This is a genomic window from Amycolatopsis speibonae (genome assembly GCF_042647925.1).
Taxonomy (GTDB): Bacteria; Actinomycetota; Actinomycetes; order Mycobacteriales; family Pseudonocardiaceae; genus Amycolatopsis; species Amycolatopsis speibonae.
Window position 1 is genome coordinate 1 of sequence record NZ_JBHRWK010000105.1, and the last position, 111932, is coordinate 111932.

At 69.3% G+C, this 111932-nt stretch carries 112 protein-coding genes and 2 pseudogenes (1 of these 114 running past the window's edge); 41 read left to right on the forward strand and 73 right to left on the reverse strand.

Annotated features, from left to right (window positions below; translation table 11 throughout):
• From ACFOSH_RS40765 to ACFOSH_RS40820, 12 genes are all read right to left on the reverse strand, one after another.
• Positions 1–438 (reverse strand): transposase (locus tag ACFOSH_RS40765; RefSeq protein WP_378246892.1); only part of this gene is annotated, 438 nt, incomplete at its 3' end.
• A 121-nt stretch (positions 439–559) separates the two neighbouring features.
• On the reverse strand, positions 560–1168 hold the full coding sequence (locus ACFOSH_RS40770; protein ID WP_378246588.1) for a hypothetical protein: 609 nt from the start codon (positions 1166–1168) through the stop codon (positions 560–562).
• A 134-nt stretch (positions 1169–1302) separates the two neighbouring features.
• Positions 1303–2166, reverse strand: coding sequence for a DivIVA-like cell division protein Wag31 (wag31, locus tag ACFOSH_RS40775; protein ID WP_378246590.1), 864 nt, complete (start codon positions 2164–2166; stop codon positions 1303–1305).
• Between the two features lie 54 nt (positions 2167–2220).
• Positions 2221–2496: a YggT family protein gene (locus ACFOSH_RS40780; protein ID WP_005155180.1), complete on the reverse strand. Its 276-nt coding sequence runs from the start codon at positions 2494–2496 to the stop codon at positions 2221–2223.
• 114 nt (positions 2497–2610) lie between these two features.
• Positions 2611–3225, reverse strand: coding sequence for a cell division protein SepF (locus ACFOSH_RS40785; RefSeq protein ID WP_378246592.1), 615 nt, complete (start codon positions 3223–3225; stop codon positions 2611–2613).
• Positions 3226–3307: 82 nt separating this feature from the next.
• Complete coding sequence (locus tag ACFOSH_RS40790) at positions 3308–4039, reverse strand: YggS family pyridoxal phosphate-dependent enzyme (protein ID WP_378246594.1); 732 nt, start codon at positions 4037–4039, stop codon at positions 3308–3310.
• Positions 4036–4743 carry a peptidoglycan editing factor PgeF gene (pgeF, locus tag ACFOSH_RS40795; RefSeq protein ID WP_378246596.1) on the reverse strand — a complete coding sequence of 236 codons (708 nt, stop codon included), beginning with the start codon at positions 4741–4743 and terminating at the stop codon, positions 4036–4038. Before pgeF ends, ACFOSH_RS40790 begins: the two co-directional genes overlap by 4 nt.
• An 87-nt stretch (positions 4744–4830) precedes the next feature.
• Entirely contained in the window at positions 4831–6150 is a 1320-nt protein-coding gene (ftsZ, locus tag ACFOSH_RS40800; protein WP_378246598.1) for a cell division protein FtsZ, read from the reverse strand.
• 250 nt (positions 6151–6400) lie between these two features.
• On the reverse strand, positions 6401–7171 hold the full coding sequence (locus ACFOSH_RS40805) for an anti-sigma factor (RefSeq protein ID WP_378246600.1): 771 nt from the start codon (positions 7169–7171) through the stop codon (positions 6401–6403).
• Positions 7168–7779 carry an ECF RNA polymerase sigma factor SigK gene (gene sigK / locus ACFOSH_RS40810; protein WP_378246602.1) on the reverse strand — a complete coding sequence of 204 codons (612 nt, stop codon included), beginning with the start codon at positions 7777–7779 and terminating at the stop codon, positions 7168–7170. Before sigK ends, ACFOSH_RS40805 begins: the two co-directional genes overlap by 4 nt.
• Positions 7772–8521: a DUF1365 domain-containing protein gene (locus tag ACFOSH_RS40815; RefSeq protein WP_378246604.1), complete on the reverse strand. Its 750-nt coding sequence runs from the start codon at positions 8519–8521 to the stop codon at positions 7772–7774. The genes sigK and ACFOSH_RS40815 overlap by 8 nt, the downstream gene beginning before the upstream one ends.
• Positions 8515–9792: an NAD(P)/FAD-dependent oxidoreductase gene (locus ACFOSH_RS40820; RefSeq protein WP_378246894.1), complete on the reverse strand. Its 1278-nt coding sequence runs from the start codon at positions 9790–9792 to the stop codon at positions 8515–8517. Before ACFOSH_RS40820 ends, ACFOSH_RS40815 begins: the two co-directional genes overlap by 7 nt.
• A gap of 87 nt (positions 9793–9879) precedes the next feature.
• On the opposite strand from ACFOSH_RS40820, the gene ACFOSH_RS40825 reads away from it, so the two are divergent.
• Positions 9880–11151: a class I SAM-dependent methyltransferase gene (locus ACFOSH_RS40825; RefSeq protein WP_378246606.1), complete on the forward strand. Its 1272-nt coding sequence runs from the start codon at positions 9880–9882 to the stop codon at positions 11149–11151.
• Entirely contained in the window at positions 11151–11954 is an 804-nt protein-coding gene (locus ACFOSH_RS40830; RefSeq protein WP_378246608.1) for a DUF1295 domain-containing protein, read from the forward strand. The genes ACFOSH_RS40825 and ACFOSH_RS40830 overlap by 1 nt, the downstream gene beginning before the upstream one ends.
• A 138-nt stretch (positions 11955–12092) precedes the next feature.
• On the opposite strand, the gene ACFOSH_RS40835 is transcribed toward ACFOSH_RS40830, so the two are convergent.
• Positions 12093–12602, reverse strand: a complete 510-nt coding sequence (locus ACFOSH_RS40835; protein WP_378246610.1) for a DinB family protein — start codon at positions 12600–12602, stop codon at positions 12093–12095.
• A 219-nt stretch (positions 12603–12821) separates the two neighbouring features.
• Here ACFOSH_RS40835 and ACFOSH_RS40840 point away from each other — a divergent pair, with 219 nt between their 5' ends.
• A complete protein-coding gene (locus ACFOSH_RS40840; protein ID WP_378246612.1) occupies positions 12822–14141 on the forward strand; it encodes a wax ester/triacylglycerol synthase family O-acyltransferase in 1320 nt (439 codons plus the stop codon).
• A gap of 556 nt (positions 14142–14697) precedes the next feature.
• On the opposite strand, the gene ACFOSH_RS40845 is transcribed toward ACFOSH_RS40840, so the two are convergent.
• Together ACFOSH_RS40845 and ACFOSH_RS40850 are read right to left on the reverse strand one after the other, a co-directional pair.
• Positions 14698–16089, reverse strand: a complete 1392-nt coding sequence (locus ACFOSH_RS40845; protein ID WP_378246614.1) for a class II 3-deoxy-7-phosphoheptulonate synthase — start codon at positions 16087–16089, stop codon at positions 14698–14700.
• 79 nt (positions 16090–16168) lie between these two features.
• A complete protein-coding gene (locus ACFOSH_RS40850; RefSeq protein WP_378246616.1) occupies positions 16169–17101 on the reverse strand; it encodes a trypsin-like serine peptidase in 933 nt (310 codons plus the stop codon).
• Positions 17102–17324: 223 nt separating this feature from the next.
• Between ACFOSH_RS40850 and ACFOSH_RS40855 the strand changes: the two genes are divergently transcribed.
• A complete protein-coding gene (locus tag ACFOSH_RS40855; protein ID WP_378246618.1) occupies positions 17325–17729 on the forward strand; it encodes a hypothetical protein in 405 nt (134 codons plus the stop codon).
• Here the strand turns inward: ACFOSH_RS40855 and ACFOSH_RS40860 are convergent, their stop codons facing one another.
• Both ACFOSH_RS40860 and ACFOSH_RS40865 read right to left on the reverse strand, forming a co-directional pair.
• Positions 17730–19124, reverse strand: a complete 1395-nt coding sequence (locus tag ACFOSH_RS40860; RefSeq protein WP_378246620.1) for an alpha/beta hydrolase — start codon at positions 19122–19124, stop codon at positions 17730–17732. It lies immediately after the preceding gene.
• Between the two features lie 28 nt (positions 19125–19152).
• Positions 19153–19566, reverse strand: a complete 414-nt coding sequence (locus ACFOSH_RS40865; RefSeq protein ID WP_378246622.1) for a MerR family transcriptional regulator — start codon at positions 19564–19566, stop codon at positions 19153–19155.
• Between the two features lie 139 nt (positions 19567–19705).
• Between ACFOSH_RS40865 and ACFOSH_RS40870 the strand changes: the two genes are divergently transcribed.
• On the forward strand, positions 19706–20239 hold the full coding sequence (locus ACFOSH_RS40870; RefSeq protein WP_378246624.1) for a class I SAM-dependent methyltransferase: 534 nt from the start codon (positions 19706–19708) through the stop codon (positions 20237–20239).
• A gap of 37 nt (positions 20240–20276) precedes the next feature.
• Here the strand turns inward: ACFOSH_RS40870 and ACFOSH_RS40875 are convergent, their stop codons facing one another.
• Together ACFOSH_RS40875 and gltB are read right to left on the reverse strand one after the other, a co-directional pair.
• A complete protein-coding gene (locus ACFOSH_RS40875; RefSeq protein WP_378246626.1) occupies positions 20277–21785 on the reverse strand; it encodes a glutamate synthase subunit beta in 1509 nt (502 codons plus the stop codon).
• Positions 21778–26346, reverse strand: coding sequence for a glutamate synthase large subunit (gltB, locus tag ACFOSH_RS40880; RefSeq protein ID WP_378246628.1), 4569 nt, complete (start codon positions 26344–26346; stop codon positions 21778–21780). The genes ACFOSH_RS40875 and gltB overlap by 8 nt, the downstream gene beginning before the upstream one ends.
• A 323-nt stretch (positions 26347–26669) precedes the next feature.
• Between gltB and ACFOSH_RS40885 the strand changes: the two genes are divergently transcribed.
• Both ACFOSH_RS40885 and ACFOSH_RS40890 read left to right on the forward strand, forming a co-directional pair.
• Positions 26670–27455 carry an SDR family oxidoreductase gene (locus ACFOSH_RS40885; protein ID WP_378246630.1) on the forward strand — a complete coding sequence of 262 codons (786 nt, stop codon included), beginning with the start codon at positions 26670–26672 and terminating at the stop codon, positions 27453–27455.
• A 12-nt stretch (positions 27456–27467) separates the two neighbouring features.
• Positions 27468–28532, forward strand: a complete 1065-nt coding sequence (locus ACFOSH_RS40890) for an NAD(P)H-dependent amine dehydrogenase family protein (RefSeq protein ID WP_378246632.1) — start codon at positions 27468–27470, stop codon at positions 28530–28532.
• A 140-nt stretch (positions 28533–28672) separates the two neighbouring features.
• Here the strand turns inward: ACFOSH_RS40890 and lgt are convergent, their stop codons facing one another.
• The 3 genes from lgt to ACFOSH_RS40905 are packed head-to-tail and all read right to left on the reverse strand — an operon-like array spanning position 28673 to position 32054.
• On the reverse strand, positions 28673–29716 hold the full coding sequence (gene lgt, locus ACFOSH_RS40895; RefSeq protein WP_378246634.1) for a prolipoprotein diacylglyceryl transferase: 1044 nt from the start codon (positions 29714–29716) through the stop codon (positions 28673–28675).
• Positions 29717–29745: 29 nt separating this feature from the next.
• A complete protein-coding gene (locus ACFOSH_RS40900; protein WP_378246636.1) occupies positions 29746–30915 on the reverse strand; it encodes a M20 metallopeptidase family protein in 1170 nt (389 codons plus the stop codon).
• On the reverse strand, positions 30912–32054 hold the full coding sequence (locus ACFOSH_RS40905; protein ID WP_378246638.1) for an amidohydrolase family protein: 1143 nt from the start codon (positions 32052–32054) through the stop codon (positions 30912–30914). The genes ACFOSH_RS40900 and ACFOSH_RS40905 overlap by 4 nt, the downstream gene beginning before the upstream one ends.
• A gap of 96 nt (positions 32055–32150) precedes the next feature.
• Between ACFOSH_RS40905 and ACFOSH_RS40910 the strand changes: the two genes are divergently transcribed.
• On the forward strand, positions 32151–33524 hold the full coding sequence (locus ACFOSH_RS40910; protein WP_378246639.1) for a glutamine synthetase family protein: 1374 nt from the start codon (positions 32151–32153) through the stop codon (positions 33522–33524).
• A 70-nt stretch (positions 33525–33594) separates the two neighbouring features.
• On the opposite strand, the gene trpA is transcribed toward ACFOSH_RS40910, so the two are convergent.
• From trpA to ACFOSH_RS40935, 5 genes are all read right to left on the reverse strand, one after another.
• On the reverse strand, positions 33595–34386 hold the full coding sequence (gene trpA / locus ACFOSH_RS40915) for a tryptophan synthase subunit alpha (protein WP_378246641.1): 792 nt from the start codon (positions 34384–34386) through the stop codon (positions 33595–33597).
• Entirely contained in the window at positions 34383–35630 is a 1248-nt protein-coding gene (trpB, locus tag ACFOSH_RS40920) for a tryptophan synthase subunit beta (RefSeq protein WP_378246643.1), read from the reverse strand. The genes trpA and trpB overlap by 4 nt, the downstream gene beginning before the upstream one ends.
• Positions 35609–36418: an indole-3-glycerol phosphate synthase TrpC gene (trpC, locus tag ACFOSH_RS40925; protein ID WP_020630310.1), complete on the reverse strand. Its 810-nt coding sequence runs from the start codon at positions 36416–36418 to the stop codon at positions 35609–35611. Before trpC ends, trpB begins: the two co-directional genes overlap by 22 nt.
• Positions 36419–36610: 192 nt before the next feature.
• Positions 36611–37216 (reverse strand): Trp biosynthesis-associated membrane protein, encoded by a 606-nt coding sequence (locus tag ACFOSH_RS40930; protein WP_378246645.1) that lies wholly within the window; start codon positions 37214–37216, stop codon positions 36611–36613.
• Positions 37209–38771, reverse strand: coding sequence for an anthranilate synthase component I (locus ACFOSH_RS40935; RefSeq protein ID WP_378246647.1), 1563 nt, complete (start codon positions 38769–38771; stop codon positions 37209–37211). The genes ACFOSH_RS40930 and ACFOSH_RS40935 overlap by 8 nt, the downstream gene beginning before the upstream one ends.
• Before the next feature lie 94 nt (positions 38772–38865).
• On the opposite strand from ACFOSH_RS40935, the gene ACFOSH_RS40940 reads away from it, so the two are divergent.
• A complete protein-coding gene (locus ACFOSH_RS40940) occupies positions 38866–39471 on the forward strand; it encodes a TetR/AcrR family transcriptional regulator (protein WP_378246649.1) in 606 nt (201 codons plus the stop codon).
• A 205-nt stretch (positions 39472–39676) separates the two neighbouring features.
• On the opposite strand, the gene ACFOSH_RS40945 is transcribed toward ACFOSH_RS40940, so the two are convergent.
• The 5 genes from ACFOSH_RS40945 to hisF all read right to left on the reverse strand — a co-directional run bounded on the left by ACFOSH_RS40945 (position 39677) and on the right by hisF (position 42376).
• The gene (locus tag ACFOSH_RS40945) at positions 39677–40063 is read right to left on the reverse strand and encodes a hypothetical protein (protein ID WP_378246651.1); all 387 of its coding nucleotides are present in this window, start codon (positions 40061–40063) and stop codon (positions 39677–39679) included.
• A gap of 442 nt (positions 40064–40505) precedes the next feature.
• Positions 40506–40868 (reverse strand): DUF1304 domain-containing protein, encoded by a 363-nt coding sequence (locus ACFOSH_RS40950; protein ID WP_378246653.1) that lies wholly within the window; start codon positions 40866–40868, stop codon positions 40506–40508.
• On the reverse strand, positions 40865–41227 hold the full coding sequence (gene hisI, locus ACFOSH_RS40955; protein ID WP_378246655.1) for a phosphoribosyl-AMP cyclohydrolase: 363 nt from the start codon (positions 41225–41227) through the stop codon (positions 40865–40867). The genes ACFOSH_RS40950 and hisI overlap by 4 nt, the downstream gene beginning before the upstream one ends.
• A complete protein-coding gene (locus tag ACFOSH_RS40960; RefSeq protein ID WP_378246657.1) occupies positions 41217–41606 on the reverse strand; it encodes a hypothetical protein in 390 nt (129 codons plus the stop codon). Before ACFOSH_RS40960 ends, hisI begins: the two co-directional genes overlap by 11 nt.
• Complete coding sequence (gene hisF, locus ACFOSH_RS40965; RefSeq protein ID WP_378246659.1) at positions 41603–42376, reverse strand: imidazole glycerol phosphate synthase subunit HisF; 774 nt, start codon at positions 42374–42376, stop codon at positions 41603–41605. The genes ACFOSH_RS40960 and hisF overlap by 4 nt, the downstream gene beginning before the upstream one ends.
• A gap of 38 nt (positions 42377–42414) precedes the next feature.
• Here hisF and ACFOSH_RS40970 point away from each other — a divergent pair, with 38 nt between their 5' ends.
• The 11 genes from ACFOSH_RS40970 to ACFOSH_RS41020 all read left to right on the forward strand — a co-directional run bounded on the left by ACFOSH_RS40970 (position 42415) and on the right by ACFOSH_RS41020 (position 50572).
• Complete coding sequence (locus ACFOSH_RS40970) at positions 42415–43017, forward strand: TetR/AcrR family transcriptional regulator (RefSeq protein WP_378246661.1); 603 nt, start codon at positions 42415–42417, stop codon at positions 43015–43017.
• 10 nt (positions 43018–43027) lie between these two features.
• Positions 43028–44239: a phytase gene (locus ACFOSH_RS40975; RefSeq protein ID WP_378246663.1), complete on the forward strand. Its 1212-nt coding sequence runs from the start codon at positions 43028–43030 to the stop codon at positions 44237–44239.
• A gap of 91 nt (positions 44240–44330) precedes the next feature.
• Positions 44331–44840: a SigE family RNA polymerase sigma factor gene (locus ACFOSH_RS40980; RefSeq protein ID WP_378246665.1), complete on the forward strand. Its 510-nt coding sequence runs from the start codon at positions 44331–44333 to the stop codon at positions 44838–44840.
• Positions 44837–45838 (forward strand): hypothetical protein, encoded by a 1002-nt coding sequence (locus ACFOSH_RS40985; protein ID WP_378246667.1) that lies wholly within the window; start codon positions 44837–44839, stop codon positions 45836–45838. Before ACFOSH_RS40980 ends, ACFOSH_RS40985 begins: the two co-directional genes overlap by 4 nt.
• A gap of 28 nt (positions 45839–45866) precedes the next feature.
• Positions 45867–46790 (forward strand): NADP-dependent oxidoreductase, encoded by a 924-nt coding sequence (locus tag ACFOSH_RS40990; protein WP_378246669.1) that lies wholly within the window; start codon positions 45867–45869, stop codon positions 46788–46790.
• The gene (locus ACFOSH_RS40995; protein ID WP_378246671.1) at positions 46787–47347 is read left to right on the forward strand and encodes a putative glycolipid-binding domain-containing protein; all 561 of its coding nucleotides are present in this window, start codon (positions 46787–46789) and stop codon (positions 47345–47347) included. The genes ACFOSH_RS40990 and ACFOSH_RS40995 overlap by 4 nt, the downstream gene beginning before the upstream one ends.
• Positions 47348–47395: 48 nt before the next feature.
• A complete protein-coding gene (locus tag ACFOSH_RS41000; RefSeq protein ID WP_378246673.1) occupies positions 47396–48121 on the forward strand; it encodes an ABC transporter ATP-binding protein in 726 nt (241 codons plus the stop codon).
• Positions 48118–48852, forward strand: coding sequence for an ABC transporter permease (locus ACFOSH_RS41005; RefSeq protein WP_378246675.1), 735 nt, complete (start codon positions 48118–48120; stop codon positions 48850–48852). Before ACFOSH_RS41000 ends, ACFOSH_RS41005 begins: the two co-directional genes overlap by 4 nt.
• A gap of 25 nt (positions 48853–48877) precedes the next feature.
• Positions 48878–49264: a PPOX class F420-dependent oxidoreductase gene (locus ACFOSH_RS41010; RefSeq protein WP_378246677.1), complete on the forward strand. Its 387-nt coding sequence runs from the start codon at positions 48878–48880 to the stop codon at positions 49262–49264.
• A 143-nt stretch (positions 49265–49407) separates the two neighbouring features.
• The gene (locus tag ACFOSH_RS41015) at positions 49408–49998 is read left to right on the forward strand and encodes a Panacea domain-containing protein (RefSeq protein WP_378246679.1); all 591 of its coding nucleotides are present in this window, start codon (positions 49408–49410) and stop codon (positions 49996–49998) included.
• A 28-nt stretch (positions 49999–50026) separates the two neighbouring features.
• Complete coding sequence (locus ACFOSH_RS41020) at positions 50027–50572, forward strand: Fic/DOC family protein (RefSeq protein ID WP_378246681.1); 546 nt, start codon at positions 50027–50029, stop codon at positions 50570–50572.
• A gap of 9 nt (positions 50573–50581) precedes the next feature.
• On the opposite strand, the gene ACFOSH_RS41025 is transcribed toward ACFOSH_RS41020, so the two are convergent.
• From ACFOSH_RS41025 to hisH, 3 genes are all read right to left on the reverse strand, one after another.
• A complete protein-coding gene (locus tag ACFOSH_RS41025) occupies positions 50582–50929 on the reverse strand; it encodes a DUF1330 domain-containing protein (protein WP_378246683.1) in 348 nt (115 codons plus the stop codon).
• 80 nt (positions 50930–51009) lie between these two features.
• Complete coding sequence (gene priA / locus ACFOSH_RS41030; protein WP_101609431.1) at positions 51010–51747, reverse strand: bifunctional 1-(5-phosphoribosyl)-5-((5-phosphoribosylamino)methylideneamino)imidazole-4-carboxamide isomerase/phosphoribosylanthranilate isomerase PriA; 738 nt, start codon at positions 51745–51747, stop codon at positions 51010–51012.
• 9 nt (positions 51748–51756) lie between these two features.
• Entirely contained in the window at positions 51757–52380 is a 624-nt protein-coding gene (gene hisH / locus ACFOSH_RS41035; protein WP_378246896.1) for an imidazole glycerol phosphate synthase subunit HisH, read from the reverse strand.
• A 134-nt stretch (positions 52381–52514) separates the two neighbouring features.
• Here hisH and ACFOSH_RS41040 point away from each other — a divergent pair, with 134 nt between their 5' ends.
• On the forward strand, positions 52515–52694 hold the full coding sequence (locus ACFOSH_RS41040; protein ID WP_378246686.1) for a hypothetical protein: 180 nt from the start codon (positions 52515–52517) through the stop codon (positions 52692–52694).
• Between the two features lie 72 nt (positions 52695–52766).
• Positions 52767–53939 (forward strand): acyl-CoA dehydrogenase family protein, encoded by a 1173-nt coding sequence (locus ACFOSH_RS41045; RefSeq protein ID WP_378246688.1) that lies wholly within the window; start codon positions 52767–52769, stop codon positions 53937–53939.
• A 27-nt stretch (positions 53940–53966) separates the two neighbouring features.
• On the opposite strand, the gene ACFOSH_RS41050 is transcribed toward ACFOSH_RS41045, so the two are convergent.
• Positions 53967–54857: a transketolase family protein gene (locus ACFOSH_RS41050; RefSeq protein ID WP_378246690.1), complete on the reverse strand. Its 891-nt coding sequence runs from the start codon at positions 54855–54857 to the stop codon at positions 53967–53969.
• A 4-nt stretch (positions 54858–54861) separates the two neighbouring features.
• Positions 54862–55554 (reverse strand): transketolase, encoded by a 693-nt coding sequence (locus ACFOSH_RS41055; RefSeq protein ID WP_378246692.1) that lies wholly within the window; start codon positions 55552–55554, stop codon positions 54862–54864.
• 52 nt (positions 55555–55606) lie between these two features.
• Here ACFOSH_RS41055 and soxR point away from each other — a divergent pair, with 52 nt between their 5' ends.
• Positions 55607–56068, forward strand: coding sequence for a redox-sensitive transcriptional activator SoxR (gene soxR, locus ACFOSH_RS41060; RefSeq protein ID WP_378246693.1), 462 nt, complete (start codon positions 55607–55609; stop codon positions 56066–56068).
• A gap of 46 nt (positions 56069–56114) precedes the next feature.
• A complete protein-coding gene (locus ACFOSH_RS41065) occupies positions 56115–56663 on the forward strand; it encodes an RNA 2'-phosphotransferase (RefSeq protein WP_378246695.1) in 549 nt (182 codons plus the stop codon).
• Here the strand turns inward: ACFOSH_RS41065 and ACFOSH_RS41070 are convergent.
• Together ACFOSH_RS41070 and ACFOSH_RS41075 are read right to left on the reverse strand one after the other, a co-directional pair.
• The gene (locus tag ACFOSH_RS41070) at positions 56660–57532 is read right to left on the reverse strand and encodes a hypothetical protein (RefSeq protein WP_378246697.1); all 873 of its coding nucleotides are present in this window, start codon (positions 57530–57532) and stop codon (positions 56660–56662) included. The genes ACFOSH_RS41065 and ACFOSH_RS41070 overlap by 4 nt on opposite strands.
• 46 nt (positions 57533–57578) lie before the next feature.
• Positions 57579–58151 carry a TetR/AcrR family transcriptional regulator gene (locus ACFOSH_RS41075; protein WP_378246699.1) on the reverse strand — a complete coding sequence of 191 codons (573 nt, stop codon included), beginning with the start codon at positions 58149–58151 and terminating at the stop codon, positions 57579–57581.
• A 160-nt stretch (positions 58152–58311) separates the two neighbouring features.
• Between ACFOSH_RS41075 and ACFOSH_RS41080 the strand changes: the two genes are divergently transcribed.
• Entirely contained in the window at positions 58312–60492 is a 2181-nt protein-coding gene (locus tag ACFOSH_RS41080) for an MMPL family transporter (protein WP_378246701.1), read from the forward strand.
• Positions 60493–60543: 51 nt separating this feature from the next.
• Here the strand turns inward: ACFOSH_RS41080 and ACFOSH_RS41085 are convergent, their stop codons facing one another.
• From ACFOSH_RS41085 to hisD, 5 genes are all read right to left on the reverse strand, one after another.
• Entirely contained in the window at positions 60544–61092 is a 549-nt protein-coding gene (locus tag ACFOSH_RS41085; protein ID WP_378246703.1) for an NADAR family protein, read from the reverse strand.
• Positions 61093–61144: 52 nt separating this feature from the next.
• A complete protein-coding gene (locus ACFOSH_RS41090) occupies positions 61145–61300 on the reverse strand; it encodes a hypothetical protein (protein ID WP_378246705.1) in 156 nt (51 codons plus the stop codon).
• Positions 61301–61420: 120 nt separating this feature from the next.
• The gene (hisB, locus tag ACFOSH_RS41095; RefSeq protein WP_005155296.1) at positions 61421–62020 is read right to left on the reverse strand and encodes an imidazoleglycerol-phosphate dehydratase HisB; all 600 of its coding nucleotides are present in this window, start codon (positions 62018–62020) and stop codon (positions 61421–61423) included.
• On the reverse strand, positions 62017–63117 hold the full coding sequence (locus ACFOSH_RS41100; RefSeq protein WP_378246707.1) for a histidinol-phosphate transaminase: 1101 nt from the start codon (positions 63115–63117) through the stop codon (positions 62017–62019). The genes hisB and ACFOSH_RS41100 overlap by 4 nt, the downstream gene beginning before the upstream one ends.
• A complete protein-coding gene (gene hisD, locus ACFOSH_RS41105) occupies positions 63114–64439 on the reverse strand; it encodes a histidinol dehydrogenase (RefSeq protein ID WP_378246709.1) in 1326 nt (441 codons plus the stop codon). The genes ACFOSH_RS41100 and hisD overlap by 4 nt, the downstream gene beginning before the upstream one ends.
• An 84-nt stretch (positions 64440–64523) precedes the next feature.
• Between hisD and ACFOSH_RS41110 the strand changes: the two genes are divergently transcribed.
• Positions 64524–65318: a carbon-nitrogen hydrolase family protein gene (locus ACFOSH_RS41110; RefSeq protein ID WP_378246898.1), complete on the forward strand. Its 795-nt coding sequence runs from the start codon at positions 64524–64526 to the stop codon at positions 65316–65318.
• Here the strand turns inward: ACFOSH_RS41110 and ACFOSH_RS41115 are convergent.
• The gene (locus ACFOSH_RS41115; protein WP_378246711.1) at positions 65266–65754 is read right to left on the reverse strand and encodes an Lrp/AsnC family transcriptional regulator; all 489 of its coding nucleotides are present in this window, start codon (positions 65752–65754) and stop codon (positions 65266–65268) included. The two genes, ACFOSH_RS41110 and ACFOSH_RS41115, sit on opposite strands and share 53 nt — an antisense overlap.
• A 68-nt stretch (positions 65755–65822) precedes the next feature.
• On the opposite strand from ACFOSH_RS41115, the gene ACFOSH_RS41120 reads away from it, so the two are divergent.
• Positions 65823–66719, forward strand: a complete 897-nt coding sequence (locus ACFOSH_RS41120; protein ID WP_378246713.1) for an SMP-30/gluconolactonase/LRE family protein — start codon at positions 65823–65825, stop codon at positions 66717–66719.
• On the opposite strand, the gene ACFOSH_RS41125 is transcribed toward ACFOSH_RS41120, so the two are convergent.
• Genes ACFOSH_RS41125 through eccB form a run of 3 tightly spaced genes read right to left on the reverse strand, consistent with a single transcriptional unit; the run spans position 66716 to position 69578 of the window.
• A complete protein-coding gene (locus ACFOSH_RS41125) occupies positions 66716–67372 on the reverse strand; it encodes a response regulator (RefSeq protein ID WP_378246715.1) in 657 nt (218 codons plus the stop codon). The genes ACFOSH_RS41120 and ACFOSH_RS41125 overlap by 4 nt on opposite strands.
• Positions 67369–68091 (reverse strand): response regulator transcription factor, encoded by a 723-nt coding sequence (locus tag ACFOSH_RS41130; RefSeq protein ID WP_378246717.1) that lies wholly within the window; start codon positions 68089–68091, stop codon positions 67369–67371. The genes ACFOSH_RS41125 and ACFOSH_RS41130 overlap by 4 nt, the downstream gene beginning before the upstream one ends.
• 14 nt (positions 68092–68105) lie before the next feature.
• Positions 68106–69578 carry a type VII secretion protein EccB gene (eccB, locus tag ACFOSH_RS41135; RefSeq protein ID WP_449224212.1) on the reverse strand — a complete coding sequence of 491 codons (1473 nt, stop codon included), beginning with the start codon at positions 69576–69578 and terminating at the stop codon, positions 68106–68108.
• A gap of 101 nt (positions 69579–69679) precedes the next feature.
• Between eccB and ACFOSH_RS41140 the strand changes: the two genes are divergently transcribed.
• Complete coding sequence (locus tag ACFOSH_RS41140) at positions 69680–70765, forward strand: type VII secretion protein EccE (protein WP_378246719.1); 1086 nt, start codon at positions 69680–69682, stop codon at positions 70763–70765.
• Positions 70766–71206: 441 nt separating this feature from the next.
• Here ACFOSH_RS41140 and eccD read toward each other — a convergent pair whose 3' ends face one another.
• From eccD to ACFOSH_RS41170, 6 genes are read right to left on the reverse strand one after another with little or no spacing between them, the layout of a single operon-like run.
• Complete coding sequence (gene eccD, locus ACFOSH_RS41145) at positions 71207–72583, reverse strand: type VII secretion integral membrane protein EccD (protein ID WP_378246721.1); 1377 nt, start codon at positions 72581–72583, stop codon at positions 71207–71209.
• Complete coding sequence (locus ACFOSH_RS41150; protein ID WP_005155307.1) at positions 72580–72909, reverse strand: YbaB/EbfC family nucleoid-associated protein; 330 nt, start codon at positions 72907–72909, stop codon at positions 72580–72582. Before ACFOSH_RS41150 ends, eccD begins: the two co-directional genes overlap by 4 nt.
• Complete coding sequence (locus ACFOSH_RS41155; protein ID WP_378246724.1) at positions 72906–73415, reverse strand: hypothetical protein; 510 nt, start codon at positions 73413–73415, stop codon at positions 72906–72908. The genes ACFOSH_RS41150 and ACFOSH_RS41155 overlap by 4 nt, the downstream gene beginning before the upstream one ends.
• Before the next feature lie 14 nt (positions 73416–73429).
• Positions 73430–74779, reverse strand: coding sequence for a WXG100 family type VII secretion target (locus ACFOSH_RS41160; protein ID WP_378246726.1), 1350 nt, complete (start codon positions 74777–74779; stop codon positions 73430–73432).
• Between the two features lie 18 nt (positions 74780–74797).
• A complete protein-coding gene (locus ACFOSH_RS41165; RefSeq protein WP_378246728.1) occupies positions 74798–75868 on the reverse strand; it encodes a hypothetical protein in 1071 nt (356 codons plus the stop codon).
• A 17-nt stretch (positions 75869–75885) separates the two neighbouring features.
• The gene (locus tag ACFOSH_RS41170; RefSeq protein ID WP_378246730.1) at positions 75886–76662 is read right to left on the reverse strand and encodes a WXG100 family type VII secretion target; all 777 of its coding nucleotides are present in this window, start codon (positions 76660–76662) and stop codon (positions 75886–75888) included.
• Between the two features lie 155 nt (positions 76663–76817).
• On the opposite strand from ACFOSH_RS41170, the gene eccCa reads away from it, so the two are divergent.
• Positions 76818–80759: a type VII secretion protein EccCa gene (gene eccCa, locus ACFOSH_RS41175; protein WP_378246732.1), complete on the forward strand. Its 3942-nt coding sequence runs from the start codon at positions 76818–76820 to the stop codon at positions 80757–80759.
• 1 nt (position 80760) lies between these two features.
• Here the strand turns inward: eccCa and ACFOSH_RS41180 are convergent, their stop codons facing one another.
• Complete coding sequence (locus ACFOSH_RS41180) at positions 80761–81654, reverse strand: ANTAR domain-containing protein (protein ID WP_378246734.1); 894 nt, start codon at positions 81652–81654, stop codon at positions 80761–80763.
• A gap of 730 nt (positions 81655–82384) precedes the next feature.
• Between ACFOSH_RS41180 and ACFOSH_RS41185 the strand changes: the two are divergent.
• Positions 82385–83471, forward strand: a pseudogene (locus tag ACFOSH_RS41185) (DUF222 domain-containing protein).
• 131 nt (positions 83472–83602) lie between these two features.
• Positions 83603–84007 (forward strand): annotated as a pseudogene (locus ACFOSH_RS41190) (hypothetical protein); the annotation flags it as partial.
• Positions 84008–84107: 100 nt separating this feature from the next.
• On the opposite strand, the gene cpt reads toward ACFOSH_RS41190, so the two are convergent.
• Complete coding sequence (gene cpt / locus ACFOSH_RS41195; RefSeq protein ID WP_378246736.1) at positions 84108–84638, reverse strand: chloramphenicol phosphotransferase CPT; 531 nt, start codon at positions 84636–84638, stop codon at positions 84108–84110.
• A gap of 254 nt (positions 84639–84892) precedes the next feature.
• Here cpt and ACFOSH_RS41200 point away from each other — a divergent pair, with 254 nt between their 5' ends.
• A complete protein-coding gene (locus ACFOSH_RS41200; RefSeq protein ID WP_378246902.1) occupies positions 84893–85591 on the forward strand; it encodes a S1 family peptidase in 699 nt (232 codons plus the stop codon).
• A 79-nt stretch (positions 85592–85670) separates the two neighbouring features.
• Here ACFOSH_RS41200 and ACFOSH_RS41205 read toward each other — a convergent pair whose 3' ends face one another.
• Positions 85671–86396 carry a hypothetical protein gene (locus ACFOSH_RS41205; protein WP_378246738.1) on the reverse strand — a complete coding sequence of 242 codons (726 nt, stop codon included), beginning with the start codon at positions 86394–86396 and terminating at the stop codon, positions 85671–85673.
• Between the two features lie 127 nt (positions 86397–86523).
• On the reverse strand, positions 86524–87435 hold the full coding sequence (locus ACFOSH_RS41210; protein WP_378246740.1) for a hypothetical protein: 912 nt from the start codon (positions 87433–87435) through the stop codon (positions 86524–86526).
• Between the two features lie 272 nt (positions 87436–87707).
• Between ACFOSH_RS41210 and ACFOSH_RS41215 the strand changes: the two genes are divergently transcribed.
• The 6 genes from ACFOSH_RS41215 to ACFOSH_RS41240 all read left to right on the forward strand — a co-directional run bounded on the left by ACFOSH_RS41215 (position 87708) and on the right by ACFOSH_RS41240 (position 91956).
• A complete protein-coding gene (locus tag ACFOSH_RS41215) occupies positions 87708–88049 on the forward strand; it encodes a WXG100 family type VII secretion target (protein WP_084702092.1) in 342 nt (113 codons plus the stop codon).
• 21 nt (positions 88050–88070) lie between these two features.
• Positions 88071–88373: a hypothetical protein gene (locus tag ACFOSH_RS41220; protein WP_020630368.1), complete on the forward strand. Its 303-nt coding sequence runs from the start codon at positions 88071–88073 to the stop codon at positions 88371–88373.
• Between the two features lie 109 nt (positions 88374–88482).
• The gene (locus tag ACFOSH_RS41225) at positions 88483–88887 is read left to right on the forward strand and encodes a hypothetical protein (RefSeq protein WP_378246743.1); all 405 of its coding nucleotides are present in this window, start codon (positions 88483–88485) and stop codon (positions 88885–88887) included.
• A complete protein-coding gene (locus ACFOSH_RS41230; RefSeq protein WP_378246745.1) occupies positions 88884–90191 on the forward strand; it encodes a WXG100 family type VII secretion target in 1308 nt (435 codons plus the stop codon). Before ACFOSH_RS41225 ends, ACFOSH_RS41230 begins: the two co-directional genes overlap by 4 nt.
• 30 nt (positions 90192–90221) lie before the next feature.
• Entirely contained in the window at positions 90222–91568 is a 1347-nt protein-coding gene (locus ACFOSH_RS41235) for an alpha/beta hydrolase (protein WP_378246904.1), read from the forward strand.
• 10 nt (positions 91569–91578) lie between these two features.
• On the forward strand, positions 91579–91956 hold the full coding sequence (locus tag ACFOSH_RS41240; protein WP_378246747.1) for a hypothetical protein: 378 nt from the start codon (positions 91579–91581) through the stop codon (positions 91954–91956).
• Positions 91957–92019: 63 nt separating this feature from the next.
• Here the strand turns inward: ACFOSH_RS41240 and ACFOSH_RS41245 are convergent, their stop codons facing one another.
• The 4 genes from ACFOSH_RS41245 to nadA are packed head-to-tail and all read right to left on the reverse strand — an operon-like array spanning position 92020 to position 96785.
• Positions 92020–93189: a S8 family serine peptidase gene (locus ACFOSH_RS41245; RefSeq protein ID WP_378246749.1), complete on the reverse strand. Its 1170-nt coding sequence runs from the start codon at positions 93187–93189 to the stop codon at positions 92020–92022.
• Between the two features lie 46 nt (positions 93190–93235).
• A complete protein-coding gene (gene nadC / locus ACFOSH_RS41250) occupies positions 93236–94126 on the reverse strand; it encodes a carboxylating nicotinate-nucleotide diphosphorylase (protein ID WP_378246751.1) in 891 nt (296 codons plus the stop codon).
• Positions 94123–95778 (reverse strand): L-aspartate oxidase, encoded by a 1656-nt coding sequence (locus ACFOSH_RS41255; protein WP_378246753.1) that lies wholly within the window; start codon positions 95776–95778, stop codon positions 94123–94125. The genes nadC and ACFOSH_RS41255 overlap by 4 nt, the downstream gene beginning before the upstream one ends.
• Positions 95775–96785 (reverse strand): quinolinate synthase NadA, encoded by a 1011-nt coding sequence (gene nadA, locus ACFOSH_RS41260; RefSeq protein WP_378246755.1) that lies wholly within the window; start codon positions 96783–96785, stop codon positions 95775–95777. Before nadA ends, ACFOSH_RS41255 begins: the two co-directional genes overlap by 4 nt.
• 122 nt (positions 96786–96907) lie before the next feature.
• On the opposite strand from nadA, the gene ACFOSH_RS41265 reads away from it, so the two are divergent.
• Positions 96908–97543, forward strand: coding sequence for an NUDIX hydrolase (locus ACFOSH_RS41265; RefSeq protein ID WP_020630377.1), 636 nt, complete (start codon positions 96908–96910; stop codon positions 97541–97543).
• Between the two features lie 40 nt (positions 97544–97583).
• On the forward strand, positions 97584–98300 hold the full coding sequence (locus ACFOSH_RS41270; protein ID WP_378246757.1) for an LON peptidase substrate-binding domain-containing protein: 717 nt from the start codon (positions 97584–97586) through the stop codon (positions 98298–98300).
• Between the two features lie 76 nt (positions 98301–98376).
• Here the strand turns inward: ACFOSH_RS41270 and ACFOSH_RS41275 are convergent, their stop codons facing one another.
• From ACFOSH_RS41275 to ACFOSH_RS41320, 10 genes are all read right to left on the reverse strand, one after another.
• On the reverse strand, positions 98377–99438 hold the full coding sequence (locus ACFOSH_RS41275) for a M48 family metallopeptidase (RefSeq protein WP_378246759.1): 1062 nt from the start codon (positions 99436–99438) through the stop codon (positions 98377–98379).
• 44 nt (positions 99439–99482) lie between these two features.
• Positions 99483–100088, reverse strand: a complete 606-nt coding sequence (locus tag ACFOSH_RS41280; RefSeq protein ID WP_378246761.1) for a DUF2567 domain-containing protein — start codon at positions 100086–100088, stop codon at positions 99483–99485.
• Positions 100089–100236: 148 nt separating this feature from the next.
• Positions 100237–100440: a biotin synthase auxiliary protein BsaP gene (gene bsaP, locus ACFOSH_RS41285; RefSeq protein WP_378246763.1), complete on the reverse strand. Its 204-nt coding sequence runs from the start codon at positions 100438–100440 to the stop codon at positions 100237–100239.
• Positions 100427–101443, reverse strand: coding sequence for a biotin synthase BioB (gene bioB / locus ACFOSH_RS41290; protein WP_378246765.1), 1017 nt, complete (start codon positions 101441–101443; stop codon positions 100427–100429). The genes bsaP and bioB overlap by 14 nt, the downstream gene beginning before the upstream one ends.
• 84 nt (positions 101444–101527) lie before the next feature.
• Positions 101528–102250 (reverse strand): dethiobiotin synthase, encoded by a 723-nt coding sequence (gene bioD / locus ACFOSH_RS41295; protein ID WP_378246767.1) that lies wholly within the window; start codon positions 102248–102250, stop codon positions 101528–101530.
• A gap of 108 nt (positions 102251–102358) precedes the next feature.
• Positions 102359–104557, reverse strand: coding sequence for a SulP family inorganic anion transporter (locus ACFOSH_RS41300; protein ID WP_378246769.1), 2199 nt, complete (start codon positions 104555–104557; stop codon positions 102359–102361).
• A gap of 599 nt (positions 104558–105156) precedes the next feature.
• Positions 105157–107418 (reverse strand): bifunctional SulP family inorganic anion transporter/carbonic anhydrase, encoded by a 2262-nt coding sequence (locus ACFOSH_RS41305; RefSeq protein ID WP_378246771.1) that lies wholly within the window; start codon positions 107416–107418, stop codon positions 105157–105159.
• A gap of 239 nt (positions 107419–107657) precedes the next feature.
• Positions 107658–108938: an adenosylmethionine--8-amino-7-oxononanoate transaminase gene (locus ACFOSH_RS41310; protein WP_378246773.1), complete on the reverse strand. Its 1281-nt coding sequence runs from the start codon at positions 108936–108938 to the stop codon at positions 107658–107660.
• A gap of 25 nt (positions 108939–108963) precedes the next feature.
• Entirely contained in the window at positions 108964–110172 is a 1209-nt protein-coding gene (locus ACFOSH_RS41315) for a cytochrome P450 family protein (protein ID WP_378246775.1), read from the reverse strand.
• Positions 110173–110197: 25 nt separating this feature from the next.
• Positions 110198–110551 carry an SRPBCC domain-containing protein gene (locus ACFOSH_RS41320; RefSeq protein ID WP_378246906.1) on the reverse strand — a complete coding sequence of 118 codons (354 nt, stop codon included), beginning with the start codon at positions 110549–110551 and terminating at the stop codon, positions 110198–110200.
• A gap of 124 nt (positions 110552–110675) precedes the next feature.
• Between ACFOSH_RS41320 and ACFOSH_RS41325 the strand changes: the two genes are divergently transcribed.
• The gene (locus ACFOSH_RS41325; protein WP_378246777.1) at positions 110676–111299 is read left to right on the forward strand and encodes a uridine kinase; all 624 of its coding nucleotides are present in this window, start codon (positions 110676–110678) and stop codon (positions 111297–111299) included.
• 4 nt (positions 111300–111303) lie between these two features.
• On the opposite strand, the gene ACFOSH_RS41330 is transcribed toward ACFOSH_RS41325, so the two are convergent.
• Positions 111304–111932 carry the 3' portion of a glycosyltransferase family 4 protein gene (locus ACFOSH_RS41330; protein WP_378246779.1) on the reverse strand. It continues 529 nt past the right edge of the window, so the window shows 629 of its 1158 coding nt (coding positions 530–1158); the start codon falls outside the window, past its right edge; it ends in the stop codon at positions 111304–111306.

Below are 111932 nucleotides of genomic sequence, written 5' to 3' on the forward strand. Positions count from 1 at the left end.
CGAGACGATGTGTCCTGAGTCACTCGATGTCCCTTCCGACCGCCAAACCAGCGAGTCGATCTTGGTACACCTCTGGCTTACACGGTTGCCGTGACACGCCCCACGTGTGTGTGCTTCCGGGCGCAGCCAGCAGGTGACGTCCACCGCCAGCACCAGCCGCCCGTCCGCGGCACGAGGCAGCGACACCGCTGTCAGGGCGGTGCGTAACCGGTCGACCTCGACCTGGCCTCGGGCCAGCGCGGCATAACCGCTGCCATGCCCACGGCGATGCTCGCCCGCGAGTGAGAGCTCCGCGACCGAACGGACCGGCCCGTCAGCGCACAGCACCGCGTCGGTCAGCTCGAACAACGCGTCCGCCCGCCGAGTCAGACAGCGATAGAACTCCTGCCGCAACGCCGAGAGTTCCCCGACAGCACCCGCGTCCTGGACATGGTGCACACTGATCAACTGAAGCCCTTGGTAGATGATCTTTCCTCTGTCGCAAGAAGAATGATCAACCAAGGGCTTCACCCATGATCAACCAGGGGCCCAACCAGCCACTCAGACGTTAAAACTCAAGCTAGCTGTCTGCTTTGGTCTTGTCCCGGTGCTGCCCGGCGATATCCGCGTCGGGCGTGCACAGCGCGCACGGCGTGAACCCGAGCTGCCGCGCCTCACCGATGCCGAGCGGGATCGTGTCCCGGCTTTCGAGCCACGCGCACGAGGTCACGTGATAACGCGGGTACTCGTCGACGACGACGACCTCGGTCTCGAGTTCGGAGACGATCGCCACATCCGCGGGATCGCTCTTCTCCTCGCCGGGATCGCCGTTGCGCTGAGGCTCGGGAGTCTCGTCCGCGTCGCCCAGCTCACCGGCGGCGGGCATCAAGACGGTCTGCTCGGCGTCCTCGGACTTTTTCTCGTCGTCCGCGTCGCTCTTTCCGGCCGGAGTCGAATCCTCGACCTCCTCCGAATCTTCGGCGTCGGTCTCCTCGGACTCAGAGTCGGATTCGGCGCCGGCCTCGGCCGCGCGCTTCTTCCGCCGGCGCAGCCAGTCGAAGACGAGCAGCAACCCGGCGACGATGGAGAGACCGATGGAGATCCAGGCCCACAGGGAGTTCGCGGTGATGAGCGCCGCGACGAGCAGCCCCAGAGCCGCCAGTACCAGTACCAGGACGATGTAGAGCACGGTGAATTACAACACGAGCCGCAAGCGAAACGGCCCCGACCCTCCGGAGAGTGCCGAGGCCGTTCCACTGTGTAGAAATTTTGAGCAGCGGTAGAAATTTTGAGCAGCGTAGAAACTTTCGGGCCGGGTGAAAATCAGCCCGCTTCGGCCCGGGGGCCGAACGAGTAGCCCTGTCCGCCGCCCGAAGACGCCGCCGACTGCCCCGAGTTCGTCGAGGACGCCGACGCGGGAGCGGCCGAACCACGGTCGTCGAGCTCACGCAGCTGGGATTCGAGGAATCCGCGCAGCCTCGTGCGGTATTCCCGCTCGATCGTGCGCAGCTCTTCGATCTTCTTGCCCAGCGAGCCCTTCTCCGCGTTCATGCTGTTCATCGTCTCGGTGTACTTACGCTGAGCCTCGCGCTCCATGGTCGTCGCCTTGTCGCGCGCCTGGCGCTCCAAGGTCTCGGCACGGGTCCTGGCGTCGTTCAGCATGGTCTCGGCGCGGGTACGCGCCTCGTTCACCATCGAGTCCGACTTCGACCGCGCGTCCGACAGCAGCTGCTCGGACTTGGTCCGGGCTTCGGCGAGCATGCCGTCCGACTCGGTCTTGGCCTCGGCGGTGAGCCGGTCGGCCATTTCCTGCGCCAGTCCGAGCACCTTCGCGGCCTGGACGTTGGGCTCCCCGTTGTCCGGCACCATCGAGTGGGCCTGGGTCTGCTCCATCGCCGACTGCGGTGGTGGCACCGGCGCCAGGCGACGCGACGGCTCGTCGCGCGCTTGTGGCGGCGGGCCGACTGCTCCCGCCTTGGCGTTCTCGAGCTCACCACGGGTGGTCTCGAGCTCGTTGTCGAGCTGTTCGACCTGCTGCCGCAGCTCGTTGTTGTCCTCGATCAACCGGGCAAGCTCGGTCTCCACCAGGTCGAGGAACGCGTCCACCTCGTCCTCGTTGTAGCCCCTTTTGCCTATGGGCGGCTTGCTGAACGCGACGTTGTGCACGTCAGCGGGGGTCAACGACATCAGATCACCTCACGCACTCCATGGCCTGCAGGTCCACCCGGGCTTCCCCGAAAATCACCCTGGCGTTGCCAGCTGCATCGCAAAGAACACAACCAACAGCAGCACCATAATCGATAAGTCCAGTCCGACGCCGCCGATTCGTACGGTCGGGATGATTCGTCTGAACAGACGAACCGGTGGGTCGGTCACTGTGTAGATGGTCTCGAGCGTTACCGCAACCCCTCCGGCAGGACGCCACTCGCGAGCGAAAGCACGCACGAGTTCGACGACGATCCGTGCCGTCAGCAGGAGCCAGAAGGCGAACAGCACGTACCAGACGACCAGCAACACAGCATTCACGTAACCACTCTGCCATGCCTCGCGTCAAAAGACGCAGTTGACGGGCACGAGATGCCGATGAGTCGACAAAATCACATCCGGCTGCGCTCAGCGGTCACCGGGTGATCAGCCGCGCAGGAACAATCCGCCTTCGGCAATCCGCCGACGGTCCTCCGCGGTGACGTCCACATCGGGCGGTGAGAGAAGGAACACCTTGTTGGTGACCTTGTCCATCGACCCGCGCAAAGCGAAAGCGAGCCCCGCGGCGAAGTCGACGAGACGCTTCGCGTCCGCGTTCTCCATCTCGGTGAGGTTCATGATCACCGGGATGCCTTCCCGGTAGTGCTCCCCGATCGCGCGCGCCTCGGCGTAGCTCGTCGGGTGCAGCGTGGTGATCCGGCTCAACGGGTCACGCACCGCGGCACGGACCGGCTCGGTGACCGGACGCAGCCGCGCGACCGGTTCCGGCTGGCGATCGATCGCGAGCGCCCCGTGGACCGCCGGCTCCGGACTGGCCACGGAGCGTGACCGAGGCCGAGGCGCGGGCTCGTCATAAGTGTCATCGACGTCCCGGTAACGTCCACCTCGCGACCGGGCCGGTGGCTCGTCGTCGTAGTCGTACTCGTCGTCGGCGTACTCTTTTGAGGCGTAACCTCGCCGGTAGTCCTCTTCGACGTCATAGCCGTCTTCGTCCGCGGGCACCATCCCGAAGTAGGCCTTCAGCTTCTGCAGCGCGCTCATGCCTCTCCCTAGCCTTAGCCGCGTCCCGCACCGTACTCCCCCGCCCTCGCCGCCACTCCCCGTAACGACGAGACGGTATTCCCTAGGGCGAGGCTAAACCGCGTCCACCGAGCAACGCGGTTCCGACACGCACACAGGTCGAGCCGTGCGCGATCGCCTGCTCGAGATCATTGCTCATTCCGGCGGAGATCTCACGGGCATTTGGGTGGTCCTCCCGTAGACGCTCCGACGCACGAGCGAGCTTCTCGAACGCCTCTGAGGGGTCTGTACCCAGCGGAGCGACCGCCATAAGCCCTTGGAGGCGGATATCACCCACATGGGCTATCCGCTCCGCCAACTGGCCCAGTTCGCTCACCCGAGTGCCCCCGCGCTTCGGATCGTCATCGAGACTTACTTGAATGAGGACGTCCAACGGGTGATCGCGTTGCCCGGAATCGAGCGCCGACCTGGTCGCCTTTCCCAGCGCGTCGGCCAGGCGCTCTGAGTCGACGGACTGGACCTCGTCAGCCCAGCGCACGACCGATTTGGCCTTGTTCCGCTGCAGACTACCGACCATGTGCCAGCGGACGCGGGCGTCCGGGCGCAGACCGGCGACCTCTTCGGCCTTCGCCCCCGCCTCCTGATCGCGGTTCTCGGCGAGGTCGAGCGCGCCGAGATCGGCGAGCAGCGCGGCGTCGAGCGCCGGGAAGGTCTTGGTGACCGCGAGCAATTTCACTTCGTCGCGTTCCCGGCCCGCGGCCTTGCACGCGGCCGCGATCCGCTCTTCGACTTCGGCGAGGGAAGCGGCAAGCTCCCCCTTACGAGCGTCACTCACGACGCGTCCAGCCACGTGATCCCCGCGATCCGGCCGGTGGTGCCGTCGCGGCGGAAGCTGAACAGGGTCTTGTCTTCGTTGGTACAGCGCGGATCGAGGCCGATCTTGCCGACACCGAGGTCGGCCAGTTGCCGCCAAAGGCCGGCGCGCAGGTCGAGCCCCGGCGTGCCTTTGCGGGTTTTGCAGGCACTGCCGGGGACGTGCTTTTCGACGTCGGCGGCCATGTCGGCGGGGACTTCGTAGCAGTCGCCGCAGATCGCGGGACCGAGCAGTGCTTCGGTCCGGCCCGGTTCGGCACCGAGCGAACGCATCGCCTCGATCGCGGCGGGGACGACGCCGACCCTGGCGCCGACACGGCCCGCGTGGACGGCGGCGACGACACCGGCTTCGGCGTCGGCCAGCATCAGGGGCACGCAGTCGGCGACGAGCACCACGAGCGCGAGACCGGACTGAGCCGTCACGAGCGCGTCGGTCGCTTCGGCGGCGGAGGTTTCCGAGCCGTCGACGACGGTGGCGGTGCGGCCGTGGACCTGCTCCATCCAGGCCAGCCTGTCCTCGGCGAGGCCGAGTTCGGCGGCGAGGCGCTTGCGGTTGGCGTAGACGTCGCCCGCCTCGTCACCGACGTGATCGCCGAGGTTGAAGGTGTCGAAAGGCGGCCGGGAAGCCCCGCCGGCCCTTGTCGTCACGACCCGCCGTACGCGCACGCAATCCTCCTAGACCTGAGTGAAGGCCCCCTTCACTACCTTGAGGGTAGTGAAGGGGGCCTTCACGAAAAGCAGTGACGGGTGCTGTTACCTCCGCATGAAGGGAGGGACATCCACTTCGTCGTCCGAAGGGTCGTCGTGCACCGGGGTGGCGCGGCCGGGCAGGCTGCCGTGGGTCGAGTTCGACCCGATCGGCGAGTAGCCGCGCGAGCCGACGCCGGGCTGCGGAAGCCCACCGGACAGCGAGCCGTTGCCTTCGTTGCGGGCGGGCATCGGCGAGTGGGTGCGCGGCGGCGCGACCGGGTAGCCGTTGGAACCGGTCGACGGCACCGGCGTGGCACCCGAAGGCGGGCTCTGCACCGGCGTCGCCCCGCCACCGTTGACCTGGCCCGCCTGCGCGGACGCGGTCGAGTTCGCCCGGGAGCCGAACGTCGACGGGTCGAGCTTCTTGTGGGTCGGCGTGCCGGCGTCGAAACCGGCCGCGATCACGGTGACCCGGACCTCGTCGCCGAGCGAGTCGTCGATGATCGTCCCGAAGATGATGTTGGCGTCGGGGTGCGCGGACTCCTGCACCAGCGACGCGGCCTCGTTGATCTCGAACAGGCCGAGGTCCGACCCGCCCGCGATCGACAGCAGCGCGCCGTGCGCCCCGTCCATCGACGCTTCCAGCAGCGGCGAGTTGATCGCCTTCTCCGCCGCCTGGATCGCCCTGCCCTCGCCGCGCGCCGAGCCGATGCCCATCAGCGCGGAGCCCGCGCCGGACATGACGCTCTTGACGTCGGCGAAGTCCAGGTTGATCAGACCCGGCGTGGTGATCAGATCGGTGATGCCCTGGACACCCGAAAGCAGGACCTCGTCCGCGGAGCGGAAGGCGTCCATCAGCGAAACGCCGATGTCGCCCAGCTGCAGCAGCCGGTCGTTCGGGATGACGATGAGGGTGTCGCATTCGTTGCGCAGCTGCTGGATGCCGTCTTCGGCCTGCTTGCTGCGGCGCTTGCCCTCGAAGGTGAAGGGGCGGGTTACGACGCCGATGGTCAGCGCGCCGAGTTTGCGGGCGATCTGGGCGACGACGGGCGCGCCACCGGTACCGGTGCCACCGCCCTCACCCGCGGTCACGAACACCATGTCGGCGCCCTTGATGACCTCTTCGATCTCTTCGCGGTGGTCCTCAGCGGCCTTCTGCCCCACTTCGGGGGCAGCGCCGGCACCGAGGCCGCGGGTCAGTTCCCGGCCGATGTCGAGCTTGACGTCGGCGTCGGACATGAGCAGTGCCTGAGCGTCGGTGTTCACCGCGATGAACTCGACGCCCTTGAGGCCGACCTCGATCATGCGGTTGACGGCGTTCACTCCGCCGCCGCCGATACCGACGACCTTGATCACCGCAAGGTAGTTGTGCGGGGGCGTCATCGGGGCCGCCTTCCTGATCGTGTGTGCCCGTGCTGCCCGCCGGTCGCTGAACCTGGATCGAACCCTCGAGCTGAACCTCAGATTGAGAGTTATGTCAACTGCCGACGTTGAAGCAGGACGGTATGCACCAGGCAGGCTCGAATCCAGTAGCCACGCCGTGTGTCGCAAAGGTGTTTTGCCACAACATGTTCGCGGGCGCAAGAGCGAGACCCGGTCGCAGCGGCGAACGGCGGCCTGGTAAGAGCGGAGATCAGGTGGGCATCGACATGACCATGACGACGTCGTTCGACGGCGATCCGGTCGCCGAACCGCCTGCCTGTTCGACACTCAGCGCGAACTTCTCCGCCCCGCCGAGACCGTCGGCGACCAGCAGCGCACCGTCCTGACCACCGGAAATGAGCCCGGCGGGCTTGGGCGAGGTGCCCGGGTACATCAGCCACGCCTGGTACGTCCGGCCCGGATCGTTCTTCGGTAGCTGTGCCGCCATGAAGACGAGCCGGTCCTTCGCGCGCGACATCATCACGGTCCCGCCGCCCCCGGCGGAGGTCTCGGCGTGCCCGGTCCGGAGATCGGTGGCCGAAAGGACGTCGGCGACCGGGGCGTACCGGTCCGCGTACTGCGCGGCGCGTTCCCGCGCGGCGGTCAACTGGGTGTGGTTGTCGTAGGCGATGCCGCCGAACACGGCGGTGCCCGCCAGGCCGACGACGGCCGCCGCGGCCGCGGCGATCGCCCAGCGCGGGGCCCGACGGCGGTCCTTGACGCGTTCTCCGGTCTCGAAGCGCGTCTTCGGCGGCTGTTGCCTGGTCGCCATCGCCTCCGCGAGCACCCGGCGCTTCAGCCCGGGCGGCGGGTCTTCGGCCAGCGCGGCGCCGAGCCGGGTCGCGGTCATCTGCAGTTCGAGGACCTCTTGGGCGCACGAAGCGCACTCCCCGAGGTGCCGCTGGAACTGGGCACGCTCCACTTCGGACAGCGCGTCGACGGCGTAGGCCCCGGTGAGCGTGTGCATTTCGGGCATGGTCATGCCGTCACCCCCAAACAGTCCCGGAGCCTGATCAGGCCGTCCCGGAGACGGGTCTTGATGGTCCCGTGCGGGGTCTGCAGCACCTCGGCGACCTCGCGATAGGTATAGCCCTGGTAGTAGGCGAGCAGCACGGATTCCCGTTGCAGCTCGGTGAGACTGGTCAGGCAGCGGCGCACCTGCGAACGTTCCCAGCGGGCCGCGACGGCCTCGGCCACCTCGTCGAAGGGCCGGGCGCGGGCGGCCTCGAAGGTCGCCTTGACCTCGCGGTCCGAACTGGCCCGTGCCGAGCGGACGCGGTCGACGGCACGGCGGTGCGCGAGCGTCATGGCCCAGTTCAAGGCGCTCCCCCGCTCCGGGGAGTAGCGCGTGGCCGTGCGCCACAGCTCCACCATGACCTCCTGAGTGACCTCTTCGGACTGCGCGACGTCGCGCAGGATCCGCCGCACCAGGCCGAGCACCGGGCCGGCGAGCTTGTCGTACAAGGCGTCGAAGGCCCGCTCGTCCCCCTTCGCGACGCGGACGAGCAGGTCTTCGGCCGTCGGACCCGCCGGTTCGCCGTCCGGTGCGGGAACGGGCGCCATCCGGCGCGGACGTGCCGATTCATCCATCAAGCCTGCCTCCGGCGGTCTGCGGCGTGCGCTGGGACTGTGGTGTTATCGGCGCCTTCTTCAACCACAGTTTGACCCCATGCCGCCGGATCAGCGCGGAGACCCGGTGCGGCATGAGGGGGCGGGTGAGCAGCATGTGCACCAGCCACTTGGTGGTGGCGGGCCGCCGCACCCCGCGCAGCGACGCGGTCAGCGGCGTCTGTCCGCCCTGACGGAGGGCGATCTTGACCGAGAGCAGCGACTCCGGCCTCGGCACCTCCATCCGGTACTCCCCGTCCATCGACTGGAACGGCGAGACGTAGAACTCCTTGTCCGCGAGGGCGTTCCCGTCCGCGTCGGGGCGCAGGAGGTACGCGTGCCTGCCGCGGTAGGTGTTGTGGACCTCGGCGATCACGCATTCGAGTTCGCCGTCGGGCCGGTGGCACCAATAGAGGGTGATCGGGTTGAAGTTGTGCCCGAGCATCCGCGCGCCCGCGAGCATCAGCACCCGGCCGCCCTGGAGGTCGACGCCGCGCGCCGCGAGCCAGCGGTCCAATTTGGACCGGATGCTGGAGGTGTCCTCGGCCGCGAAGTGGTCTCGCGGGTCGAAGCGGGCGAAGGGGCGCAGCCACCACGGAAGCTTCGGTAGCGCGTCGAGGTCGACGAGCCACAGATAGACACGGTGGGCGAACGAGATCGGCGGATCATTGCGCCGGACATGCGCCACCGTGGAGTCGTAAAGCACGGCCATGACGGTCACCATCGCACTCCGAAGCTCTCGGCCGCGCGGACACCGGACGCGCAGCCGTCCTCGTGGAACCCCCACCCCTGGTACGCGCCGGCGAAGGCGACCGTGCCGTCGTTGAGTTCCGGCAGACGACGCTGGGCGGCCACGGATTCCGGCGTGTAGACGGGGTGTTCGTAGGTCATCTTGGCCAGCACCGAAGCGTCTTCGGGGGCGGTGCCGGGGTTGAGCGTGACGACGTAGCCGGTCGGTTCGTCGAGCCGCATCAGGCGGTTCATGTCGTAGGACACCTGGACCGCGCCCGCGTTCGCGCCGCAGGCCGGCGTGGCGTAGTTCCAGCCCGCCCGCGCCGACTCCGCCGTCGGGAGCACACCGGTGTCGGTGTGCAGCCACGCCTCGTTGCTGGAGTACCGGAACGAGCCGAGAACCTCGCGCTCGGCCTCCGTCGGCGACGCGAGCAGCTTCAGCGCCTGGTCCGCGTGCGTGGCCAGGACGACCTTGTCGAGCCGGTGCCGGGTGTCGGCGTCGTCACGGACTTCGATCCCCCGACCGGTGCGCTTGACCGAGCGGACCGGCGTCGACAGGTGGACGGCGGTCAGCTGCTTGGCGGCCAGGTCGACGTACTCGCGGGAGCCGCCGACGACGGTGCGCCAGCTCGGGGACCCGCCGACCGACAGCATCCCGTGGTTGCGCAGGAACTCGAACAGGTAGCGCGCCGGATACTTCAGCGTGTCGTCGCGGTCGGCCGACCAGACCGTCGAGACGACCGGGAGCATGAAGTGGTCGACGAAGTACTTCGTGTACCCGCCGATGGCGAGGAACGCGCCGAGGGTGACGTCCCCGGCCTCGGGCGATTCGAGGACGCGCGTCGCGTGCCGGTGGAAGCGCTTGACGTCGGCGAGCATCCGCAGGTAGCGCCCGCGGGCGACGTTGCGGGGCTGGGCGAACAGGCCTTTCAGCCCCTTGGCTCCGGCGTACTGGAGGCCGCAGCCGTCGCAGCGGATGCTCATGGACATCTCGGTGTCGCGGGTGGCGACGCCCAGTTCGGCGAACAGGCGGAGCAGGTTCGGGTAGGTGCGCTCGTTGTGCACGATGAACCCGGAGTCGACACCGACGGTGCCGCCGTGCGCGCTCGGGACGTCGTGGGTGTGCGCGTGCCCGCCCAGCCTGTCGTCGGCTTCGAACAGCAGCACTTCGTAGCGGCGTTGCAGCAGGTAGGCGGCCGTGAGGCCGGCCACGCCGCTGCCGATGACTCCGATGCGTAGACCCTTGGTGTGCACGAAAGGCATTCGGAACAGGGGCCGGGCCGGATTGGACCGGGTGAACCGGGGCATCATCCGACCCATCCTTTTCCTGTCCGGGGTCGAATGACGACTATGCCGAACAGTCCCGCGTCTCGCCTAGCCCCGTTCGTCGAGCGGCTCCTCGGTGGCTCGCTCCCGGTCGGTCTCCGTACCTGGGACGGCGTACGCGCCGGTCCACCGGATGTCCCGACCGTGGTCCTCCGCAACCGGCGCGCGCTGCGCCGTCTCCTCTACGCCCCCGGGGAACTGGGCCTGGCCAGGGCCTATGTCTCCGGGGATCTCGACGTCGAGGGCGACCTCGCCGACGGATTCCGCCGCATCTGGGCGCTGACCCGCTCGGGTGCCGTGCGCGGGGCGAAGCTCGGCCCGCGTGAGTGGGCCGAAGCGCTCCGGCTCGCGGTGGGTCTCGGCGTCGTCGGGGCGCCGCCCAAGCCGCCCGCCGAGGAGGCCCGGCTGTCCGGGAAGCTGCACACCCTGCTCCGCGACAAGTCGGCGATCGCGCACCACTACGACCTCAGCAACGCTTTCTACCAGCTGCTGATGGACGAATCGATGGCCTACTCGTCGGCGTACTGGACGTCGGAGGAAGACGGCTACGACCTGGAACAGGCGCAGTGGGACAAGCTCGAACTGATCTGCCGCAAGCTCGGCCTGCGGCCGGGGATGCGGCTGCTCGACGTCGGCTGCGGCTGGGGCTCGCTGCTGGTGCACGCGGCGAAGCACCACGGCGTGACCGCGGTCGGCATCACGCTTTCGGCGGAACAGCTGCAGCACATCCGGAGCCGCCTCGCCCAGCACGACCTGGAGGATCGTGTCGAGGTCCGCAGGCAGGACTACCGGGAGCTGACCGATGAGCCGTTCGACGCCGTCGCCACCATCGAGATGGGCGAACACGTCGGCGAGGAGAACTACCCCGAGTACACGCGGACGCTGTACCGGATGCTCAAGCCCACCGGACGGCTGGTCCTGCAGCAGATGTCCCGCGGCGCGGTGGCGCCGGGCGGCGGCGCGTTCATCGAGCGCTACATCGCCCCCGACATGACGATGCGGCCGCTGAGCCGCACGCTCGGGCATCTGGAGACCGCCGGCTTCGAGATCCGCGACGTCCACGCGCTGCGCGAGCATTATGTGCGTACGGTCCGGGCATGGGAGAAAACGCTCGAGAGCAACTGGGACGACGTCGTGGCGCTGATCGGTGAGTCCGGCGCGCGGGTCTGGCGGCTCTACCTCGTCGGCGGCGCGCTCGCGTTCGAGGAGAACCGGATGGGCGTCGACCAGATCCTCGCGGTCCGCTCGTCGGATCAGGGCTTGAGCGCACTGCCCGCCACCCGGGAGTGGTCCTGATGTCCCTCGGGGGGACCCTCGCGGTCACGGCGGGCACGACTCTCGTGGCCTTCGTCGTCACCTTCGGCATCGCGCGGTGGCGCAAGCGGTACGACACCGTCGACACGCTCTGGGGGCCGGGCTTCGCGCTCGTCGCGCTGGTCGCGGCCCCGCTCGGGGACGGGTCGGTGGCCTTGCGCGTGGTCACCGCGCTGCTGACCGCGGTCTGGGGGGTGCGTCTCGGCGTCCACCTCCACCTGCGCAACCACAAACTGCCCGAGGACCCGCGCTACGTGCGGATGGCGGAGAGCGCCGGGGAGAATCCGGCGCTCAAGCTGTTTGTCCGCGTGTACCTGGTCCAGGCGGTGGTGCTCTGGTTCGTCTCGCTGCCGGTCCAGTTCGCGATGTACGGCGATTCCTTCGGTGTGACGGCGTGGCTCGGTGTCGTGGTGTGGCTGGTCGGCTTCGGGTTCGAGACGGTCGGCGACGACCAGCTGCGCCGTTTCAAGGCCGATCCACACAACAAGGGGAAGGTCCTCGACAGCGGGCTGTGGCGCTACACCCGGCATCCCAACTACTTCGGGGACGCTTGCGTCTGGTGGGGCCTGTACCTGCTGGCGTGTTCGAGCTGGGTGGGGGCGGCGACGATCCTGTCGCCGATCGCGATGACGTACACGCTGGCCAAGGGCACCGGAAAACCTTTGCTGGAGAAGGGTTTGCAGCGCTCCAGGCCGGGATACGCGACGTACGTGGAGCGGACCAGCGGGTTCTTCCCGCTGCCCCCTCGCCGCCGACGTGTCTCCGGAGGTCGGCTGGCCAGGTGAGAAACGCGCGCGCGTTTCTTGTCGGCCGAAGGCCTCGGATTTGCGGAGGCGGGCCGCCGACAAGGCCGAGTGAGTGACCACCCGTACCGCGGCCCGGCTACGGAAATCCGACAGCGCGCTCAGGGAGACACCGCCGGCTCACTCCCCGGTGAGACCGTCGATCATTTCGCGCAACAGGTCGAGGTGGCCGGCGTGCCTGCCGGTCTCCTCGACCATGTGCGCGACCACGAACCGGACGTTGACCTCGCGATCCCCGCGGAAGGGGACCTTGTCGTCCAGGTCCATCCCCGCGACGATCTCGCGGCTCCGCTCGCACTCGGCCTCATAGACGGCGATCAGCTGCTCGATCGGGGTCTGCATGGCGACCCGGAACTCGGCGTCGGGGTCGGTTTCGAGAGCCTCCTTCCAGAGGTCCTCCTGCCCGTTGAGCACCACGTTGAACCAGTACTGCTCGACCAGGGTCAGATGTCCGAGAAGACCGGCGACGGTGGTCAGTTCGCTGGGCACGAGCGCCCGCCGGGCCTGCTCGTCGGTGAGGCCGGAGCATTTCCACACCACGGTGGCGCGGAGGAAGTCGAGAAAGCCGTTCAGCTGAGTGCGCTCGTCGCCGGTGAGCGGCGGTTCGGGACGCTTCGGTTCGTCGGTCATGGTCGTGCAGTCTGCCGGTTTCCTCCGATGATCCGCTAACGAGTTGCCCCGGGACGCCCTGTCCACCATCTGCCGCAGAGCCGTGGTCCATGTCCGAACGTGATCCCATCGTTCGAGTGAAACCAACGGTAGTTAGCGCCCAGGAAACATGACGACCACCCGCCCGTCATGTCAGGCTGGTGCAGTTGTGCCCCTAGCCGGAGCGTCAAGGAAAGGCAGATGATGTCAGGCCTGCAGCTGAGCGCACTCGATGTCGCTTTCCTTTGCATGGAAAGCGAAACGACGCCCATGCACATGGGCGCGGTGGTCACCTTCCGCCCGCACGGGCAGGTGCACGCGCGTAAGCTGACAACGCTGCTCGCCGAGCGGGCCGCGCTGCTTCCGAAGCTGCGTCAGCGCCCTCGCACCGCACTGTTCCCGCCCGGCGCCGCCATCTGGGCCGAGGACCCGGATTTCGTCGCCAGTGAACATATTTCACATCACCACCTGAGCTCCCTGTACGAACCGGACCCGCTCTCCGCCTACGCGTCGCGCTGGATGGGACGGCCGCTTGACACCGGGAAACCCTTGTGGGACTTGCATCTTGTCACCGGCCTGCCGGACGGCGAGTTCGCGTTGCTGCTGAAACTGCACCACGCGCTGACCGACGGAGCGGGTGCGTACGCCGTCGCCGTCGGCCTGCTCGACGGGCTACCGCGAGTGGCGAAGCGCACGCACAGCGGCGCCGTGCCGCCCGTCCCACGCTCCCCTGTGGACGCGGTCAAGGACGCCCTCGGCACCACCCTGGCCCAGGCCGGGGAAACGGCCGGGATCGCCTCTTCCGTCGTCCGCGCGACCCGTTCGCCGCTGTCCCCGATCAGCGCGCCGCCGTCGACCGAGCGACGGCTCGGTCTCGTCCGGCTGGACACCGGCGAGATCCGGCGGATCCGCCGGTCGCACGGCGGGACCGCCAACGATGTCGTGCTGGCGATCCTCTCCGGGGCCCTGCGCGAATGGATGATCAACCGCGGCCAGCGCGCCGACGACCGGACGCTGCGGGCGCTCATCCCGGTCAGCGTCCGCGGGCGGTCCGCCGAGCAACTGGGCGGCAACAAGCTGTCCGGCTATCTCTGCGACCTGCCTGTCGGCCTCGACGATCCGGTGGACCGGCTGAAGGCCGTCCAGCGCGAGATGAGCCGGAACAAGGCCGCGGGACCGGCGCGGGGGGCAGGCGCGTTCCCGCTGCTCGCCGACCGGATGCCGCCGATGCTGCACCGGCTCGGCAGCAAGGCCGCCGGGCTGGCCGCGCCGCTGCTGTTCGACCTCGTGGTGACCACGGTGCCGGTGCCGCCCAACCGGCTCACCCTCGACGGGACGAAGATCGACAGCGTGTACCCGTTCGTGCCGCTGGCGCCACGGCAGGCGATCGGGATCGCGGTGGCGACCTACCGTGACTCGGTCCACATCGGACTGCAGGCGAACGGGGCGGCGGTTTCGGACGTGGGCTCGCTGCGGGACGGCGTGCTCAAGTCCGCTTCGCGCCTGCTGGACACTGTTTAGCGAATGACATGAAAGGCCCTTTCATTGCAAATTTTGCAATGAAAGGGCCTTTCATGTCGCTTGAGGGCCGGGGTGGCGCTGACGTGATGCGTCGCGAAAGCCACTTTCGGGACGTCCGGTGTCCCGAAAGTGGCTTTCGCGACGCCTTGGGGTCTGGGCCTCGGCGATTGCAGGCGCGCGAAGGCCAATGTGGCGGATCAAAGTGAGGTGAAGGGGTCTTTCCTCGCATCGCATGCGGGGAAAGACCCTTTCATCCCCCGGCCGCTGGCTTACTGGTGCCATGGATGCGGATCGAGGTGCGGTGGCGGGTGTTTTGTGGTTGATGTGACTGATGGGGTGGGTGAGGTGTCGGCCGGGGTGGTCGTAAGTGGCAATTCGGGTTGTTGAGGGGTACGGCAAACCTGGCGTGTTTGTGGACGGTCGGCGGTGTCGCGAAAGCCACTTTCACAACATCCCGAGCCCAGCCGAAGGCTTGCCCTGAATGCTATGAAGGGGCCTTTCATCGCAACTTTTGCGATGAAAGGCCCCTTCATAGCACTTGAGAAACCAGGAGGCGTCAGCCGCGCAGCATCTCCGCGACCAGGAACGCCAGCTCCAGTGACTGCTGCGTGTTCAGGCGCGGGTCGCAAGCGGTCTCATACCGGCCGGCGAGGTCCAGATCCGAGATCTCCTGCGCGCCGCCGAGGCATTCGGTGACGTCCTCGCCGGTGAGCTCGACGTGGATGCCGCCCGGGTAGGTGCCGAGTTTGCGGTGCACCTCGAAGAAGCCCTGCACCTCGTCCACGATCCGGTCGAAGTGCCGGGTCTTGTACCCGGTCGAAGACTCGTGGGTGTTGCCGTGCATCGGGTCGCACTGCCAGATGACCTTGTGCCCGGACGCCTCGACCTTCTCGACGATCGCGGGCAGCACCTCGCGGACCTTGCCGTTGCCCATCCGGGCGATCAGCGTCAGGCGGCCGGGCTCGTTGCGCGGGTCGAGCCGCCGGACGTACTCGACGGCCTGCTCGGGCGTGGTCGTCGGGCCGATCTTGAGGCCGATCGGGTTGGCCAGCAGTTCGGCGAAGGCGATGTGCGCGCCGTCGAGCTGCCGGGTCCGCTCGCCCACCCACAGGAAGTGCGAAGACAGGTTGTACAGCTTGGGGTTCGCCGCGTCCGCGCGGTCCATCCGCAGCATGGACCGCTCGTAGTCCAGGAGCAGCGCCTCGTGGCTCGCGAAGATCTCGGTGGACTGGAGCGAGGTGTCGGTGACGCCGCAGGCCGACATGAACCGCAGGCCGCGGTCGATCTCGGCGGCCAGCGCCTCGTAGCGCTCGCTGGCGGGCGAGGACTTCACGAAGTCCTTGTTCCAGTCGTGCACCTGGTGCAGGTCCGCCATGCCGGCGCCGGTGAGCGCGCGCACGAGGTTCATCGCGGCGCCCGCGTTGGCGTAGGCGCGGATCATCCGGCCGGGGTCGGGCACGCGCAGTTCGGGCTTGGCGACGAGCGAGTTGATGATGTCGCCGCGGTACACCGGCAGGCCGAGCGCGTCGGTGCCCGCCGAACGCGGCTTCGCGTACTGGCCCGCGATCCGGCCCACCTTCACCACCGGCAGGCTCGCGCCGTAGGTGAGGACGACGGCCATCTGCAGCAGGGTGCGCAGGTTGGCGCGGATGTGCGGCTCGGTGTTCGACTCGAACGTCTCCGCGCAGTCACCGCCCTGCAGCAGGAACGCCTCGCCGCGGGCGACCATGGCGAGCCTGTCGGAGAGCCTGTCGATCTCGGCGGGGACGGTGATCGGCGGCACGCTCTCCAGCACGCCGCGGACACGTTTCGTCAGCTCGGCGTCCGGCCACTCGGGCTGCTGCGCGGCGGGCCGGGAAAGCGCGTCGTCGAGCCTGTCACGCAGCTCGGGAGGCAGAGGAGGCAGTTCGGGGAGCGTGTCGACGGGAACGTCCACTGTCCAGTTCACACGCACCAGGATATGCCCGGCCGAAAGCCGCCCGCCCACCGGGACGAAAGTCCCAAACGGTGGACGGGCGACGGGCTGATCAGGTGGCCTGCGCCTTGTTGTAGAGGTTCTGCGCGTCCGTGCCGAAGTACGGGCCGAACATGTAACCCGGCAGGAAGTTGTAGCCGAAGCTGTTCACCGAGGCCTGGACGCCCGCACCGGTCGCCTCGCTGAAGTCGAGGAACCACGGGCCGCCGCTCGAACCACCGGTCATGTTGCAGTTCATCCCGTGGTCCTTGGTGAGCAGGAAGTCGGTGAACGTACTTCCGCTGCAGTAGACCAGCTTCGTGCCGTCGTACGGTGCCGCCGCCGGATACCCGAACGTGTACATCGACTGGTTGCGGGCCTGGTTGAACGCGATGCCCTGCGCGCCGACGACGTCGGTCAGCTTCTGCCCGTTGAGTGGATTGACCACCGCCGCGCCGACGTCGTAGTTCATGTCCTCGCTCGCTTCCCACTGCGGAGTGGTCAGCGTGCTCTTCGCGGCCCAGGTGCCGTAGGGGGTGTTGCCGTTGTTATAGCCCGGAGCGAAGGTCCAGTTGGTGTGCCAGGCACCTTGGTACTTCACGCAGTGCCCGGCGGTGATCACGACGCTGCCGTTCGCGCTGGTGACCGCGTCACCGGAGCACGAGGCGTTCCGCCCGCCCATGGTGAAGAACACGCGGCCGGCGGTCTGCACGACCTTGCCCGCGCCCGTCCACGCGCCGCCTCCGTTGGGAATGCTCTGGATGATGGCGCTCTTGCCCTTCGCGACATTCTTCGGAGTGAAGGCGGGCGCGTCGACAAGCTGGTCGATCGGCACCGCCGACCTCATCCGTTCGGGTGTCCAGTAGGCCGCCACGGCCTGCGCGTCGACCGCCGCTTGATGGTGGGCGGGCGCGGCCTGCGCGGGACTCGCGACAGCCGTCAGCGCCGTCACCGCCAGCCCCGTGAGCGCCGCCAGGATCCCCGTCCGGAAAGCCGTCCTCTGCATGGCGTACCACCTTTCGCCACCGGTGAATTGCCGTATGACTTGCACGACATTTCGAAAGTATTTCTCCTGCTACCGTGCGTACAAGCGGCCGTTCGGCCGCATCCTTGACCGGCTATGGGCCGTTCGGCCGAGCACGATGTCGATCCCGCGCCGGTGAGACCTCACTCCGTCTGGGCGTCTGTGTCGCCACTCGGAAGAGTCAGCCTTGCTCGTGGGGATATCCGTGGACGGCTTCGCCCGGCTGAGCACGCATGTCTTGGCGCCGGTCGCCTGGACACTTCTGACACCGATCGCGGTCGTCCTCGGCGACCCCGGCGGCTTGGTCTGGCCGGCGCTCCTCGTACTGGCCGGGGCGGTGCTCGTGACTCTCGCCGTGGGGTGGGCGATCAATCACGGATTCGGCTTCAGGATCTCCCCGTACACGTCGCCCGAGTCCGCCGCGGTCACCGTGCTGACGTTCACCCTCGGATCGCTGATGCTGCTCGGCGGCCTAGTGGTGGCCTGGATGTGCTGGGCACGCGTCAAGCTGGGCGAAGACACCTTCGCCGAAACCGCCACCGGGGTCATGACAGGGATCCTGGTCGGCGGCCTCGGCTGGATAGGTCTGGCCGTGCTTCTGTTCTCCTGATCAAGCAGGGCAGTGCGAATCGGCGGCCGGGAGGACACCGTCCCGCAGGTACCGCACGACGAAGTCATTGCCGCAAGCGTTCTCCTTGGTGAAAACACCGTGCCCGCCGGCGTCGACCGTGACGAACTTGGCCCGCCCGCCCAGCGCCGAACGCAGTTCGCGAGCGCCGGACAGCGGCGTCGAGGGGTCGCGGAGGTTCTGCACCAGCAGGATGTTCGACGGGCCGCGGTCGTGGATCCGCACCGGACGCTCGCGCGGCTCCACCGGCCAGAACGCGCAGGGGGTGATGTTCGCGGCGGCCGGGCCGAACATCGGATGCGTCACGCGGGCGCGTTCGACCGCCTTTTGGTAGTAGCGCACGCTTTCCGGCCAGTCGGAGTCGTTGCACAGCACCTGGAGCTGGAGTGCGGCGTGGTTGTCGCCGTCGAGCGGTCCGGCCTGTGCCGAAACGGACGGCGCGGCCCATTGCGCCGCGAGGCCGGGGAAGTTCGCGTCGTCGTACAGCGCTCCCCAAGTGTCCGTCCGGACTCCCGGGCGTTCCTCCACCAGCGCGAAGAACTTCGCCGTCACCTCGGCGGGTGTCCGCCCGAGGTGGTAGACGTCGTCCCGCGCCGCCGCCCAGGCCGTGAAGTCGCCGAAGCGGTCGTCGAATCCCTCCGCGATCCGCTGGTGCGCCCGGACATCCAGCCCGTCGGGACCGAGGAGGCTGTCCAGTACGATCCGGTCCGTCTTCGCCGGGAACATCGACGCGTAGGAAGCGCCGAGGTAGCTGCCGTACGAGACACCGTAGAACGAGATCTTCCGCTCTCCCAAGGCCTCGCGGATCCGGTCCAGGTCGCGCGCGGTGTTGGCGGTGGTCATGTGCGGCAGGAGATCCGCGGTCTTCGACTCAGCGCATTTCCTCGCCACCACCCGGGATTTCGCCGCCTTCTCGACGACGTCACGCGGGCCGTCCGCGTACGGGCCGGTGAGGATGAACCGCTGGTCCTCGGTCAGATCGCAGGTCACCGGTGTGCTGTACGTGGTCCCGCGCGGGTCGAAACCGATGACGTCGTAGCTGTCGAGCAGGCCGGTGTGCCCCTGACGCTCCGCGAGTTGCGCGGGCATCGCCAGGCCGGGACTCCCGGGACCGCCGGGGTTCATCAGCAGCACGCCCCGGCGCTTCGGCGAGGTACTCGCCTTACGGGAAACGGTGAGTTCGATGGTCCGACCGCCGGGGTCGGCGTAGTCCAACGGCACCTTCAGTTTCGCGCATTCGAGGCCCGCGGTCGGTGAAGGTGTCATGCCGTAATCCGGACAGGGTGACGTCCACTTCAGTGCCGGAGCCGCATCGGCGGTCGCCGGGACGGCTACGGCCAGCGGCAGGAAAGCCAGTATCGCCAACGTTTTTCTCATGCCGGAGAGCTTGGCGCGACCGGCGGCCCTACCGCGTCAGACCGGAGCCTGATCCGGGACCTCGACCTTCGGCAGGAGACGGGGCTTCCTTCAGTACGCCTTCGGCCGGCCGCGTCTCCACGACGCGCGCGAAGCTGGGGCAGGTCCGGATGTCCTCGTGCGGACAGGCCAGGCCATGAGCGATCGCGGTCCTCGCCGCCTCGATCCGGGCGAGCCGCCGGTCGAGTTCGGCCAGTTTCCGCCGATGCGGCTCGCGCAAGGTGAAGCCCACATCCTGCAGCAGCAGGATCTCCCCGACCCGCTCGATCGCCGACGGCGGATACCTCCGCTGCCCGGAGACCCTGGCGGGAGGCGGCAGGGGGCCGATCTCCTCCCAGTAACGCAGGCCCGAGGTGGCGACCCCGGTATGGCTCGCCACTTCCCCGATCGTCAACTCGCCCATCTTGACTTCAAGCGTACTTGAAGCCGTTGACTCGATTCATGACGAAAACAGGCGGACATTTCACCGAACACGTATTCCCAAGCTCTTCCGGCAGTTCGGCCATCCCCGCGGACCGGTCGGGCAGGTGGCCGGCTGGGTCATGGCGAACAGCGAATCCAACCGGCGGCGCAACGGCTGGGTGGTTTCACTGCTGGAAATCCGGCCCACGGACCGGGTCCTCGAAATCGGCTTCGGCCCCGGTCTCGCCGTCGCCGAAGTGGCGGGCCTGGCGGGCCGGGTCCACGGCATCGACCATTCCGCGGCGATGGCGCGGAAGGCCACGCGGCGCAATGCTCGCGCGATCCGCGACGGCCGGGTCCGGCTCGTGCACGCTTCCGTGGATCGGTTGCCGGAATTCGGCGGGCCCCTCGACGTGATCCTGCCGGTCAACTCCGCCATGTTCTGGGCGGAGCCCGCCACGCGGCTACGCGATCTGCGACGTCTGCTCCGGCCTTCGGGACGCAGAGCGCTGGCCATCCAGCCACGGTGTCCCGGCGCAGACGGCGCCACCACCGAGCGGGCGGCCCAGGAACATCATGACCTGCTCGTCGAGGCGGGATTCACCGCGATCCGCGTCGAGACGCTCGACCTCGATCCGCCCGTCGCCTGCCTGCTGGCTGTCAACCCGGGATGAAGGTGCGCGCCGACGACGCTGTCGGCGCGCACCGGGATCAGACGACCGCGAGCGGCAGCGCTGTCGGGTGCACGGGAGCGGGCAGGTCCGAAGCGCCGGTGAGGTAAGCGTCCACCGCGCTCGCCACCGAGCGGCCCTCGGCGATCGCCCACACCACCAGCGAAGCACCGCGGTGCGCGTCGCCGCAGACGAACACGCCGGGCGAGGAGGTCTGCCAGTCCGCACCGCACGAGAGCGTGCCTCGTTTGGTCAGCGACAGTCCGAGCCCGTCCAGCAGCGGCATGTGCTCGACACCCTCGAACCCGATCGCGAGCAGCACGAGGTCGGCGGGCAGTTCCTCGACCTCGTCGTTGACCGGGATGACCTCACGCCGTCCGGTTTCGGGATCCTTCTGAACCCGCACCTGCTGCACTTCGACAGCGCGCACGTTTCCGTTCTCGTCGCCGGTGAAACGCTTCACCGCGACCGCGAACTTGCGCTCGCCCGCCTCCTCGTGCGCCGGGTAAGTGCGCAGGATGTACGGCCAGGTCGGCCACGGCGAGCGCTCGTCGTCCCTTGTGGACGGTGGCGTCGGGTACTGGTCCAGCTGTGTCACCGAAAACGCGCCCTGGCGGGTCGCGGTGCCGTACGAGTCGGCCCCGGTGTCACCGCCGCCGATGATGACCACGTGCTTGCCCGCCGCGTCGACCGGCGACGGGCCGTCACCCTCGACGTATTTGTTGGCCGGGACCAGATGCTCCATCGCCAGATGGATCCCGGACAGCTCACGGCCGGGCGTCGTCGTGTCGTCGCGGCCGCGCAGGGCGCCCACGGCGAGGACCACCGCGTCGTAACCGGCGCGCAGTTCCTCGACGGTCAGGTCGACGCCGACCTCGCAGCCGGTGACGAACTTCGTGCCCTCCTTGCGAAGCTGCGCGAGCCGCCTGTCGAGGACCTTCTTCTCCATCTTGAACTCGGGGATGCCGTACCGCAGCAGGCCGCCGAGGCGGTCGTCCCGCTCGTAGACGGTCACCTCGTGGCCGGCGCGGGTCAGCTGCTGCGCGGCGGCGAGCCCGGCGGGACCGGAGCCGACGACAGCGACCCGCTGCCCCGAAGACACCGCCGAGATCTGCGGCTGTACGTAGCCCGCTTCCCAGGACTGGTCGGCGATCGTCTGCTCGACCCGCTTGATCGAGACCGGCCCGCCCGACAACGGCGAGATCGACAGGACGCAGCCCGACTCGCACGGCGCGGGACACAGCTTCCCGGTGAACTCGGGGAAGTTGTTGGTCGCGTGGAGCCGGTCGCTCGCCGCGGCCCAGTCGCCACGGCGCACCAGGTCGTTCCACTCCGGGATCAGGTTGCCCAGCGGGCAGCCGGAACCACCGGAATGGCAGAACGGGATGCCGCAGTCCATGCACCGCGAAGCCTGCTTGCGCACCTTTTCGTTGCGCTCGGCGGGTTCTACTTCGGCGTACACCTCGCCCCAGGTGGCGAGACGGTCCTGTGTGGACTTCTTCTTCGGCTCTTCGCGTTCGTGCTTCAGGAAACCCGTCGGATCAGCCACGAGCGGCCTCCATGATCGCTTCGTCGACGTCGCGGCCCGCGGCACGTGCCGCCTTCGCCGCGTCAAGGACACGCCGGTAGTCGCGGGGCATCACCTTGGTGAACGCCGCCGAGCGACGCGGCCAGTCGCCGAGCAGCGACGCGGCCACGGCCGAACGTGTGAGGTCGTAGTGCTTCTGCACGGTCTTCTTGAGCCAGGCGAGGTCTTCGGCCGACGGCGTCTGAAGATCCACCATCTCCTCGTTGACCCGGCCGCGGTCGAGGTCGAGCACGTAGGCCTCGCCGCCGGACATACCCGCCGCGAGGTTGCGCCCGGTCGGGCCGAGCACCACGGCCTGGCCACCGGTCATGTACTCGAAGGCGTGGTCGCCGACGCCCTCGGCGACGACCACCGCGCCGGAGTTGCGCACGCAGAAGCGTTCGCCGACCTGGCCGCGCAGGAACATCTCGCCGCCGGTGGCCCCGTAGGCGAGGGTGTTCCCGGCGATGGTCTGGCCCTCCGCCGCGAACTTCGCGTCCGGATGCGGGCGCACGATGATCCGCCCGCCCGAAAGCCCCTTGCCGACGTAGTCGTTCGCGTCGCCGACCATGTCGAGGGTGATGCCGCGCGGCAGGAACGCGCCGAGCGACTGGCCGGCGGAACCGGTCAGCAGCACGTGGATCGTATCCTCGGGCAGGCCCTCGCCGCCGTAGCGGCGGGTGATCTCGGAACCGAGCAGCGTGCCGACGGTCCGGTTCACGTTCCGCACCGGCAGTTCCAGCCGGACCGGATGCGCGTCCTCAAGGGCCGCCTCGGCGAGCTGGATCAGTGTCCTGTCGAGCGCGTGCTCCAGGCCGTGGTCCTGCGTCCGAGTGCGCCGCTTCGCCCCGCCGTAAGGAGTCTCGGTCGGCATCTCGAAGATCGGCGAGAGGTCGAGCCCGGAGGCCTTCCAGTGCTCGATCGCCTTGTCCGTGTCGAGCACCTCGGCGTGGCCGATGGCCTCGTCGAGGGTGCGGAAACCGAGTGACGCCAACGTTTCCCGGACCTCTTCGGCGACGAACCGGAAGTAGTTCACGACGTGATCGGCCTGGCCGGTGTACCGCTTGCGGAGATCCGGGCTCTGGGTCGCGATGCCGACCGGGCAGGTGTCGAGGTGGCAGACGCGCATCATGACGCAGCCCTCGACGATCAGCGGCGCCGTCGCGAAGCCGTACTCCTCCGCGCCGAGCAGCGCGGCGACGACGACGTCACGGCCGGTCTTCATCGCGCCGTCGACCTGCACGGTGATCCGGTCACGCAAACCGTTGAGCAGCAACGTCTGCTGCGTCTCGGCGAGGCCGATCTCCCACGGTGTGCCCGCGTGCTTGAGCGAGTTCATCGGGGAGGCGCCGGTGCCGCCGTCATGCCCGGAGATCAGCACGACGTCGGCGTGCGCCTTGGACACGCCCGCCGCGACCGTGCCGACGCCGAGCGAGGACACCAGCTTCACGTGGATGCGGGCGTTCTCGTTGGCGTTCTTGAGGTCGTGGATCAGCTGGGCGAGATCTTCGATCGAATAGATGTCGTGGTGCGGCGGCGGCGAGATGAGCCCGACGCCCGGCGTCGAGTGCCGCGTGCGGGCGATCCACGGATACACCTTGTTCGGCGGCAGCTGCCCGCCCTCGCCCGGCTTCGCGCCCTGCGCCATCTTGATCTGGATGTCGTCGGCGTTGACCAGGTACTCGCTCGTGACGCCGAACCGGCCGCTCGCGACCTGCTTGATCGCGCTGCGCCGCTCCGGGTCGTAGAGGCGTTCGGGGTCTTCCCCGCCCTCACCGGTGTTGGACCGGCCGCCGATGCGGTTCATCGCGATGGCCATCGTTTCGTGCGCCTCGGCCGAAATCGAGCCGTAGGACATCGCACCGGTGTTGAAGCGCTTGAAGATCGCCTCGACCGGCTCGACCTCGTCCAGCGGGACGGGCTCGCGCGTGCCTTCGCGGAAGGAGAACAGCCCGCGCAGCGCGCCGCCCTGGCGGTACAGGCGGTGCACCTCGTCGGAGTACTGCTTGTACACCTCTTCGCGGCCGGTCTTCGTCGCGTGCTGCAACAGGAAGACGGTCTCCGGGGTGAACAGGTGCAGTTCGCCCTCGCGGCGGTACGCGTACTCGCCGCCGGTCTCGAGTCCACGGTGGACCCGGTCGGTCGGATTGTCCGGGTACGCGCGGCGGTGGCGCGTGGCGACCTCTTCGGCGAGCACGCTCAGCCCGACCCCGCCGAGCTTCGACGACGTCCCGGTGAAGTACTCGTCGAGCAGATCCTGGGCCAGCCCCAGGGATTCGAAGACCTGCGCCGCGGTGTAGGCGCCGACGGTCGAGATGCCCATCTTCGACATGATCTTCAGGACACCCTTCACGAGCGCCTTGACGTAGTTCCGGATCGCCGTGGCGGGCTCGATCCCGGTGACCGCGCCGGTCGAGATCATGTCCTCGATGGTCTCGAAGGCGAGGTACGGGTTCACCGCCGCGGCGCCGTAGCCGAGCAGCAGCGCGATGTGGTGCACCTCGCGGGCGTCGCCGGTCTCCACGACCAGCGCGACCCGGAGCCTTTCCTTGGTGCGCACCAGATGGTGGTGCACCGAGGAGACCAGCAGCAGCGACGGGATCGGCGCCATGCGGTGGTCGGAGTCGCGGTCGGACAGTACGAGCGTGCGCGCGCCCGCCTCGATCGCTTCGGAGGCCTCGCGCCGGACTCGCTCGATCGCGGACGCCAGCGCGTCGGCCCCACCGTCCACTTCGTACAGTCCGGAAAGGACACTGCACGCGAAGCCGGGGAGGTCGCCGTCGTCGTTGATGTGGATCAGCTTGGCGAGCTCGTCGTTGTCGATCACCGGATACGGCAGCTGCACGTGACGACAGGAGGCCGGACCGGGGGCGAGCAGGTTGCGCTCGGGCCCCATGATGCGGCTCATCGAGGTGACGAGTTCTTCGCGGATCGCGTCCAGCGGCGGATTGGTGACCTGCGCGAAGTTCTGCTTGAAATAGTCGTAGAGCAGCCGCGAACGCTGCGACAGCACCGCGGGCGGGGTGTCAGACCCCATCGAACCGATCGGCTCGGCCGCCTTGACCACCATCGGCGCGAGGAGGATCTTCAGCTCTTCTTCGGTGTAGCCGAAGGAAAGCTGGCGCCGCAGCACGGAATCGTGGCTCTGCACGATGTGATCGCGGTCCGGCAGGTCGGCGATCTGCAGCAGACCGGCGTGCAGCCAGCCCTCGTACGGGAGTTCCTTGGCCAGCTCGGACTTGACCTCTTCGTCGTCGACGATCCGGCCCGCCTCGGTGTCCACCAGGAACATCCGGCCGGGCTTGAGGCGGCCCTTGGCCACGACGTCCTCGGGTGCGACGTCGAGTACTCCGGCCTCACTGGCCAGCACGACACGGTCGTCGGCGGTGCGCCACCAGCGGGCGGGGCGCAGGCCGTTGCGGTCCAGCACCGCGCCGACGAGGGTGCCGTCGGTGAAGGTGACACAGGCCGGCCCGTCCCACGGCTCCATCAGGCTGGCGTGGAACTGGTAGAACGCACGACGCTGGGCGTTCATCCCGGCGTGGTTCTCCCACGCTTCGGGGATCATCATCAGCACCGCGTGCGGCAGCGGCCGCCCGCCGAGGTGCAGTAGCTCCAGCACCTCGTCGAACGAGGCGGAGTCCGACGCGTCGGCCGAGCAGATCGGGTACAGCCGGGTGAGGTCGCCGGGGATCAGGTCCGATTCGAGCAGCGCCTCGCGGGCGCGCATACGGTTGCGGTTGCCCCGGATGGTGTTGATCTCGCCGTTGTGCGCGACGAACCGGAACGGATGCGCCAGCGGCCACGACGGGAAGGTGTTGGTGGAGAACCGGGAGTGCACGAGCGCGATGGCGCTGGTGAGCCGGGTGTCGGTCAGGTCGGCGAAGAAGAGCGGGAGCTGCCCGGGGGTCAGCATTCCCTTGTAGACGATCGTCCGCGAGGACAGCGACGGGAAGTACGTGCCGCAGCCCGCGGTCACACTCTCGTTCTCGACGCGCTTGCGGAGGCAGAAGGCCAGGCGGTCCAGTTCGAGCCCGCCGGGACGGCGCCCGTCGGTCGCGGCTGCCGCGACGAACAGCATCACGAAATGCGGCATCACCGAACGCGCGGTCGGACCGATGCCGGCGCGGTCCGCGTCGACGGGGACCTCACGCCAGCCGAGGACGTCGAGGCCCTCTTCGGTGGCGATCCGCTCGATCAGGGCGACGGCCTTGCCCCGCTCCTCGATGTCCGAAGGCAGGAACCCGATCCCGGTCGCGTAGGTCTGGTGACCGTCGGCGTCCGCCTCGGGCAGCGCGAAGTCCACTTCCGCCCGAAGCAGCTCGTCGGGGAGCTGCACCAGGATGCCCGCGCCGTCGCCACTGGTCGGTTCCGCGCCGGCGGCACCACGGTGGTCGAGGTTCGTCAGCGCGGAAAGACCGTCGGTGACGATGCCGTGCGAACGTCGCCCGCGGACGTCGGCCACCATGGCCACACCGCAGGAGTCCTGTTCGGATTCGGGATCGTAAAGACCCTGTTTGCCTGGAATGGCGGAGAAGATCATGAAGGGACCTCCTTCGTCGTCTGTGCTCAGCGGCCGGACGGGCCGGCCGGGGGATGCGCACGGGACGACGATGGCCCGTTCGTTAGCGCGACTTTAACACCTGTGAAACACGTCGGCACCAGTTCGCCGGGCGAGAAGGCCCGTCGATGGGTAACGATCTGGACGCCCGGAACGACTGAGTTCCTGATGGGGTCGCGGTAGTTTGTTCCGCTAAGTATATGTCCTGTTCCGGGATGTCACGAGACACGGTGAGGCGACCCTAGTCACTCCGGACACTCTCCGCTCACTGGGACAGTGAACTAGAACGTGTTACAGTTCCGTGCATGATCCTGGACCGTTTCCGGCTCACCGACCAGGTCGCCGTGGTCACCGGCGCCGGACGCGGGATCGGCGCGGCGACGGCCGTGGCGCTCGCCGAGGCGGGCGCCGACGTGGTGATCTCGTCCCGCACCGAAACCCAGCTCGACGACGTGGCGGCCCTGGTCGCCGCCACCGGCAGGCGTGCCCACGTGGTCCCCGCCGACCTGAGCGATCCGGCCGCCGCGGCCGAGCTGGCGCGGATCGCGACAGTGGCATTCGGACGGCTGGACCTGGTGGTCAACAACGTCGGCGGCACCTATCCCCGGCCGCTGCTGGAAACCGGTACCGAATTCCTCGAAGAAGCCTTTCGCTTCAACGTCTCCACCGCGCACGCGCTGACCGTCGCGGCGGCACCGTCCTTACTGGAGGCGGGCGGGTCGGTCGTCAACATCTCGTCGGTCATGGGCCGCGTGACCGGCCGTGGCTTCGCCGCGTACGGGACGGCGAAGGCCGCGCTGGCGCACTACACGCGGCTCGCGGCGGCCGACCTCGCGCCGAAGGTGCGGGTGAACGCGATCTCCGTCGGCTCGGTCGCGACGTCCGCGCTCGGCGTGGTGGTGGGCAACGACGAGCTGCGCGGCCGGATGGAAGCCGCCACGCCGCTGGGCCGGATCGGCGAGGCCGAGGACATCGCGGCCACCGTCGTGTTCCTGGCGTCGCGCGCGGGCCGGTACGTCACCGGCAAGATCGTCGAAGTCGACGGTGGACTGCAGGCCCCGAACCTGGAACTGGGCCTGCCCGATCTGTAGGAGGCGAACGCCGTGCGCGTGGTCCAGTGGAGTACCGGGAACGTCGGGCGTCACGCGCTGGCGGGGATCGACGCCCGGCCCGATCTCGAACTCGCCGGGGTCTGGGTTTCGAGCGAGGCCAAGGCGGGCGTGGACGCCGGGGAGCTGGCCGGGCTCGGGCGCTCGCTCGGAGTCGAGGCGACGACCGACGCGGACGCGCTCATCGCGCTGAAACCGGATTGCGTGCTCTACACCGCGATGGCCGACGACAGGCTCGTCGAAGCCGTCGAGGACCTGAAACGGTTCCTGCGCGCGGGGATCAACGTGGTGTCCAGCAGTCCGGTGTTCCTCCAGTACCCCGAAGGTGTCGTCCCGCCGGAGCTGATCGAGCCGATCCGCGAGGCCGCCCGCGAAGGCGGTGCTTCGCTGTGGGTCAACGGCATCGACCCCGGTTTCGCCAACGACTGGCTGCCGCTGGTGCTCACCGGCGTGTGCGAACGGATCGACGAGGTTCGCTGTCTGGAGATCCTCGACTACTCGACGTACGACCAGGCCAAGGTGCTGTTCGACATCATGGGCTTCGGGCGGGAGATGGAAGACCTTCCCCTGCTGCTGCAGCCTGGTGTGCTGTCGCTGGCCTGGGGCAGCGTCGTGCGGCAGCTCGCGGCCGGGCTGGACGTCGAACTCGACGCCGTCGAGGAGGTCTACGAGCGGCTTCCGGCACCCGAGACGTTCGAGATCGCCTCAGGGACGATCAAAGAGGGCACTGCGGCGGCGCTGCGGTTCGAGGTGCGCGGCATGCGCGGCGGACGGGCGGTGTGCGTGCTGGAGCACATCACGCGCCTTCGGGGCGACCTCGGCCCCGACTGGCCGCAGCCGTCCGGGCAGGGCTGCTACCGCGTCCAGGTGACCGGGGAGCCCAACTACGTGCTGGACCTGCGCTTGGTCGGGACCGACGGCGACCACAACACGGCCGGGCTGAAGGCGACCGCGATGCGGCTGGTGAACGCGATCCCTGCGGTGGTTGCGGCTCCGCCCGGGCTGCTGACCGCGCTGGATTTGCCTCTGGTGACGGGGCGGGGCCTGGTCTCCCCCTGAGGCACCGAGCGCCGGGGTCGTGAGTGGTAAGTCGCGTTAGAACGACACTTGCCACTCACGACCGCTGGTCGTGAGTAGTGAAGGCCTCCTTGCCTACCTTGAGCGTAGGGAAGGAGGCCTTCACGGACTTGCTCGGAGCGCTACTTTTCGGCCTCGGGCTTCGGGTCCTCGGTCGCCTTGTCGGCGGCGGAGTCCCGGACCGTGTCCGGAGCCGCGGCGACTTCCGCGTGTGCTTCGTCCTTGGGTTCCGAAACCTCGGAGGCGGGCTCGGACTCGTCTTCGCGCGGCACGTCCTTGCTCCACAGCGTTTCCGGCGCTTCCCGCGGCCCCCGCTTGGCGGCCAGGACGAAGTACACGATCGCCGCGACGAACAGGAGGATCGAGGTCCACACGTTGACCCGCAGGCCCAGGATGTGGTTCGCGGTGTCGGTCCGCATCAGCTCGATCCAGAACCGGCCGGCGGTGTACCCGGCGACGTACAGCGCGAACACGCGGCCGTGGCCGAGGCGGAACTTCTTGTCCGCCCAGATGACCAGCAGCGCGACACCGAGGTTCCAGATCAGCTCGTAGAGGAACGTCGGGTGCACCGGGCTGTCCTGCAGCGGGATGTGCCCGATCGCGACGCCGTTCAGGAAGTCGTCCGGGTTGTTCACGTTGATGCGCTGGTAGATCTCCAGGCCCCACGGCAGGTCGGTGTGCGCGCCGTAGAGCTCCTGGTTGAAGTAGTTGCCGAGCCGCCCGATGGCCTGCGCGATCACGAGCCCCGGCGCGAGCGTGTCCGCCATCGCGGGCAGCGGGATCCCCCGGCGGCGGCAGGCGATCAGCGCGCCGACCGCGCCGAGCGCGACCGCGCCCCAGATGCCGAGGCCGCCGTCCCAGATCTTCAGCGCGTCGATCGGGTTCTTGCCCTCGCCGAAGTACAGCTGGTTGTCGGTGATGACGTGGTACAACCGCCCGCCGACCAGGCCGAACGGCACCGCGAAGACGGCGACGTCGATGACGGTGCCCTTCGTGCCGCCGCGGTTCACCCAGCGCCGCTCGCCCAGCCAGATCGCCACGATGATGCCGGCGATGATGCACAAGGCGTACGCCCGGATCGGGACCGGCCCGATATGCCAGACGCCCTGGTCGGGGCTGGGGATGGTCGCGAGGAACGCTGCCGAGGCGGTATTCACGTCGGCCACCGTAGCGCTTCATCCACTTCTGGGGACCGTCAGCCCTCGACGGCGGCCAAATAGCCTGCGATCAGCGCCGACGCGACCTGCCGGATGGCGGAGTCGGGCGGCAGGAACAGTTCGTCGTGCAGGCTGGGCGCGCCCGCGGTGTCGCCGAGGCCGACGAACATCATCAGCCCGCGCGTCATCCCGCAGTAGTGCGCGAAGTCGTCGGCGCCGAACGACCGGAAATCGGTGTCCACACCCGCCCCCGCCCGGACGAGCCGCCGGTGCGCGCGCCGGGTGAGCCCGGCGTCGTTGTGCAGCACCGGTTCGCACGGGCTGATCTCCAGTTCCGCCCGGCAGCCGTGCGCTTTCGCGGTGCCGTGGACGATCTCGGCGAGCCCTTCCAGCGCGAGGTCGCGGTCCTCGGCGCGCATCAGCCGCAGCGAGCCGGACAGGCGGGCCTCGTTCGGCACGACGTTCGCCGTCCGTCCCGCCTCGATCCGGCCGACCGAGCAGACCGCGCCGAACACCGGGTCGACCCGGCGGCTCGCGAGCTGCTGCAGGCTCACCACGAGCTGGCTGAGCGCGAGGATCGGGTCGCGCAGCAGGTGCGGGTAGCCGGCGTGCCCGCCCTGGCCGCGGACGATCACGTCGAACTCGTCCGTCGAGGCGTTGACCGGTCCGGGCACGGCCGACACGACACCCGCCGCGAGCCGCGGCTGGACGTGCGCGCCGATGACAGCGCCGACGCCGTACTCGGTGAGGACGCCGGAGTCGACGATGTCCAGCGCGCCGGACGGCGAAGTCTCCTCACGCGGCTGCAGGAGCGCGAGGATCGGCCGCGGTATCCCGACGGCGGCCGCCGCGCGGCAGGTGGCGACGAGCGCGGCCATGTGCACGTCGTGCCCGCACGCGTGCATCAGCGGCGTCTCCGAAGCCCACGGGACCCCGGTGCGCTCGGTGACCGGCAGCGCGTCCAGTTCGGTGCGCAGCGCCACCGCCGGTCCCGGCCCGCTGCCGGGGAACAGCACGGCGCGCCCGGTCTTGGCGACCAAGACCCCTTCGTCGGCGCCCAGCGCTTCGACGAGGACCCGCGTGGTGTCCTCTTCGTCCCCCGACGCGCGCGGATCGGCGTGCACCCGGTGCCGCAACCCGATCGCGGACGGCAGCTCCGCCTCGACCGCGGCCTCCCACCGGTCCTGCAGTTCGTCCAGTTCCGTCATGTCCCCTCCAGCCCGTACACCCGTTCGGCGTTGCGGTGCCCCACCAGCGCCACTATCCGATGTGCGTCCACTTCGGACAGTACGTCCGCGGTGAGCCCCGCGTACAGGAAATCCGACAGTCCCTGCCGGAACAACGCGGTGCCGAGGTGGTACAGCTCGGCCAGCCCGAACGCGTCCGTGGAGAACAGCAGCTTCCCGAACGGCACTATCTCCATTGTCTCCGCGATGATCTCGGGCGCACGGTGACCGACGTTGTGCGTCGCGAGCCCCACGTCCATGAACACGTGCTCGAAGACCTGCGCCAGATACGCGGCGTTCCGGTGGAAGGGATAGTTGTGCAGCAACAGGATCGGCACTCCGCGTGACCTTGTCGCCCGCAGCAGCCCGGTGAGCAGCAGCGGATCGCACCGGTGCAGGTCCACGTCGGAATCTCCGAAGCCGACATGGAACTGGATCGGCAAGGCCAGCTCGATCCCGGTCCAGACGAGGAACCGGTGCAGCACCTCGTCGGCGAGCCGGACCGGTTCGCCCGCCTCGATCCGGGCGAGCCAGCGGCCCGCCGCTTCGGCGACTTCGGCGTCCGTGGGCCGCTCCCCCGCCAGTTCGAGGCCGACCCGGTAGGCGGCGATGGACTTGAACCCCACCGCCGTCGTGGCACGTTTCGCCAGTTCCCCGGCGAAGGCCGAGGCGAACCCGGCCGCCGTGGTGGACTCGATCACCGCTTCGGCGACCTGTTCGAGCCGGACGATGTCCCGCGCGCGGGCCCCGGACAGATGCGCGAACTGCTCGGTCGTGGTCAGCGAGTCCGGCAGGAACCCGCCGTCGAGCAGGAACTCGGCCGTGCCGGTGGCGCGCAGGAATCGCGCGTTGACCTCGGCGGCGCCCAGTTCGGCGCGACGGGCGAGGTAGACCTCCGCGGGGACGTGCGGCGGCAGGTCCAGCATCGGGGCGCAGCGGGCCCGGACCGCGAGTCCGATCAGCGAGTCGAACAGGGTCGTGCCCAGTGACGAGACGGTGTCGGCCTCGGTGAGCATCTGCTCGAACTCGATCCGGCCCAGGTCTCCGGTGACGACGCCGTGGCAGTGGTGGTCCACCAACCGCGTCGCGGCCACGAACGGCAGGATCCCGGGTCCCGGCATGAGCGCGTCCCTTCTCGTGATCGACGAATCGCGCCTCACCCTATGGCCGGATCCGGGCATGGCAAGGGGCCCGCGATGAGGCCAGGATGAGGAACCATGGTGAACCGGGAAGAACTGACCGCCCGCGCGACCGCCCTCACCGCGGATCTCCGGGCGAAGGGTGTCGAACTCGTGGCGCTGACCTTCGTGGACAACGCCGGGATCGCCAGGGTCAAGGCGGTACCGCTGCGGAAACTGCCGTCCGCGGCCGCGTGGGGTGTCGGTGCTTCGAAATCCTTCGACTTCTTCGGTTACGACGACGTCATCACCGGCGGCGAGCATTCCCTCGGGCCGGTCGGCGACCTGCGGCTGCATCCGGACCTCGACGCGCTGACCGTGCTCGCCGGGCAGCCCGGCTGGGCCTGGGCGCCGGTGACGAAACTCGACCAGGAAGGCGAGCCGCATCCGCAGGACCCGCGCGCGCTGCTGGCGACGGCGGTGGAGCGGCTTGCCGCGCGCGGTCACCGGGCGAGGATGAGTTTCGAACTCGAATGGGTGGTCACCAGCGCCGACGCCCCGGACGATCCGACGTCCGCCACCGCGGGCCCGGCCTACGGCTACGCGAGGCTTTCCGAGCACGCGGACTATCTCCGCGCGCTGGTGTCCACTTTGGACCAGCAGGGGGCCGGGGTGGAGCAGATCCATCCCGAGTACGCCGACGGCCAGTTCGAACTGTCCGTCGGCGCCGCCGATCCGGTGCGCGCGGCCGATATCGCCGTCCTGACGAAGGAGACGATCCGCGCGCTCAGCCACCGGCACGGGCTGAAAGCGTCCTTCACCCCGAAGTTCGCGCCCGACGGCGTCGGCAACGGCGGACACGTGCATCTGAGCGTCTGGGACGGTGGGCGGAACCTCTTCTCCGGCGGGGAAAGGATTTTCGGGCTGACGCCGGTCGCCGAGTCGTTCAGCGCGGGCATCCTGCGGCGGCTGCCCGCGCTGCTCGCGATCGGGGCGCCGTCGGTCGTCAGCTATCTGCGGCTGGAGCCGCACCACTGGGCCGGGGTGTACGCCGCGTGGGGGCTGGAGAACCGGGAGACGCCGCTGCGGCTGGTGCGCGGGGTCGCCGGCAACCGTGAGTCGGCGGCGAACCTCGAGGTCAAATGCTTCGACCTGACCGCGAATCCGTACCTGCTGGCCGCCGCCCTGCTGTTCGCCGGGATGGCGGGTGCCGATGAGGAGGCGTCGCTGCCGGAGCCGGTGGACGTGGATCCGGGGACGCTGACCGAGGCCGAACGCGCCGCGCGCGGGATCGAGCGGCTGCCTCTGCGGTTGGAAGACGCTGTCGCGGCGTTCGAAGCGGACAAGGGCCTGGCCGCCGCGTTCGGCGCGCCGCTGGCGACGACGATCGTGGACGTGCGGCGGGCGGAGATCGAGCGGTTCGCGCACGCGAGCGCGAAGGAGGTCACCGAGGCACAGCGGTGGCGGCACTGACCTGTTAGCGCGTGAAGGCCCCCTTCCCGCGGCTGAGCCGAGGGAAGGGGGCCTTCACGCGCAATGAGGTTTAAGCGGGGGCGACGGTTTTCCGTACCCCGGCGGCCAGTTCGGCCGACAGTTCGCGGACCGCGTCGGTCCCGCTCGCCGCGGCCGTGACCAGCGCGGAGCCGACGATGACTCCGTCCGCGAACCCGGCGACCTGCGCCGCCTGCTCGCCGGAACGAACGCCGAGCCCGACACCGATCGGGAGTTCCGTATGCGCGCGGGTCCGCTCGACCAGGTCCTCGGCGTGCACGCCGACCTGGTCACGAGCCCCTGTCACACCCATCACCGCGGTGGCGTACACGAAGCCCGAAGAGGCCGCGACGGTCTTCGCGATCCGCTCTTCCGAGGAGGACGGCGCGACCAGGAAGATCCGGTCCAGACCGTGCTGCTCGGACGCCGCGATCCAGGCGTCCGCCTCGTCCGGGATCAGGTCGGGGGTGATCAGGCCGAGCCCGCCCGCGGCGGCGAGGTCCCGCGCGAAGCGGTCGACGCCGTAGCGGTGCACGGGGTTCCAGTACGTCATCACGACGGCGTTGCCGCCGCGCGAAGACACCGACTCGACGACCTCGAACAGGTGCTTGAGCTTGAAGCCGCCGGAGAGCGCGCTCACCGACGCGGCCTGGATGGTCGGGCCGTCCATCACCGGGTCCGAGTAGGGCACGCCCACCTCGACCAGGTCGGCGCCGCCGTCGACCACCGCGGCCAGCAGGTCCTTCGAGCCGTCGACCGTGGGGAACCCGGCGGGCAGGTATCCGATCAGGGCTCCGCGACCCTCGGCCTTGGTCTTCGCGAAGACGTCGTCCAGCCCACTCATGCGTTCTCCACCAGGCCGAAGTACTTCGCGGCCGTGTCCATGTCCTTGTCGCCGCGACCGGACAGGTTCACGATGATGAGCCCCTCCGGGCCCAGTTCGCGGCCGAGCACCAGCGCGCCGGCCAGCGCGTGCGCCGACTCGATCGCCGGGATGATGCCCTCGGTGCGCGAAAGCAGCTTGAACGCGTCCATCGCCTCGGCGTCGGTCACCGGCCGATACTCGGCGCGGCCGCTGTCCTTGAGCCACGAGTGCTCCGGGCCGACGCCCGGGTAGTCCAGGCCCGCCGAGATCGAGTGCGACTCGACGGTCTGGCCGTCCTCGTCCTGCAGCAGGTACGTCATCGCGCCGTGCAGGTTGCCCGGCGTGCCCTTGGTCAGCGTGGCGCCGTGACGGTTGCCCTCGATGCCCTCGCCGCCCGGTTCGAGACCGATCAGGCGCACGGAGGCGTCGTCGATGAAGCCGTGGAAGATGCCGATCGCGTTCGATCCGCCGCCGACGCAGGCCGCGACGGCGTCCGGCAGGCGTCCGGCCTGCTCCAGGATCTGGACGCGGGCCTCCTCGCCGATGATCTTGTGGAAGTTCCGCACCATCATCGGGAACGGGTACGGACCCGCCGCGGTGCCGAACAGGTAGTGCGTGGTGTCGGCGTTGGTGACCCAGTCGCGCAGGGCCTCGTTGATCGCGTCCTTGAGCGTGCGCGAACCCGTCTTCACCGGGATGACCTCGGCGCCGAGCAGCTTCATGCGGGCGACGTTCAGCGCCTGCCGCTCGGTGTCGACCTCGCCCATGTAGACGATGCATTCCAGGTCCAGCAGCGCGCAGGCGGTGGCCGTGGCCACGCCGTGCTGCCCGGCCCCGGTCTCGGCGATGACCCGCTTCTTGCCCATCCGCTTGGTGAGCAGCGCCTGGCCGAGCACGTTGTTGATCTTGTGCGAACCGGTGTGGTTCAGATCCTCGCGTTTGAGGAAGATCCGGGCGCCGCCGGCGTGCTCACCGAAGCGCTTGGCTTCGGTGAGCAGCGACGGACGGCCGGCGTAATCACGCAGCAAGCGTCGGAACTCGTTGACGAAGTCCGGGTCGGTCCTCGCCTTGTCGTATTCCGCCGCGACCTCGTCGACGACGCCGATCAGGGCCTCGGGCATGAACCGGCCGCCGTACGGGCCGTAGTAGCCCCGCTCGTCCGGGTCGTGCTCGCCGTGCGGTGTTTCGGTGTATTCGGTGGTCATCGGGAAGGCCTCGGGCACGCCGGGTGCGAACCGGCCGTGACCAGCTTGACCAGCGCGCCCTTCGGGTCGCCGGAAGCGACGAGGCCTTCGCCCACGAGGACGGCGTCGGCGCCGTGACCCGCGTAGGACATCAGGTCACCGGGGCCGCGGACTCCGGACTCGGCGATCTTGAAGACGTCCATCGGCAGGCCGGGGGCCAGCCGTGAGAAGACGTCCCTGTCGACCTCGAGGGTGTGCAGGTTGCGGGCGTTGACGCCGATCACCTTCGCGCCGGCTTCGAGGGCCTTGTCGGCCTCTTCGGCGTTGTGGATCTCGACCAGCGCCGTCATCCCGAGGGATTCGACCCGGTCCAGCAACGCGATCAGGGCGTTCTGCTCCAGCGCCGCCACGATCAGCAGCACCATGTCCGCGCCGTGCAGCCGCGCCTCGTGGACTTGGTACGGGCTGACGATGAAGTCCTTGCGCAGCACCGGGATGTCGACCGCCGCGCGGACCGCGTCGAGGTCGGCGAGCGAACCGCCGAACCGCCGCTGCTCGGTCAGCACGCTGATGACCCGGGCTCCGCCGTCCGCGTAGTCCTTCGCCAGCGCGGCCGGATCCGGGATCTCGGCCAGATCGCCCTTGGACGGGCTGCGCCGCTTCACCTCGGCGATGACGCCGATGCCGGACTCGCGCAGGGCGGCCAGCACGTCACGGGGAGGTGCGACCTGGGTCGCACGCTTCTTCAGTTCGTCGAACGGCAGAACCGCCTCGCGCTCGGCGAGATCGGCGCGGACGCCGGCGACGATGTCTTCGAGCACGCTCACCGGAGTCCCTCACCAGCCGTCGTACTCACGGATTCCTTCGCAAGGTCGCTCACAAAAACCTTCCCCTTCCCGCCGAAATGATGCTAACCCCCGCACGGATACGGCCTGGTTCCGGGTATGTCCGTTACTCCGAATGCCAACCGTGTCATCTTTGCCGGGAAAGATCCCCGAAACCCGCGAAATCCGTTGCCGTCACCGGGTCGCGGTGGGATCTTCGCCTTCGGAAAGCGCCTCCCACAGCTCGGTCTCCGGATCCTTCGCGGCCCGCTTCTTCGTCCCCGGCGCCGAGTACTTCGCGCCGAGGCGTGGCATCCGGCCCGCGCCCTTGATGGCTGCCAACCCGCCCGCGGCCACGAGAATTCCCCCGAGGATCGCCAGCCCGCGGGCTCCCAGCACCTGGGCCACGGGCAGCCCGTCGGCGAATCCGGTGAACGGGCCGTCCGCCACGCCGATCCACACCGCGGCGACACCGGACACGGCGAGTACCACTCCGAGCACCCGGCGTGGCCAACCACCGGTGGCGATCAGGCCCGCCGTACCCGCCAGCGCCAGCAGCGCGAGCGGAACCAGCGCGACGGCCCGCGTTGAACCGATTTCCGTGTACACCACGGTGCCGCGCACCCCGCCGTCACGGAACTCGGCGAACCACACGAGCTGTGAGGACCCCCACAGCGCGACCGCGCCCAGCAGCAGGCCCACCACGGCGATCCACAGTGGACGCTTGGCTTTCTTCGCCGGTGGGACGGCGCTTTCCGGGGCCTCGCTTTCCGGGACCGCGCTTTCCGGCAGCTCAGACACGGGTGCTGTCACCCGCCGGGTCGAGTTCGTCCGCCGCGATCATCGTCTGCGCCGCCGCGACGGCGGACAGCACGGTGCGGGCCTTGTTGAGCGACTCGTTGTCCTCGTAGTCGGCCACCGAGTCGGCGACCACTCCCCCGCCCGCCTGGACGTACGCGACGCCGTCCTTCATCAGCGCGGTGCGGATCGCGATCGCCGTGTCGGCGTCCCCGGCGAAGTCGAGGTAACCGACGACGCCGCCGTAGAGCGCCCTGCGGGTCGGCTCCAGCTCCTCGATCAGCTGCATCGCGCGGACCTTCGGCGCGCCCGAGAGCGTCCCTGCCGGGAAACAGGCGGTGACGGCGTCGAAGGCCGTCTTGTCGTCGAGGAGTTCGCCGGTGACCGTCGAGACGATGTGCATGACGTGGCTGTAGCGCTCGACGTCGAAGAAGTCGACGACACGCACGGTGCCGGGCTTGCAGACCTTGCCGAGGTCGTTGCGGCCGAGGTCGACGAGCATCAGGTGCTCGGCGCGCTCCTTCTCGTCCGCGAGCAGGTCCTTGGCGAGCTGGGCGTCCTCTTCCGGATCGGCGCCGCGCCAGCGGGTGCCCGCGATCGGGTGTGTGGTCGCGCGGCCGTCCCGCACGGTGACCAGCGACTCCGGGCTGGATCCGACGATGTCGAAGCCGGGCAGGCGCAGCAGGTACATGTACGGGCTCGGGTTGGACGTGCGCAGCACGCGGTAGACGTCCAGCGCGTCGGCCTGGGTCTCGATCTCGAAGCGTTGCGACGGCACGATCTGGAACGCTTCACCCGCCTTGATCGCCTCGACGGCCTTCTCGACGGCCGCGTGGAAGTCCGGCTTGGAGCGGCGGCGCGTGAATTCGGGCGCCGGGCGGTCGAAGACGGCGGCCGTGGCCGGGGCCGCGACGTGCAGCTGCTGGGTCATCGCGCCGAGGCGCGCGACAGCGTCGTCGTAGGCGGCATCGACCCGCTCGGGGGAGTCGTCCCAGTTGACCGCGTTGGCGATCAGCGTGACCGTGCCCTCGTGGTGGTCGAAGGCGGCCAGGTCGGTCGCCAGGAGCATGGTGAGCTCGGGGATGTCGAGGTCACGCTCGGCGAGCTCGGGGAGCCGTTCGAGCCAGCGGACGGCGTCGTAGCCGATGTAGCCGACCATCCCGCCGGTGAGCGGGGGCATGCCGGGCAGCTGCTCGGTGTGGAGCGCGGCGACGGTCTCGCGCAGCACGGTGAGCGGGTCGCCCTCGGTCGGCAGGCCGACCGGCGGGGTGCCGGTCCACACGGCCTTGCCGTCACGCACGGTCAACGCGGCGGGGCTGTCGACGCCGATGAACGACCATCGGCTCCAGGAAGCGCCGTTCTCCGCCGATTCGAACAGGAACGTCCCCGGCCGGTCGGCGGCGAGCTTGCGGTAGACCCCGATGGGGGTCTCACCGTCGGCGAGCACGCGGCGGACAACGGGGATGACGCGTCGGCCCTCGGCGAGCGCGCGGAACTCGTCGCGCGAAGGGCTGACCGAGCCGAGCCCCGACGGGCTGGCGTTTGCGGCGCTGACCATGGACCTCATTGTGCTGCACCGCCGGACGAGCGAGGACCGGGGGATGAATTCAAGGATTGTTGAATTTCGCGCCGGGTCCGTTCATGATGACGCCATGGCTGGTGAAGACACTACCGTCCGGCGCCGGGGACGGCGGCCCGGCGGGCAGGACACCCGGACCGCGCTGATCGAAGCGGCCCGCGCGGTGTTCGGCGAGAACGGCTTCGACGGTGCGACGGTGCGGGCGATCGCGACCCGCGCCGGCGTCGACGCGGCGATGGTCAACCACTGGTTCGGCAGCAAGGAAGGGCTGTTCGCCCAAGCCGTGCTGAAACTGCCGTTCGACCCGCACGAACTGCTCGCGGAACTGACGAACGGCCCGGACGAGGAGTTCGGGCGCCGGATCGTGCGGACGTTCCTCACCCGATGGGACGGCGCGGGCGGCGAGGTGTTCCAAGCGCTCGTCCGCAGCGTCGCCGGGCACGAACAGGCCGCGCTGGTACTGCGCAGCTTCTTCCAGAACTTCTTCACGAAGATCATCGCCGGACTCGGCTCGGACCGCGTCGAACTGCGGACCTCGCTCTGCGCTTCCCAGCTGGTCGGGATGGGGCTGGTGCGGTACGTCGCGAAGTTCGAGCCGATGACGACGAGCGAGATCGACCCGCTGGTGACCGCGATCGCGCCGACGGTGCAGCGCTACCTGACCGGGGACATCGACTGAGTCGGCCCGTGAGTGGCGTTTCGGCCCCTCGCGGTGCCTGCCGGCGAGGCCTTCACCACCAGGTGAACGAGCACCGCCGGGCAGTTCGCGTGACCAGAGGGGCGACACGTGTGTCTGGAGGGACGACACCTGTGATCAGACGGACGACACGCGGCGGGATCCGGCCACCAGCGTGTCGTCCCTCCAGCCACGCGAAACCATCGGTTCAGTCCGTGTCCGGCTCGATCTCCTTGGCGGGAACGGTGTAGAGCGTGTCTTTGTGGAACCGGCCGCGCAGGAAGATCACGATCATGTCCGTTCCTTCGCCGCCGACGAAGACGGGAGCCTTCTTGACCCGGGGCGCGATCCTCAGCGACCGTCGCGTGGCGAGGAATTTGTACTCGTTTTCGAAGAACACGTCGATCTTGGGGAACAAGCCGGTCCGGACCGTCGCCGTGGCCTCGCGCAAGCCGGTCCTCGACGCCGAGCGATACCGTTCGCGCCAAAGCCGGGCGGCGTACAGGCACATCGGAAAACCGAGGAGCGCGGAGAAAGTCAGAAAGGTCAGGAAACCGCCACCGGAATCGCCGCGGAGACTACCCCCGACCGTCAAGATCTTTTGGGGTCTCCTACCGCGTAGGACAGAAAGATCTTGTCCCGGTCTGGTACCTGTCCCTCGAATCCACGGGTACCGAGATCGTGTACGACTTCGCGCCGGCCGGATAGGTGAGTGTGACCGCGAGAGGGTTCGGTTTGGTGCGCCCTCTACCTGAACCCCGTTCCTCGTCATCTTCAAGGAATCCTGCCGAAGCAGGTCGACACTTATCAGACCGGCGACGAACAAGGCCAGCCAGAGCACCGACAAAGCCGGCTCGCACCTTTTGGCGCGAAAGTTTCTCGATCGGCGGAGTGGCCACTTCTTCGCGCACCGACTGCGCGGCGCGGCTTTTGACGGCGTCGACGTCCGCGGCGGACAGAGGCCGCCCGGCGATACGCGGGCGCCGTCTCGGACGGTCGCGCCCGGCTGGTCTTCTCCCCGGTTTCATGCGCTGAGGTCAGCCCGCGACCAGCACCGCGATCAGTGCCAGCGTGCCAGGCACCACCTGCACGAAGAAGATCTTCTTGCTCGCCGTCGCCGTCCCGTAGAGCCCGGCGACGATCACGCAGGCAAGGCCGAAGATCTTGAACTGCCAAGCGGTACTGCCGGTCGCGATCAACCCCCAGATCAGCGCGGCGGCGAGGAAACCGTTGTACAGCCCCTGATTCGCCGCGAGCGGCGCGCTCTCCTTCGCGAACTCCTCGGTGGTGCCGAAGGCGGCGCGGGCACGCGGGGTCGTCCACAGGAACATTTCGAGCACGACGATGTACAGGTGGATCAGCGCGACGATGCCGACCAGGACGTTGGCGACGACATTCACGGGTTCTCGCTCTCGTCGGCCAGCAGCAGCCGTTCGTCGGTGTCGAAACAGGTGTGCGTGCCGGTGTGACAGGCCGGGCCTGTCTGGTCGACGCGCAGCAGGACGGTATCGCCGTCGCAGTCGATCCGCACCTCGCGCACGTGCTGGACGTGGCCGGAGGTCTCGCCCTTGGCCCACAGTTCGCCGCGGCTGCGCGAATAGTAGGTCCCGCGCCGGGTGGTGAGGGTGCGTTCCAGCGCCTCGTCGTTCATCCACGCCATCATCAGGACGTCCGATGTGGAGTGTTCGACGACGACGGCGGCGATCAGCCCGTCGGCGTTGCGCTTCAAGCGATCCGAGAGGGCGGGGTCAAGCGTCATTCGTGGCTCCGAGAAGGTGCCGTTTCACCGGCATCGAGTTGAGCAGGACCGCCGTGTAGATGTACCCGGCGAACAGGATCCCGGAGACGATCTTCACCCAGAAGAGTTCCGCCGCCAGCATGGACAGGGCGTGCAGCAACGCGAACAGGAAGCTGACGCCGAAACCGGCGAACCGCGCCGAACGCATCCTCAGCACCAGCCCCGCCACGACGAGACCGCCGAGCACCACCGAGGTTCCCGGCAGCAGGAACGTCCGCGCGGTGGAATACGGCGCGAACATGAGGATCGCGGCCATCCCGACGTACGCGGCGCCGAGGCCGAGCAGCATCGCGCAGACGACCTTGACCTCGGTGGAGGCCTTCCACTTGTTCGGGATCACCGGACCACGACTCCCCCGGCGCGCAGGGCGCTCTTGACCTCACCGATCTTCAACTGTCCGAAGTGGAACACGCTGGCCGCGAGCACCGCGTCCGCGCCGGCCTCGACGGCGGGCAGGAAGTGTTCGAGCGCACCGGCGCCGCCACTGGCGATCACCGGGACACGGACGGCCGCGCGCACCTGGGTCAGGAGTTCGAGGTCGAAGCCGTTCTTGGTGCCGTCGGCGTCCATCGAGTTGAGCAGGATCTCGCCGACGCCGAGTTCTTCACCGCGCGCGGCCCACTCGACGGCGTCGATCCCGGTGCCGCGGCGGCCGCCGTGCGTGGTCACCTCGAACCCGGACGGCGTCGGTTCGGTGCCCTCGGGGACCCGGCGTGCGTCCACCGACAGCACGACGCACTGCGCGCCGAACCGGCGGGACGCCTCGCGCAGGAACTCCGGCCGCGCGATGGCCGCGGTGTTGATGCTCACCTTGTCCGCGCCGGTGCGCAGCAGCCGGTTGACGTCGTCGTTCGTGCGCACGCCGCCACCGACGGTGAGCGGGATGAACACCTGCTCGGCGGTCCGGCGGACGACGTCGAAGGTGGTCTCGCGGTCCCCGGAGGACGCCGTGACGTCGAGGAAAGTGAGCTCGTCCGCACCCTCGGCGTCGTACCGGGCGGCGAGTTCGACGGGGTCGCCAGCGTCGCGCAGGTCGGCGAAGTTGACGCCCTTCACCACACGGCCCGCGTCGACGTCGAGACACGGGATGACCCTGACTGCGACTGACATGGGGACAAGCGTAGTCAAGGGCGTTCTAAGCTCGCGGAATGGCACAGGCGGGGCGGCGGCCGGGGCAGAACGAGACGCGGGAGGAGATCCTCGACGCGGCAAGGCGCAGGTTCGCCGAACAGGGTTACGACGGGGCGACCGTGCGCGGCATCGCGGCCGACGCCGGGGTCAACGCCGCGTTGCTGCACCACTTCTTCGGCACCAAGCAACGGCTCTTCGCCGCGTCGATGAACCTGCCGGTCGACCCCGGTGAGCTCGTCCCCCGGATCCTCGAAGGCCCCGAAGACGAGATCGGCGAGCGCCTCGTCCGCGCGTTCCTCGGCCTGTGGCAGGCCCCGGAGGGCCGCGCGCCGTTCCTGGCCATGATCCGGTCCGCGACCACGAACGAGCAGGTCGCGACCATGATGCGGCAGTTCCTGGAGCGCGCGGTGCTGGCGCGGGTCGCCGAGGCGCGCGGCGTGCCGAAGGTCCAGGTGGCGGGGATCGCCGCGCAGATGGTCGGGTTCGCGCTGCTGCGCTACGTCATCGGGCTCCCGCCGCTGGTCGCCGCCTCGGAGGACGAGGTCGTCGCGATGCTGGCCCCGGTCGCGCAGTACTACCTGACCGACGGCGTTCACCGGCCGGACACCCCGCGCGGCTAGCTTCCCGAAGATGCGCATCGCCCTCGTCCCCCTTGTTGCGGCCTCCCTGCTCACCGGGGTGCCCGCCGAAGCGAGCCCGAACCCGTCGCCCGTGGCGCAGACCAGGGCGTTCGTCGACGACGCGGGCGCGGACCCGGCGAACGCCGACGCCGACGACCCGGCGATCTGGGTGCACCCGAAGGACCCTTCGGCCAGCGTCGTCCTCGGCACCCTCAAGGAAGGCGGACTGGCCGCGTTCGATCTGAAGGCGCGGCAACTCCAGCAGCTGGCCGTGCCGACGGGCGGGCGGTTCAACAACGTCGACGTCGTCGGCGACCTCGCTGTCGTGAGCGACCGCGGCCGGGACCGCGTGCGCGTCTACCGGATCGACCCCGCCGGTGCCGCCGCGGGCTCACGGGTGCTGCGGGACGTCACGGATCCTTCCGCCGCACCGGTTTTCTCCGCGTCGGAGTCCGAAGTGGACGAGCAGCGGACGGCGTACGGACTCACCGCCGGACGCGACCCGCGCACCGGCGCGCGCTGGGTCGCGGTGACTCGGCGGCACGAGACCCGCGTGGCACTTTTGCGACTTGTCGACAAACCGGGCGGCACCGTCGGCACGGCGTCGATCGGCACGATCGACCTGCCGTCGGAGTTCCGGCTGCCGAACGGGAAGACGTGGTCGCCGTGCGGCGAACCGGACGAGCGCCCGCAGCTGGAAGGTTCGGTGCTCGACGTCGAGCACCGCGTGCTCTACACCGCGCAGGAGGACGTCGGGATCTGGCGGATCCCGGTGAACGGCGGCGGGTTCGGCCGTCCCGAGCTGATCGACGAGGTGCGTTCGTTCGGGGTGCCGCAGCGTTTCGACGAAGCGGCCGAGGAGTGCGTCGCCGACGGTCCCGACCCTGGTTTCGGCGGCAAGTGGCTGACCGCGGACGCCGAGGGGCTGGCGCTGGCCGGCGGCAAGCTGCTCGCGTCGAGCCAGGGCGACTCGCGGTTCGTGGTCTACGACAGCGCCGGCACCGCGCGGCGCGACTTCCGGATCGTCGCCGGCCGCGGGACCGACTCGGTCGAGCATTCCGACGGCGCGGCGATCACCACCCGGCCGCTGGGCCCACTGTTCCCGCACGGTCTGCTGGTGGTGCACGACGGCGAACGCCGTCCGGCCGCCACCGGCCCCTCGGGTGAGGAGCTCGCGACGACCGGGTTCGCCTTCGTCCGGCTGGAGACCGCCGTCCGGTGATCACCTTCACCCGAGAAAGTTCGGCTCCCGATGCATCAGCCCGGTGGTCCCGTGCGTCACTAGAGCGAGACCACCGGCTGAGGGGGACCACGTGCCTGCGACCTTCGACGAGTTCGTCGCGGATCGCCTGGACGGGCTCCTGCGCTACGCGACCGTCCTGACCGACGATCCGTACCTGGCGCAGGACATCGTGCAGGAGGTACTGCTGCGCGCCCAGCAACGCTGGACGAGGATCGACTCGCCACCGACGTACGTCCGCCGGATGGTGACCAACGAGTACCTGTCGTGGCGACGGCGCCTGGCGGTCCGCCGCGTGGTGCCGTCGTCGCCGGAGGTACTCGATCTGGTGAGCCCGCCGGTCTCCGATCACGCTGTCGAATACGACGAACGCGACGCGATGCTGGACCGGCTCGCGAAGCTCCCGCGCAAACAACGCGCCGCGATCGTGCTCCGCTACTACGAGAACTACTCCGACGAGGAGATCGGCGCGGTACTCCGCTGCACGACGTCGACCGTGCGCAGCCAGATCTCGCGCGCGCTCGCGACCCTGCGGGAAACCGATCCGTCCTCGTCTGTTCAGCCCACGGGAGCCCGCAAATGACCCGACTGAGTGAAGAGAACACCGAGGACCTGATCCGGGAGAGCCTCGACCACCTCGCGACGAGAGCGCCCGACGGGGCGGAGATCCGCGACGCGCTGGCCCAGCGGTCGCGAAGCCGCCCGACGATGGCACTGGCACTGGTCGCGGCAGCGGTCGCGATCATCGCGCTCGGTGTCCCGCTGGGCCTGCGGGCCTTCACCGCGGTCCCCCCGGCCGCGCAGCGCAACGCCGATTGGGCGGTGCTGCCGTACAAGCCCGGCTGGCTGCCCGACGGCTTCCGGGAAACGAGCCGGAGCGCGAAGCCCTATCCCGCACCGCAGATGCGGGAGTGGGGCGGCGGCGAGTTCGGCCAGATCCAGCTGACCAGCACGCCGTTGAGCGACGAACGGTCCGGGCCGTGGACGATCGCGCCCGCGCCGAACCAGATCATCGTGCGCGGCAAGGTCGGCATGGCCGTCGAGGTCTACGGCCAGGGAACGATGCTGACCTGGTCGCCCGACGACGTCTACCTGCTGACCATGAGGCTGCTCAACATCAAGGATCCGCGCGCGGTCGGCGAGCGGATCGCCGAAGAGATGGTGCCGGACAACCGCGCCCGGGTCTCGGGGGAACTGCGGTTCGGACGGCTGCCCGCAGGCCTGGAACTGTCGGGGGTGCGGACGTTCATGAAGGTCAGCGGGGGCGCGACCGAACTGGAAGCCACGCAGGCCGGGCAGCCCGCCTCGGCCGCGGTCGTGACGGCGTCGCTCAGCGGCGACCGGCCGGTGCCGGACGGCGCGGAACCTGTTCCCGTCAAGGTGAAGGGTCGCGACGGCAGCTACCTCCCCGAGCGGGAAGGGGCGCTCGGGCACCAGTACGGCGTGGTGGCCGTCCAGGTCGACGGCGGGCGATGGCTCACCGTGTCGGGCAAACGGGATCAGGCCGCGCTGCTCGACATCGCCGACAGCCTGCAGATCATTCCCGGGGACTACACCTGGTTCGGGAAACCGCCGGAATAGCGACGGCCGGGTGAGGGTTGTCGCCGGTATGACGGACACCTACCGCTCGATCGCGTTCACCGAATTCGGCGACTCAGGGGTCCTGCGTGTCCTCGACCGGGAGCTTCCCGAGCCCGGCCCCGGCCAGGTCAGGGTCGCCGTCCGGGCCGCGAGCGTGAACCCGATCGACTGGAAGATCCGGTCCGGGCTGATGGCCGCGGTGTTCCCGACGGAGTTCCCCGCCGTCCCCGGTGGAGACGTCGCGGGCGTGATCGACGCGGTCGGCGAGGGCGTCACCGCCTTCGCGACCGGGGACGAAGTCCTGGGGACCGGTATCGGCGGATACGCGGAGTACGTCCTCGCGGAGGCGGCGAGCTTGATCCGCAAGCCCGAGCCGCTGTCCTGGGAGCTGGCCGCGGCGCTGCCCGTGGTCGTCAACACCGCCTACCGCGCCCTCGACCTGCTGGACCTCCAGAAGGGCGAGACGCTGCTCATCGATGGCGCGGCGGGTGGTGTCGGCACGATCGCCGTCCAGCTCGCCGTCGCGCGCGGGCTCACCGTCGTGGGCACCGCGAGCGAAGCGAACCATGACTACCTTCGCTCCCTGGGCGCCGTCCCGGTGCAGTACGGCGAAGGACTCGCCGAGCGCGTACGCGTCGCCGCGCCGCAGGGCGTCGACGCGTCCTTCGACACCTCTGGGCGTGGCTCCCTGGCCACCCTCGTCGAGCTGACCGGCGGCCCGAAGCGCGTCGTCACCATCGCCGCGCCGGACGCGGCCGACCACGGCGCCCGCTTCACCTCGGGATCCCCCGCCGACCAGGTCCCCGGCTCGCTGGCCGAAGGCGCCGAACTCGCCGCCGAAGGCAAGCTCGAGCTGCCGATCGCCCGGGTCTACCCACTCGCCGAAGCGGCCGCCGCCCAGGACGAGAGCGAAACGGGCCACGTCCGGGGCAAGCTCGTCCTGGTGCCGTGAACCTTCCGGCGGCGGCGAGCTGGCGGCATCAGGAGTCGAGGACCGGTCTCGAAGTCGCGTTCTTCCAGGGATACGAAGGCGGCCTGCGGATCAGCGGCGCCACGACGGCGGTCGAGGACGGGAAGTCCTGGTTCGTGGAGTACTCGATCGCCGTCGACGCCGCCTGGCGGACGAGGCGGGCGGAGATCTCCGGCCGGTCGGCGTCGGGCACCCGGCGCACCGTGCTCGAATCCGGCGGCGACGGGCGATGGTGCGTGGACGGGGTCCCGGATCCGCGCCTCGACGGCTGTTTCGACGTGGACCTCGAGTCGTCGTCGATGACGAACACGCTGCCGGTGCACCGGCTGGACCTCGCTTCGGGAGCCGCCGCCGAGGCGCCCGCCGCGTATGTCCGGGCGGGCGACCTCGCCGTGGAGCGGCTGGAGCAGCGCTACCAGCGGATCGGCGACCTCGATTTCGCCTACACGGCACCGGTTTTCGCCTTCTCCTGCGTGCTGCGCTACGACGAGAACCTGCTGGTCGTCGACTATCCGGGTATCGCCGTCAGGGTCTCCTGAACCACGGCCTCTTGACTCGCGCTTCTCAACGGGCGCAGAATTAAACGTATGGCTAATTCGGCGATCTCCGTGACCGGCCTGCGAGTCGTCCGCGGCGGCCGCGAGGCTGTCAGGACCATCGGTTTCGAGACGCCGCGAGGCCGGATCACCGGCCTGCTCGGGCCGAGCGGTTGCGGCAAGACGACGCTGATGCGGGCGATCGTCGGCGTGCAGATCGTCGCGGCGGGCGAGGTCACCGTGCTCGGCCATCCCGCGGGCAGCCCGCCGCTACGGCGGCTAATCGGCTACGCCACCCAGAACCCGGCCGTCTACGCCGACCTCACCATCACGGAAGCCTTGCGCTACTTCGCCTCCGTCCTCCGCGCGCCGGTGTCCGATGTGGACAGGGTGATCGACGAGGTCGGGCTCGCCGACCACGCGGGCAGGCTGGTCGGCTCGCTTTCGGGCGGGCAGCACAGCCGTGCCAACCTCGCCGTCGCACTGCTCGGGAAACCCGAACTGCTCGTCCTCGACGAGCCGACCGTCGGCCTGGATCCCGTGCTCCGCGACGAACTCTGGTCGCTGTTCCGCGCTCTCGCCGACGGCGGGGCGACGCTGCTCGTGTCCAGCCACGTCATGGACGAAGCCGCGCGATGCGATCGCCTGCTGCTCATGCGCGAAGGCCGGATCCTCGCCGAAGACACCCCTGCCGGGCTGCGGGAACGCACCGGGACGACCGATCTGGAGCAGGCGTTCCTGCGGCTGGTCCGCGAAACCGAGGCGGCCCCGTCATGAACCCCGCCCTGACCCTGGCCACGGCCCGCCGCATCCTCCTGCAGCTCCGGCACGATCCGCGCACCGTCGCGATGCTGATCGTCGTCCCGTCGCTGCTGATGGTGCTGCTGCGTTTCGTCTTCAACTCCGAAGCGGTGTTCAGTCGCGTCGCCCCGGCTCTGCTGGGCGTCTTCCCGTTCCTCATCATGTTCCTGATCACCTCGATCACCACGCTGCGCGAACGCACCACGGCGACCTTGGAACGCCTGATGACGCTGCCGATCGGCAGGCTCGACCTCCTCTTCGGCTACGCGATCGCGTTCGGCTCGATCGCGATGGTGCAGGTCGGCGTCGCGACCGGGATCTCACTCGCCTGGCTGGGCCTCGACATCGCGGGCTCGATCGGGATGCTGCTGCTCATCGCCGTCCTCGACGCCCTGCTCGGGATGGCGCTGGGCCTGTTCGTGAGCGCGTTCGCGCGGACGGAGTTCCAGGCGGTGCAGTTCATGCCACTGTTCGTCCTGCCGCAGATCCTGCTGTGCGGGCTGTTCGTGCCACGCGGGGAGATGGGCTGGCTGCTCAACTGGCTTTCCGACGTGATGCCGCTTTCGTACGCCGTCGAGGCGCTCATCCGCGTCACCGCTTCGGGCATCGTGGACGCGACGCTGATCCGGAACCTGCTCGTCGTCGGGGCGTGCGCGCTGGCCGCGCTGGGCCTCGGCGCGGCGACGTTGCGGCGCCGAACGCCCTAGCCTCTGAACAGCCTAGACTCCCCGCATGGGATCGGAGTTCGAGCGGATCGCCGCCGAGAAGTACGTCATGCTGACCACCTTCCGCAAGAACGGCACCCCGGTGCCGACCCCGGTCTGGGCGGCCGGCGACGGTGGCGAGCTGGTGCTCTGGTCCGAGCGGAAGGCCGGCAAGGTCAAGCGCATCCGCAACAGCGGCCGGGTCGAGCTGCAGGCCTGCGACCTCCGCGGCACCAAGACGCACGGCGACGTCGTCACCGGTGAGGCACGGCTGCTGGACCTCGACGGGACCGAACGCGTGCGCAAGGTGATCGCGCGCAAGTACGGGATCACCGGGCACGTGACGATGTTCTTCAGCAAGCTTCGGGGCCCGAAGGACCGGACCGTGGGAATCGCGATCAAGCTGGCGGAATGATCCCGGGAACGGCTCATCGCACTTGACATTCTCGAACACATGTTCGATTATGGTGGTCCGGCAGTTCACCGTCAGCGACTCTCAGATGCCCGATTCGAGATCGCGGCACGGTAAGATGAAGCGAATCAGAGGAGGTGGTGGCCGTGGCCAGCGTGCGTGACGTGGCTGCCGCCGTGCTGACTCACACCGGCCCGATCACGACGATGAAGTTGCAGAAACTGCTCTACTACTCACAAGCATGGCATCTGGTGTTCCAGCACGAACCGATGTTCGACGAGAAGATCGAAGCATGGCCTCAAGGGCCCGTCACGCCGTCGATCTTCGCCGGGCACCGAAAGCAGTACCAAGTGACGAACTGGCCGAGCGGTCACGCCAGCGCGCTGACGGAACCCGAGAACGCGACGTTGACCTGGGTAATGGAAAAGTACGCGCACTACTCGGCCGAGACCTTGTCGCGGATGACCCACATGGAGTCCCCGTGGCGGATCGCCAGGGGAATAGTCGCCGAAAACGAGAAATCGTCCCAGGCCATCTCGCACGATCAGATGCGCCACTTCTACGCCAGGCAGATCGCCGATGTCGATGTCGCCGTCGCCCAAGCGGCGGCCAGTGCGGCCATGGAAGGCATCGATCTCGACGACGACTGGCAGCGGACAATCCGTGACGTCGCAACGAAAACGCGCACTGCCGACGACCTGGTCGCCGAAGAAATAGAGCGAGCCCGCCGGAAGTGAGCGATCCGTACAGCCTTCCCGGAGGGAAGTGCCTCGCAACAAGCTCGACATCGAAGAAGCAGAGGTCTTCAAACAGGCCGAAGCGCGCATCGTCAGTATTCGAGACGTCGGACTCGCCCGTGAAAGTCTCCCTGGTGAATACACCCTCGAACATCTACAGAGCTTCCACCGTGAGCTCTTCAAGGATGTCTACGACTGGGCCGGAAAGACCCGCACCGTGGACATCTCCAAGGGGGCGTCGCAGTTCTGCTCCTGGAGATTCGTCGACGAGCAGACGTCAGCGGCACTGGGGAAGCTCGAAGCCGATGGCTGGCTGCTCGGCCTGAACCGCGAGAACTTCCTCGAGCGCCTCGCTTGGTACTACTCCGAATTGAACGCCATGCACCCGTTTCGCGAAGGCAACGGGCGAACACTGAGAGCCTTCCTGCGGCAGCTGTCCGCCGCCGCGGGCTGGCGGCTCGACTGGTCCGCGCTCAACAAGGAAGACAACAACGCCGCGTCGAGTCACAGCCTGCTGACGACCAAGACGACCGAGCTGGTCAAAGTTCTCGCGCCCGTTGTCGTCCGCATGTGATCAGACCGCTCACGAGGCCTGGAGCGCCCGCAGTCCCGCCGCCATCGCCGCCGAGTCGTGGTCCGGCCCGCACCCGTCCACCAGGATCAGGTCGCCGGGGATGTGGTCCGCCCGCAAGTGCAGGATCTCCTGGTAAGCAGGCGACGCGTACCACTCGCGAGCCACGGCCAGGCTCGGGAACCCGATCATCACCAGCGCTCCCGGCCACTCCCCTTCGAGGGCTTCGACCTCGGCCCCGTGCACGAGGAACTCGCCGCCGAAGGGGTCGAGTGTGGCCTGGATCCGCTCCAGGTACTCGAAGACCTCCTCGGTCGGCGCACCGGTGGGGCGAAGGTGGGCGATGCCGTACGCGGTCATGATGTCCTCCCAGGTTTTGTTCTTCTGGAAGGAATCCTGACCGAACGCGGACGTGGCGTCGATTACCTGGGAGGTAAAGCTCAGAACTCCGCGACGGCGGCGAGCGCCTCGGGGAGGGTGAACGCACCGGCGTAGAGCGCCTTGCCGACGATGGAGCCTTCGACACCGTCGCGGGCCAGCGCGGCCAGCGCGCGGAGATCGTCCACACTGGACACGCCGCCGGAGGCGATGACCGGCGCGTCGGTGCGGGCGGCGACCTCGCGGAGCAGGTCGATGTTCGGGCCCTGGAGGGTGCCGTCCTTGCTCACGTCGGTGACGACGTAGCGCTGCGCGCCGTCGCGGTCGAGCCGGTCGAGGACCTCCCAGAGGTCACCGCCGTCCTGCGTCCAGCCGCGGGCGGAGAGCCGGTGCCCGGCCTCGGTGATCCGCACGTCCAGCCCGATGGCGACACGGTCGCCGTAGGAGGAGACGACCTTCGCGGTCCACTCCGGGTCCTCCAGCGCGGCGGTGCCGAGGTTGACCCGGCGGGCGCCGGTGGCCAGCGCGGCCTCCAGCGAGGCGTCGTCGCGGATGCCGCCGGAAAGCTCCACCTGGACGTCGAGCTTCGCGACGACCTCGGCGAGCAGCTCGCGGTTGGAGCCCTTGCCGAAAGCGGCGTCGAGGTCCACCAGATGGATCCACTCCGCCCCGTCACGCTGCCAGGCGAGCGCCGCCTCCAGCGGGCTGCCATAGGAGGTTTCGGTGCCGGCCTCGCCCTGGACGAGTCGCACGGCCTGGCCATCGGCCACATCAACGGCGGGAAGGAGCGTGAAAGTCACGCGCCCACTCTAAGCGAGGGTCTCGAGCCAGTTGCGCAGCAGGTGTGCCCCGGCGTCCCCGGACTTCTCCGGGTGGAACTGCGTCGCCCACAGGGGCCCGTTCTCGACGGCGGCGACGAAGTCCTGGCCGTGGTTCGCCCAGGTCACCTTGGGCTGCTGCCCGGCGAGGCCGGAGTCCAGTTCCCAGGTCCGCGCGGCGTAGGAGTGCACGAAGTAGAACCGCGTGTCCGCGTCGAGCCCGGCGAACAACTGCGAGTCCTCGGGGGCACGGACGGTGTTCCAACCCATGTGGGGGAGGACGTCGGCCTCCAGCCTGTCGACCGTGCCGGGCCACTCGCCGGCGCCCTCGGCCTCCACGCCGTGCTCGACGCCGCGTTCGAACAGGATCTGCATGCCGACGCAGATGCCCAGCACGGGACGGCCGCCGGCGAGGCGCTTGCCGATGATCTTCTCCCCCGACACCGACCGCAGCCCCTCCATGCAGGCGGAGAAGGCACCGACACCGGGGACGACCAGGCCGTCCGCCTCGAGCGCGGCATGGGGATCGGCGGTGACCTCGACGTCTCCGCCCGCGCGCTCGAATGCGCGTTCGGCGGACCGGAGGTTGCCGGACCCGTAGTCCAGGATCACCACGCGAGGAGTAGCCACGCGCCCAGGTTAGCGGACCGGATTTTCTGCGGATTCCCTGTTTCGACCTTCACTCGACTGGGTAATAAGTCCTCCGAGTGAAAGGCCGGCGCAGGACCGCCTGCACTTCTGGAGGAACGATGCGGGACGCCGACGAGCTGACTTGCCTGCTCCACGCCTGGCGCGAGGACATCGACAGCGTGCCTTTCCCTACCTTCGCGGAGCTGTTGATCCCCAAGCAGAAGCAGCGCTCCGCCCCTGCGGTGGCGGTCTCGGCATCGGTTCAGGTGACGAAGACCACCGGATGGCGCGATCGCTGACACTCGACTCCGGTCCGGTGTGTGGTTTTCTTCATGGAGCCACGCCTCACCGAGCCGACCAGGAGTGACCGCATGAGCAGCAGCCCGGATCCGCGCGACTTCCTCGATCTCGACGCCGAACTCTCCGCCGAGGACCGGGCCATCCGTGACGCCGTGCGCTCCTACGCCCGCGACCAGCTCTTGCCGAACATCGCCGAGTGGTACGAAACGGGTGCTCTGCCCGCCGCCGAACTCGCCAAGGGATTCGGGCGGCTCGGGCTGCTCGGCATGCACCTGGAGGGTTACGGCTGCGCCGGGACCAGCGCCGTCGCCTACGGCATCGCCTGCCGCGAACTGGAGGCCGTCGACTCCGGGCTGCGCAGCTTCGTCTCGGTGCAGGGTTCGCTGGCGATGTACGCGATCCACAAATGGGGCACCGAGGAGCAGAAGCGGGAGTGGCTCCCGCGGATGGCCACCGGTGAGGCGCTCGGCTGCTTCGGCCTGACCGAACCGGACGCCGGCAGCGATCCCGGCGCCATGCGGACCCGTGCGGTGCGCGACGGCTCGGACTGGGTGCTGAGCGGCACGAAGATGTGGATCACCAACGGGACCGTGGCCGACGTGGCGGTCGTCTGGGCGCAGACCGACGACGGCGTGCGCGGCTTCGTCGTCCCCACGGACACGCCGGGCTTCACCGCGAACGAGGTCAAGCACAAGCTTTCGCTGCGGGCCTCGCTGACCGCTGAGCTCGTGCTCGACGGCGTCCGGTTGCCGGAGTCGGCGGCGTTCCCCGAGGTCCGGGGGCTGCGCGGGCCGCTGTCCTGTCTGAACGAGGCGCGCTACGGGATCCTGTTCGGCGTCGTCGGCGCCGCTCGCTCCTGCTACGAAACCGCGCTGGAGTACACGCTGAGCCGGGAACAGTTCGGCAAACCGCTGGCCGGGTTCCAGCTCACCCAGCGCAAGCTCGCCGACCTCGTCGTCGAGGTCAACCGCGCCGGGCTGGTCGCGCTGCGGATCGGACGGCTCAAGGACGCCGGGACGCTGCACCACAACCACGTCAGCTTCGGCAAGCTCGCCAACGTCCGCTCCGCGCTGGAGGTCGCCAGGACCGCCCGCGCCATGCTCGGCGCCAACGGGATCTCGCTGGAGTACCCGGTGATGCGGCACATGTCGAACCTCGAAACCGTGCTGACCTACGAAGGCACCGAAGAGATGCACGCGCTCTCGCTCGGCCAGTCGGTCACCGGGCTCGCCGCCTTCCGCTGAGCTCCGTGTGTCCGAAAGCCGGACACGCTAGCGGAGGAATTCCTTGACCGACAAGGCGATCGAACCGGCGTCGAGGCCGTGGGCGAGGTCGTGGTCGGCCATCTCGCCGTAGATCCGAACCTCGGCGTCGCGCCGGACGCCGAGCGAAAGCAGCCGGTGCGGTGTCTCGGACAGCGCGCTCCCCACCGCGTGCGCGGACGTTCCCGCGAGGTAGGGCTCGACCAGCACGACGTCGGTGCTGCCCGCGGCCTCGACGGCCGAGCGCAGCCCGGCGGCGTCGAACGGCCGGATCGTCGAGGTGTAGAGCACGGTCACGTCGAGATCGGCGGTCGCCTCCATGACCCGGTCGAGCATCGGCCCGACCGCCACCACGACACCTCGGCCGCCTTCGCGCACCGTCCGCAGACCAGCGCCCAGAAGCGGTTTCGCGTTCTCCTGCGAGGAAAGCCGGAGATAGACCCGCCCGTCACCCGGGATGGACTCGAGCAGCAGCCGCCGTGCCTCTTCCGGGTGCCCCGGCACGTGCACGGTCCAGCCCGGCAACGTGTCGATGAGGGCGACGTCCCCGGGCGCCTGGTGTGTCCGCCCGGCGGTGGGCATGTCGTAGGACGCGCCCGAAGACACCAGCACGGCCCCGACGTTCTGGTGCCCGAGGTCGAGTTTGACCTGCTCGAACGCCCGCTCCACGAGGAACGACGAGAAGGTGTGGACGATCGGGCGCATCCCGGCCAGCGCCAGCCCGCCCGCGGTGCTCATCATCAGCTGCTCGCGGATGCCGACGTTGAGCACCCGGTCCGGATGTTTCCGGGCGGCGAAGGCGAGTTGTGCCGCGGAGATGTCGGCGAGCACGACGGCGACGTTCGGGTCGGTGTCGAGGACCTCGGTGACGGTGTCGAGGAACGTTTCGCGCATGTTCACGGTTTCAGGCCTTTCGCTCGACGGTCGCGATCACGGCGAGCGGCCGGTCCGGATGAGGTGTGGTGAAGGCTTCGTGGAGCGCGCCGTGGTCGCGGCCGTCGACGGTGCGGGTCGTCCAGCCCTCGATCTCGAACCGGCGCGCGATCCCGCCCGGCCAGCCGTGGGTGGCCGAGGAGTTGTCGATGACGACCGCGGTCAGTTGCGGCATGCCGATGCGGCCCGCGACCGCGATGGCCTCTTGATTGGAACCTTCGTCGAGTTCGGCGTCGCCGAGCAGGGTGACGACCTTGGCGTCACGGAATCCCTTGGCGCGCAGCCCGAACACGGTGCCGATGGCCAGCGGGAGCCCGTGCCCGAGCGAGCCGCTGGCGATCTCGGCGCCGGGCAGGCGGACCCTGTCGGGGTGGTGCCCCAGGCGCGATTCGGCCGAGGTCCAGTCCGCTAGTTCGTCCTCGCGGATGAAGCCCTTCTTCGCCAGCACAGCGTAGTAGGCCATCGGGCCGTGGCCCTTCGACAGCAGGAAGCGGTCGCGACCGGGATCGCGGAAGGTCTCCGGAGTGATGTCGAGCACGCGGTCGTAGAGCACCCACAGCACGTCCACAGTGGACTCCGCGGCGGCTTGATGTTTCTCGTCCCCGGTCATCAGCGAGATCAGCCGCGGCAGATCCTCGTAGCCGGTCTTGGTGTCGGTGGTCATGAAACGAGCGTGCAACCTCGACTTAGGTCGAAGTCAAGGCTAGCCTGGCGACGTGACGAGACTGGCTGAACACCTGAGCATCGGACAGGTCGCCGACCGCAGCGGCGTGCCCCACACGGCTTTGCGTTTCTACGAGGACAAAGGGCTGATCAGCTCGGAGCGTTCGGCGGGCAACCAGCGACGGTATCCGCGTTCGGTGCTGCGCCGGATCGCCTTCATCCGCGCCGCGCAGCGAGTCGGCCTCACCCTGGACGACATCAGCTCGGCGCTGGAGAGCCTGCCGAGGGACCACGCCCCCACCAAGGCCGACTGGGCCCGCCTTTCGCGGGGCTGGCAGGACGAACTCGACGCGCGGATCGACGCGCTGCAGCGCCTGCGGGACAGGCTGACCGGCTGCGTCGGCTGCGGTTGCCTGTCCCTGCGCAGCTGCGGGCTCTACAACGCCGACGACCAGATGTCCCGCTTCGGCCCCGGCGCGGGGAAACTGCGCCCGGCTTCCGAGGGCGGCATCTGAATTCCGTTGCCACCCGGGTACCGGATGTACGTCACTGGTACGCGAAATGGACAAGAAGAACCTCATCCGAGCCTCGAAACGGCTCTCCCGGCACCTGCGCCACGCGCCCGGTGACATCGGCATCACCTTGACCTCCGACGGCTGGGTCGAAGTCGACACGCTCTTGGCCGCTTTGCGGCGCAACGGCTTGAGTCTCACTCGCGCCGAGCTCGGCGAAGTGGTCGAGGGCAACGACAAACGGCGTTTCGCCTTCGACGAAGGCGGGCAGCGGATCCGCGCCAGCCAGGGCCACAGCGTCGACGTCGACCTCGCGCTGCCCGCCGCCACCCCGCCCGGCGTGCTCTACCACGGCACCGTGTCCCGGTTCCTGGACGCGATCCTGCACGAGGGCCTCCGGCCGATGAACCGGCACGCCGTGCAGCTTTCCGCGAACATCGAGACCGCGCGCACGGTCGGGGGACGGCGCGGCGTACCTGTCGTGCTCCTTGTCGACGCGCGGGGCATGACCGCCGCCGGGCACGAATTCCAGGTGAGCGCCAACGGTGTCTGGCTCGCCGCCGCGGTTCCGCCGGAATTCCTGCGCAAGCTTTCCTAAACGCTGCCGTTGTTCCGCAGGAGCCCCAGCGTGCCCACGGTGAACAGCCCGTTCCACTCCAGCGCTGCCGCGGGCGAATAGCTGGTGTAGTCGACCCGCCAGCCACCGTCTTCGTGCTGCCCGCCCGCGACACGGCGCAGATCCGCTTCGACGACCTCCGGCCGGAAAAGCTTCCGTGCCGGGCCGTCCGGCCGCGGGGCGAAGTCGAGCGGGCGCATGGCCTCGCCCTCGATCCCGCCGCCGACGGCGACCACGCCGTCGTCCGGGACGAACCGGGCGAGCTTCTCGACCAGGCGCGCGTCGCCCAGTGCGTCCACCAGCTTCATCGCGAAGGCGAGCACAAGCGCGTGCGGTGCCTCGTCGAGCTTCTCGATCTCGTCGAGGCAGTACCGCGTGGCCTTCGCCAGCCAGGGATGCGCGGCCACGGCGGGATCGTGCGCCGCGACGCGCTGCGCGGTGACCACGACGATCGCGGTGATCTGCAGCGAGGAGACCGACGGGTCCGCACTCGCCCAGAACGGCGCGCTGCCGAAGGGATCCGGCATCGGCACCGCGAACGGGATCCCGCCGTCGGGCAGGGAGATCGAGGCGAGCCAGTCGCAGAGTGCGGCCGCGCGCGGGCTGGTCTCCGGGCCGATGTCGGCGAAGACCTCGAAGGCGTGCAGCGCGCCGCCGGGCTGGCTGGTCGCCGAGCGGCAGTCTGGTTCGAGCCCGTGGCCGTAGCCGCCGTCGGGATTGCGGTACCCCTCCAGCGCGGCGAGCGCCGCCGCCGGGTCACCGTCCTGGAAGAGGACCTCGAAACGCCGCCTGTCGAGCAGACGGGCCTGGGTGGCCATGAAGGTGGCCGCCGACTTCAGATCGATGCTCATGAAGACAGGGTCGCGTGGATCGCGGCGCCTGTCTTGAACACATCGGTCACGTGGTGCGGCGGCGCGGGCGGTTGTAGAGCTTTCGGGCGACACTGAGGAGCGTTTCGCGCAGCGTCTCGTCGTCGAGCGACGCGACCTCGATCGAACCGCCGGCGACGGCGATCCCCGCCAGCAGCACCTGGGCCGTCACGATCGCGGTGAGATCCGGATCCGGGCCGACCAGGATCTCCAGCAGCCGGTTCTTGAAGCTGTCCGAGCTGTGCACGGATTTCTCGATCGCGCGGGCGATTCCGGGGTCGCTGGAGAACAGGGCGACCAGCGAGCGGTGTTGCACCACGAGGTCGACGAAACCGTCGAGCAGGTGGTCGATCTGCGCGCCGCGCGTGCGCTGGGCGCGGGCGTCGTCGACGATGCCCTCCAGCTCGCGCAACACGGGCTCGGCGACGGATTCGGTGATCTCCGCCTTCGTCTTGAAGTGGTAGTACACGGCCGCTTTGGTGACGCCGAGGGCGTCCGCGATCATCTGCAGCGAGGTGCCTTCCACGCCGTGTTCGGTAAACAACCGCAACGCCGTGTTCAGTAGTCGCGTGCGGGTGTCCTCCGCGTGGACGACGTCCATGATCCCTCCTCGTTCAGCCGTCGGAGATTACGTCAAGCGTGGCCGCCAGGCCAAACGAGTACTAGCCGTGCGGCTAGTCACACACTTGCCGATCGGCTTGTAGCTCCCTAGCCGATCGGCTAGCTTGGAATGAACCTGATCGAGTGAACGGGAGATGTTTGTGGCCAGCTTCCTGTACCGCCTGGGCCGGTTCTCGTTCCGGCGCCGGGCACTGGTGACGGCGGTGTGGGCCGCTGTCCTGGTGGCCCTCGGCGCGGGGGCGCTGACCCTGTCCGGCCAGCTTTCGAACTCGGTGACCATCCCCGGCACCGAGTCGCAGAAGGCGATCGACCAGCTCGCGGACCGGTTCCCGGAGGCCGCCGCCGGTGGCGCGACAGCGCGCGTCGTCATCTCGACGCCCGGCGACATCACCGACGCCGCCGGACAGGCGGCGATCGCGGGCCTCGTCACCGGCCTCAAGGACGCGCCGAAGGTCGCCGGAGTGGTCGACCCGCTGCAGGTGCAGGCGATCTCGCCCGACAAGCACGTCGCGCTCGCGCAGGTCAGCTACCGCGTCCCGGGCTTCGAGCTCACCGACACCGACCGCGATGGCCTGATGGCCGCCGCGAACTCCGCCAAGGCCGCCGGGTATACCGTGGACTTCGGCGGTGACGCCGTCCAGGCCATGCCCGCGACGAACGCCACCGAAGGCCTCGGTGTCGCCGTCGCCGCCGTCGTCCTGATCATCACCTTCGGCTCGCTGCTCGCGGCCGGGATCCCGCTGCTGACCGCGCTCATCGGCGTCGGCATCGGCATGGCGGGCATCACGACGGCGTCCGGCTTCCTGGAACTGAACACGAACACGCCGGTGCTCGCGCTGATGATCGGCCTCGCCGTCGGTATCGACTACGCGCTCTTCATCGTTTCCCGCTATCGGCACGAACTGACGCTCGGGCGGGATCCCGAGGAGGCCGCCGGACGAGCCACCGGCACGGCGGGCTCCGCCGTGGTGTTCGCCGGGCTGACCGTGATCATCGCGCTGGCGGGCCTGACCGTCGTCGGCATCCCGTTCCTCGGCGAGATGGGGGTCGCCGCGGCGATCACCGTCGCCATCGCGGTCGTCATCGCGCTCACCCTGCTGCCCGCCATCCTCGGGTTCGCGGGCGGCAAACTGGCGGGCGGCAAGATCCGCTTGCGCCGCAAGGAAAGCGAGACGACCCACGGCGAGCGCTGGGCGCGTTTCGTGGCCCGGCACCGGGTCCCGGTGCTGATCGCCGCGATCGCCGGGCTCGCGATCGTCGCCGTCCCGGCCGCGAGCATGCAGCTCGGCCTGCCGAACGACAGCACCGCCGCGCCGGACTCCACCCAGCGCAAGGCTTACGACACCGTCGCGCGCAGCTTCGGCGAAGGGGCGAACGGCCCGCTGGTGATCGTCGTCGACCTCGGCGGCAGCACCGACCGGCAGGCCGCGCTTCAGCAGGCCGCCGCGGGCATCGGCGGACTCCCCGAGCGGCCGATCGTCACGCCGCCGAAGACCAACCGGGACGGCGACCTGGCGTTGCTGACCGTCATCCCGAAGAGCGGCCCGAGCAGCACCGCGACCGAAGACCTCGTCAGCGACATCCGCGGCTTGAACACGGGGCTGGGCACGGCCACCGGCGCGTCGCTGGCGGTGACCGGCCAGACCGCGGCCAACATCGACGTCTCGGAGAAACTCGCCGACGCGATGCTGCCCTACCTCGCGCTGATCGTCGGGCTCGCGTTCCTGTTGCTGATGCTGGTGTTCCGCTCGATCGTGGTTCCGCTGAAGGCGACGCTGGGCTTCCTCGGCTCCGTGGTCGCGACGTTCGGCGCCGTGGTGGCGGTGTTCCAGTGGGGCTGGCTCACCGACCTGCTCGGGGTGAAGACGACCGGGCCGATCATGAGCATGCTGCCGATCCTGCTGATCGGCGTGCTGTTCGGACTCGCGATGGATTACCAGGTGTTCCTGGTGACCCGGATGCGGGAGGAATACGTCCACGGGGCCGACCCGCAGCAGGCGATGGTCACCGGCTTCCGGCACGGCTCCCGGGTCGTGGTCGCCGCCGCGCTGATCATGATCAGCGTGTTCGCCGGGTTCGTCCTCGCGGAGTCCTCGCTGATCCAGTCGATCGGGTTCGCGCTGGCCTTCGGGGTGCTGGTGGACGCGTTCGTGATCCGGATGACCATCGTGCCGGCGCTGATGTCGCTGCTCGGACGTGGCGCCTGGTGGCTGCCGAAGTGGCTGGATCGCGTGCTGCCGGACGTCGACGTCGAAGGCGAGAAGCTCGCGAAGCAGCTGGACGCTCCTGACGAGCGTGAGCTGGTCGACGCCTCGAAGTAAGTAAGTACGTGAAGGCCTCCTTCACTGCGCTAGACGCAGTGAAGGAGGCCTTCACGTACTGCGTGCCTCTCCCAACGCGAAACCGAGCAGGTTCAGGCCACGCCAGCGTTCGGCGTTGTCGACGTGCGGATGGTCGGCCGCGAGCCCGATGCCCCAGACGGCGTCCAGCGGACTGGCCTCGACCAGCACCCGGTTCTTGGTGCCGAGCAGGAAGTCGCGCAGGGCCGGGTGCTGCCCGAACTTGGCGACCGTTCCGGCGAGGACGATGCCGTAGCGCTCGTCCTCCCAGCGGCCCTGCTCGAATCCCCGTACTTCGCGCCCCAACGCCTTGGCTTCACGCGGATGCCGGGCTTTGAGGATTCGCGCGGCGCTCTCGGCGTCGTCGAACAGGAACGCCTTGCGCCACATCATGTAGTGCTCGGCCGTCGGAAACGTCTCGCCGTCCGCGGTGAACCGGGCAGGCCACCACTGACTGAAGCATTCCGGCCCGATCGTGCCGTCACGCCGAGGCTGATGACCCCAGAAGAAGAGGAACTTGACGCGGCTCCCCGATCGCTGGAGCCGGACGACTTCGGCGACCGTGCGCGGGTTTCCGGACATGACGGACAGCATGCCCGCCGCCGTCACGGCACGCAGCCGATTTACGCGGTGGTCAGGACAGCCAGGCGATGGCGCCGCCGACCGCAAGCACCGCGCCGATCCCCAGGACGACGGCCATGAACTTGACGCTCTTCCAGGTCGCGTAGACGCCGCCGATCAGGAAGCCGCCGAGCGCGAACAACAGCACGGCGATGGTCGTGTTACTCATGCCCGCCAGGCTGCCACACTCGCGGCCACCCGACCTCGCCGGGTGCGACCCCACGCAATTCGTCCTCTGGATGCGGTCCTTGCGCGTGCAAGTACCGCATCCAGAGGACTAAACGCGGGGTCAGAGGACACCCTTCGTGGACGGGATGCCGCCCGCCCGCGGGTCCGGCTCGGTGGCGGCACGCAAAGCGCGCGCGACGGCCTTGTACTCCGCTTCCGCGATGTGGTGCGGGTCCCGGCCGTGCAGCACCCGCACGTGCAGCGCGATCTGGGCGTGGAACGACAGCGAGTCGAACACGTGCCGCGTCAGGACGAACGGGTAGTTCCCGCCGATGGTGAAGCTGTTGAACTGTTCCGGCTCGCCCAGGTGCACGCAGTACGGGCGCCCGGAGACGTCGATCGCGGCGTGCGCGAGGGTTTCGTCCATCGGGATCCACGCGTCGCCGAACCGGCGGATGCCGCTCTTGTCGCCGAGCGCCTGCCGCAGCGCCTGGCCCAGCACGATCGCGGTGTCTTCGACGGTGTGGTGCGCGTCGATGTGCACGTCACCGGTCGCCTGCACCTTGAGGTCGAGCGAGCCGTGCACGCCGAACGCGGTGAGCATGTGGTCGTAGAACGGGACACCGGTGTCGATCTCCACCTGCCCCGTGCCGTCCAGGTCGAGCTGGACCGAAATGGACGATTCCCTGGTGGTGCGATCCACCTTGCCGACGCGACTCATCGCGGCACCTCCTTGCTGGCCTCGAGAAAGGCGTCGTTCTCTTCCGGCGTCCCGATGGTCACCCGCAGGTGTCCTTCGATGCCGACGTCCCTGATCAGCACACCGTTGTCCAAATAGGACCGCCAGGTCGCGGGCGCGTCCGCGAACCGTCCGAAGAGGACGAAGTTCGCGTCGCTCGGGACCGGCGTGAATCCCAAGCCCAGCAACGCTTCCACCACCCTGTCGCGTTCGGCCGCGAGTTTGGCGACCGAGGCGAGTGTGGCGTCCGCGTGCCGCAGCGCGGCCCGTGCGGCGGCCTGCGTGAGCTTCGAGAGGTGGTACGGCAGCCGCACCAGCTGGAGCGCGTCGACGATCGCGGGCGCGGCCGCGAGGTACCCGAGCCGTCCACCGGCGAACGCGAACGCCTTGCTCATCGTGCGCGACACGATCAGCTTCGCCGGGTACTCCTCGAGCAGTTCGACGGCGCTCGGCTGCGACGAGAACTCCGCGTACGCCTCGTCGACCACCACGATGCCCGGCGCCGCATCGAGCACCCCGCGCAGCTCACCGAACGGGATCGACCCGCCGGTCGGGTTGTTCGGGCTGGTCACGAAGACGATGTCCGGACGGCGTTCGCGCACCAGCGCGGCCGCCTTCTCGGTGTCGAGACTGAAATCGTCGCGGCGCGGCACCGGCAGCCAGTCGGTGCGGGTGCCCGCCGAGATGATCGGGTGCATCGAGTACGACGGCTCGAAGCCCAGCGCCGACCGGCCGGGGCCGCCGAAGGCCTGCAGGATCTGCTGCAGGATCTCGTTGGACCCGTTGGCGGCCCACACGTTCGACTCCGACACCAGCACGCCGGTGGACACCGCGAGGTAGTCCGCGAGGTCCTGCCGCAACGCGACGGCGTCGCGATCCGGGTAACGGTGCAGCGAAGCCGCCTCGGCGCGGACGGCCTCGGCGACGTCGGCCACCAGCGCGTCCGGCGGCGGGTAAGGGTTTTCGTTGGTGTTGAGCCGGATCGGCACGTCCAGTTGCGGGGCGCCGTACGGGGTCTTGCCCCGCAGGTCCTCCCGCAGCGGGAGCGCGTCGAGCGTGATCTCCTCGCCGATGCTCATGCCCGCTCCCCCTCGAACCGCGCCGTGATGGCCTCGCCGTGCGCGGGCAGGTCCTCGGCGTTCGCCAGCGCGACGACGCGGCCGGCGATCTCGCGCAGCGCGTCCTCGCTGTAGTCGACGACGTGCACGCCCTTGAGGAAGCTCTGCACCGAAAGCCCGGACGAGTGCCGCGCGAACCCGCCGGTGGGCAGGACGTGGTTCGACCCGGCGCAGTAGTCGCCGAGCGAGACCGGCGCGTATGCCCCAACGAAGATCGCGCCCGCGTTGCGCACGCGGGCCGCCACCGCCCGCGCGTCCGCGGTCTGGATCTCCAGGTGTTCCGCGGCGTACGCGTCGACAACACGGAGGCCGTCGTCCACTCCTGATACCAGGATGACGCCGGACTGTTTGCCGCCCAAGGCCTCCGTCACCCGCTCGGAGTGCTTGGTCGCGGCGACGCGACCGGTGAGTTCCTTGTCGACGGCGTCCGCGAGTTCCTCGGACGTGGTCACCAGCACGCTCGCGGCGAGTGGGTCGTGCTCGGCCTGGCTGATCAGGTCGGCGGCGACGTGCACCGGGTCGGCGGTCTCGTCGGCGAGGATCGCGATCTCGGTCGGGCCCGCCTCGGAGTCGATGCCGATGATGCCGCGCAGCAGCCGCTTGGCCGCGGTGAGGTAGATGTTGCCGGGCCCGGTGACGATGTCGACCGGCTCCAGCGTCGCGCCGTCGGTGTCGGTGCCGCCGTACGCGAGCAGCGCGACGGCCTGCGCGCCGCCGACGGCCCAGACCTCGCCGACGCCGAGCAGTTCGGCGGCGGCCAGGATCGTCGGGTGCGGGAGCCCGCCGAACGCGGCCTGCGGCGGCGAACACAGCACGAGCGTGCCGACGCCGGCGATCTGCGCGGGGACGACGTTCATCACCACGGTCGAGGGGTACACCGCGAGCCCGCCCGGCGCGTACAGCCCGACGCGCTCGACCGGGATCCAGCGCTCGGTGACGGTGCCGCCGTCGACGACCTCGGTCGTGACGTCCTGGCGGCGCTGGTCACCGTGGACCTTCCGGGCGCGGACGATGGACTCCTCCAGCGCCTCGCGGACAGCAGGGTCCAGGTTTTCGAGCGCGCTGGTGAGCTCCGCGGCGGCCACCCGGACGCCGGCGGGACGGACCTTGTCGAACTTCTCGGTGTATTCGAGAACCGCTTCGACGCCGCGATCGCGGACCGCCTCGACCACCGGCCGGACGTGATGCAGCGCCGCGTCCACGTCGTACTCGGCACGCGGGAGCGTGCTCCTGAGTTCGGCAACGGACGGGACCTGTCCACGCAGGTCGGTACGGTTCAGCATGAGTCAAGGGTACGAGGTGGCCCGATCGCCCCGAGCAGGCACACTGGGGTGGTGACCAGCGATCCCACGATGAGGGAGGCCGTCGTGCCGCGAATCGGGTTGTGCCAGCTCACGACCGCCGAGGATCCCGAAACGAACCTGAAGCTGATTCGCGAAGGCGTGGCGGCCGCGGCGGCCGACGGCGCGCGGATCGTGGTCTTCCCCGAGGCGACCATGGCGCGTTTCGGCATCCCGCTGAAACCCCTCGCGCAACCTCTGAACGGCCCCTGGGCGTCCACTGTGGCGTCCATCGCCGAAGAACACGGCGTCGTGGTCGTCACGGGCATGTTCACGCCGTCGCCCGACGGGCGCGTGAGCAACACGGTGCTCGTCACCGGCGCCGGGCAGCACTTCGGCTACGACAAGATCCACCTCTACGACGCGTTCGGGTTCGCCGAATCCGACACGGTCGCGCCGGGGACGGCGCCGGTCACCTTCGAGGTCGACGGCGTCACCTTCGGCGTCGCGACCTGTTACGACCTCCGCTTCCCCGAACTGTTCCGGAAGCTGGCCGACGACGGCGCCGACATCGTCCTCGTGCCGACGTCCTGGGGCGCGGGCGAGGGCAAACGCGAGCAGTGGGAGGTCCTGGTGCGCGCCCGCGCGCTCGATTCCGGCTGCTGGGTCCTCGGCTGTGGGCAGGCCGATCCGGCCACGACGTCGACCCCGGTGAACCCGAAGGCGCCGACCGGGATCGGCTACTCGACGGTGTCCGACGGCTTCGGACGCGTCCACACGCAGCTGGGCGCCGGTCCGGAGCTGGTGGTCGTCGAGGTGGATCCCGCCGTCAGCGAGAAGGCGCGGGCGGCGACGGGGGCACTGGCGAACCGTCGCCTTTAGCGTCCACAGACCGCTCGAAGAAGGATTCGAGCACCACGATCGTCTGCGTCCCTGTGACGCCCTCGATGGCGTACAGCCTGCGTAGCGACGCTTGGAGCTCCTCGGTGGTCGGCGTGCGCACCTTCACCAGGAGCGAGGCCGGGCCCGCGATGATGTGCGCCTCCACGACCTCCGGCAACGCCTCCAGCGCGGCCTTGGTCGGCGAGTCGCCCATCCAGGAACCGGCCTCGACCAGCACGAACGCCATCACCCCGCGACCGACCGCCGCCGGGTCGACATCAACGGTCGTGCGCCGGATGACGCCCTGTTCGCGCAGCTTGCGCACCCGCTCGTGCGCGGCGCCCGCGGACAGTCCGACCGCCTTGCCGAGCGCGGCATACGCCTGAGTCGCGTCCTGCTGCAACTCGGTGAGCAGTATGCGATCCACCTCATCCATGGGTTGACCATATCAAGTTCAGCAGTTCATGATGATTGCAATATCTCATTCTGAGTTCTGGGGTTTTCATGGACAAGGTCAAGGCACACTTCGAGGTCCTCGACGAACGGTTCGCCCGCGTCAACGGGGACGAGTGGATGCGGCGCCTCCACACCGGCTGCCGGTGGACCGAGGGGCCCGCCTACTTCCCCGCCGGCCGGTACCTGGTCTTCAGCGACATCCCGAACGACCGCGTCCTGCGGTGGGACGAGACGACGGACGCGGTCGGCGTGTTCCGCGAGCCCGCCGGCTTCCACAACGGGCACACCGTCGATCGCCAGGGCAGGCTCGTCAGCTGCGAACAGGGCGGCCGCCGGGTGACCCGCACCGAACACGACGGCACGACCACGGTGCTCGCGGAGACCTACCAGGGCAAAAAGTTCAACAGTCCCAACGACGTCGTGGAGAGTTCGGACGGCGCGATCTGGTTCACCGACCCCAGTTACGGGATCGACAGCGACTACGAAGGCCATCAGGCGGACAGCGAGATCGGCGCCTGCCACGTCTACCGCGCCGACCCGGTGGACGGCTCCGTGCGGATCGTCGCGGACGACTTCTCCCGGCCGAACGGGCTCGCGTTCTCACTGGACGAATCACTGCTCTACATCGTGGACACGCGACAGAATCCCAGCCACATCAGGGTTTTCTCGGCGGAGCAGGGACGGCTCTCCGGCGGCGCGATCTTCGCGACCTGCGACGCCGGTGTTTTCGACGGGGTACGGCTGGACGCCGCCGGGCGGGTCTGGGCGGCCGCGCACGACGGCCTGCACTGCTTCGCGCCCGACGGCACGCGGATCGGGAAGCTGCGCGTGCCGGAGGTCTGTTCGAACCTGACCTTCGGCGGGCCGCGACGGAACGACCTGTTCATCACCGCGTCCAGTTCGGTCTACACGCTGAGGGTGAACTTCTCGGGACCGCGGTCCTAGCGCAGCAGGCCCTCGCGGATCGCCACGCGCACGAACCCGGCCCGCCGCCGTTCCCCGGTCTTGTCCCGGATCCGGTCGAGATAGGACCGCACCGTCCGCACGCTGATGTTCAGGATCTCCGCCACGTCGATGTCCCGTTCGCCGGCCGCGACCAGGCGCAGAACCTGTTTCTCCCGTTCGGACAGCACGATCTTGGGGCCGGCGTGGCGATCTTCGCTGTCCTGGATGATCATTCCGGCCAGCGTCGGCGACACGTACGCGTTGTCGTCGGCGATGGTGCGGATGGCGCGCAGGAGTTCGTCGCCGTCGACGTCCTTGGAGAGGAAGCCCTTCGCCCCGGCCTGCATGGCGCCCAGAACTTCGGGCTGCTCGGCGTGCGCGGACACCACGAGCACCTTGTGCCCCATCTGCCCCACTTCGAGCACCGCCGCGGCATCCTGGACGCCGCGCAGCTTGAGGTCGAGGACGACGACACTGCCCGGAGGCTGCTCCTGGACGGCGAACCGCGCGACGGAATCGGCGACGGCGCCCAGCTCGATGTCGGGCGCTTCGGTGAGGACGCGCGCGACGGCGTCCCGGTACAGCGGATGATCCTCGATCACCCCGACGTTGATCGGCGTGGTGCGTTTCGGCTGCTGCTCGTCTGCGTTCACCGGCGTCCTTCGAATCCGCCCGCGTCGTCGCGGGGCGCGACCGGCCGAGACGGGCCGGGCACCTCCGGAGGAGACGCGAGCCCGAGCTGGATGGCCTTGCGGACCAGACCGGCCCGCCTTCTCTCTCCGAGTTTGTCACGGATCCGGTCCAGATAGCCGCGGACAGTCCGGACCCCGATCCCCAGGATGCGGGCGATGTCGACGTCGCGTTCGCCCGCCGCGACCAACCGCAGGACCTGTTTCTCCCGCGCGGAGAGCGCGACGTCGGGAGTCCGCACGGGACGGTCGGCGTTGTCCTTGATGATCATTCCGGCCACCACCGCGGAGACGTAGGCCCGTCCCTGCGCGACCGTCCTGATCGCGATCAGCAGTTCGTCGACGTCGACGTCCTTGGACAGGAATCCCTTCGCGCCGGCGGCGATCGCGCCGAGCACCTGTTCGGGCTCCGCCTGCGCGGACACCACGAGCACGTGATGGCCCAGTTCGCACACCTGCAGCACGGCCGCCGCCCCGGCGATCCCCGGCAGGCCGAGGTCGAGCAGCACCACGCTGCCGGGCGGCTGCGGGTGGACGTGGAACCGGGCGACCGAATCGACCACGGCGCCCAGTTCGATCCCCTCGGCCTCGGCGAGGACCCGGACCACGGCGTGCCGGTACAACGGATGGTCTTCGATCACCGCGACGTCGACCCGGTCGGTCTCCGGCCTGTCTTCAGTCATCTGCACGTTCCCGCTCACCCCGTCCCACCTGCCGCGGACACCGCACGGCCCGCCTGCGCCGGATCCAGCGCGGGACCGCGCGGAACCAGTGCCAGCAATCCATTCGGAACCGGTTGCCGGTCGGCTTGGCCGTATCCGAGGGAAGCGAGTGCCTCAGTGCTCGCCACCGGGTACTTCAGGCCCGTGTCGGTCACGACGTAGACCGTGCCGGAACCGGATTCCGCCACCACCGCGCCCCCCGACGGAGGCACGAAAACCGCGTCGGCGACCAACGCGTCCGTGCGCGCCGTCACCGGGATCGCCTTCGCACCTTGCGGCAACGGGACCTGTGCGGAGATAACGATTCGAGAACCCTGCGCGCATAACGTCACGGACTGTCCGGTAACGGGCGCTTTTCGCGGGATCCGGTCCGGATACTCCGCGGGATCGGCCCCGCCCGCCCTCGCCGTGCCGACCTTCGGCACCGCGGCGACGTCGGCCGCGCGGACCGCGACGGGGGCCGGGACGCCGGTGTAGGCGTCCGCGTTCTGCGGGGTGTTGATCAGCAGGCTCGCCTCGGTCTGGCCGATCGGTTCGAGCCCTTCGGCGCGGACGAGGTAGTACGACGTCGCGTCCTTGGGCGACGCCATCGCGTCGATGACGCCGAGCACCGAACCGACCTTCGTCGCGGTGCCGCCCACCTTCGGGCCGGGCCGCCCGGCGTCGTCGACCGCGCGGTAGGCCAGATCGCGTCCGGCGGCGACGGTGCCGATCCACCGGGAGGACACCGCGATCGCCGGATAGGTGTCGAACTGCAGAGCCGTGGCGGCCTCCGCGGTGAGCTTGTAGCGGCGTCCCGCGGTCACGAGATACCGCTCGCCCTCGGGGACGCGGACCACGACGGCCTGGTCCTTCGGCAGGTCGACCCCGGCGGCGGGTGCGCCGAGGAGCACCGTCGTCTCCGGTTCGGCCGACGCGGGCGCGTCCTGGGTCGTCCGCGAGCAACTCGTCCACGGGGTGTTCACCAGCGCGGTCGCCGCGGGCAGCGAGTCGGGGGCGCCGGGGATGCCGATCTGCGCACCGCGCGGCGCCTTCGCGAGCTTGTCCGAAGGGACGGTCACGGTGGCTTCGCCGTTGCCGCCCGCCATCAGCCGCGCGGAGGCGTAGTTGAGCACGGGGTGCAGCGCGCCGTCCTGCCCGAGGATGTAGCGCGCGCCGGTGCCCTCCTCGACGATCACCTTGCCGCCCGCCAGCCAGTCCTTGCCGCCGGAGGGGTTCAGCAGGCCGATCACGCCGAAAACGGCGGTGACGAGCAGTGCCACACCGAGGCCGCACAGGGTTCCGATGACCAGCCTGCGGCTCGGGGCGACCGGGTGATTGGCGTCAGCCGAGACCAGTGCCGAAACCAGTCTCCTGCGGAGGAATTGGTAGGCCTGAATCTGGTCCCGCTGCGTCCACACGCTCCCGTCCCCCGCCGTTCGTGCCCACCTCAGTTCGAGGGTGCTCACGTTAAGTTCCGGCGTCACCGCGCGGTGAGGGTATTTTTTACGCCCCTCCCCCGTGTGGGGCGCGGCTAACGTCGGGCGCGTGCACGGAGGAGGGGAATTCCTTGTCGGTTGAAGCCCCGGCGGTGGGGACGCCCCGCCAGGCCCCGGAACAGACGCCCGCTCACGGCGTCGCGGGCGCGGCGCCGCTGCCCTGGCTGCTGCCGATCCGCCCGCTGCAGGCGGCGCTCTGGGAGATCGCCGGGATCGCGATCCTGCTGGCCTTCACCCTCGACGGGATCCCGCAGGCCGCGCGGATCAGCATCGCCGCCGGCGGCGGCGTCCTCGTACTGACGACGTCGGTCCGCTTCGCCGGACGCCACGCGGCTGGCTGGCTGCTCACTTGGGCCGGCTACCGGCTGAAGCGCCGCGACAAGCACGAGGTCCCCGATCCCTTGCACCGGCTCGCCGGTCCAGTCCGGGTGCGTCAGCACGTCGACCGCGCGGGCAACCGCTTCGGCGTCGCCGAGGTCGGTGACGGCTGGAGCGCCATCGTGCGGCTCACTCCCGGCGCCATGCAGCCCGGGCCGGACAAGCTGGCCGGCATCTTGCGAGATGCGTACGCGAAACCCGGGATTCCTTTGTCCAGCGCGCAACTGCTGACCTGGACAGTCCCCAATGGACAGTCCCTGCTGCGGGTCCGCTGGCTCACCGTCCGGTACCGGCCCGAGGACGCGCCGATCGCGGCGCTCGCCCGCGGCGGCGGCGAACTCGGCGCGCTGCGGAGTACCGCCTGTGCGGCGCTGGCGCTGATGGGCGAACTGGCCGAGGCCGGCTTCGAGAGCACGGTGCTGGAAGCCGGTGAGGTGGCGGAAGAACTCCGCGTCGCGCTCGGCAGTGGCCAGGACGCGCCGGTGGCCGGCTGGCGTTCCTGGGACTGGGGTGGTGCGTCGCAGGTCTGCTACCGGCCCCGGTCGGAGCGGGATCTCGCGCGGACACTGGATCTTCACGTACCCGGCTCGGCGTTCACCGCGACTTCGTACACGCTGTACCGGTCCCCCGGCGGACGGGAGAAGTCCGAGGTGACCATCCGGGTCGGCGGGCGGCCGGGAACGGAGACTGTGCGGCCCGGCGGGATCGCGGTGACCCCGCTGCACGGACGGCACGCGGCGGCGGTGCGGCGCACCCTGCCGCTGGCGCTGGAGGACTGAGGGGACTGTCCGTGAAGGATTCCTTTCCTCTCTGAGGGTAGGGAAGGAATCCTTCACGGACGTAAACGCAGTTATCGGGCCGAAAGGCAAAGGTGTCTTGTCGGTCGGGGTGAAGGGGACTTTCACGCATCGCATGCAGGGAAGGTTCCCTTCGCATCACGTCCGCAAGGGTTCCGGCGTCCTGAGCAGCGACGCGGAATGTCCTGAAGGGCCCCTTCAGGACGTTGAACGTCTTAAAGGGGCCCTTCAGGACACGACGTCGAGTCACCGAACCCCAGCTGCCCCGACGTGGCATTAGGGGCACTCACCGTCCCCAATGCCACATTCGGCGCACACCTCAACGGCGCGCCACGTTTGCCTTACCCCTCAATAAGTCCTCTGGATGCGATCCTTGCGCGTGCAAGTACCGCATCCAGAGGACTAACTGCGTAAAGGGTGGGGTCAGCCCCGGACGGCCTCGTAGACCCCGGCGATCATGCCGACGAACGGGATCAGCGAGAGCAGCACCAGGAACTCGACGATGTCGAGAGTCCTTGCCCAGTAAGGAGAACGGCGCCCCTTCGCGACCCGCGTCGCGTAGGTGAGACAGACGCCCGCCGCGACGACGACAGCGCAGCCCGCGGCGAAAACGAACGACCTCGGCCCGCCCACGGCGAGCCAGAACCCGGCCGACGCCAGGGAAGCCGCACCGAAACCGATGAGCACGAGCCGCTGCGAACGGCCCGCGAAAGCGCGCGAACGCAACATCAGCGCCAGTCCCAGCAGCGCGCACAAGCCCGCTTCCCAAGCCCCGCCGGAAGACGCCAGCACCACCGAAGCCGAAACCACGGTGAGCCCGAGCGCGACGAGCAGCCCGGTCAGCAGCGCCTGCGCGTAGGTCGTGCCACCGATCATGTCCTCGCCGAGCGAGGCGTCCTCGTCGGCGCGGAACGCGTCCATGTCGTCGGGCACCCGGGGCAGCGGGAGCCTGCCGAGTCGCAGCGCCAGCATCGGCGCGACCGCGGCCAGCGCCGTCGCCACGACGGCGACCACGGCGGCCGCCGAAACCGGGCGGACGTCGGCCAGCAGGACGATGGCGGTGGTGATCGCGCCGAGCCCGGCCGACACGGTCACCGCGACGAACCACGGCAGCCGGTCCGCCACCGAAACGGCCGCGATCACGCCGTACACGGTCACCACGGCGAGCCCGGCGCCCAGCGGCCCGGCCGACAGGGAGAAGAACGGATGCGGCGACAGGATCGACATCCCGGCCAGCAGTGCCGCGCCGACACCGGCGAGCGCGCCGGCCGCACCGGCCTCCGCGTCGCCGTACGCGCGGCTCAGCGCGCCGCCGCCCAGCACCAGTACCAGCGCGAGCAGCCCGGTCCCGATCGGCGCCAGCACACTGCCGGACGCCGCCGCCTGCACCAGCAGGCCACCGGCGAGCAACAGCACCACGGACGCGACGATGCCCGCCTTGCGCGCCACCGACGGCCCCCACCGGCCGGTGCCCGCCTCGGCGACGCTGGCGATCGAATCGACGACGTCGTCGAACAGCAACGGACCCCGCGGGCGTTCCCGCGGGGTCAGGTGGAGGACTTCACCGTCGCGCACCTGTGCCGCGGCGACCGTGAGCCCGAGCGCGAGCGGAGCGCCGCCGAGCCGGGACAGCACCCAGCCGGGATGCTCGGCCGACGCCTGCCCCGACGCGCCCGCGAGCCGCACGAGCTGCGGGACGAGCTCGGCGAACGTGCTCTGCTGCGGCAGCGCCACGTCGACGCGCGCCCGCGGTGTCACCACCGTGACGCGCCGGGTGGAGCCGGCGATCGCGGCCGTCATGCTTCGATCGACTTGGCGGACTCGATGACCGGGGCGAACTTGGCGCTGCTGGCCTCGGCCAGTTTCTGCAGCCCGTTGTTGACCGCCTCCAGCACGATCTCCGAGATGTTGCGCGCGTCGTACTGGCGCAGCGCGCGCGGGTCGATGTCGATCGAGGTGAACCGGCCGTCACCGCGCAGCACGACGGTGACCTCGTTCTGCCGCGAGTGCGCCTTGACCTCCATCGCCTCGACCGAACGCTGGATGCGCTGCACCTCTTCGGTCTGCTTGCGGACCTGGTCCAGCAACTCGTCCATGTCCGGCATGGCGTAGGGGTCGGTGGTCACGAGTCTTCTCCTTCATCTGCGGTGAAATCCCGCCGGACGTGGACGCTGCCCACGAACCGCCGGAAGTCGTCGCCGAGGCCTCGGGCCGCCTCGGGCGTTGCGGTGCAGGCGATCTCAAGGATCAGCCGCTCGGCCGGGCTCTCCCCCGGCACGGTCAGCTGCACCTGCGTCTGGACGAGGTCCTGCCCCTCGCCGGTGCGGATGCGCAGCACCTGCGTCACCCCCGGCGCGATCCCGGTGCCGATCACCTTGCGCCGCACCACTTCGAGCGCGGCCATCGACCGGCCGAGACGTTCGACGGCCTCGTCGGCGATGTCGGTGATCTGCGCCGGATCGGGTCGCTGCCCGACGCTCAGGGTGATGTTCGGGGTGAAGTCCTCGTGCGTCCCGGAACGCACGGCCACGAAGACCGCGCCTTCGGCACCGACGGACGACGGCTCCACGGGCACCCACCCGTCGGGGATGTCGAATCCGAGCGGGAGGGAAACCCGGTCCTGCGTCGCCATCGCACTCATCCCCGTCACCACGTGCCCACGTAGGAGACCGCGTCGTCCCACGCCTCGCCGACGGCGTCCGCCGCCTGGCCCGCCGCGCCGCTCACCGCGTCGACGGCGACGCCGCCGTACTCGCCGACGGTGTCCGCGATCTTCGGCAGGTCGATGTCGATCTTCGCGCCGATCCCGGCACCGAGGCCGAGGGCGACACCCGCCTTGAAATTGACCTTGATGTGCCCGGCGTCGTAAACGGCCTGGCCGTCGAGCTGTGCGCCGAGTCCGTATTGGAGGGTGCCGCTCGCGCCGACGCCCACTCCGGCCACGTCCGCCGCGAGCTCGCCTTCGACCTTACCCCCGACGAAAGCGTTGGCGTGCACGCCGACACCGTGCGCCCCCGCCTGGAGCGAACCGTTCACCTCGCCGCCGACGAACGCGGTCCCCTTGGCGCTGCCCGAAGCGACGCCCCATTCCTTCTTGCCTTCGAGTTCTTCCTTGAAGGCGGCCAGTTCGGCGTGCCCGGACGCCTTGACGTCCCAGCCCTGCGAGGAGACCTTGGCGTCCCACCCCGGGGTGAAGCCGTCCTGCTCCTGCTTCCACTTGGCGTAGGTGATCTCAGTGTTGCCCCAGGCCTTGTCGCGCAAGCCGTCCGGCTTCGGCCTGCCGAACGGCGTGTCACCGGCGCGCGGGGCGCGAGTGCCTTCGAGACCGTCCCAGGTGAGCTTCTTCCAGCCGGAATTGCCGAACCAGGAAGGGTGCGAGCGCGGGCGCTTGCGACCGTCGAGCGCGTCACCGTTGAGCCAGTACAACGGGCCACGGCCCCATTTGCCGAGTTCGTGCTCGATCCGGCCGGTGCCCTCCGGCGGGAACAGCCGCGCGAGTTCTTCGCTCAGCTCGTCGGCGATCTCCCGCGCCGCCTGCGCGGCACGCTCGCCGAGCTGGCGGGCGGCGGAGATGAACGCGTTGACCGCGTTCGCGTTCGCCGTCCGCGCCTGACTGGTGAGCTGCGCGGCGTACTGGTCGAACTGGGCGAGAATCGAGTCCACACAGGACTTCGCGCCCTGCAGGGCCTGCGCGCCCGCCCGCAGCCGGTTCGACTGGTCGCTCAGTTTCGCGCCGAGCTCACCGAGCTCCTGGCTCGTTTTAGCCGCGGACGCCGCGAACGCGGTGTACGCGTCGCCCTCCCAAGACGCGTTGAGCTCCTTCGCCGCCTTGCCGATCTCGTCCGCCCTGCCCGAAACCGTCGACGCCCGCTCGCCGCACCGCTGCCCCGCCGCGCTCAGCGACGAGGGATCACCGGTGACCCGCCGCTGGTACTCGACCACGAGCCGCCGGTAGTTCGACAGGATCGAGCTGACGACACCCGACGCGTCGACCACACCGCTCCCCGACACGGTTTACCTGCCCTTGGTCGATGAGTCAGCTACAGCGTTGTCTACGTCAATGTCGATGTGCTGCTCGAAGTGCTTCCCGCCGTAGTTCATGTCGATGTCGATATCGATGTCCTGCCCGCCCGGTGCCTGCACGCTGGACTTGCCGGTGCTCAGGTCGGTGGTGATGGTGACGGTGTTCCCGCCACCCGCGCCCGCGCCCGGCAGCGCTCCGCCGTTGGAGCCGGAACCGGAGCCGCCGCCCGCGGGTCTGTCCACCGGGATCCACGAGTCGGCACCGCCCGGCCAGTTCCCCTGGGAGCCGTTGCCGCCCAGGGCGGGCGGCCGGTACTGGGTGAACGGGGGCGTCTCGCCCGGCGTGGTCCCGCCACCGGAAGCGCCTCCCGCGCCGCCACCGGAACCGCCGATCGCGGCCTGTCCCGAACCGCTGGCGACCGATCCCGGCGCCTGCGGGTTGGTGACCGGGGTGCCGGCGACCCCCGAGTTACCCGCCGCGCCGTTGTCCCCGGCGTCGTTGTGCCCGAACAGTTTCTGGACCTCGCCGATGATGGAGGCGATCTGGGTGATCTGGTTCGCGAGGTCGACCACGCCGAGCGCCTTCAGCAGCGCGCCGATCGCGGTGATGAACGCGCGCAGCGAAGCACTGGTGGCGGTGGAAAGCGCGACGGCGGCGCCGTAGGTCCACGGATTCGACATCAGACCCGCGACCGTCGGGTTCACCGCCGAGACCACCGCCTTGTAGGCCGTCTGGGCGGTCTTGATCAACGTCCCGGCCATGCCGAGCAGTTCCGCGCCCTTCTGCACGACCTGCACGATCTTGGTCAGCGAGTTCAGGGAATCGGTGATCTTCTTCATCGCCGAGTCCGACGCGCCACCGGACCAGATCTTCTTCAGCTGCTCGGCGGCCTTCGTCACCTCGTTGTACATGGTGAGGAACTCGTTGGCCTTCTTGAGCACCTCGAGCACGTGCTTCGCGATCTGCTCCGGCTGCCCGGTGAGGATCTGCGGCAAGATGGTGATCGGCCCGCCCGAGCCCGCTGTCGCGTCCATCGCGCTGGAATTGGGGTAAGTCAGCATGTCACTCCTCCCGGAAGTCAGACGGAAGCCGGGCGGTAGACACTGACCTTCGCCAGGCCGTTGATGTCCGCTTCGACGATTCCGTGGTTGTAGAGCAGCCCGCCTTCTCCGGCGATGGCGATGATCGGCTTGCTGTCGGAGAACAGGAGCGGTTCCACCACGACGACGTCTCCGCTGTGCACCCCGCCTGGCACGTCGCCGAAGTTTCGCGCCGTACCGGCGTAGACCTCGATGACCCCGGCCCGCGCCTGGTTGTCGGCGTCACCGGCCAGCCAGTCGTTGAAGTCCGAGACACCGTGGAACCGGGTGTCGGTGATCGGGTGGTCGCCGAGCTGCCCCAGCCGCGCGTCCCCCAGGTAGCGCAGCACGTTCCCGACCGAAGACGGCTCGCCGTTGCCACCGGCGCTGTCGTTGATGGCCAGCGTCGCCAGCTCGGAGGCGTGCGAGTTCCCCCAGATCGACGACGTCGATCCGGCGCCGCCACCGGGGCGGCCGCCGTATCCGCCCGCGACAGCCTCGTCCGCGGCCTGGTAGGCGTCGGCGCTGCTCTTGATGAAGCCGTTGATCTGCTGCAGCAGTTGCAGGAGCGTGCGGACCGCGACCACCTGCTGGCTCTGCATCGCCGTGTTGGCCGCCGCCACCGCGCTGCCGAAGGTGGCGAACGACATCGGCTGGAGGACGGTGCGTTCGAGGTCGGCGACGACATTGATGCCCTGCATGATGATGCCGCCCAGGTTCCCGACCGCCGAGCGCATGGCCTCGGGCTCCGCCCGGTACTCGCCCGTGCCGACCATGGCTCTCCTTTTCTCGTTCCCCCACGTCTGCGCCTGTTCCAGCAGCGTAAGTTCGCCACCAGACGTGGGCGGACGGCAAAAGTACCCACCGCGGGGGCGGCACGAGTGGCCAGAATGATCGGCAGGATTACCCACAAGCGGCCAGAAAGACCCTGATGAGCGCCACTCGCGACCGCCTGCCGGCTCTGGGCGAGCAGCCCGGTGAAATCGTCCTGCAGTCCCCGCCGATGCTGCCGAAGGGCTCCTCCGGCGGAGCCATGCAGCTGTTGATGTTCATGCCGATGATGCTGGGCATGGGTGCCATGTCGTTCGTCTACATCGGACGCGACGGCGGGGTGATGACGTACATCTTCGGCGCGTTGTTCCTCACCGCGATGGTGGGCATGGTGGTGATGTCGCTCGGACGCGGCGGCGCGGCGAAGAAGGCGCAGATCAACGAAGAGCGCCGGGACTACCAGCGGTATCTCACCGGATTGCGTGGCCAGGTCCGCGAAATCGCGGACAGCCAGCGCGCGGCCATGGCGGCGTTGCAGCCCGACCCGGCGGATCTGTGGGCGTACATCGAGACGGGCAGGCTGTGGGATCGCCGCCGGTCCGACTCGCAGTTCGCGCAGGTGCGCGTCGGGACGGGGCCACAGCGGCTCGCGACGCCGTTGAAGGCGCCGCAGACCGTGCCGCTGGAGGACCTCGACCCGGTGTGCTCGACGAACCTCAAGCACTTCATCCGGACCTATTCGACGGTCGACGGACTCCCTGTCGCGGTCTCGCTGCGGTCGTTCGCGCAGGTCAGCCTGTCCGGCCGCCGCCCGGACACCCTCGGGACAGCGCGGGCGCTGCTGACCCAGCTCGCGACCTTCCATTCGCCAGGCGACCTGCGGATCGCGCTCTGCGTCAAGAACGACCGGCTGCACGATTGGGAATGGGCGAAGTGGCTGCCGCACGTCGCCTCCACCGCCGCCGACGCCGCCGGTCCGCGACGGCTCGTCGACGCCGACTCCGGGAAGCTCGCCGATCTTCTCGGCCCCGACCTCGGCGACCGGCCCGCGTTCACCCGGCGGCCGGATTCCCGGCTGGACCTGCCGCATATCGTCGTGATCGTGGACGGCGGGCACACCCTCGCCGACTCACGGCTCATCGCCGAAGAGGGCAGGCTCGGTGTCACTGTGGTGGATGTGGGCACGGAGCAGCCTCGGTCGGTGTCGTCCGAACGGCTGTTGAGCCTGCACACGAGCCCGGAGCAGCTCGGGATGGTCGTCGGCGACGGCACCGAGCAGCGGCTCGGTTTCCTCGGCACACCGGATACTTTGGACCGCGGGGCCGCCGAAGCGCTGGCCCGGATGCTGACGCCGCTGTTCCAAGGGGCGGCCGTGGTCAGCGAAGCGCCGATGTCGGCGACCTTCGGGCTGGCCGGGCTGCTCGGCATCGGCGATCCGCGCGACACCGACACCGAGGTCACCTGGGCGCCGCGTTCGGCGCGGGACCGGCTGCGGATCCCGCTGGGCATCAACCCCGAGGGCAGGCCTGTCGACCTCGACCTCAAGGAATCGGCGGAAGGCGGGATGGGCCCGCACGGGCTGGTCATCGGCGCGACCGGATCCGGCAAGAGCGAACTGCTGCGGACGCTGGTCACCGCGCTCGCCGTCACCCATTCGTCGGAAAAGCTCAACCTCGCCCTGATCGACTTCAAGGGTGGCGCGACCTTCGCGGGCATGACGGGGCTGCCGCACACCTGCGCCGTCATCACGAACCTGTCCGACGATCTCGCGCTGGTCGACCGCATGGCGGACGCGCTGAACGGCGAACTGTTGCGGCGTCAGGAGCTTCTGCACGCGGCCGGGAACTACGCGTCGGTGCGGGACTACGAAAAGGCCAGGGAATCCGGCGTCAACCTGCGGCCGCTGCCGTCTCTGCTGGTGATCATCGACGAATTCAGCGAGCTGCTGTCCTCGCGGCCGGAGTTCATCGACCTGTTCGTCGCGATCGGCAGGCTGGGGCGGAGTCTCGGGATCCACCTGCTGCTGGCGTCGCAGCGGCTGGAGGAGGGACGGCTGCGCGGGCTGGACTCGCATCTGTCGTACCGGATCGGCCTGCGGACGTTCTCCGCGTCGGAGAGCCGCGCGGTGCTCGGCGTCGCGGACGCCTACCAGCTCCCGCCCGTGCCGGGCTCGGCGTATCTGAAGTCCGACAACGACACCCTCATCCGGCTCAAGGCCGCGTACGTCTCGGGGGAACTGCCGCCGCGCAGCAAGATCGTGCGCAAGGACGGCCGGAGCCTCGGCCTGATGCCGTTCACGCTGGCGCCGGTCGAGATCCCGGTGACCGTCGAGGCGGAGGAACCGGTCGAAAAGGGCACCGGCGAGACGATCATCGGCGCGATGATCTCGCGGATCGAAGGCAAAGGCCCGGAGGCGCACCAGATCTGGCTGCCGCCGCTGGCCGAACCGCCCACACTGGACCAGCTGCTGCCGCCGCTCGGCGAAGATCCCGAACGCGGGCTGTGCCCGCTGGGCTGGGGCGGCAACAGCAAGCTGATGATCCCGGTCGCCCTGGTGGACAAGCCCTTCGAGCAGCGGCGCGACATGCTGTGGGCCGATTTCTCCGGTGCCGCCGGGCACGCGCTGATCGTCGGGGCGCCGCAGAGCGGCAAGAGCACGCTGATGCGTGACATCGCCGCGATGCTCGCGCTCACCCACACCCCCGAAGAGGTCCAGCTGTTCGTGCTGGACATGGGTGGTGGCGCGCTGGCGCCGATCGCCGGGCTGCCCCACGTGTCCGGCTACGCGACGCGGCGCGACGCCCAGCGTTGCCGCCGGGTGGTGGCGGAACTGACGACCCTGCTCGAACAGCGCGAGGAGTTCTTCTCCGCCAACGGGATCGAGTCGATCACGACGTTCCGCCAGCGGCGTTCGGAGTTCCGCGAGAGCACCGAAGGCCGCGAATTCGGCGACGTCTTCCTGTTCGTCGACAACTGGACCACGATCCGCCAGGAATACGAGCAGCTGGAGGAACAGATCACCAGCCTGGCCTCGCGCGGGCTCGGGTTCGGGATCCACGTCGTCGTCTCGATCAACCAGTGGATGGGCATGCGGGCGCCGCTTCGCGACGCCATCGGCACCAAGTTCGAACTGCGGCTGGGCGAGCCGGCGGACTCGCTGATCGACCGCAAGATCGCGCAGAACGTCCCGGCGGACCGGCCGGGCCGCGGGCTGACCGCGGACAAACTGCACTTCCTCGCGGCGCTCCCGCGCATCGACTCGGACCAGCGGCCCGACACGGTCGGCGCCGGTGGCCTCGATCTGACTCGACGGATCTCCGCGGCCTGGCAGGGAAGTCCCGCACCCGCCGTGCGCCTGCTCCCCGCCGAGGTCCCGCTGGACTCGCTGGAAGCCGGGCCGCGCAAGCAGGTCACACTGGGCATCGCGGAGTCGAATCTGCGGCCGGTGTACCTCGACTTCGCCACCGAACCGCATTTCGTGGCCTTCGGCGATGTGGAGTCCGGCAAGAGTTCGCTCCTGCGCGCGATCGCGCAAGGCATCATTTCGAAGTATTCGCCGGAGGAAGCGGCGATCGTGGTCGCCGATTACCGCCGCGGAATGCTGGGCGCGGTGCCGGAGTCGCATCTGCTGGGCTACGCCGGATCCGAAAGCGCGCTGACCGGACTGATCGAGCAATGCCAGCAGGCCATGCGAAACCGGCTTCCCGGCTCGGATATCACACCTGAGCAGTTGCGGAACCGGTCGTGGTGGCGGGGGCCGGAGCTGTTCGTGCTCGTCGACGACTACGAAATGGTCGCGACCGTGGGCCGCAACCCCTTGCAGCCGCTGCTGGAATTCCTGCCGCAGGCGAGGGACATCGGGCTCCACCTCATCGTCGCGCGCGGCAGCGGCGGCGCCGGACGTTCACTGTTCGAGCCTGTACTGCAAAGGATTCGCGAGCTGGGGTCGCCGGGGATCGTGATGTCCGGATCGCGGGACGAGGGCGCGCTGCTCGGAGAGGTGAAGCCGGGACCTCAGCCCGCGGGACGCGGTGTGCTGGTCTCACGGCGGCATGGGACGGGGCTGGTCCAGGTGGCTTGGACGAAACCCGTGGAGGACTGAATCACTGACGATCGAGCTCGTGGGGTCCGAGGCCATGGGCGACGTCGGTCGCCAGGGCTTTGAGCTTAAGATTCCGGCTGCGAGCGTGCCTGCGCAGCCGGGAGAACGCTTCGTCCAGCGGGATGTGGAAACGTTCGGACAGCACTCCCTTGGCCTGCTCGATCGCCACCCGGCTGAAAAGCGCCCCTTCGAGCTGACCGATGACCCGCTTGAGGCCGTGCACCTGGTCTTGGTGTGCGAAACAGCCCATGGCCGCGCCCGTGAAAGCCTGGGCGATTCGAAGATCCGTCACGGGTACCACCGGATATCGGGTGTTCAGCAGGTTCAGCGCGCCCACCGTGGTCTCACTGGTGCTCAACGGCACCGCCGCGATGGCGATCACCCCTGCCTCGCGGGCGTACGGAGCGAACCGTGGCCAGCGTTCCGCACCGGGGCTACCGCCCGCGAACCCGGTCGGGGAAAGGATCGCATTGCTGCGGGCGCTGTCCAGGCAAGGGCCTTCGCCGAGATCGACTTGGATCTCTTCCAGCTCACGGCACTTCTCGTCGGACGCGGTGGCATAACGCACCTGGTCGCGATCATCGACCACGGTGATACCGGCGCCTTGCACCCGAAGGAGAACGTTCGCGTGGTGCGTCAGATCGTGAAGCAGCTCCAGGGCATCGAAATCCGCGGCGTGCTGCGACAGGTCGGCGGTGACCTCGGCGATACGCGCTTCTCGTTCTGTGGCTGGCAATGTAAGCCGCCAATCAGGGGTAACCCACGCCCCGCTCTTGGCGAGTTGCCGGCGCGCGTCAGGCGCGGGAGTCGTGCGGCCTCTGGGGAAGCCATGTCGTGCCCGCTGACAGGAGTGCTCGCCTCGAATCCCGTTGACCCGTCCGAGGTCCCGCCACAACAGGGTCCAGGTCGTTCCGCGACCTCACGATGCCACAACGACGCTACACGCGGTTCCGTGAGCCATACCAGGGCCATACAGGTTCACGAGTGGGGTAGACCTTCCGGCGCGGGGTGGTTTCGTCGCGTGTGGTGGCATTTGGCTTACCGGCCGGGCGGTCGGTTGGTCGTGTGTGCTGCCGAGCGCGTGGCTCGACGGCCGGTTGACAATGCCGGTACACCACTGGCTTGCCCGCGTCGGCCATCCACAAAGGAACCGATCTCTCGGGATATTCACGGGGTTTGTCGGGGTGTAAGGCAAATCTGCCGGACCTTGACTTGTTCCCACCAACTCGAGGGCGAGGCGGCGCGCGCAGGTTGGGGCTCGAATGTCGTGCAGGCGAAAGGGGGCGTTGCGGGGCGGAGGGGGTACGCCAGGGCAGGATCGAGCGACGGGCCCGGTCGCGTGGGGGGCTCTGGGGGGCTCTGGGGCGAGATCAAAGGCATGGTCCTGGTCAGCGGCCCGGCTACGTTGGCAGACAAGGTGAATACCACTGGGTTGCTGCGACAGTAGCTCCCGAGGGAACCCACACACCGGTTGAAACCACCCATTCTGATTACACTACTCGAACGTGCGTTCGAGTATGGTCATGGGTATGACCGCAACTCTTGTTTTCAATCCGAGGGCCGCTCGCCTTCTCGATGCCGCCCACGACGAAGAAGTCTCGCTTCGTCGGGCGCAGGGTCGTCAGGTGCGGTTCATAGCCGAGTTCGCCGCGGTGGGTGGTTCGCGAAGATCGGTGACCGAGGAGGTCGCCTTGTGCTTCTCGGTCTCTCGCAATCAAGCCTTCCTGCTGGTCGAAACCTCTTGTGCGCTCGTGGCGCGTTTGCCGAACACGGTGGCGGCGCTGGAGAAGGGTGACATCGATCTGTACAAGGCGTCGAAGGTCAGTCAGCTGACCCGCGAGGTCTCGGACGAGGTCGCCGCGCAGGTGGACGCGTTCATGGCCAACCGGCTCGCCGAGCGTGACGCCGGGGCGATCCGTAAATCGGTGAACGGCGCGGTGCAGAAGTTCGACCGGGCAGGCTACAAGGAACGAGCGGAAAAGAAACGCACGCGACGGCATATCTCGCTGGAACACGAAGACGAGACCATGTCGACCCTCTCCGGTCTTCTGCCGTCCGAGGTGGCGAGTTCGATTTACGCGTCGATGAGCCGTACCGCGCAAACGCGCCGGCCGGGCGGACAAGTCCCGGACCCTGGACCAGCATCGCGCGGACGTGTTCGCCGAACGGCTACTGGCCGAGGACGGTCACGGACAACCTCGCGCGCACATCCACGTCTACGTCGACTTCCTGACCCTGGCCGGTGCCCGCGACGATCCCGCGACCCTGGCCGGTTACGGGCCCATTCCGGACTGGCTCGTGCGGGAGATCGCCTCCGATCCCGGCTCGACCTGGTCACGGCTGATCACCGACCCCGCCACCGGCCAACTCCTGGAAGCCGGCGCCGACAAACACCGGTCACCGGCCTCACTGGCCCGGTTGATCAAAGCGCGGGACCAGGAATGCACCCATCCCGGCTGCCACCGACCGGCGGACTTCTCCGAAATCGACCACATCGTCCCCCGGGCGCGCAACGGCCGGACCGACCACCACAACTGTCACGCCGCCTACAAGATCCACAACCTGCTCAAAGAAGAACCCGGCTGGACCGCGGCGCCCACCGGCAACGGCGGCATGACCATCACCACCCCATCCGGACACACCTACAACGCGACACCGGAACCACTCCACGACCCACGACCCAAACCGGAGAACGAGGCCCCACCCTACTGACCGCGCTTCCTGCGCAACGCGCCGTTCTGAGGCGTGAGCGTAAGCGCACGGCAGTCATCTCGGGGCTCCTGCGCCGCTCCGGGTGGCATTGACGCGCCCAAAGTCGAAGCACCACAACAAATCAGGGCGGCCAGGTCACGGCGTCCACGGCGAAACGCTGGGCCGACCGCTACCGCGAAGACGGTCCGCGTGGCCGACCGTTCTTCACGCCCGGTCCGGAGCCCCTCGTGGCTCCCGCCCCGGACCGAACGGCGGATCGTCAAGGTCCGGGGTCCTGCGCCGCTACGAACACGCCTCCCCCGGCGACCTGATCCATGTCGACATCAAGAAACCGGGCAACATCCCCGACGGCGGGCATCGTGTCCTGGACCGCGGTCGCGTTCTGGCGGCGAGCCCGGACCTTCTTCACCAGCAACGGGATCACCGTCGCACGGGTACTGACCGACAACGGCTCCTGCTACAAATCCCGCCTCTGGCGCGACACCCTCACCAACGCCGGGATCAGCCACGAACGCACCCGTCCCTACCGGGCCCAACCGCAAACGTGGGCCGAAAGCGTCCCTCGCCACGTGCGACGAAGCGAAGGCCCCCAACACTCCACCGCCGAAATCACACTGCAAACTGCCACAGGAACGGCTAAACCCGCGCGGCGATCTCCCGAGCACAGGCCAAAGCCTCGTTCAACCCCGTATCCACCTCGAAGTCGTAAACCACACCCCGATGCACGACCTCGGCCTGCGCCTCCGCCATCCCCGCGACCCGATCCCCGCGCGCCGTCTCCCGCCCGGCGGCGACCACGCCGTCGCAGCGGACCCCGACCCACAGCACCTGGAGCCCGTCCAGTGCCGCACGCCACCGCTGCTGCGATTCGGTCCCGCCGAGAAACGCGTCATCGATGATGACCCGTGCACCGGCTCGCACCATCGCCGCGACACCGGCCATCCACGCGTTCTCGAGCTGCCGGAATCCGGAGCCGACGCTCACCCCGCCATCGGCCGCGAAGTCGATCCCCTCGTCGACAGCGGCGGGCATGGCGTCGATCAAGGTGTCCACGCCGAGAGTGAGCCAAGGATCCGGCAGCACCGCTTGCAGGCACCGGGCGATACCCGTCCTGCCCGAACTGGACCCACCGTTCAGCACGATCACCCGAGTCGCCACCCGCCACATCCTGGAGCGACCACCGTGGATTCATCGTGCCGCGAAACGCCTTCCCGGCGAAATCGGAGAATCCACCCGAAAACACACAACCGTCACGATCCCGAACGGACACTCGGCGATCCCACCCGGACGGCCCAATACTTTCCTCGCACCGCTTACCGACTTCGGTAGGTTACAAAAGCCCTTACCGCCACATAACTTGGTGAAACCGTTTCAAGTCGAGACGAACTCCCCGACGCAGGCCGAAGGGCGTATTCATGCGTATGTCCAAGATCGTCGCAACGGTGGCCGGCGCCGCCGCGGCGCTGACCCTTGCCGCCACCCCCGCCGCGAACGCGGGCCAGGACATCATCGGCGGCGGCACCGTGAGTTCCGCTCCGTGGGGCGCCCAGATCTACTGGAACGACGCCACCGCGTTCGGCGGCTTCAACTGCTCCGGCACGATCATCGCCCCGCAGTGGGTCCTCACCGCGAAGCACTGCCTCAACAAGCCCGGCATGCACGTCAAGGTCGGCAACGTCAACCTGAACCAGGGCACCGAAGCCGCCGTCGACCAGCAGAAGGCCGCCCCGAGCGGCGACATCGCGCTGCTGCACCTCAAGACCGCGGTCAGCACCACGTACATGAAGCTCGGCACCGCCAACCCGGCCAACGGCACCACCAACCAGATCTACGGCTGGGGCCGCACGCAGGGCAACAACCCGCCGTCGAGCGTCCTGAAGACGGCCAACGTCCGCATCACCGGGACCAGCAGCGACGCGTACGGCGGCCAAGCCCTCGCCAGCGTCGGCGTCAACGGTTCGGCCTGGCACGGCGACTCGGGCGGCCCGCAGCTTTCGGGCGGCGTCCAGGTCGGCGTCTGCTCGACCGGTAGCAACTCCGGCACGAACCCGCAGGGCACCCAGAATTACGCCAGTGTCGCGGCGAGCCGCAGCTGGATCCGCACCACGGCGGGCGTCTGACCTCGAAGTCCGACCCCAAAGGGGAAAGGGACCGCTCGAAACCGAGCGGCCCCTTTCGCCTGTCCCCTCAACCTTTGACTCAGGCGCACTTCGACTTCGAATTGATCATCGACACCGAGCCGACCTTGTCCCCGTTGACCGTGAACTCGTAGACCCAGTCCGGCTTCCCGTCGACAGCGACCTGGAAGCGACCGTTGGCGCCGGTCTTCATCCCCTTGGCGTCGTAAGCCGTCTTGAGTTCCGCCAACGACGAACCGACGCCGATTCCCTCGGCCGTCTTCGCGTCCGAAGGAGCGGCGAGTTCGCGCAGCCCGTCCTTGCCGAACGAGGCGCCACCAGCGGCCACGAAGGCCTTGTCGCGTTCCTCCCGCTTACCCGCCAGATCCGCGGACGCCAGCGCGGCGTCAGCGAGCAGTTGAGCGTCCGTGGCGGACTTTTCCGCCGACTTGGCGCTCTCCTCCGCGGACGCGCCCGGTTTCGGTTCCGGATCGGCCTGGAGTTCGTCGGCCTTCTTGTTCAGGGCCTTGGCCTTGGCCTCGACATCGACCTCCGCCTTCATCCGGGCCGGGTCGGGTGCCGGGCCGCCGGCGTAGGAGAAATCGGTACAACCATCCAAAGTGGACGTCGGCGCCGAGGCGAGTTTCCCGCCGGCCAGCGCGGCGTCCTTGGCCATCCCCAGGGTCAGCCCGCGATATCCCGCCGGGCCGAACACCTCGGGTGCCGCCGGTTTGTCCCCTTCGGACGAACCGGGCGACGACGAGCACGCCACCCCGCCGATCAGTACCGCCGCGGCGATGAGCACCACGCTCGCGCGTCTGCCCGAAAACCGCCGACAAGTCCGTGTTCCATTCACGCTTACCCCCTTCATCGGACCGAAAGCTATCCGATTCCGAAGGAAGTCCCGAACGGATTTCGTGGAGATACGGTGAAGATCACGTCAGCTGGTGCATCGGCCGCGGAGCGCGGAGCGAAAGCGCCGATCCGGCGGCCACGACGGCGATGATCCCGGCGCCCGCGACCAGCGTCCAGAAGTCGGGATGCACGATGGACTGACCCCGCTGCGCCTGCCAGGCGAGCAGTGCCAGCAGCGCCGCGAAGCCCGCCGAAGCGGTCCGCACCAGATTCCGCCGCACGAATTCCGATTCGAGCACCGGATACCGCCGGGCGAGCTTGAGCAGTCCGAAAGCGACCAGGGGCAGCACCTGGATCGCGTGGATCCCGACGAAATGCGGGATCCGCATGTCCCCACCCACGGTGCTCCAGCCCAGCACCGGCAGTCCCGGGCCGCCGTCGGGCACACCGACCGCGTGGGCGCCGACGATCGACGGCCGCTCGCCGGAGCGGAACTGGGCCCTTTGCTGCTCGTTCGGCCCGAACATCATCAGCGCGATCCCGATCCCGGCGACCGACAGCGCGGCACCGGCGCGTAACGCGGCGTTCATCGCCCGGTCGGGAAGACGTTGGAACAGCAGGAGAACGGCGATGGCCGCCGTGGCCGCCCAGCCCGTGAAGGCACCGTTCGCGACCATGTTGTTGATCCACTGATCGGCCGGGCTCTCCTGGTTGAAGTGGAGTGTCCGGCCGCGGACGACGATCTGCCAGAACAGCAGCGCCATGTCCATGCCGAGGCCGACCGCGAACACCGTCCCGAGCCACCACCCGAGCCGCCTGCCCCGGGTCAGCTGCCCGATCAGCCAGGCCAGCGTCACCGCGTAGAGCCCCACCGAGATCGTGAACTTGAGGGGTTTGAGCCAGATGGGCGCGTTGACGAGGCTGCGATCGTCGAAAACGAGACCTCCGAGCGCGATCACCCCGAGCACCGCCATCGCCACCGCCAAGATCATCAACGGACGATGCAGTACTGTCCTGGATCCCTTGTCCACCATGGATTAGAGGGTGCCGGTGAGCTCCATTTCGAACACTGGAGTACTCCCCCGGATCGAAGGTGGGGAAAGCCCTACCGCCGACCTGTGGGTAATAGTGCCGTCACCGTAACCGGCAGTTGTGCCGTTTGACCGCACTCCCCTCTTTTCTAGCGTGTCCTTCACAAGAGCAGACAGGGCGTCCCCTGGTGCTCACCGGGATTTCCAGCGAGATGAGAGGAGGTGGCCCATCAATGACCGGTACGGGATATCAGGCAGACGCAGCTGCGATGGCGCGCGCCGTCCAGGGGTTCGAGGAAACCGCGTCGAACGCCAAGACCACGATGGCCAGCTTGGAGAGCGAGCTGACCCAGACCCTGCACAACTACAAGGGTGACCAGGCGGTCGCGTTCTGGGACCTGCAGCGTCGTCTGCAGGAGAAGATGACCGTCGCCGTGAACGAGCTCAACACGATGTCCCGCCTCGTTCACGAGAGCAACCGGAACTACAACTCCGGTGACGAGCAGGTCCGGGAAAGCCTGACCGGGGTAGCCGGAACCGTCGACCAGACCGTGATCCACCGGCTGAACCCCTGATCCGCGAGAGGACCACCAATCATGGCTGACGTCGTCGAAATCAACTTCGCCGCGCTGCAGCACAGCTCGGCCTCGCTGGCCGCCAAGGCCAAGGCGCTCACCTCCCAGCTCGAACAGCTGCACACCAACCTGCAGCCGATCACCCAGACCTGGTACGCCTCCGGCAGCTCCGCCGGTGAGGCCGCTCGTGCGTCTGAAACCCGCCTGCGCCAGGCCACCGCGGACATCGTGGCGATCGTCGCGCAGTTCGGTGGCAAGGTCGGCGACGCCCACGATCTCCAGCACAGCCTGGAGAACCGTAACCAGGGCCTGTTCGCCGGCTGATCCCCATCCGTCGGCCGGCCGGTGTTTTCACCCCCCTCGGCACCGGCCGGCCGGCTTTGCGCGTAGTCGTCCTTTGTTGGCATGGCCGATCACGAGAGAGCCGGGATCAATGCAAGACCAGTCGTACTACGTCCATCTGGAATCACTGAAGGACTTCGTGCGGGAACTGGAGACCCAGATCCATGCGATGTCCAAGCCGAACGACTTCCTGCTGACCCTGAGCGAGCATCCGCTGCTGTTCGGCGAGTTCGGGGAGGCGGGTTCCCTCAACAAGGCGCACCAGGCGGCTGTCGCCGAGATGCAGGGTCTGTTGGACCAGGTCAAGGGCGCGATCGCGTTCGCACAGGACGTCACCACGACTGTCGCGGACGGCTACGCCGCGGCCGATGACTCGGTGGCGGGCGACATGAACCACTCCAGCCAGCAGACCGGGCTGCTCGATCCGCTGCTCAACGTCCTCGGTGGCGTGCTGGGTGGCAACAGCGGCTCGAACGGTGGGGGGAACAAGGGATGACCGACACCGCGCACACGAACTTCGCCGCCTACTCCCATCAGCAGCTCTACGCGATGCTGCAGGCGGGCGACCCCAACACGGCGCGCCACGCGGCCCACAAATGGCAGTCCACCGGCTCCGGGCTGTTCGAACAGGCCGAGAACCTCACCGGCGAGCTCAAGGACTTCTCCGGTAGCTGGACCGGCGGCGCCGCCGACAAGTACCACACGATGATCACCGACCTGGTCGGCGGAATCCGCAAGGTCGCCCAGACCGCGCACGCGATGAACCACCTCCTCGAGGACGCGGCGGACGCGCTGGTGAAGGCCAAGAAGGAGATGCCGCCGCCGGTCGCGGTGCCGGACTGCTCCCCCGCCGACGTCGCGCTGGCGGTCAACCCGCCCCTGCTGCCCCCAGACTCGTCGCAGGCGACGATCATCAACGCCGCCCAGCAGCGGCAGCAGGCCATCGCGAACGTCGAAGCGCAGCAGCAGGCCGCGGGCGCGGCCAGCGCGGCGCACAGCAAGGCGATCGTGGTGATGACCCAGCTCGCGGGCGACTACACCACGGCCGAGGAGTCCATTCCGGCCTCGCCGAACGCTGTCGCCCCGCCGCCGGTCACCGGGGGCGGCACTGCCCCGGGCGGTGGCTCTGTCGGCAACAACATCGGCGGAACGCCCGGCGTCGGCGTGCTTCCGGGCGACAACACGCATCCGTTGCCGTCGGACGGTTCCACTCCGCCCACCACCGGGCAGCCCGGCCAGCCGCCCAAGTCGAACCCGTTGTTCGGCGACATGTTCACCGCCGGTCTCGCGGCGGCTTCGGCCGCCGCGTTCGGCCGGTTCGGTTCGATCATGCCGCGCGTTCCCGGGTGGGCCAACGGCAAGAACCCGAACGAAGGCAAAGACAAGAACGGCGAGCCCATCGGCGGTGGTGCCGGTGCGGCGGGCGCGACCGCGGGCGGTGCTGGTGGCGGTATCCCGATCGGCGGGGGCGGGGCGCCCTCGCTGGACGGCGGCGCGATCGGCGGCGGCGGGGTCTCCGGGCCCGGCGAAGTGCCTGCCGCGTTTTCCGGTCTGGCGGGCGACGGCGGCTCGGGCAGCGCGATGAGCGGGCTCGCGGGTGGAGCCGCCGGTGCCGCGGGCGCGGCGGCGGCCAAGGGCGCGATGCCGATGATGCCCATGATGCCGATGGGTATGGGCGCGGGCGGCGACATGGGCTCCGGACGGCGGATCCCGCCGTGGCTCGTGGAAACCGAGAACGTCTGGGGTCAGTCGTCCCCGGTCGCTCCGGCCGTGCTCGGCGAAGAACCCGAACAGTACTGATTCCCCTGAAGCAGGAGAGGCGGCTCGGTGATGGCATCCAGTGCGGGCGGTTACCGAGTCGCCCCCGCCAGGCTCGAAGCGGCGGCGGCGGAACTCGAACAGCGTGCCGGCGTGCTCAAGACCGCGCAGACCGCGCTGGCGGGTGAGAACGTCCCCGCCGCCGCGTTCGGCCAGGTTTCGGCGTCCAGCGCGGCTTCGGCGACCTATACCAAGACGATCAAGGACGTCGCGGGCAAACTCGACGGCCAGATCACCCGAGCGACCGTGATCCACCAGGGTCTGACGTCGGCAGCGGGCGGTTATCGCCGCGCCGACGTCCAGGTCGCCGCGTCGTACCGGGCCCTGATGCCCGAAAACCCGTTGCCCAAGGCCGGGAATCCGGCGGGCGTCGGTGGCGCGGCCGATACCGGGCAGTGGGCCACCGCGATCGCCGAGAACCGCACGAAGGTCTCCGACGCGCTGACTTCCGAACGCGAGCGGCTCGCGAACCTCCTGGCGAACGGCGGAAAAGCCGACGACATCGCGAACGCGCGCACCCGGATCGCGCTGTACGAGGACATCCTCGCCAACGACCGGCAGATCCTGCGGTTCGATCCGTCCGGTAACGGGCGCATCGCCGAACTGGTCGGCCGGATCGAGCCGGGCACCCGCAACGTCGGTCTCTTCGTCCCCGGCGTCAACACGTCTTTCCAGAACTTCCAGAGCTACGCCGACCTCGGCAAGAGCCTGGTCGCCGCGGACGCCACCGGGCGGACCGCGATGGTGGTCTGGGCCGACGGGGTCTTCCCCCAGAACGTCGTCACCGAAGGACCGGCCGCGCACTACGCGCAGACGATGGCGCCCGATCTCAAGGCGTTCGGCGACGAACTTCGCGGCCAGATCGACAGCCACGCCGGTCCGGGCGTCGTGGTCACCGCCGTCGGGCACAGCTACGGCGGCGCGACCGTGGGACTCGCGGAGCAACTCGGTCTCAAGGCCGACCAGGTGCTGCACGTCGAGTCCGCGGGTATGGGGCACGGGATCTGGGGCCCGGGCGATCTCCCGGCCAGCCAGGCCGGGGTGCAGCGCTACTCCATGACGGCCCCGTTCGACCCGATCGTGGTCGCGCAGGGCAACGCGGGCCTCATCGAATGGCTCGGCGCCGGGCACGGAGCGGACCCCGACCGCTTCCCCGGCGTCGTCGAACTGGAAACCGGCCGCGACGCGAACGGCGATCTGCAGTGGGGCCTCGATTCCCACAGCGGTGTGCTCAAGCCCGGTTCGGATTCGTGGAACAACATCTACGGTGTGATCACGGGCGGACCGCTCACGCACGAGGGCTTCACGAGCGGCTCCCTGCGGGAGATGGTCGTCGAAGGCGTCGGACGGGGCTTGTGAGGGGTTGGTCATGATCACCAGGAACACCGAGCTCGACCCACTGGCCGAGGACCTGACAGCGGTCATCGACGGCGTCGCGGGCACCTTCGGCACGACCGCGGAACGCACCGTGGAAGGCGAACTGGACTGCGACCCGACCCAGCCGGGCCGAATGCTCTGCCGGCAGTACGGCCTCCGCGTGGACGACGCGTCCGACGCTGTCCGCAAACTCGTCGACGTCGTCCTGCCGCTGCTGGAAAGTCAGGGCTGGCGGGCCCGCGACCGCAGCAATCCGCGTGAGCTGATCGCGCAGTTCAGCCGCGACGGCGCCGACTTCAACGTGCATGTCTCCCGCGCCGGCGACGGCGTGGCCATCGTGGGCTCGACAGCCTGCGTATCCGTCCCCTAAACCCCCGGGGGTCGCGAAAGACCTCGTGAGCGGCAGTGTTGTCCCCCAGTACACCGCTGCCGCTCACGAGGCGCGAAAACGTGAAGGCCGCCAGCCCCGGCGCTTGCCCCGGCGGACCGCGGCCACCACCACTCCCGCCGCGATGGCGACGGCCACCCCGACGATGGCGAGCACACCCGAGACCTTGTCCGCGCCTGCGCGCGCGGGTGCCGCCGCGGGGACGACGAAGGTGTCCGGGCCGGCGCTCCGCGGTCCTCCCGGACCGGGCGTACCGGCCGGGATCGCGGCGGAAACGGCGGCGTAGGCGTCGAGCGCGCCCCAGCCACGCCGGGGATCGTGCCCGCCGCTCGGACCGCGGTGCGCGGTCAGCGTCAGCCGGGCGACGACCTGCTCCGGCGACAACTCGGGGTGATAGGCGCGCACTAGCGCGGCGACGCCCGCGACGTGCGCGGCGGCCAGGCTAGGGTCGCTCACCGGCCATCGGTGCGCCACGGTGCCGCCCGAGCCCGCGGACGTGCTGACCAGTTCGGCGCCGGGAGCGGAAATCCCTACGTAGGAACCGGATTCCGTCTGTACCGCTTCGCCGGCCTGGTTGGTGGAACCCACGGCGAGCACGCCCGGTGACGCGGTCGGGTAGGACGTCTGACCCTGCTGTGTCCCCGCGGCCGGAGAGACGATCAGCGCGCCTTTCTCCTTGGCGCGGGAGACGGCACCGGTCAGCGCGGGGCCGTCGGAAGCGGCCGGGACGGCGATCAGGATGATCCCGGCGCCGCGGTTCAGCGCGGTTTCGATGGCGGACGCGAGCTGCCCGGGGTCGCCGCCGCCGTTCACCTGGGTGTAGCGGATCGGCAGGATCTTGGCGCCGGGCGCGATCCCGACGAACGTCGTGGACGGATCCGGCTGCGCGCCGACGATCCCGGCGGCGATCGTGCCCCGGCCGTCACAGTCGTCGGACTCGGTGCCCTGACCGCCGACGACCTGACCTGGCGCGAACTGGCCGTTGCTCCCGTCGACCCCGGTGCCGATCACCGCGACCAGCTGGCCGGTGCCGCGGGACAGCGGCCAGATCCGCGCGGGATCGATCAGCCGCTGTCCCCACGGGACGGCCGAGGTGTAGGTGCCTGTCGGGTTCGCGCACTGCTCGGCGACCGCCGTCGACGGAACGGGAGCGCCCAGCAGACCCATGACGGCGGCGCATCCCGCGACGGCACTTTTACCGGCAAAGCCCACCATTCCTCCAGAATCCCCTTGTCACACAAGGAAATTCTAGTGCCGAAGGTCAGCGCAGGTCCATCCCGAGGTCGAGTGCGGGTGAGGAGTGGGTGAGCGCCCCGACGGCTAGGAAGTCCACACCGGACTCGGCATACGCCCGCGCGGCGTCCAGCCTCAATCCGCCCGAGGATTCCAGGCGGGTCTTCGGTGAAACCTCGTCACGCCTGTCGACGGCCTTCGCGCACTCGTCGGGCGTGAAGTTGTCCAGCAGCACCTCGTCGGCCCCCGCGGCGAGCGCCTCCTCCAGCTGGTCCAGGTCGTCGACCTCGACCTCGCAGTGCAGTTCGGGCGCGTGCTCGCGGGCGGCGGCGAGCGCCGCGGTCACCGAACCGGCGGCGACCACGTGGTTGTCCTTGATCAGCACCGCGTCACCGAGCCCGAGCCGGTGGTTCACCCCGCCGCCCGCGCGGACGGCGTACTTCTCCAGCAACCGCAGTCCGGGCAGGGTCTTGCGGGAATCCCTGACCCGGCAAGCGGTTCCCTCCACGGCGGCCACCCAGGCAGCGGTCGTGGTGGCGATTCCGGACAGGTGGCAAACCAGGTTCAGCGCGGTGCGTTCGGCGGTGAGCAGGCCGCGCACCGGGCCGCGGACGACCAGCGCGGGCTCACCGGCGGTCAGCCGGTCGCCGTCGTCACGGGCGGCCAGGATCTCCAGGTCCGAACCGAGCACGACGTCGAACACCGCCAGCGCCACCGGGATCCCGGCGACCACACCGGCCGTCCTCGGCGTGAGTTCGGCCAGCGCGCGGGCGGATTCGGGCACGGTGGCGTTCGTCGTCGCGTCGGGCCCGTAGCGCAGGTCTTCGGCGAGGGCCGTGGTGACCACCCGCTGCACGTCGGCGACGTCGAGGCCGTGCCCGGCCAGTTTCTCGGTGACCCACGGGGAGAATTCGCTCATGCCACACCCTCCAAAGCGATCGGATCGGCCAGTACCGGCTGCCCCGACGGGCTGAGCCGGATGAGCTGGCCGCGTTGCCAGGTGTTGTCGTCACGTCCGGGGAAGTCGGTCCGCACGTGGCAGCCGCGGGATTCCGTCCGGCGCGCGGCGGCCGCGACCAGGGCCTCCGCCACCAGCGTGAGCGCGGCGTCCTCGACGATCCGAGGCGTCCATAAAGGACTTTCGACCATCGACAGGTCCAGCACAGAACCGACGACCGACAGGCCTTCCGCGTCCCGGCCGATCGCGGCGTAACGGCTCATCGCCCGTTGCAACGCGTCGCGGTCGGCCACCGGGACGGTCGCCCGCGACGCGAGCACCCCGCGGTGCGGATCGCCGAGCCGGCCGGTGGCGAGATCGGCGGCGACCGCCTCGGCCACCCGCCGTCCGACGACCAGGCCTTCGAGCAAACTGTTGGAAGCCAGGCGATTCGCGCCGTGCAGACCGGTCCTCGCGACCTCGCCCGCCGCGTAGAGACCGCGGACACCGGACCGTCCGTCCACAGTGGCCACCACACCGCCGCAGGAGAAATGCGCCGCGGGGGTGACCGGGATCGGCTCCTTCGCCGGGTCGAGCCCGATCACCGCGCACGCCGCGCGCACGGTCGGGAACCGCTTCGCGAACCCAGAGATCCCTGTGGCGTCGAGGAAGACGTGATCGTCGACCCCGCCGGGCGCCTGCGCCATCCGGCGCGTGATCGCCGCCGAAACGACGTCCCGGGGGGCGAGGTCGCCGAGCGGGTGGACCCCGCGCATGACCGAAGCGCCCGTCGCGTCGTGCAGGGTCGCGCCCTCGCCGCGCACCGCCTCGGTGACCAGCGGGAGACGGCCGCGCGCGCCGGGGGTGAACAGGACCGTCGGGTGGAACTGGACGAATTCGACGTCCGCGACCTGCGCGCCCGCGCGCAACGCGAGCGCGAGCCCGTCGCCGGTGGCCAGCTCCGGATTCGACGTCGCGTGGAAGAGCTGTCCCAGTCCGCCGCTGGCCAGCAGCACCGCGGCCGCCCGGACGATCCCGGGCACACCGTCGTGGTCCAGGACGGTCACGCCGACGACCTCGCCCGAGGGCGTGCGGATCGCGTCGACGGCGATGTGGTGTTCCAGCACCGGGATCCGACGGCCACCGGCCTTCGCGACCAGCGTCCGCTCGACCTCCGCGCCGGTCGCGTCACCACCGGCGTGGATGACCCGGAACGCGCCGTGCCCGCCTTCTCGCGTGCGGGCGAGTTCGGTCCGCCCCTGGGCCGCCAGGTCGAAGCGGGCACCCTCGGCGCGCAGCCTGGCCACCGCGGCCGGGCCGCCCGCGATGATCGCGCGGACCGCGCCCTCGTCGCAGAGCCCGGCACCGGCGGTGAGCGTGTCCTCGGCGTGTTTTCCGACCGAGTCGCCCTGCTCGTGCTCACCCTCCAGCACGACCGCGATGCCACCCTGGGCCCAGCGGGTGTTCCCGTCGGAGACCGCCGCTTTGGTGACCACCAGGACGTGCAGTCCGAGTTCGTGGGCACGCAGCGCGGCGGTGAGCCCGGCCACTCCGCTGCCGATCACCACGAGATCGGCGGCGGCCTCCCACACAGGGTGGGTTTTCGCCTGAAGGGCGCTAACCGGGCCGGTCATTCTCCGCCGCCAGGCTGCCCGATCTCGATCATGCGCTGCACGGAGGCGCGGGCTCGGGCGGCGGTCTCGACGTCGACGTGGACCTCGTCGGCGCCCTCGCGCAGCGACCGCAGCAGGGCGGCCGGCGTGATCATCTTCATGTACCGGCAGGACGCCCTGTCGTTCACCGCGCGGAAGTCGATCTCCGGCGCGGCCTTGCGCAGCTGGTGGATCATCCCGATCTCGGTGGCCACGAGCACCGACTTCGCCTTGGTGTCGCGGGCGGCGTGGACCATGTCGCCGGTCGAGAGGATCTTGACCCGCTCGGGGGCGACGGCACCCTCGCCGGCGAGGTACAGCGCCGACGTCGCGCAGCCGCATTCCGGGTGGATGAACAGGTCGGCGTCCGGGTTCTCCGCGGCGCGCTCGGCCAGTTCGGCACCGTTGATCCCGGCGTGCACGTGGCATTCCCCGGCCCAGATGTGCATGTTCTCCCGGCCGGTCACCCGCTTGACGTGTGCGCCGAGGAACTGGTCCGGCAGGAACAGGACCTCCTGGTCAGCGGGGATGGAGGCGACCACGTCGACGGCGTTCGACGAGGTGCAGCAGATGTCGGTCTCCGCCTTGACCTCGGCGGTGGTGTTCACGTAGGACACGACGACCGCGCCGGGGTGCTCGGCCTTCCAGGCGCGCAGTTCGGCGCCGGTGATCGAGTCCGCGAGCGAGCAGCCCGCCCGGGCGTCCGGGATCAGGACCGTCTTCTCCGGCGCCAGGATCTTCGCCGTCTCGGCCATGAAGTGCACGCCGCAGAAGACGATGGTGGACGCGTCGCTGCTCGCCGCGATCCGGCTGAGCGCGAGGGAATCGCCGGTGAAATCGGCGATGTCCTGGATCTCGGGGACCTGGTAGTTGTGCGCGAGCAGGACGGCGTCGCGCTTGCGAGCGAGGCTCCGAACCTCCTCCGCCCATGCCGCGTCGGCGACGACGCCGCCATAGGGGGTCAGGTCGTTCTGCAGGGTGCTCGTCATCGTTCTGGCCCTCCGGACCGATTTGTCCACTGTCGGTTTTCGCCTTACAATCGAAAACCGTGCGAAGTCATCTTAACACCCAGACCCCCCTCGCCCACGAGGTTTTGGGAGCGGTCCTGCAAGTGCGCTCGGACACACTCCGGGTCCTGCTGTGGCGTCGCGCGCTCGACCCGCATCTGGGCCGCTGGTCCCTCCCGGGCGGCAGGCTTCGCCCGGATGAAGACGTCGAGGCGTCCATTCGGCGGCAGCTCGCGGAGAAGGTCGACGTACGCCAGCTGAAGCATGTGGAGCAGCTGGCGGTGTTCAGCGCGCCGGACCGGGTGCCGGGCCCGCGCGTCGTCGCGACGGCGTTCCTCGGCCTCGTACCGTCCGATGTGGACCCCGAGATCCCGGAAGACACCGAGTGGCACGACGTTTCCGAGCTGCCGCGGACGGCGTTCGACCACGAGTCCATCGTGCTGCGCGCGCGGGACCGGCTCCGCTCGAAGCTCTGCTACACGAATCTCGGGTTCGCGCTCGCCCCGGAAGAGTTCACCGTTTCGGCTTTACGGGGGCTGTACTCGGCTGCGCTGGGTTACCGGGTGTCCGCGACGAACCTGCAGCGTGTGCTGTCCCGGCGAGGGCTGCTCCTCCCCACCGGGCACACCGCCCCGCCCGGGCGCAGCGGCGGCCGTCCGGCGGCGCTCTTCTCCTTCGCGGGCAAGGGGATGCAGATCACCGACCCCTTCGCCGTGTTCCGCCCGCCCGCCGGGAAGTGACCGCCCTGCGAAGTCCTCGCGGTCCCCGTACCTTGAACGGGTGACCGAGCCGAGCGATGAGTCCACCGGGAAGGCGATCTTGCCGCTGTTCCCGCTACAGACCGTGCTTCTGCCCGGAACACACCTCCCGTTGCACATTTTCGAACCGCGGTACCGGCAGTTGATGACCGACCTCGTCGGCGACGTCGTCCCGGATCGCGAGTTCGGCGTCATCGCGCTGCGTTCGGCGATGATCAGGGAGGTGAGCGGGCCCGAGCACGTCCACGAAGTCGGCTGCAGCACGGTGCTGCGCGAGGCGAAACGGCTGCCGGACGGCAGATTCGACGTCGTCACCACCGCGCGGCGCCGGTTCCGGCTGCTCGAGATCGACCGCGTTTCCGCGCCTTACCTGATCGGCTCGGTCGAGTGGCTGCCCGACGACCGGGTCTCCTCGGTGCACGGCGACACCGTGAACAGGCTCGCCGACGTCGCCAAGGCCGCGCACCGGCGCTACTGCGAGTCCGCCTGGGACGCCGACGACTGGACCACGCCGCCCGAAGACGGCGACATCGCGGCGCTCGCGTACCGGCTCACCGCGGACTGCCTGCTCCCGATGGAGGACCGGCAGCGCCTGCTGGAGGAAACCAACCCGTTGCGACGGCTGCGGATCGCGTGCCGGCTGCTGACGCGGGAGGCCGGGTTCCTCAGCACGCTCGGCGCCGTGCCGATGCCGCCGGGGGAACTCGGCGAGTTCACGCGCCCGTCGAACCTGAACTGACCTCCCCAAGCGCTATGAAAGGTCCTTTCCTTGCGAATTTTGCAAGGAAAGGACCTTTCATAGCGCGCGCGAAACCCTACTTGCCGGACTCCGAAGCCGAGCCCTCGTCCGTCCCGTTCCCCCCGTTGCCGAACTTGCTCCACACCTTGCCCGCAGCCCCGGAAACCGCCTCACCGACATCGCTGAACACCTTCGTCAGCGGGTCCGCCGAGCTGTTCCAGGAGTCCTTGTACGACTTCGCGGCCGACTTCAGGTCGTCGCTCCAGGTGGACGACGGCGCGTCGGCGTCACGGCGCGGGTACTCGCCGGCCAGGATGCCCCGGTAGTCCTCTGAAGCGGCCCACTTCTGCAGTTGCGCGGCGCGCACGACGGCCAGCGGATGCGACATCGTCTCGACGTAGCGCAGCTTCAGGTAGCTGTCGCGGATGTCCTCGACCGACTCGTACTCCGACGCCTGCTGCAGGAAAGCCGGGATGTCGATCTTCGACGGGTCGATCCCGCCCGCGACCAGGATCTGCGACCGCAGCGCCGCGGTCGGGTCCTGCGAGCACAGCAGTCCGGCGCGGTCGCAGGACAGTTCGGCCTTGCGGTACCACTCGCGCAGCGCGGCGATGACGACGCGGATGCCGATCGCGCTCACCGGCGTCCACGACATCGACATCTGCAGGCCGATCAGCCGGATCATCATCGTGCGGTACACCGCGTGCCCGGACAGCACGTGCCCCATCTCGTGCCCGATCACGAACCGCAGCGACGCGAGGTCCATCGCCTCGACAGCCGCGGTGTTGAGCACGATGAACGGCTCGTCCATCCCGATCGTCTGCGCGTTGACCTCGGGGCTGCGGGCGACGAACAGGTTCGGCACGCGGTCGAGGTCGAGGGTCTCGGCGCATTCGTTGCGCAGCTTGTCCAGTTCCGGATACTGCTTCGGGCCGACCCGGATCCCGGACGCGAGCGCCATGAGCCGCTCGCCGCGTTCGGCGTAGAAGCCCGAAACCGCCTTCACGACCTGCGCGAAGCCGGGAACGGCGCGAAGCGTGGCCAAGGCGCCGCGGTCGACTGGGTGCTCGTAGGCCCGCGGGCTGATGCCCGGGAAGCGAACGGCGTTGTGCCGGGAAACCTCGATGTCGTCAGTCAAGAAATACCCCCTGGGAAGTTGCCGCCCACCCTAGAGGAAATTCGTCAGCCGAGGCGGCGGCCCAGGTCTTCCCGCCCGTTCCACGCGGTCAGCAGCGTGTACGCCAGCGAGGTCATCAACGGTGCGGCCAGCATGATCCACGTCGATTCGATCTGCGGAGCCTTCGCGATGATGTCACCGACAGCCGGGGCCGCGCCGATCTCGTAGCGGCCGTTGGCGAACGAGACACCCATCGTCGTCCCCAGCCAGCCCGCGAGGGCCGCGCCGCCGGTCGCGGCGATCAGCACGACCGGTCCGCGGCGTTCCCGCAGCAGCCAGGTCACGATGCCGATCAGCAGCCCGGCGCCGAGCGCGAGGAAGCCGTAGATGGCGAGGTCGTCGAACCGGTGCCAGCTCTCCAGCTCCAGCGGCGCGAGGCCACCGTGGTCGTTGATCACCCGCATCCGCTGCGGCGGCGCGAGCCGCGACCACAGCCAGGCCAGCGGGAACCCGAGCAGCCCCGCCGTGGACAGGACGCTGACCGCCGGCAGCAGGTCGGCCTTGACGACGACCTTGGGATGCGGGCGCCTCGGCTTCGGCAGCACGGGCACCGACCAGGGGTCGGGCACGCTGGAAGACAGGTGTGCCGGTTTGCCCGACGTCTCGCCCAACCCGGACTCCTCCCTCACGCTGCTTGTGCAGAGCGTAACGAATGACGGCCCCAGCGCACGCAACCCGGCAGGCGTCTGCCGCGTTTCGTCCTCTGAACGCGGTAGTTGCCCGCGCGAGGACCGCATTCAGAGGAAGAAACGCGGCAAATCAGCCGACGAGTTCGCCGTGACGGCTGCATCGGGCCGTCCAGCCCACCGGGGTGATCTGGACGACCATCCGCCGCGCGCAGAACGTGCAGTAGCGCGGCGGTTCGAGTGCCGTTCTCGGGTTGTGGCAGGCGGGATGTTCCGTGCCACCGTCGGCCGTCTGTCCACAGTGGACGCAGAACGCCGGTCGGTCAGAGGACGTCACTGATCGCCTTCACCGGCATCTTCAGCTCGTCGAGCATGTCCAGATCCGCGGTGGCCGGGCGGCCGAGGTTGGTCAGGTAGTTGCCGACGATGATCGCGTTGATACCGCCGAGCATGCCCTGCTTGGTGCCCAGATCGCCGAAGGTCAGCTCACGGCCGCCGGAGAAGCGGAGCAGCGGGCGGGGCATCGCCAGCCGGAACGCGGCCACGGTGCGCAGCGCGTCCTTGCCCTCGACGATCTCGTAGTCCTCGTACGGCGTCCCCGGCTGCGGGATGAGGAAGTTCATCGTGCACTCGTCCGGGTTCAGCTCGGCGAGCTGCGCGGCGAACTCGGCACGCTGTTCGACGCTCTCCCCCATGCCGATGATGCCGCCGCAGCAGACCTCCATGCCCGCCTCGCGGATCATGCGCAGGGTCTCCCAGCGCTCTTCCCAGGTGTGCGTGGTGACGACGTTCGTGAAGTGCGAACGCGCGGTCTCCAGGTTGTGGTTGTAGCGGTGCACGCCCATCTCGACGAGCTCGTCGACCTGTTCCTGGGTGAGCATGCCGAGCGAGCAGGCGATCTGGATGTCGTTGCCGTCCTCGCGGATGGCCTTGATCCCCTCGCGGACCTGCGAGAGCAGCCGCTTGTCGGGGCCGCGGACGGCGGCGACGATGCAGAACTCGGTCGCGCCGGTCTCGGCGGTCTGACGGGCGGCCTTGACCAGGCCGGGGATGTCCAGCCACGCCGAACGCACCGGCGTCGGGAACCGGCCGGACTGCGAGCAGAAGTGGCAGTCCTCGGGGCAGCCGCCGGTCTTGAGGCTGATGATGCCCTCGACCTCGACCTCGGGGCCGCACCAGCGCATCCGGACCTCGTGGGCCAGCGCGAGCAGGTCCGTCAGGTGGTCGTCGTCGAGCCGCAACACTTCGAGGATCTGCTCTTCGCCGAGCCCGACACCACGCTCGAGGACCTGGTCACGCGCCACGGCGAGGATGTCGACTGTCTCCGGGGCTGTGGTCACGGGGCGGCTCCTGTTCGGGGTGGGGCGGTGAAGCGAAGGCACATCATCGTGCACGACCGGGCGCCCCGGCGACAGCGACGCAGATCACTTCTGGGCCGACGCGCGGCCGACGAAGCATTCCGGGTCGAACTCCCCGCCGAACCACGGCGAGAGACCCGCCCTGGCCTTCGCGGCGAACTCCTCGGGCTCGGCGTCCCCGAGACCGGCGGGCAGCACGCCCAGCAGTGGCGCACCGGCCGCGACCGGCAGGTCCTGCAGGTTCGACACCGACGCCAGGTCCGGGTCCTCCGGCCACGAGCCGATGATGACCCCGGCGACGGTGAGCCCGCGTTTGGTCGCGACCTCGGCTGTCAGGGCTGTCGCGTTGAGCGTGCCCAGCCCGGCCTCGGCCACGACGATGACCAGCGCGCCGAGCGACCAGGCGACGTCGGCGAGCGAAGCGCCGTCGGCGTCGAACCGGACCAGCAGACCGCCCGCGCCCTCGATGAGCGTGAGGTCGTGCTCGCCGTTGAGGTCGCTCGCGACCGCGGCGATCTCGCTCGGCGGCAGCGTCGGCAGGCCCGAAAGCCTGGACGCCGCCTCGGGCGACAGCGGATCCGGGTATCTCCGCAGCTCACGAGTGGTGACGGGACCGGCGAGCCGGAGGACGTCGGCGAGATCACCGGGCTCGTCCGGGCCGACCCCGGTCTGCGCCGGTTTCAGCACGGCGACGCGTTGGCCCTGCCCGGCGGCCAGCGCGGCGATGGCGGCGGTGGTGATCGTCTTGCCGACACCCGTTCCGGTACCGGTTATGACCAGCATGCTCACGTGGGAACAACTTAGTCGGTCCCGTTCGAGGGAGGCTGAAGGGGACCATCCCCGCATGCGATCGGGTGAGGGACGCTTTCACCTCATCGCATGCGGGTAAGGCGTCCTTCAGCTCCTGGGCACCGTGACCGCCCCGACCGGGGTGAACGCCGGGCTCCCCTCGTCCGACAGGTAGACCTGCGCCGCTCCGACGTCGAAGTACATCCCGGTCAGGTGCAGTTCACCGCGTGCCTCCGCCTCGGCGATCAGCGGGTAGTGACGCAGGTGCTCCAGCTGCTGCAACACGTTCTGCAGCGCCAGCCGGTTGACCTCGGCGTCCGGCCGTTCGCCGTCGAGGGTCACGGAGACCGCGCGTTTGGCGCTCGGCTCGGCGTGCTTCAGCCAGGAGGCCAGCATCGGCGCGCCGTCGGGGGCGCCGGTGGCAAGCGCCTGCATCGCGCCGCAGCCGGAATGCCCGCAGACCACGATCTCGCGCACCTTGAGCACGCCGACGGCGAATTCGACGGTGGCGCCCATCGACGGGTCGGCCCGGCGGGCGGGCACCAGGTTCCCGATGTTGCGGACGGTGAACAGGTCGCCGGGACCGCTGGTGGTGATCATGTTCGGCACGATCCGCGCGTCACCGCAGGTGATGAACAGCGTGTGCGGCGACTGCCCGCCCGCCAGCTTGCTGAGCGCGGGCTGCATGAGCGCGGCCGTGCGCCGCTGGAACTCGGTCGCCCCGCGCAGCGTCGGCCCGCCGCGCTGACCGGGCAGTTCGACGTCCTTGACCTGCCAGTCGGACCACGGCGCGAGGAACCTCGGCACCGACCGCACCGCGTCCGTCCTGGTCAAGGTCGGGTCACCGGACTTGCCGTTGGCGAACCACGGGTGCCCGACCTCGTCGACGGTCACCTCGCCGCCGGTGCGTTCGTGCCCCTGCTGCCAGTTCGAAAGGCTCTCGAAGGCGGCGTGGTCGAGGTAGTCGACGACCAGCTCCAAGGTCACCTTCGCACCGTCGGGCACTGTCGCGAGCACGCGGCTGAGCCTCGGCACCGAAAGGAACGTCAGGACGCCTTCGACCACGACGCGCCATTCGTCGCCGTCGCGTTCGGCATGGATCCCGGACCACACAGTGCGCCGCAGCATCAGCAGTACCGAAAGCGCGATTCCGAGCAGGACACCCGTGAGCAGGTCGAAGACGACGACACCGGCGAGCGTCACCAGGTACAACCCCAGGTCGCCGTGTTTGAGGACCTGCTTCATATGCCCGGGGTTCACGAGTTTCGCGCCGACGTGGACGAGCAGACCGGCCAGCGCGGCGAGCGGGATGTTCTGGATCAGCCCGGCGAACGCGGCGACGAACACCAGGATCCAGACGCCGTGCAGGATCGCGGACGCGCGGGTGCGGGCGCCGGCGGCGACGTTGGTCGAGCTGCGGACGATCACGCCGGTGACCGGAAGGCCGCCGAGCGAGCCGGAGGCCATGTTCGCGGCGCCCTGTCCGATCAGCTCGCGGTCGAGGTTCGAGCGCGGCCCGGTGTGCATCTTGTCGACCGCGACGGCCGACAGCAGGCTTTCCACACTGGCGATCAGGGCGATGGTGATGACCGCGACGGCGAACGCGCCCCAGCCGGCGTCCGGGAATTCGGGCGCGAAGCGGATGTTGAGCAGGTCACCGGGCAGGTTGACGCGGGGCAAGGTCATCCCGGCGGCGACGGACAGCACGGTCACCAGCGCGATCGCGGCGAGCGGGCCGGGCACCTTGCGGACGGCCTTGGGCAGCCGCGGCCACAGCAGCAGGATGCCGATGGTGAGCACGCCGACCAGCGCGGCGGTGTCGTGGTGGCCGACGATCTGCGCGGGCAGTTCGGCGATGTTCTTGAGCGCGGAACTCTGCGCCGATCCACCCAGCACGACGTGGAGCTGGCCGAGGACGATCGTGACGCCGATACCGGCGAGCATGCCGTGCACGATGGCGGGCGAGATCGCGAGCGCCGCGCGGGCGATGCGGCTCAGCCCGAGCAGGATCTGGAGCGCGCCCGCCGCGACGGTGATCGCGCAGGTGGTCGCCCAGCCGAAGGTCGCGATCGTTTCGGCCATGATCACCGTCAGCCCGGCGGCCGGGCCGCTGACCTGAAGCGGGGAGCCGCCGAGGGCTCCGGCGACCACACCTCCCACCACGGCCGCGATCAGCCCCGCGACGATCGGCGCCCCTGACGCGAGAGCGATCCCGAGCGAAAGCGGGACGGCGACGAGGAACACCACCAACGAGGCGGGCAGGTCGTGACGAAGCACGGCAAGAGGTTTCTTCGTGGACACCAACATGATCACCAGGAAACTGGTGATTTGTCCGCTATGCACCACCTGATCGAGTGAATATCGTCCCTCAGGCGGGTGGCGTGGCCCACTTTTGGGCTGTTTCGTTGCCTGGAGATGGCGTCGATGTTGCGAAAAGCTTTGCGGGCTCCCGAATCCTGGGAAGTATCGGTCGGTCGCCCGGTCAAGTGGATCTACGCTCCAGCGCCGCTTTGACTGTTAGGTCAGGGCCTTCGGGATCGCCACGTTCGCCCCAGCAGTCACAGCGGCTGTGACGCGTCGGCGGGGGTGGTCGTGAGTGGCGATTCCGGCTGCGGTCGAGCGCAGATCCGGTCCGTGAAGGCCTCCTTGCCTACCCTGAAGGTAGTGAAGGAGGCCTTCACGGACTTCCGGATCGCCACATACGCCCCACACGCACCAGCAGTCACAATGGCCGCGCGTGAAGGACCCCTTCCCTCGGCTCAGCCGAGGAAACTCGACCTTCACACCTTCCCCAAGTACGTGAAGGCCCCCTTTACGTACCTCAGGCGACCGAAGCGGCGGTACCGAGCGGGTCGGGGTGGTCGTGAGTGGCAAGTGGGGTTAGAACGACACTTGCCACTCACGACTCAGGACTTCACCGGTGAGGCCGCCGAGGTGAACGACCGGTGCGCCGCGTCGAGCAGGTACACGTTCGCCTTCCCGACGTCGAAGTACATCCCCGTGAGCCGGAGTTCGCCGCGGGCCAGCGCGGCCTCGACCACCGGGTACGAACGCAGGTTCTCCAGCTGCTGCACCACGTTGTGCAGGGCGAGCCGATCACCCTCCTGCGGGGGGCGGGCGCCGTCGAGCAGCACCGGCCCTTCGCTTTCCCTGCGCCGCATCGTCGCCTCGCCGTGCCGCAGCCAGCCGCCGAGGTGCACGAGCCCGGTGGGCGCGTCGCCGAGCAACGCCTTCATCGCCCCGCAGCCGGAATGCCCGCACACCACCACTTCCCGCACCCGCAGCAGACCGACGGCGTACTCGATCGCCGCCCCCACCGAGAAATCCGCTTCGGCGCCGGCGTGCGGGACGAGGTTCCCGATGTTCCGCACGGTGAACAGGTCACCCGGGCCGCTGGTGGTGATCAGGTTCGGCACGATCCGCGCGTCGCCACAGGTGACGAACAACGTGTGCGGCTGCTGGCCGTTCGCCAGCCCGTCCCAGGTGCTCCGCAGCAGCGGCGCGGTCCGCCGCTGGAATTCCGAAGCGCCACGGCACAACGGGACACTGCCGCCTCGCTGGCTCGGCAGTTCGAGGTGTTCGGCCTGCCATTCCGACCACGGCGCGAGCCAGCGCGGCACCACCCTGGACGCGACGCCGCGCCGCACGGTCGGCATCCCGGCCTTGCCTCGTTCGAACCACGGATGCCCGACCTCGTCGACGATCACGACTCCCCCGGCGCGTTCGTACGTGCGCTGCCAGCCGCGCAGGCAGTCGAAAGCGGCGTGGTCGAGGTAGTCGACGAACAGTTCCAGTGTCACTTCCGAACGCTCGGGGACTTCGGCCAGGACGGTCGTGAGCCTTGGCACGGAAAGGAAAGTGAGCGCGCCTTCGATGACGACACGGGTCCGCGGACCGTCCTGTTCGACGTGGATCCCGGAGAACAGCATCCGGCGCAGCATCAGCGCGAGCGCCACCGCGATCCCCGCGGCGACCCCGGTGAGCAGGTTGACGGCGACCGCGCCGAGCAGGGTCGCGAGGTAGACCGGCAGGTCGCCGTGGCGGCGGACCTCACGGAGGCTGGTGACGTTGACGAGTTTGGCGCCGACATAGACGAGGAGACCGGCGAGCGCGGCGAGCGGGATCTGCCGCAGCGCGCCCGCCAGGAACAGACAGCAGCCGAGGATCCAGACGCTGTGCAGGATCGCCGACATCCGGGTCCGGGCGCCCGCTTCGAAGTTGGTCATGGTGCGCACGACGACGCCGGTGACCGGGAACCCGCCGAGCGATCCGGCGGCGACGTTGGCCAGGCCCTGGCCGATCAGTTCGCGGTTGAGGTCGGTGCGCGGCCCGTCGCGCAGTTTGTCGATGGCGACGGCGGAAAGCAGGCTCTCCAGGCTGGCGATGAGCGCGATGGTGAGCACGGCGGCGATGATCGCCACCCAGGACCCGGACGGCGCTTCGGGGACGAAACCCAGCCCTGGCAAGCCGTTCGGGAGGTCGACGCGCGGCAGGTCCATGCCCGCCGCGACGGAAAGGCCGGTCGCCAGCGCGACGGCGGCGAGCGGGCCGGGGACGCGGCGTACCGAACGCGGCATCCGGGTCCACGCCAGCAGGACACCGACGGTGACCACGCCGACCACCGCGGCCTGGTCGTGGTGGCCGACGATGCGGCCCGGCAGCGCGACGATGTTCGCGATCGTGGAACCCTGCGCGGCTCCGCCGAGCACGACGTGCAGCTGGCCGAGGATGATGATCAGGCCGATCCCGGCGAGCAGGCCGTGCACGATGGCAGGCGAGATCGCCAGGGTGGCCCGTGCGACGCGACTGACGCCGAAGAGGATCTGGACCACACCCGCGGCGGCGGTGATCGCGCAGGTGGCGGCCCAGCCGAAGGTGGCGATGGTCTCCGCGAGGACGACGGTCAGCGCCGCGGACGGACCGCTGACCTGAAGGACGGAAGCACCGAAGAAGCTCGCGACGAGTCCGCCGACGACGGCGGAGACGAGTCCGGCGAGCAAGGGGGCTCCGGCGGCGTGTGCGACGCCGAGCGAGAGCGGGACGGCCACGAGGAAGACGACGACCGAAGCCGGGAGGTCGTGGCGAAGGTTCTTCAGGAGGGTCGATGCGGGGTTGTCGCGGCGGCCCGGGGGCCCGGTGTCGTGCTCGTCACCAACGATGTCGATCATGGGGGCAGGAAACCCGATCGGCGCGCAAAAGTCCGCTACGCAAAGGTTTCTCAGGTTTGCTTGTGCGCCAGAGAACTAGGGCATAACACCTTTTCCCGACAAAACACCCGGACGGGGTCCCGATCGGACTCGCCCGTTCGCTTGACCGGGATCAGCCCGCGACCACGCTCTGTACCCAGCGTGGCCTTTCCGGATTGCTGTGGCCGCCGTCACACTCTTTAGGCTGAATTTGGTCCGCTTCAGGCTTTTTGCGCGGCCGCGACCACGGCCGAGGTGATCGTCGCGAGGTCTTCCGCGTCGGTGACGTAGGGCGGCATCGTGTAGATCAGGTTCCGGAACGGGCGCAGCCAGACCCCGTTCCCCGTGAGGATCTCGGTCGCGACGGCCATGTCCACCGGGTGGTCCAATTCCACCACGCCGATGGCACCGAGCACCCGCACGTCGACGACCGACGGCAGCTCGCGAGCCGGTTCGAGACCGGCCTTCAGCGCGGCTTCGATCCGCGGGACGTCGGACTTCCAGCCGCCTTCGGCCAGGATCCCCAGCGAGGCGTTCGCGACGGCCGAGGACAGCGGGTTCGCCATGAACGTCGGGCCGTGCGCCAGCACCGGCAATTCGCCGCGCGAGATCCCGTCGGCGATCTCCGGCGTGCACAACGCCGCCGCCATCGTCAGGTAACCGCCGGTCAGCGCCTTGCCCAGGCACAGGACATCCGGGGTGACCCCGGCGTGCTCGGCGGCGAACATCCGGCCGGTGCGGCCGAACCCGGTGGCGATCTCGTCGAAGATGAGCAGGACGCCGTTGGCCTCGGTGATCTCGCGCAGCGCGCGCAGGTACGCGGGCGGGTGAAACCGCATCCCGCCGGCGCCCTGCACGACCGGCTCGACGATGACCGCGGCGAGTTCGCCCGCGTGCCGCTCGATTTCGGCCGCGAGCAGGTCCAGGTAGGCCTGATCCGGCTCGTCGCCGAACCCGCCGGGAGGCTTGGGCAGGAACAGCTGGTCCGGCAGGATGCCGCGCCACAGCGAATGCATCCCGCCCTCGGGGTCGCAGACGCTCATCGGCGTGAACGTGTCGCCGTGGTAGCCGCCGCGCCAGGTCATCAGGCGCCGCTTTTCCTTGCGCCCCACCGACTGCCAGTACTGCAGGCACATCTTGACGGCGACCTCGACCGACACCGACCCGGAGTCGCACAGGAACACGTGCCGCAGGCCGTCCGGGGCGAGGTCGACCAGCGTCTTCGCCAGCCTGATGGCCGGTTCGTGGGTGAGCCCGCCGAACATCACGTGGCTCATCCGGCCCGCCTGCTCGGCCAGCGCCGCGTCCAGCGCCGGGTTCCGGTAGCCGTGGATCGCCGCCCACCAGGACGACATGCCGTCGACCAGTTCGCGGCCGTCGTCGAGGGTGAGCCGGACGCCGTTCGCCTCGCGGACCAGCAGGGAGTCGATCGTGCTCGGCATCGGCCCGTACGGGTGCCAGACGTGTTCCGCGTCGAGCGCGAGGAGTTCGGCGGCGTCCATCCGGCGACCCTACGACACGCCCCGCTCAGCGCAGGCGAACAGGGAGGGTTTCGAGGCCGTGGACGAGGGTGCTTTCCCGCCACCGCAAGGTTTCCGGGTCGGCGTCCAGGCCGAGGTCCGGGAACCGCTCCAGCAGGCCGCGCAGCGCGATCTCGGCCTCCAGCCTGGCCAGCGGGGCGCCGACGCAGTGGTGGATCCCGTGCCCGAACGCGAGATGCCCGGTCGCCTGCCGGGTGACGTCCAGCCGCTGCGGGTCTTCGAACCGCTCGGCGTCCCGGTTCGCGCCGAGCAGGGAGACGAGCACGAACTCGTCCGCCGGGATCTCGACGTCGCCGACCCGGACGGGTTCCCTGGTGAACCGGATGGTCGCCAAGTGGATCGCGCCGTCGTAGCGCAGGAACTCCTCGACCGCTCCGCGCAGCAACGTGAGATCGGCGCGCAGCGTGGCGAGCTGATCGGGTTCGCACAGGAGGGCGAACACGCTGTTGGCGATGAGGTTGACCGTGGTCTCGAATCCCGCCACCAGCAGCAGGAACGACATTGACAGCAGTTCTTCCCCGGAGAGCGAGTCACCCTCGTCACTGGCGTTGATCAGGCCCGAAAGCAGGTCATCGGCTGGTTCGGCGCGCTTTTCCTCGATGAGGCCGACGAGGTACCCGTGCATCTTCGCCGCCGCCGCCTGGAGTTCCTCCGGCGTCGACCAGGCGAGCATCGTGTTCGACCACCGCGCGAACTCCGGCTGATCGCCCGCGTGCACGCCGAGCAGTTCGCAGATCACCCGGATCGGCAGCGGGACGGCGAAGGCGGGCAGCAGGTCGACGCGTTCGGCGTCACCGATGTCGTCCAGCAGTTCCGCGGCGATCTGCTCGATCCTAGGCCGCAGGCGGGAAACGGTGCGCGAGGTGAAGGCCTGGTTGACCAGTTTCCGCAGCCGCGTGTGGTCCGGCGGGTCGGAGTTGAGCATATGCCCGTTCAGCGCGCGGACGGCGCCGTCACCGGCGGATTCGAAGCCGTCGCGTTCGAAGAGGCGCCGGACCTCGGCCGTGTCCTTGCCCACGCGGGGATCCGCGAGCACAGCGCGGGCATCGGCGTACCCGGTGACGACCCAGACCTCCAGGCCGCGGGGCATGCGCACCTTCCGGACCCCGCCGTCTTCCCGCAGCAGTGCGGAGACCCGGTGCGATTCCTGGACGAAATCCCAGCCCAGGGTCGTGACTTCTTCGGCTGCCACCATCGGTACGCCTCCCCCTGCGCGCCGGTCAGCGTTCGGCCAGCGCGGCCACCACCCGCTCGGTCACTTCGGACCAGTATGCCCGCTGTTCTTCGCGTTCGTCGGCGCCCGCGAGCCATTCCTGATGGAACCGTAGCGTGGTCTTCTGCTCGGTGCCGCTCACCGTGATCCGCAGGGTCGAGTCGTGGTCCCAGTCCTTCGGCCGCCAGGTCAGCCGGAGTTCGGTGCCCTCGGAACGGCCGCGGATCTCACCTGTCGTCCCGTTGGCCGTCTCGTACGCCGTCCCCGGCTCGCCGCCGAGTTCGGCGCCCGGACCGAGCCAGATCTCCACACCCTCGCGTCCGACCAGGAAGTCCCACACTTGTGCGCCGCTGCCCGGCACCGTTTGGGAAACGCCTACCTGCCAACCACTTCCGGCTGTTTTGGCCACTGCTTTGGTCACCGGCCCATCATCCCATCGGGTGTACCGTGCGACAGTCACCGGTCCGGGTGGAGGATCTCTTTCTGTGCGCTACCGTCCGATTTCTCCCGCTCTGCTGATTTCCGAACTGACCGAACGCATCACGGCGATCACGGACCGCCGCCGGATCGCGGTCGCCGTCGACGGCGCGGCCGGTGCGACAGACACCACAGAACTCGCCGACGCCCTGGTGGATCCCCTGCGGGTCGCCGGTCACGCGGCGCTGCGGATCTCGGCGAACGACTTCCTCCGCCCCGCCTCGTTGCGCTTCGAACGCGGCAAAGAGGATCCGGACTCGCGCTACAGCGACTGGCTCGACCTCGGTGCCCTGCGCCGCGAGGTGCTCGACCCGCTCGCCGAGGACGGCAGCGGCCGGGTCCTGCCCTCGCTGTGGGACCCGGTGCGTGATCGCGCCACCCGCGCCGAACGCGTCGAACTGCCCGAAGGCGGCGTCGTCGTGCTGGACGGCGAATTCCTGTTCGGCGCGGGACTCGCCTTCGACCTGAGCGTGCACCTGTGGCTCTCGCCCGCCGCGCTCAAACGGCGCGTACCCGACGAATGGGCGCTCCCGGCCTACGAACGCTACGAACAGGAAGTCGACCCGGTGTCGCTGTCCGACGTGGTGATCCGCGTCGACGACCCGAAGCACCCGGCGCGCTACGAGCCCTGACTCCTCAGCGCACCGCCGCGACCGGATCGCCGTCGAGCAGGCCGGAAAGCCTGCCCGCCATGGTGTCCCACCGCCAGTTCTCGGCGACCCATTCGCGACCGGCGGCCCCCATCCGCCGCGCCCGCACCGGATCGGCCAGCAACGCGGCCAGCGTCTCCCTCAGCTGCTGTTCGTCACGGCCGTCGACGACATGCCCGGTGACCTCGTCCAGCACCGTCTCCGGCGCACCGCCGGAGTTCCCGGCGACGACCGGCAGCCCGGTCGCCGAAGCCTCCAGGTACACGATGCCCAAGCCCTCGACGTCGAGTCCCTTCCCGCGCGTCCGCGCCGGCATCGCGAAGACATCGCCCGCGTTGTAGTGCGCGGGCAGTTCCTTCCACGGCACCGATCCGGTGATGACGACGCTGTCCTCGACCCCCAGCGCTTCGACGAGCCCGGTGAGCGTCTTGCGGTACGGGCCGCCGCCGACGATCAGCAGCGCCACGTCCGGGATCTGCTTGCGGAGTTCGGGCAGGATCCTGATCAGCATGTCCTGACCCTTGCGCGGCACCAGCCGCGAGACGCAGACGATCGTCGGACGGTCGCCGAGACCGTGCCGATCGCGGATCTCCTTGCCCGCGGCGTCGTCCGGCC

Coding starts and splice junctions, on each gene's coding strand:
- ACFOSH_RS40805 (WP_378246600.1), bottom strand. CDS start 7,171: ATGACCATGCCCGAAATGCACACGCTCACCGGGGCCTACGCCGTCGAC.
- ACFOSH_RS40900 (WP_378246636.1), bottom strand. CDS start 30,915: ATGACGGAACTGGACGAACTGCAGGACCGGTGGGAGGCCGCGGTCGAG.
- ACFOSH_RS40970 (WP_378246661.1), top strand. CDS start 42,415: ATGGCACAGGCGGGGCGGCGGCCGGGGCAGAACGAGACGCGGGAGGAG.
- hisB (WP_005155296.1), bottom strand. CDS start 62,020: ATGAGTCGCGTCGGCAAGGTGGATCGCACCACCAGGGAATCGTCCATT.
- ACFOSH_RS41100 (WP_378246707.1), bottom strand. CDS start 63,117: ATGAGCATCGGCGAGGAGATCACGCTCGACGCGCTCCCGCTGCGGGAG.
- ACFOSH_RS41075 (WP_378246699.1), bottom strand. CDS start 58,151: ATGGACGTCGTCCACGCGGAGGACACCCGCACGCGACTACTGAACACG.
- ACFOSH_RS41210 (WP_378246740.1), bottom strand. CDS start 87,435: ATGATCTTGGCGGTGGCGATGGCGGTGCTCGGGGTGATCGCGCTCGGA.
- ACFOSH_RS41310 (WP_378246773.1), bottom strand. CDS start 108,938: ATGGACGCCGCCGAACTCCTCGCGCTCGACGCGGAACACGTCTGGCAC.
- ACFOSH_RS40935 (WP_378246647.1), bottom strand. CDS start 38,771: ATGGTCAGCGCCGCAAACGCCAGCCCGTCGGGGCTCGGCTCGGTCAGC.
- ACFOSH_RS41010 (WP_378246677.1), top strand. CDS start 48,878: ATGGGATCGGAGTTCGAGCGGATCGCCGCCGAGAAGTACGTCATGCTG.
- ACFOSH_RS41300 (WP_378246769.1), bottom strand. CDS start 104,557: ATGTTGGTGTCCACGAAGAAACCTCTTGCCGTGCTTCGTCACGACCTG.
- ACFOSH_RS40835 (WP_378246610.1), bottom strand. CDS start 12,602: ATGACCGACGAACCGAAGCGTCCCGAACCGCCGCTCACCGGCGACGAG.
- ACFOSH_RS41025 (WP_378246683.1), bottom strand. CDS start 50,929: ATGACCGCGTACGGCATCGCCCACCTTCGCCCCACCGGTGCGCCGACC.
- ACFOSH_RS40910 (WP_378246639.1), top strand. CDS start 32,151: ATGGTGAACCGGGAAGAACTGACCGCCCGCGCGACCGCCCTCACCGCG.
- ACFOSH_RS40940 (WP_378246649.1), top strand. CDS start 38,866: ATGGCTGGTGAAGACACTACCGTCCGGCGCCGGGGACGGCGGCCCGGC.
- nadC (WP_378246751.1), bottom strand. CDS start 94,126: ATGAGCGAATTCTCCCCGTGGGTCACCGAGAAACTGGCCGGGCACGGC.
- trpA (WP_378246641.1), bottom strand. CDS start 34,386: ATGAGTGGGCTGGACGACGTCTTCGCGAAGACCAAGGCCGAGGGTCGC.
- nadA (WP_378246755.1), bottom strand. CDS start 96,785: ATGACGAGCACCCTGCAGAACGACCTGACCCCCTATGGCGGCGTCGTC.
- ACFOSH_RS41200 (WP_378246902.1), top strand. CDS start 84,893: ATGTCCAAGATCGTCGCAACGGTGGCCGGCGCCGCCGCGGCGCTGACC.
- ftsZ (WP_378246598.1), bottom strand. CDS start 6,150: ATGACGCCCCCGCACAACTACCTTGCGGTGATCAAGGTCGTCGGTATC.
- ACFOSH_RS41090 (WP_378246705.1), bottom strand. CDS start 61,300: ATGAGTAACACGACCATCGCCGTGCTGTTGTTCGCGCTCGGCGGCTTC.
- ACFOSH_RS41245 (WP_378246749.1), bottom strand. CDS start 93,189: ATGGTGGGCTTTGCCGGTAAAAGTGCCGTCGCGGGATGCGCCGCCGTC.
- hisF (WP_378246659.1), bottom strand. CDS start 42,376: ATGTCAGTCGCAGTCAGGGTCATCCCGTGTCTCGACGTCGACGCGGGC.
- ACFOSH_RS41120 (WP_378246713.1), top strand. CDS start 65,823: ATGGACAAGGTCAAGGCACACTTCGAGGTCCTCGACGAACGGTTCGCC.
- ACFOSH_RS41240 (WP_378246747.1), top strand. CDS start 91,579: ATGATCACCAGGAACACCGAGCTCGACCCACTGGCCGAGGACCTGACA.
- cpt (WP_378246736.1), bottom strand. CDS start 84,638: ATGTGGCGGGTGGCGACTCGGGTGATCGTGCTGAACGGTGGGTCCAGT.
- ACFOSH_RS41070 (WP_378246697.1), bottom strand. CDS start 57,532: ATGAGCATCGATCTGAAGTCGGCGGCCACCTTCATGGCCACCCAGGCC.
- ACFOSH_RS41215 (WP_084702092.1), top strand. CDS start 87,708: ATGACCGGTACGGGATATCAGGCAGACGCAGCTGCGATGGCGCGCGCC.
- ACFOSH_RS41045 (WP_378246688.1), top strand. CDS start 52,767: ATGAGCAGCAGCCCGGATCCGCGCGACTTCCTCGATCTCGACGCCGAA.
- ACFOSH_RS41225 (WP_378246743.1), top strand. CDS start 88,483: ATGCAAGACCAGTCGTACTACGTCCATCTGGAATCACTGAAGGACTTC.
- ACFOSH_RS41005 (WP_378246675.1), top strand. CDS start 48,118: ATGAACCCCGCCCTGACCCTGGCCACGGCCCGCCGCATCCTCCTGCAG.
- eccCa (WP_378246732.1), top strand. CDS start 76,818: ATGAGCGCCACTCGCGACCGCCTGCCGGCTCTGGGCGAGCAGCCCGGT.
- ACFOSH_RS40860 (WP_378246620.1), bottom strand. CDS start 19,124: ATGAGAAAAACGTTGGCGATACTGGCTTTCCTGCCGCTGGCCGTAGCC.
- hisD (WP_378246709.1), bottom strand. CDS start 64,439: ATGCTGAACCGTACCGACCTGCGTGGACAGGTCCCGTCCGTTGCCGAA.
- sigK (WP_378246602.1), bottom strand. CDS start 7,779: ATGGATGAATCGGCACGTCCGCGCCGGATGGCGCCCGTTCCCGCACCG.
- ACFOSH_RS40830 (WP_378246608.1), top strand. CDS start 11,151: ATGTCCCTCGGGGGGACCCTCGCGGTCACGGCGGGCACGACTCTCGTG.
- ACFOSH_RS41255 (WP_378246753.1), bottom strand. CDS start 95,778: ATGACCGGCCCGGTTAGCGCCCTTCAGGCGAAAACCCACCCTGTGTGG.
- ACFOSH_RS41085 (WP_378246703.1), bottom strand. CDS start 61,092: ATGTCCGGAAACCCGCGCACGGTCGCCGAAGTCGTCCGGCTCCAGCGA.
- ACFOSH_RS41000 (WP_378246673.1), top strand. CDS start 47,396: ATGGCTAATTCGGCGATCTCCGTGACCGGCCTGCGAGTCGTCCGCGGC.
- ACFOSH_RS40975 (WP_378246663.1), top strand. CDS start 43,028: ATGCGCATCGCCCTCGTCCCCCTTGTTGCGGCCTCCCTGCTCACCGGG.
- ACFOSH_RS40825 (WP_378246606.1), top strand. CDS start 9,880: ATGCCGAACAGTCCCGCGTCTCGCCTAGCCCCGTTCGTCGAGCGGCTC.
- ACFOSH_RS41155 (WP_378246724.1), bottom strand. CDS start 73,415: ATGGCGACGCAGGACCGGGTTTCCCTCCCGCTCGGATTCGACATCCCC.
- ACFOSH_RS40990 (WP_378246669.1), top strand. CDS start 45,867: ATGACGGACACCTACCGCTCGATCGCGTTCACCGAATTCGGCGACTCA.
- ACFOSH_RS40865 (WP_378246622.1), bottom strand. CDS start 19,566: ATGGGCGAGTTGACGATCGGGGAAGTGGCGAGCCATACCGGGGTCGCC.
- ACFOSH_RS41235 (WP_378246904.1), top strand. CDS start 90,222: ATGGCATCCAGTGCGGGCGGTTACCGAGTCGCCCCCGCCAGGCTCGAA.
- ACFOSH_RS41315 (WP_378246775.1), bottom strand. CDS start 110,172: ATGGTGGCAGCCGAAGAAGTCACGACCCTGGGCTGGGATTTCGTCCAG.
- ACFOSH_RS41230 (WP_378246745.1), top strand. CDS start 88,884: ATGACCGACACCGCGCACACGAACTTCGCCGCCTACTCCCATCAGCAG.
- ACFOSH_RS41065 (WP_378246695.1), top strand. CDS start 56,115: ATGGACAAGAAGAACCTCATCCGAGCCTCGAAACGGCTCTCCCGGCAC.
- ACFOSH_RS41130 (WP_378246717.1), bottom strand. CDS start 68,091: ATGACTGAAGACAGGCCGGAGACCGACCGGGTCGACGTCGCGGTGATC.
- gltB (WP_378246628.1), bottom strand. CDS start 26,346: ATGATCTTCTCCGCCATTCCAGGCAAACAGGGTCTTTACGATCCCGAA.
- ACFOSH_RS40850 (WP_378246616.1), bottom strand. CDS start 17,101: ATGCAGAGGACGGCTTTCCGGACGGGGATCCTGGCGGCGCTCACGGGG.
- hisI (WP_378246655.1), bottom strand. CDS start 41,227: ATGACGCTTGACCCCGCCCTCTCGGATCGCTTGAAGCGCAACGCCGAC.
- ACFOSH_RS41170 (WP_378246730.1), bottom strand. CDS start 76,662: ATGGTCGGCACGGGCGAGTACCGGGCGGAGCCCGAGGCCATGCGCTCG.
- ACFOSH_RS40785 (WP_378246592.1), bottom strand. CDS start 3,225: ATGAGCGCGCTGCAGAAGCTGAAGGCCTACTTCGGGATGGTGCCCGCG.
- ACFOSH_RS41305 (WP_378246771.1), bottom strand. CDS start 107,418: ATGATCGACATCGTTGGTGACGAGCACGACACCGGGCCCCCGGGCCGC.
- wag31 (WP_378246590.1), bottom strand. CDS start 2,166: ATGTCGTTGACCCCCGCTGACGTGCACAACGTCGCGTTCAGCAAGCCG.
- ACFOSH_RS41040 (WP_378246686.1), top strand. CDS start 52,515: ATGCGGGACGCCGACGAGCTGACTTGCCTGCTCCACGCCTGGCGCGAG.
- ACFOSH_RS40820 (WP_378246894.1), bottom strand. CDS start 9,792: ATGCCTTTCGTGCACACCAAGGGTCTACGCATCGGAGTCATCGGCAGC.
- eccD (WP_378246721.1), bottom strand. CDS start 72,583: ATGACGGCCGCGATCGCCGGCTCCACCCGGCGCGTCACGGTGGTGACA.
- ACFOSH_RS40885 (WP_378246630.1), top strand. CDS start 26,670: ATGATCCTGGACCGTTTCCGGCTCACCGACCAGGTCGCCGTGGTCACC.
- ACFOSH_RS41165 (WP_378246728.1), bottom strand. CDS start 75,868: ATGCTGACTTACCCCAATTCCAGCGCGATGGACGCGACAGCGGGCTCG.
- ACFOSH_RS40905 (WP_378246638.1), bottom strand. CDS start 32,054: ATGCCGGGACCCGGGATCCTGCCGTTCGTGGCCGCGACGCGGTTGGTG.
- ACFOSH_RS41055 (WP_378246692.1), bottom strand. CDS start 55,554: ATGACCACCGACACCAAGACCGGCTACGAGGATCTGCCGCGGCTGATC.
- ACFOSH_RS40870 (WP_378246624.1), top strand. CDS start 19,706: ATGGCGAACAGCGAATCCAACCGGCGGCGCAACGGCTGGGTGGTTTCA.
- ACFOSH_RS40840 (WP_378246612.1), top strand. CDS start 12,822: ATGATGTCAGGCCTGCAGCTGAGCGCACTCGATGTCGCTTTCCTTTGC.
- ACFOSH_RS41115 (WP_378246711.1), bottom strand. CDS start 65,754: ATGGATGAGGTGGATCGCATACTGCTCACCGAGTTGCAGCAGGACGCG.
- ACFOSH_RS40985 (WP_378246667.1), top strand. CDS start 44,837: ATGACCCGACTGAGTGAAGAGAACACCGAGGACCTGATCCGGGAGAGC.
- ACFOSH_RS41220 (WP_020630368.1), top strand. CDS start 88,071: ATGGCTGACGTCGTCGAAATCAACTTCGCCGCGCTGCAGCACAGCTCG.
- ACFOSH_RS40815 (WP_378246604.1), bottom strand. CDS start 8,521: ATGGTGACCGTCATGGCCGTGCTTTACGACTCCACGGTGGCGCATGTC.